General features: G+C 70.4%; 107 protein-coding genes, 1 tRNA gene, 1 pseudogene and 1 riboswitch (1 of these 110 running past the window's edge). Of the genes and pseudogenes, 41 read left to right on the forward strand and 68 right to left on the reverse strand.

The features are described 5' to 3' along the window. Window positions 1-671 precede the first annotated feature (671 nt). Window positions 672-753: transfer RNA gene (locus ACFYWX_RS27655), tRNA-Tyr, on the reverse strand. A 237-nt stretch (window positions 754-990) separates the two neighbouring features. On the opposite strand from ACFYWX_RS27655, the gene ACFYWX_RS27660 reads away from it, so the two are divergent. After that, window positions 991-1,479: a YajQ family cyclic di-GMP-binding protein gene (locus ACFYWX_RS27660; RefSeq protein WP_389426811.1), complete on the forward strand. Its 489-nt coding sequence runs from the start codon at window positions 991-993 to the stop codon at window positions 1,477-1,479. A 94-nt stretch (window positions 1,480-1,573) separates the two neighbouring features. Here the strand turns inward: ACFYWX_RS27660 and ACFYWX_RS27665 are convergent, their stop codons facing one another. Continuing rightward, complete coding sequence (locus ACFYWX_RS27665) at window positions 1,574-1,840, reverse strand: GlsB/YeaQ/YmgE family stress response membrane protein (RefSeq protein WP_389426812.1); 267 nt, start codon at window positions 1,838-1,840, stop codon at window positions 1,574-1,576. Between the two features lie 208 nt (window positions 1,841-2,048). On the opposite strand from ACFYWX_RS27665, the gene ACFYWX_RS27670 reads away from it, so the two are divergent. Next, window positions 2,049-3,302, forward strand: coding sequence for an APC family permease (locus ACFYWX_RS27670; RefSeq protein WP_389426813.1), 1,254 nt, complete (start codon window positions 2,049-2,051; stop codon window positions 3,300-3,302). A gap of 60 nt (window positions 3,303-3,362) precedes the next feature. Here the strand turns inward: ACFYWX_RS27670 and ACFYWX_RS27675 are convergent, their stop codons facing one another. The 12 genes from ACFYWX_RS27675 to ACFYWX_RS27730 form a co-directional block, all read right to left on the reverse strand. Further along, on the reverse strand, window positions 3,363-3,755 hold the full coding sequence (locus ACFYWX_RS27675) for a YccF domain-containing protein (protein ID WP_389426814.1): 393 nt from the start codon (window positions 3,753-3,755) through the stop codon (window positions 3,363-3,365). After that, window positions 3,752-4,615 carry a zinc metalloprotease HtpX gene (htpX, locus tag ACFYWX_RS27680; protein WP_389426815.1) on the reverse strand — a complete coding sequence of 288 codons (864 nt, stop codon included), beginning with the start codon at window positions 4,613-4,615 and terminating at the stop codon, window positions 3,752-3,754. The genes ACFYWX_RS27675 and htpX overlap by 4 nt, the downstream gene beginning before the upstream one ends. A 266-nt stretch (window positions 4,616-4,881) precedes the next feature. Then, a complete protein-coding gene (locus ACFYWX_RS27685; RefSeq protein WP_389426816.1) occupies window positions 4,882-6,381 on the reverse strand; it encodes an NADH-quinone oxidoreductase subunit N in 1,500 nt (499 codons plus the stop codon). Next, window positions 6,378-7,952: an NADH-quinone oxidoreductase subunit M gene (locus ACFYWX_RS27690; protein ID WP_389426817.1), complete on the reverse strand. Its 1,575-nt coding sequence runs from the start codon at window positions 7,950-7,952 to the stop codon at window positions 6,378-6,380. The genes ACFYWX_RS27685 and ACFYWX_RS27690 overlap by 4 nt, the downstream gene beginning before the upstream one ends. A 6-nt stretch (window positions 7,953-7,958) precedes the next feature. Continuing rightward, complete coding sequence (locus ACFYWX_RS27695; RefSeq protein WP_389426818.1) at window positions 7,959-9,953, reverse strand: NADH-quinone oxidoreductase subunit L; 1,995 nt, start codon at window positions 9,951-9,953, stop codon at window positions 7,959-7,961. Then, window positions 9,950-10,348, reverse strand: coding sequence for an NADH-quinone oxidoreductase subunit NuoK (gene nuoK, locus ACFYWX_RS27700; protein ID WP_389426819.1), 399 nt, complete (start codon window positions 10,346-10,348; stop codon window positions 9,950-9,952). The genes ACFYWX_RS27695 and nuoK (ACFYWX_RS27700) overlap by 4 nt, the downstream gene beginning before the upstream one ends. Further along, the gene (locus tag ACFYWX_RS27705) at window positions 10,348-10,986 is read right to left on the reverse strand and encodes an NADH-quinone oxidoreductase subunit J (protein WP_389426820.1); all 639 of its coding nucleotides are present in this window, start codon (window positions 10,984-10,986) and stop codon (window positions 10,348-10,350) included. The genes nuoK (ACFYWX_RS27700) and ACFYWX_RS27705 overlap by 1 nt, the downstream gene beginning before the upstream one ends. Further along, the gene (locus ACFYWX_RS27710; protein WP_389426821.1) at window positions 10,983-11,570 is read right to left on the reverse strand and encodes a NuoI/complex I 23 kDa subunit family protein; all 588 of its coding nucleotides are present in this window, start codon (window positions 11,568-11,570) and stop codon (window positions 10,983-10,985) included. Before ACFYWX_RS27710 ends, ACFYWX_RS27705 begins: the two co-directional genes overlap by 4 nt. Before the next feature lie 2 nt (window positions 11,571-11,572). Continuing rightward, on the reverse strand, window positions 11,573-12,541 hold the full coding sequence (locus ACFYWX_RS27715) for an NADH-quinone oxidoreductase subunit H (protein ID WP_389426822.1): 969 nt from the start codon (window positions 12,539-12,541) through the stop codon (window positions 11,573-11,575). Then, complete coding sequence (locus ACFYWX_RS27720) at window positions 12,538-14,055, reverse strand: NADH-quinone oxidoreductase subunit C (RefSeq protein WP_389426823.1); 1,518 nt, start codon at window positions 14,053-14,055, stop codon at window positions 12,538-12,540. Before ACFYWX_RS27720 ends, ACFYWX_RS27715 begins: the two co-directional genes overlap by 4 nt. Further along, entirely contained in the window at window positions 14,052-14,678 is a 627-nt protein-coding gene (locus ACFYWX_RS27725) for an NADH-quinone oxidoreductase subunit B (protein ID WP_389426824.1), read from the reverse strand. The genes ACFYWX_RS27720 and ACFYWX_RS27725 overlap by 4 nt, the downstream gene beginning before the upstream one ends. Then, complete coding sequence (locus ACFYWX_RS27730) at window positions 14,669-15,088, reverse strand: NADH-quinone oxidoreductase subunit A (protein WP_389426825.1); 420 nt, start codon at window positions 15,086-15,088, stop codon at window positions 14,669-14,671. The genes ACFYWX_RS27725 and ACFYWX_RS27730 overlap by 10 nt, the downstream gene beginning before the upstream one ends. A gap of 207 nt (window positions 15,089-15,295) precedes the next feature. On the opposite strand from ACFYWX_RS27730, the gene ACFYWX_RS27735 reads away from it, so the two are divergent. The 5 genes from ACFYWX_RS27735 to ACFYWX_RS27755 all read left to right on the forward strand — a co-directional run bounded on the left by ACFYWX_RS27735 (window position 15,296) and on the right by ACFYWX_RS27755 (window position 22,397). Beyond that, complete coding sequence (locus ACFYWX_RS27735; protein ID WP_389426826.1) at window positions 15,296-16,495, forward strand: sensor histidine kinase; 1,200 nt, start codon at window positions 15,296-15,298, stop codon at window positions 16,493-16,495. Window positions 16,496-16,748: 253 nt separating this feature from the next. After that, window positions 16,749-18,086, forward strand: a complete 1,338-nt coding sequence (locus tag ACFYWX_RS27740; protein ID WP_389426827.1) for a sensor histidine kinase — start codon at window positions 16,749-16,751, stop codon at window positions 18,084-18,086. A gap of 350 nt (window positions 18,087-18,436) precedes the next feature. Then, window positions 18,437-19,108 (forward strand): LuxR C-terminal-related transcriptional regulator, encoded by a 672-nt coding sequence (locus tag ACFYWX_RS27745; protein ID WP_389426828.1) that lies wholly within the window; start codon window positions 18,437-18,439, stop codon window positions 19,106-19,108. 288 nt (window positions 19,109-19,396) lie between these two features. Then, a complete protein-coding gene (locus ACFYWX_RS27750) occupies window positions 19,397-21,325 on the forward strand; it encodes a 2-oxoacid:acceptor oxidoreductase subunit alpha (protein ID WP_389426829.1) in 1,929 nt (642 codons plus the stop codon). After that, a complete protein-coding gene (locus tag ACFYWX_RS27755) occupies window positions 21,318-22,397 on the forward strand; it encodes a 2-oxoacid:ferredoxin oxidoreductase subunit beta (RefSeq protein ID WP_389426830.1) in 1,080 nt (359 codons plus the stop codon). Before ACFYWX_RS27750 ends, ACFYWX_RS27755 begins: the two co-directional genes overlap by 8 nt. Window positions 22,398-22,474: 77 nt before the next feature. Here ACFYWX_RS27755 and ACFYWX_RS27760 read toward each other — a convergent pair whose 3' ends face one another. Beyond that, window positions 22,475-22,864, reverse strand: a complete 390-nt coding sequence (locus ACFYWX_RS27760; RefSeq protein WP_389426831.1) for a winged helix-turn-helix transcriptional regulator — start codon at window positions 22,862-22,864, stop codon at window positions 22,475-22,477. Window positions 22,865-22,958: 94 nt separating this feature from the next. On the opposite strand from ACFYWX_RS27760, the gene ACFYWX_RS27765 reads away from it, so the two are divergent. The 4 genes from ACFYWX_RS27765 (at window position 22,959) to ACFYWX_RS27780 (ending at window position 26,631) form a co-directional block, all read left to right on the forward strand. Next, complete coding sequence (locus tag ACFYWX_RS27765) at window positions 22,959-23,813, forward strand: SDR family oxidoreductase (RefSeq protein ID WP_389426832.1); 855 nt, start codon at window positions 22,959-22,961, stop codon at window positions 23,811-23,813. A 132-nt stretch (window positions 23,814-23,945) separates the two neighbouring features. Beyond that, complete coding sequence (gene rarD, locus ACFYWX_RS27770; protein ID WP_389426833.1) at window positions 23,946-24,938, forward strand: EamA family transporter RarD; 993 nt, start codon at window positions 23,946-23,948, stop codon at window positions 24,936-24,938. A 115-nt stretch (window positions 24,939-25,053) separates the two neighbouring features. Further along, window positions 25,054-25,518, forward strand: a complete 465-nt coding sequence (locus ACFYWX_RS27775) for a VOC family protein (RefSeq protein ID WP_389426834.1) — start codon at window positions 25,054-25,056, stop codon at window positions 25,516-25,518. Between the two features lie 159 nt (window positions 25,519-25,677). Further along, window positions 25,678-26,631 carry a M28 family metallopeptidase gene (locus ACFYWX_RS27780; protein WP_389426835.1) on the forward strand — a complete coding sequence of 318 codons (954 nt, stop codon included), beginning with the start codon at window positions 25,678-25,680 and terminating at the stop codon, window positions 26,629-26,631. 111 nt (window positions 26,632-26,742) lie between these two features. On the opposite strand, the gene ACFYWX_RS27785 is transcribed toward ACFYWX_RS27780, so the two are convergent. After that, complete coding sequence (locus ACFYWX_RS27785) at window positions 26,743-28,398, reverse strand: tetratricopeptide repeat protein (RefSeq protein WP_389426836.1); 1,656 nt, start codon at window positions 28,396-28,398, stop codon at window positions 26,743-26,745. 206 nt (window positions 28,399-28,604) lie between these two features. On the opposite strand from ACFYWX_RS27785, the gene ACFYWX_RS27790 reads away from it, so the two are divergent. From ACFYWX_RS27790 to ACFYWX_RS27800, 3 genes are read left to right on the forward strand one after another with little or no spacing between them, the layout of a single operon-like run. Beyond that, window positions 28,605-29,108, forward strand: a complete 504-nt coding sequence (locus tag ACFYWX_RS27790) for a DUF6668 family protein (RefSeq protein WP_389426837.1) — start codon at window positions 28,605-28,607, stop codon at window positions 29,106-29,108. 2 nt (window positions 29,109-29,110) lie between these two features. Then, a complete protein-coding gene (locus ACFYWX_RS27795) occupies window positions 29,111-30,370 on the forward strand; it encodes an amidase (RefSeq protein WP_389426838.1) in 1,260 nt (419 codons plus the stop codon). 44 nt (window positions 30,371-30,414) lie between these two features. Then, window positions 30,415-31,002 carry a flavodoxin family protein gene (locus tag ACFYWX_RS27800; RefSeq protein ID WP_389426839.1) on the forward strand — a complete coding sequence of 196 codons (588 nt, stop codon included), beginning with the start codon at window positions 30,415-30,417 and terminating at the stop codon, window positions 31,000-31,002. Window positions 31,003-31,020: 18 nt separating this feature from the next. Here ACFYWX_RS27800 and ACFYWX_RS27805 read toward each other — a convergent pair whose 3' ends face one another. The 4 genes from ACFYWX_RS27805 to ACFYWX_RS27820 form a co-directional block, all read right to left on the reverse strand. After that, window positions 31,021-31,938, reverse strand: coding sequence for an ABC transporter permease (locus ACFYWX_RS27805; protein WP_389426840.1), 918 nt, complete (start codon window positions 31,936-31,938; stop codon window positions 31,021-31,023). Next, the gene (locus ACFYWX_RS27810; protein WP_389426841.1) at window positions 31,925-32,899 is read right to left on the reverse strand and encodes an ABC transporter ATP-binding protein; all 975 of its coding nucleotides are present in this window, start codon (window positions 32,897-32,899) and stop codon (window positions 31,925-31,927) included. The genes ACFYWX_RS27805 and ACFYWX_RS27810 overlap by 14 nt, the downstream gene beginning before the upstream one ends. Before the next feature lie 55 nt (window positions 32,900-32,954). Next, window positions 32,955-34,187 (reverse strand): outer membrane lipoprotein carrier protein LolA, encoded by a 1,233-nt coding sequence (locus ACFYWX_RS27815; protein ID WP_389426842.1) that lies wholly within the window; start codon window positions 34,185-34,187, stop codon window positions 32,955-32,957. Between the two features lie 337 nt (window positions 34,188-34,524). Beyond that, window positions 34,525-35,535: a polyprenyl synthetase family protein gene (locus tag ACFYWX_RS27820; protein WP_389426843.1), complete on the reverse strand. Its 1,011-nt coding sequence runs from the start codon at window positions 35,533-35,535 to the stop codon at window positions 34,525-34,527. A gap of 567 nt (window positions 35,536-36,102) precedes the next feature. Further along, a riboswitch (cyclic di-AMP (ydaO/yuaA leader) is annotated at window positions 36,103-36,278 on the forward strand. A gap of 4 nt (window positions 36,279-36,282) precedes the next feature. Here ACFYWX_RS27820 and ACFYWX_RS27825 point away from each other — a divergent pair. After that, window positions 36,283-36,765 carry a transglycosylase SLT domain-containing protein gene (locus tag ACFYWX_RS27825; protein ID WP_389426844.1) on the forward strand — a complete coding sequence of 161 codons (483 nt, stop codon included), beginning with the start codon at window positions 36,283-36,285 and terminating at the stop codon, window positions 36,763-36,765. Between the two features lie 233 nt (window positions 36,766-36,998). On the opposite strand, the gene ACFYWX_RS27830 is transcribed toward ACFYWX_RS27825, so the two are convergent. From ACFYWX_RS27830 to ACFYWX_RS27845, 4 genes are all read right to left on the reverse strand, one after another. Beyond that, the gene (locus ACFYWX_RS27830) at window positions 36,999-37,829 is read right to left on the reverse strand and encodes an HAD family hydrolase (RefSeq protein WP_389426845.1); all 831 of its coding nucleotides are present in this window, start codon (window positions 37,827-37,829) and stop codon (window positions 36,999-37,001) included. A 110-nt stretch (window positions 37,830-37,939) separates the two neighbouring features. After that, window positions 37,940-38,401, reverse strand: coding sequence for a carboxymuconolactone decarboxylase family protein (locus ACFYWX_RS27835; RefSeq protein ID WP_389426846.1), 462 nt, complete (start codon window positions 38,399-38,401; stop codon window positions 37,940-37,942). A gap of 183 nt (window positions 38,402-38,584) precedes the next feature. After that, a complete protein-coding gene (locus tag ACFYWX_RS27840) occupies window positions 38,585-39,787 on the reverse strand; it encodes an FAD-dependent oxidoreductase (protein ID WP_389426847.1) in 1,203 nt (400 codons plus the stop codon). Window positions 39,788-39,812: 25 nt separating this feature from the next. Next, the gene (locus ACFYWX_RS27845; protein WP_389426975.1) at window positions 39,813-41,057 is read right to left on the reverse strand and encodes an ATP-grasp domain-containing protein; all 1,245 of its coding nucleotides are present in this window, start codon (window positions 41,055-41,057) and stop codon (window positions 39,813-39,815) included. A 267-nt stretch (window positions 41,058-41,324) separates the two neighbouring features. On the opposite strand from ACFYWX_RS27845, the gene fahA reads away from it, so the two are divergent. From fahA to ACFYWX_RS27885, 8 genes are all read left to right on the forward strand, one after another. Further along, complete coding sequence (gene fahA, locus ACFYWX_RS27850) at window positions 41,325-42,542, forward strand: fumarylacetoacetase (RefSeq protein WP_389426848.1); 1,218 nt, start codon at window positions 41,325-41,327, stop codon at window positions 42,540-42,542. A gap of 181 nt (window positions 42,543-42,723) precedes the next feature. Continuing rightward, a complete protein-coding gene (locus tag ACFYWX_RS27855; RefSeq protein ID WP_389426849.1) occupies window positions 42,724-43,662 on the forward strand; it encodes a M56 family metallopeptidase in 939 nt (312 codons plus the stop codon). Between the two features lie 166 nt (window positions 43,663-43,828). Beyond that, window positions 43,829-44,617 (forward strand): GntR family transcriptional regulator, encoded by a 789-nt coding sequence (locus tag ACFYWX_RS27860; protein ID WP_389426850.1) that lies wholly within the window; start codon window positions 43,829-43,831, stop codon window positions 44,615-44,617. Between the two features lie 124 nt (window positions 44,618-44,741). Beyond that, the gene (locus tag ACFYWX_RS27865) at window positions 44,742-44,969 is read left to right on the forward strand and encodes a ferredoxin family protein (RefSeq protein WP_030790138.1); all 228 of its coding nucleotides are present in this window, start codon (window positions 44,742-44,744) and stop codon (window positions 44,967-44,969) included. A gap of 14 nt (window positions 44,970-44,983) precedes the next feature. Further along, entirely contained in the window at window positions 44,984-46,327 is a 1,344-nt protein-coding gene (locus ACFYWX_RS27870; RefSeq protein WP_389426851.1) for an ABC transporter substrate-binding protein, read from the forward strand. Further along, the gene (locus tag ACFYWX_RS27875; protein WP_389426852.1) at window positions 46,324-47,217 is read left to right on the forward strand and encodes an ABC transporter permease; all 894 of its coding nucleotides are present in this window, start codon (window positions 46,324-46,326) and stop codon (window positions 47,215-47,217) included. The genes ACFYWX_RS27870 and ACFYWX_RS27875 overlap by 4 nt, the downstream gene beginning before the upstream one ends. Further along, a complete protein-coding gene (locus ACFYWX_RS27880) occupies window positions 47,201-47,995 on the forward strand; it encodes an ABC transporter ATP-binding protein (RefSeq protein ID WP_389426853.1) in 795 nt (264 codons plus the stop codon). The genes ACFYWX_RS27875 and ACFYWX_RS27880 overlap by 17 nt, the downstream gene beginning before the upstream one ends. Window positions 47,996-48,006: 11 nt before the next feature. Next, window positions 48,007-50,928, forward strand: a complete 2,922-nt coding sequence (locus ACFYWX_RS27885) for a fumarate reductase/succinate dehydrogenase flavoprotein subunit (RefSeq protein ID WP_389426854.1) — start codon at window positions 48,007-48,009, stop codon at window positions 50,926-50,928. A gap of 161 nt (window positions 50,929-51,089) precedes the next feature. Here ACFYWX_RS27885 and recQ read toward each other — a convergent pair whose 3' ends face one another. The 15 genes from recQ to ACFYWX_RS27960 form a co-directional block, all read right to left on the reverse strand. Then, on the reverse strand, window positions 51,090-53,126 hold the full coding sequence (gene recQ, locus ACFYWX_RS27890) for a DNA helicase RecQ (RefSeq protein WP_389426976.1): 2,037 nt from the start codon (window positions 53,124-53,126) through the stop codon (window positions 51,090-51,092). Window positions 53,127-53,464: 338 nt separating this feature from the next. Beyond that, complete coding sequence (gene nuoN / locus ACFYWX_RS27895) at window positions 53,465-55,114, reverse strand: NADH-quinone oxidoreductase subunit NuoN (RefSeq protein WP_389426855.1); 1,650 nt, start codon at window positions 55,112-55,114, stop codon at window positions 53,465-53,467. Continuing rightward, window positions 55,111-56,682, reverse strand: a complete 1,572-nt coding sequence (locus tag ACFYWX_RS27900; protein ID WP_389426856.1) for an NADH-quinone oxidoreductase subunit M — start codon at window positions 56,680-56,682, stop codon at window positions 55,111-55,113. Before ACFYWX_RS27900 ends, nuoN begins: the two co-directional genes overlap by 4 nt. Window positions 56,683-56,687: 5 nt before the next feature. Then, a complete protein-coding gene (gene nuoL / locus ACFYWX_RS27905; RefSeq protein ID WP_389426857.1) occupies window positions 56,688-58,601 on the reverse strand; it encodes an NADH-quinone oxidoreductase subunit L in 1,914 nt (637 codons plus the stop codon). Window positions 58,602-58,616: 15 nt separating this feature from the next. Then, entirely contained in the window at window positions 58,617-58,916 is a 300-nt protein-coding gene (gene nuoK, locus ACFYWX_RS27910) for an NADH-quinone oxidoreductase subunit NuoK (RefSeq protein WP_003974374.1), read from the reverse strand. Further along, the gene (locus ACFYWX_RS27915) at window positions 58,913-59,755 is read right to left on the reverse strand and encodes an NADH-quinone oxidoreductase subunit J (protein ID WP_389426858.1); all 843 of its coding nucleotides are present in this window, start codon (window positions 59,753-59,755) and stop codon (window positions 58,913-58,915) included. Before ACFYWX_RS27915 ends, nuoK (ACFYWX_RS27910) begins: the two co-directional genes overlap by 4 nt. Then, window positions 59,752-60,393, reverse strand: coding sequence for an NADH-quinone oxidoreductase subunit NuoI (gene nuoI / locus ACFYWX_RS27920; RefSeq protein ID WP_389426859.1), 642 nt, complete (start codon window positions 60,391-60,393; stop codon window positions 59,752-59,754). Before nuoI ends, ACFYWX_RS27915 begins: the two co-directional genes overlap by 4 nt. Beyond that, complete coding sequence (nuoH, locus tag ACFYWX_RS27925; protein WP_389426860.1) at window positions 60,386-61,747, reverse strand: NADH-quinone oxidoreductase subunit NuoH; 1,362 nt, start codon at window positions 61,745-61,747, stop codon at window positions 60,386-60,388. The genes nuoI and nuoH overlap by 8 nt, the downstream gene beginning before the upstream one ends. Further along, on the reverse strand, window positions 61,744-64,245 hold the full coding sequence (locus tag ACFYWX_RS27930; RefSeq protein ID WP_389426861.1) for an NADH-quinone oxidoreductase subunit G: 2,502 nt from the start codon (window positions 64,243-64,245) through the stop codon (window positions 61,744-61,746). The genes nuoH and ACFYWX_RS27930 overlap by 4 nt, the downstream gene beginning before the upstream one ends. Then, on the reverse strand, window positions 64,242-65,588 hold the full coding sequence (nuoF, locus tag ACFYWX_RS27935; protein ID WP_389426862.1) for an NADH-quinone oxidoreductase subunit NuoF: 1,347 nt from the start codon (window positions 65,586-65,588) through the stop codon (window positions 64,242-64,244). The genes ACFYWX_RS27930 and nuoF overlap by 4 nt, the downstream gene beginning before the upstream one ends. Continuing rightward, window positions 65,588-66,460, reverse strand: a complete 873-nt coding sequence (gene nuoE, locus ACFYWX_RS27940; protein ID WP_389426863.1) for an NADH-quinone oxidoreductase subunit NuoE — start codon at window positions 66,458-66,460, stop codon at window positions 65,588-65,590. The genes nuoF and nuoE overlap by 1 nt, the downstream gene beginning before the upstream one ends. After that, window positions 66,457-67,788 carry an NADH-quinone oxidoreductase subunit D gene (locus ACFYWX_RS27945; protein WP_389426864.1) on the reverse strand — a complete coding sequence of 444 codons (1,332 nt, stop codon included), beginning with the start codon at window positions 67,786-67,788 and terminating at the stop codon, window positions 66,457-66,459. The genes nuoE and ACFYWX_RS27945 overlap by 4 nt, the downstream gene beginning before the upstream one ends. Beyond that, entirely contained in the window at window positions 67,785-68,549 is a 765-nt protein-coding gene (locus tag ACFYWX_RS27950) for an NADH-quinone oxidoreductase subunit C (RefSeq protein ID WP_389426865.1), read from the reverse strand. The genes ACFYWX_RS27945 and ACFYWX_RS27950 overlap by 4 nt, the downstream gene beginning before the upstream one ends. Further along, complete coding sequence (locus ACFYWX_RS27955; protein ID WP_030174336.1) at window positions 68,546-69,100, reverse strand: NADH-quinone oxidoreductase subunit B family protein; 555 nt, start codon at window positions 69,098-69,100, stop codon at window positions 68,546-68,548. The genes ACFYWX_RS27950 and ACFYWX_RS27955 overlap by 4 nt, the downstream gene beginning before the upstream one ends. Before the next feature lie 13 nt (window positions 69,101-69,113). Further along, window positions 69,114-69,473 (reverse strand): NADH-quinone oxidoreductase subunit A, encoded by a 360-nt coding sequence (locus ACFYWX_RS27960; protein WP_007383963.1) that lies wholly within the window; start codon window positions 69,471-69,473, stop codon window positions 69,114-69,116. 715 nt (window positions 69,474-70,188) lie between these two features. On the opposite strand from ACFYWX_RS27960, the gene ACFYWX_RS27965 reads away from it, so the two are divergent. Further along, complete coding sequence (locus ACFYWX_RS27965; RefSeq protein WP_389426866.1) at window positions 70,189-71,028, forward strand: C40 family peptidase; 840 nt, start codon at window positions 70,189-70,191, stop codon at window positions 71,026-71,028. 108 nt (window positions 71,029-71,136) lie between these two features. On the opposite strand, the gene ACFYWX_RS27970 is transcribed toward ACFYWX_RS27965, so the two are convergent. Beyond that, complete coding sequence (locus tag ACFYWX_RS27970; RefSeq protein WP_389426867.1) at window positions 71,137-72,474, reverse strand: geranylgeranyl reductase family protein; 1,338 nt, start codon at window positions 72,472-72,474, stop codon at window positions 71,137-71,139. Window positions 72,475-72,521: 47 nt separating this feature from the next. On the opposite strand from ACFYWX_RS27970, the gene ACFYWX_RS27975 reads away from it, so the two are divergent. Then, window positions 72,522-73,025, forward strand: a complete 504-nt coding sequence (locus ACFYWX_RS27975; protein WP_389426868.1) for a GNAT family N-acetyltransferase — start codon at window positions 72,522-72,524, stop codon at window positions 73,023-73,025. 124 nt (window positions 73,026-73,149) lie between these two features. Then, complete coding sequence (locus ACFYWX_RS27980) at window positions 73,150-73,479, forward strand: PASTA domain-containing protein (RefSeq protein WP_389426869.1); 330 nt, start codon at window positions 73,150-73,152, stop codon at window positions 73,477-73,479. A gap of 120 nt (window positions 73,480-73,599) precedes the next feature. Here the strand turns inward: ACFYWX_RS27980 and ACFYWX_RS27985 are convergent, their stop codons facing one another. The 4 genes from ACFYWX_RS27985 to ACFYWX_RS28000 all read right to left on the reverse strand — a co-directional run bounded on the left by ACFYWX_RS27985 (window position 73,600) and on the right by ACFYWX_RS28000 (window position 78,249). Further along, the gene (locus ACFYWX_RS27985) at window positions 73,600-74,313 is read right to left on the reverse strand and encodes a demethylmenaquinone methyltransferase (RefSeq protein ID WP_389426870.1); all 714 of its coding nucleotides are present in this window, start codon (window positions 74,311-74,313) and stop codon (window positions 73,600-73,602) included. A gap of 30 nt (window positions 74,314-74,343) precedes the next feature. Next, window positions 74,344-75,423: an acyltransferase gene (locus ACFYWX_RS27990; protein ID WP_389426871.1), complete on the reverse strand. Its 1,080-nt coding sequence runs from the start codon at window positions 75,421-75,423 to the stop codon at window positions 74,344-74,346. Window positions 75,424-75,495: 72 nt separating this feature from the next. Continuing rightward, window positions 75,496-77,817 carry a bifunctional polysaccharide deacetylase/glycosyltransferase family 2 protein gene (locus ACFYWX_RS27995; protein WP_389426872.1) on the reverse strand — a complete coding sequence of 774 codons (2,322 nt, stop codon included), beginning with the start codon at window positions 77,815-77,817 and terminating at the stop codon, window positions 75,496-75,498. Window positions 77,818-77,835: 18 nt separating this feature from the next. Beyond that, window positions 77,836-78,249, reverse strand: coding sequence for a hypothetical protein (locus tag ACFYWX_RS28000; RefSeq protein WP_389426873.1), 414 nt, complete (start codon window positions 78,247-78,249; stop codon window positions 77,836-77,838). A 202-nt stretch (window positions 78,250-78,451) separates the two neighbouring features. Here ACFYWX_RS28000 and ACFYWX_RS28005 point away from each other — a divergent pair, with 202 nt between their 5' ends. Further along, entirely contained in the window at window positions 78,452-79,489 is a 1,038-nt protein-coding gene (locus tag ACFYWX_RS28005; RefSeq protein ID WP_389426874.1) for a chitinase, read from the forward strand. A gap of 3 nt (window positions 79,490-79,492) precedes the next feature. On the opposite strand, the gene ACFYWX_RS28010 is transcribed toward ACFYWX_RS28005, so the two are convergent. From ACFYWX_RS28010 to ACFYWX_RS28030, 5 genes are all read right to left on the reverse strand, one after another. Then, the gene (locus tag ACFYWX_RS28010) at window positions 79,493-80,101 is read right to left on the reverse strand and encodes a hypothetical protein (protein WP_389426875.1); all 609 of its coding nucleotides are present in this window, start codon (window positions 80,099-80,101) and stop codon (window positions 79,493-79,495) included. Window positions 80,102-80,108: 7 nt separating this feature from the next. Continuing rightward, window positions 80,109-81,308 carry a cyclic dehypoxanthinyl futalosine synthase gene (gene mqnC, locus ACFYWX_RS28015; RefSeq protein ID WP_389426876.1) on the reverse strand — a complete coding sequence of 400 codons (1,200 nt, stop codon included), beginning with the start codon at window positions 81,306-81,308 and terminating at the stop codon, window positions 80,109-80,111. A gap of 73 nt (window positions 81,309-81,381) precedes the next feature. After that, complete coding sequence (locus ACFYWX_RS28020; protein ID WP_389426877.1) at window positions 81,382-82,140, reverse strand: prepilin peptidase; 759 nt, start codon at window positions 82,138-82,140, stop codon at window positions 81,382-81,384. A 3-nt stretch (window positions 82,141-82,143) separates the two neighbouring features. Continuing rightward, complete coding sequence (locus tag ACFYWX_RS28025) at window positions 82,144-83,862, reverse strand: serine/threonine-protein kinase (protein WP_389426878.1); 1,719 nt, start codon at window positions 83,860-83,862, stop codon at window positions 82,144-82,146. Between the two features lie 123 nt (window positions 83,863-83,985). Then, a complete protein-coding gene (locus ACFYWX_RS28030) occupies window positions 83,986-84,834 on the reverse strand; it encodes a menaquinone biosynthetic enzyme MqnA/MqnD family protein (protein WP_389426879.1) in 849 nt (282 codons plus the stop codon). Between the two features lie 322 nt (window positions 84,835-85,156). Here ACFYWX_RS28030 and ACFYWX_RS28035 point away from each other — a divergent pair, with 322 nt between their 5' ends. Beyond that, window positions 85,157-85,360 carry a cold-shock protein gene (locus tag ACFYWX_RS28035; RefSeq protein ID WP_028805073.1) on the forward strand — a complete coding sequence of 68 codons (204 nt, stop codon included), beginning with the start codon at window positions 85,157-85,159 and terminating at the stop codon, window positions 85,358-85,360. 62 nt (window positions 85,361-85,422) lie between these two features. Here the strand turns inward: ACFYWX_RS28035 and ACFYWX_RS28040 are convergent, their stop codons facing one another. Beyond that, the gene (locus ACFYWX_RS28040) at window positions 85,423-85,995 is read right to left on the reverse strand and encodes a helix-turn-helix domain-containing protein (protein ID WP_389426880.1); all 573 of its coding nucleotides are present in this window, start codon (window positions 85,993-85,995) and stop codon (window positions 85,423-85,425) included. Window positions 85,996-86,063: 68 nt separating this feature from the next. Between ACFYWX_RS28040 and ACFYWX_RS28045 the strand changes: the two genes are divergently transcribed. From ACFYWX_RS28045 to ACFYWX_RS28060, 4 genes are all read left to right on the forward strand, one after another. Further along, window positions 86,064-86,762 carry an AzlC family ABC transporter permease gene (locus ACFYWX_RS28045; RefSeq protein WP_389426881.1) on the forward strand — a complete coding sequence of 233 codons (699 nt, stop codon included), beginning with the start codon at window positions 86,064-86,066 and terminating at the stop codon, window positions 86,760-86,762. Then, a complete protein-coding gene (locus tag ACFYWX_RS28050) occupies window positions 86,759-87,073 on the forward strand; it encodes an AzlD domain-containing protein (RefSeq protein WP_389426882.1) in 315 nt (104 codons plus the stop codon). The genes ACFYWX_RS28045 and ACFYWX_RS28050 overlap by 4 nt, the downstream gene beginning before the upstream one ends. 40 nt (window positions 87,074-87,113) lie before the next feature. After that, complete coding sequence (locus ACFYWX_RS28055) at window positions 87,114-87,776, forward strand: class I SAM-dependent methyltransferase (RefSeq protein ID WP_389426883.1); 663 nt, start codon at window positions 87,114-87,116, stop codon at window positions 87,774-87,776. 196 nt (window positions 87,777-87,972) lie between these two features. Next, window positions 87,973-88,809, forward strand: a complete 837-nt coding sequence (locus ACFYWX_RS28060; RefSeq protein ID WP_389426884.1) for a calcium-binding protein — start codon at window positions 87,973-87,975, stop codon at window positions 88,807-88,809. Between the two features lie 19 nt (window positions 88,810-88,828). On the opposite strand, the pseudogene ACFYWX_RS28065 reads toward ACFYWX_RS28060, so the two are convergent. Further along, a pseudogene (locus tag ACFYWX_RS28065) lies at window positions 88,829-89,011 on the reverse strand (ATP-binding protein); the annotation flags it as partial. Here ACFYWX_RS28065 and ACFYWX_RS28070 point away from each other — a divergent pair. From ACFYWX_RS28070 to ACFYWX_RS28080, 3 genes are all read left to right on the forward strand, one after another. Further along, a complete protein-coding gene (locus ACFYWX_RS28070; RefSeq protein ID WP_389426885.1) occupies window positions 89,005-89,394 on the forward strand; it encodes a DUF5753 domain-containing protein in 390 nt (129 codons plus the stop codon). The pseudogene ACFYWX_RS28065 and the gene ACFYWX_RS28070 overlap by 7 nt on opposite strands. Further along, on the forward strand, window positions 89,391-89,573 hold the full coding sequence (locus ACFYWX_RS28075; RefSeq protein ID WP_389426886.1) for a DUF397 domain-containing protein: 183 nt from the start codon (window positions 89,391-89,393) through the stop codon (window positions 89,571-89,573). The genes ACFYWX_RS28070 and ACFYWX_RS28075 overlap by 4 nt, the downstream gene beginning before the upstream one ends. Before the next feature lie 198 nt (window positions 89,574-89,771). Next, window positions 89,772-90,431: an HAD family hydrolase gene (locus tag ACFYWX_RS28080; RefSeq protein ID WP_389426887.1), complete on the forward strand. Its 660-nt coding sequence runs from the start codon at window positions 89,772-89,774 to the stop codon at window positions 90,429-90,431. A gap of 89 nt (window positions 90,432-90,520) precedes the next feature. Here ACFYWX_RS28080 and ACFYWX_RS28085 read toward each other — a convergent pair whose 3' ends face one another. Both ACFYWX_RS28085 and ACFYWX_RS28090 read right to left on the reverse strand, forming a co-directional pair. Further along, window positions 90,521-91,000, reverse strand: coding sequence for a hypothetical protein (locus ACFYWX_RS28085; RefSeq protein WP_389426888.1), 480 nt, complete (start codon window positions 90,998-91,000; stop codon window positions 90,521-90,523). Next, window positions 90,997-92,913 carry an AMP-dependent synthetase/ligase gene (locus tag ACFYWX_RS28090; protein WP_389426889.1) on the reverse strand — a complete coding sequence of 639 codons (1,917 nt, stop codon included), beginning with the start codon at window positions 92,911-92,913 and terminating at the stop codon, window positions 90,997-90,999. The genes ACFYWX_RS28085 and ACFYWX_RS28090 overlap by 4 nt, the downstream gene beginning before the upstream one ends. 486 nt (window positions 92,914-93,399) lie before the next feature. Between ACFYWX_RS28090 and ACFYWX_RS28095 the strand changes: the two genes are divergently transcribed. Further along, window positions 93,400-94,233: a MaoC family dehydratase gene (locus ACFYWX_RS28095; RefSeq protein WP_389426890.1), complete on the forward strand. Its 834-nt coding sequence runs from the start codon at window positions 93,400-93,402 to the stop codon at window positions 94,231-94,233. Here ACFYWX_RS28095 and ACFYWX_RS28100 read toward each other — a convergent pair. From ACFYWX_RS28100 to ACFYWX_RS28140, 9 genes are all read right to left on the reverse strand, one after another. Continuing rightward, on the reverse strand, window positions 94,218-94,892 hold the full coding sequence (locus ACFYWX_RS28100) for a TetR/AcrR family transcriptional regulator (protein ID WP_389426891.1): 675 nt from the start codon (window positions 94,890-94,892) through the stop codon (window positions 94,218-94,220). The two genes, ACFYWX_RS28095 and ACFYWX_RS28100, sit on opposite strands and share 16 nt — an antisense overlap. A gap of 36 nt (window positions 94,893-94,928) precedes the next feature. Further along, complete coding sequence (locus tag ACFYWX_RS28105) at window positions 94,929-95,240, reverse strand: DUF4229 domain-containing protein (protein ID WP_389426892.1); 312 nt, start codon at window positions 95,238-95,240, stop codon at window positions 94,929-94,931. 111 nt (window positions 95,241-95,351) lie between these two features. Then, window positions 95,352-95,876, reverse strand: a complete 525-nt coding sequence (locus ACFYWX_RS28110) for a GNAT family N-acetyltransferase (protein WP_389426893.1) — start codon at window positions 95,874-95,876, stop codon at window positions 95,352-95,354. A gap of 24 nt (window positions 95,877-95,900) precedes the next feature. Beyond that, complete coding sequence (locus tag ACFYWX_RS28115; protein ID WP_389426894.1) at window positions 95,901-96,545, reverse strand: UdgX family uracil-DNA binding protein; 645 nt, start codon at window positions 96,543-96,545, stop codon at window positions 95,901-95,903. 88 nt (window positions 96,546-96,633) lie between these two features. Beyond that, a complete protein-coding gene (gene mqnE / locus ACFYWX_RS28120; protein ID WP_389426895.1) occupies window positions 96,634-97,797 on the reverse strand; it encodes an aminofutalosine synthase MqnE in 1,164 nt (387 codons plus the stop codon). Window positions 97,798-97,880: 83 nt separating this feature from the next. Then, window positions 97,881-98,336, reverse strand: a complete 456-nt coding sequence (locus ACFYWX_RS28125; protein ID WP_389426896.1) for an Lrp/AsnC family transcriptional regulator — start codon at window positions 98,334-98,336, stop codon at window positions 97,881-97,883. Between the two features lie 50 nt (window positions 98,337-98,386). Beyond that, entirely contained in the window at window positions 98,387-99,082 is a 696-nt protein-coding gene (locus tag ACFYWX_RS28130) for a UbiX family flavin prenyltransferase (protein WP_389426897.1), read from the reverse strand. Between the two features lie 61 nt (window positions 99,083-99,143). After that, the gene (mqnP, locus tag ACFYWX_RS28135; protein WP_389426898.1) at window positions 99,144-100,046 is read right to left on the reverse strand and encodes a menaquinone biosynthesis prenyltransferase MqnP; all 903 of its coding nucleotides are present in this window, start codon (window positions 100,044-100,046) and stop codon (window positions 99,144-99,146) included. Beyond that, on the reverse strand, window positions 100,043-101,500 hold the full coding sequence (locus ACFYWX_RS28140) for a menaquinone biosynthesis decarboxylase (protein ID WP_389426899.1): 1,458 nt from the start codon (window positions 101,498-101,500) through the stop codon (window positions 100,043-100,045). Before ACFYWX_RS28140 ends, mqnP begins: the two co-directional genes overlap by 4 nt. 88 nt (window positions 101,501-101,588) lie before the next feature. On the opposite strand from ACFYWX_RS28140, the gene ACFYWX_RS28145 reads away from it, so the two are divergent. Beyond that, the gene (locus ACFYWX_RS28145) at window positions 101,589-101,984 is read left to right on the forward strand and encodes a PLD nuclease N-terminal domain-containing protein (RefSeq protein WP_389426900.1); all 396 of its coding nucleotides are present in this window, start codon (window positions 101,589-101,591) and stop codon (window positions 101,982-101,984) included. Between the two features lie 13 nt (window positions 101,985-101,997). Here the strand turns inward: ACFYWX_RS28145 and ACFYWX_RS28150 are convergent, their stop codons facing one another. Next, window positions 101,998-102,300 carry a hypothetical protein gene (locus ACFYWX_RS28150; protein ID WP_389426901.1) on the reverse strand — a complete coding sequence of 101 codons (303 nt, stop codon included), beginning with the start codon at window positions 102,298-102,300 and terminating at the stop codon, window positions 101,998-102,000. Between the two features lie 100 nt (window positions 102,301-102,400). Between ACFYWX_RS28150 and ACFYWX_RS28155 the strand changes: the two genes are divergently transcribed. The 4 genes from ACFYWX_RS28155 to ACFYWX_RS28170 all read left to right on the forward strand — a co-directional run bounded on the left by ACFYWX_RS28155 (window position 102,401) and on the right by ACFYWX_RS28170 (window position 107,602). Next, window positions 102,401-102,850, forward strand: a complete 450-nt coding sequence (locus ACFYWX_RS28155; RefSeq protein WP_389426902.1) for a nucleoside deaminase — start codon at window positions 102,401-102,403, stop codon at window positions 102,848-102,850. Beyond that, on the forward strand, window positions 102,843-103,817 hold the full coding sequence (locus tag ACFYWX_RS28160) for an isopenicillin N synthase family dioxygenase (RefSeq protein WP_389426903.1): 975 nt from the start codon (window positions 102,843-102,845) through the stop codon (window positions 103,815-103,817). Before ACFYWX_RS28155 ends, ACFYWX_RS28160 begins: the two co-directional genes overlap by 8 nt. 102 nt (window positions 103,818-103,919) lie before the next feature. Then, complete coding sequence (locus ACFYWX_RS28165; protein ID WP_389426904.1) at window positions 103,920-106,061, forward strand: hypothetical protein; 2,142 nt, start codon at window positions 103,920-103,922, stop codon at window positions 106,059-106,061. Then, window positions 106,061-107,602, forward strand: a complete 1,542-nt coding sequence (locus ACFYWX_RS28170; protein ID WP_389426905.1) for an ABC transporter substrate-binding protein — start codon at window positions 106,061-106,063, stop codon at window positions 107,600-107,602. The genes ACFYWX_RS28165 and ACFYWX_RS28170 overlap by 1 nt, the downstream gene beginning before the upstream one ends. A 70-nt stretch (window positions 107,603-107,672) precedes the next feature. Here the strand turns inward: ACFYWX_RS28170 and ccsB are convergent, their stop codons facing one another. From ccsB to ACFYWX_RS28195, 5 genes are all read right to left on the reverse strand, one after another. Further along, the gene (gene ccsB, locus ACFYWX_RS28175; RefSeq protein WP_389426906.1) at window positions 107,673-108,773 is read right to left on the reverse strand and encodes a c-type cytochrome biogenesis protein CcsB; all 1,101 of its coding nucleotides are present in this window, start codon (window positions 108,771-108,773) and stop codon (window positions 107,673-107,675) included. Next, window positions 108,770-110,488 carry a cytochrome c biogenesis protein ResB gene (locus ACFYWX_RS28180; RefSeq protein WP_389426907.1) on the reverse strand — a complete coding sequence of 573 codons (1,719 nt, stop codon included), beginning with the start codon at window positions 110,486-110,488 and terminating at the stop codon, window positions 108,770-108,772. Before ACFYWX_RS28180 ends, ccsB begins: the two co-directional genes overlap by 4 nt. 3 nt (window positions 110,489-110,491) lie before the next feature. Further along, the gene (locus ACFYWX_RS28185) at window positions 110,492-111,262 is read right to left on the reverse strand and encodes a cytochrome c biogenesis CcdA family protein (RefSeq protein WP_389426908.1); all 771 of its coding nucleotides are present in this window, start codon (window positions 111,260-111,262) and stop codon (window positions 110,492-110,494) included. Window position 111,263: 1 nt separating this feature from the next. Next, on the reverse strand, window positions 111,264-111,893 hold the full coding sequence (locus ACFYWX_RS28190; RefSeq protein WP_389426909.1) for a TlpA family protein disulfide reductase: 630 nt from the start codon (window positions 111,891-111,893) through the stop codon (window positions 111,264-111,266). A 66-nt stretch (window positions 111,894-111,959) separates the two neighbouring features. Beyond that, a protein-coding gene (locus ACFYWX_RS28195; protein ID WP_389426910.1) for a hypothetical protein crosses the window boundary here: on the reverse strand, window positions 111,960-112,128 show its end. 1,124 nt of this gene lie beyond the right edge of the window; 169 of the gene's 1,293 nt are visible here — the last part of the coding sequence; its start codon lies beyond the right edge, outside the window; its stop codon occupies window positions 111,960-111,962.

Here is a 112,128-nt window from a genome sequence, read left to right on the forward strand (position 1 = left end):
CGCCCGGGTCGCCCGGGTCAGCGTGGTGGACCATCGGCTTCCACTCCCCGTGTCGAGCGTGGCCGGAACACTGCCAACTCACCGACCACCGTCCGCCCTGACTGACCGATGCGGCGGGAGACGGTTGCGTCACAGCCGCCGAGAACATGCGGATCTCGAAGCCCCGCGAGAAGTCAGCGACCCAACCGAGGGCGTTGCACGTGACGCCATCTGTCGTGAACTTCCACTCGGACAGGACCTGAGGGTTCGGGAGCGGCCGCGTGGCAGGCTCTTGAGTACCGCCGTTTCCGCTGATCAACGCGGCACCAATCGTCGCCAACGACGCGATCAGTGCCGCGATGGTGGGCTGCCATTGAAGCGCCTTGCCCACAGACCGACCGGACGGCTCAGGACCGGGCGCCGGATGGCCGGGCAAGCCAGCTACGCGATCTTCGTCATCCGGCGAGGACGCCGCCGCCATGAATGCACTCCTGTGTAGTTGTTACTCCAAGTGACTCAATCATCCCAGACAGTCATGGAGCCTCGCGCGGGAATCGCATCAGACCCCCGAACAACTGGAGTGCGCACAACTCCAGTTAGCGCCGGAGCCACCCCCTTGCCCCGGCCCCTGGGCACAAGAAAGACCCCCTCCACTCCGCGTCTCCGCAGAGTAGAGGGGGTCTTCCCCAGAGTGGCGGCGCCAGGATTCGAACCTGGGAAGGCTGAGCCGGCAGATTTACAGTCTGCTCCCTTTGGCCGCTCGGGCACACCGCCGGGTTTGCTGCCCGTTCGAACCGCTTTTCGGCGGTGCTCCGTGGCAACGACGTAAACAATACCCGATAGGGAGGGGTGCTTCGCCACCCGATTGATCACCACCCGGAGGGGGCGGGGTGGCTAGGCTTGACCGGATGCGGCCCGGGACTCATGCCGGGCTCGGCGGCAGGCCCCACGTACGCCGATGCGCACCCGAACCGCACCCGATACGCACCCCGATACAAGGAGCCACAGGACATGGCCGACTCCAGTTTCGACATCGTCTCGAAGGTCGAGCGGCAGGAGGTCGACAACGCCCTCAACCAGGCCGCCAAGGAGATCTCGCAGCGCTACGACTTCAAGGGCGTGGGCGCCTCGATCTCGTGGTCCGGGGAGAAGATCCTCATGGAGGCGAACTCCGAGGACCGGGTGAAGGCCATCCTCGACGTCTTCCAGTCCAAGCTGATCAAGCGCGGGATCTCCCTGAAGGCTCTGGACGCGGGCGAGCCGCAGCTCTCGGGCAAGGAGTACAAGATCTTCGCGTCGATCGAGGAGGGCATCTCCCAGGACAACGCGAAGAAGGTGGCGAAGATCATCCGTGATGAGGGTCCCAAGGGCGTGAAGGCGCAGGTGCAGGGCGAGGAACTGCGCGTCAGTTCCAAGAGCCGCGACGACCTGCAGGCCGTCATCGCCCTCCTGAAGGGCAAGGACTTCGACTTCGCGGTCCAGTTCGTGAACTACCGGTGATGTACGAGGAAGGGGTGTGCGCCCTCGGCGTCCACCCCTTCCTCGGTCGTCTTCCTCGATCGTCTTCCTCGGTCGTCTTCCTCTGTCGCGTGCGTCAGTTGCGTGAGTTGCCGAACAGCAGGCGGTACACGACGAGCAGGACGAACGAGCCGCCGATCGCCGCGGCCCAGGTCGCGCCGTCGTAGAAGTCCTTGGTGATGGGGTGGTCCAGCCAGCGGGACGAGATCCAGCCGCCGATGAACGCGCCCGCGATGCCGATGAGGGTCGTACCGATGAAGCCGCCCGGGTCACGGCCCGGTAGCAGGAACTTGGCGATGGCTCCGGCCAACAGTCCCAGGATGATCCAGCTGATGATGCTCATGCCCTGAACCTGCCCTTCCGCGCTGTGCTCGCACTGTTCCGGCACTGTGTTTTGGATCGGGACGGGGCAGTTCTTTGCCGTGTTGTGCCCTGCCGTGCTGGGCCGTGAGGTTCCTCACGGCCCCTCGTCACGCTGTGTTCGTGCCGTGTCGATGAAGAGGACGTCACGGCTCCGTCTGCCGGTTGCATCGGTCAGTAGGGTGCGCCTCATGACTCAGTCCGGATCCGCGTCCGCCGAGCTGCGGCGCACCCTGGGCGTCGCGGACGCCGTGGTCATCGGCCTCGGTTCGATGGTCGGCGCCGGTATCTTCGCCAGCCTGGGGCCCGCGGCGCACGCGGCCGGGTCCGGACTGCTGCTCGGGCTCGCCGTGGCCGCGGTGGTCGCCTACTGCAACGCGATGTCGTCGGCGCGGCTGGCCGCGCTGTATCCCGCCTCGGGCGGCACGTACGTGTACGGGCGTGAGCGGCTCGGGCCGTTCTGGGGGTATCTGGCGGGCTGGTCGTTCGTGGTCGGGAAGACGGCCTCCTGTGCGGCGATGGCGTTGACCGTGGGGGCGTACGTCTGGCCGGAGCAGGCACACGCGGTGGCGGTCGCGGCCGTGGTGGCGCTGACCGTGGTGAACTACGGCGGCATCCAGAAGTCGGCGTGGCTGACGCGGGTGATCGTGGCGGTGGTGCTGGCCGTCCTCGCCTGTGTGGTGGTCGTGTGTCTGGGGTCGAGCGCGTCCGACGCCGGGCGGCTGGACATCGGGGCCTCCGAGGGTGCGGGCGGGGTGTTGCAGGCCGCCGGTCTGCTGTTCTTCGCGTTCGCCGGGTACGCGCGCATCGCGACTCTCGGCGAGGAGGTCCGGGATCCGGCGCGCACCATTCCCCGCGCGATCCCGCTGGCCCTGGGCATCGCGCTCGTCGTGTACGCGGCTGTCGCGGTGGCTGTCCTTTCCGTGCTGGGGGCACAAGGGCTCGGGCAGGCGGGCGCGCCGCTGGCCGACGCGGTGCGGGCGGCCGGGGCGGCGTGGCTGGTGCCGGTGGTGCGGGTCGGTGCTGCCGTGGCCGCGCTGGGCTCGCTGCTCGCGCTGATCCTGGGCGTGTCGCGGACGACGCTGGCCATGGCGCGGGACCGGCATCTGCCGGGGTCGCTGGCCGCCGTGCATCCGCGCTTCCAGGTACCGCACCGGGCGGAGCTGGCCGTGGGCGCGGTCGTCGCGGTCCTCGCCGCCACGGTGGACGTGCGGGGCGCGATCGGGTTCTCCTCCTTCGGTGTGCTGGCCTACTACGCGGTGGCCAACGCCTCGGCCTGGACGCTCGATTCGGCTCCGGCGACGCGGGTCGTACCGGCGGTGGGCCTCGTCGGGTGCGTGGTCGTGGCGTTCGCGCTGCCGGGGGTCTCGGTGGTCGTGGGCGCGGCCGTACTGGCGGTGGGCGTGATCGCGTACGGCGTACGGCGGCGGGTGGCCGCCCGTTAGCGGGATGGGACGGCCGTGCCCTGCACAGGTCTCAACGGCCCGCCCTGACGGCTGGTTCCCTCAGCGGCCCGCGAACGGCTCGTCCGTGGGCACGATTTCGCGGCCCAGCGGGAGCAGGGAGACCGGGATCAGCTTGAAGTTGGCGATGCCGAACGGGATGCCGATGATCGTGAGGCACAGGGCGATGCCGGTGGCGATGTGGGCGAGCGTCAGCCACCAGCCCGCGAGAACGAGCCAGAGCACGTTGCCGATGCAGGAGGGGGCGCCGGCGTCGCGCCGCTCGATCGTCGTGTAGCCGAACGGCCAGAGGGCGTAGACGCCGATCCGAAAGGCAGCCACGCCGAACGGGATGCCGATGATGGTGATGCAGAGGAGGAGGCCCGCGGCCAGGTAGCCGAGGAACAGCCAGAAGCCGCTCAGGACGAGCCATATGACGTTCAGGATGGTCTTCACTGGGTGCCACCTGCCATCTTCTCGAGCCGGGCGATGCGTTCCGCCATCGGCGGGTGCGTCGAGAACATCTTTGAGAAGCCCTGCCCCGGGCGGAACGGGTTCGCGATCATCATGTGGCTCGCGGTCTCGATGCGCGGCTCGGGGGGCAGCGGGAGCTGCTTGGTGCCCGACTCCAACTTGCGCAGGGCGTCGGCCAGGGCCAGGGGGTCGCCGGTGAGCTGGGCGCCGGAGGCGTCCGCCTCGTACTCCCTGGAGCGGCTGATGGCGAGCTGGATGAGGCTGGCGGCGAGCGGGCCCAGGATCATGATCAGGAGCAGACCGAGGATGCCGGGGCCGTCGTCGTCGTCCGAGCGGCCGATCGGGATGAGCCAGGCGAAGTTGACCAAGAACATGATCACCGAGGCGAGGGCGCCGGCGACCGACGAGATCAGGATGTCGCGGTTGTAGACGTGGCTGAGCTCGTGGCCGATGACGCCGCGCAGTTCGCGCTCGTCCAGGATGCGCAGGATGCCCTCCGTGCAGCACACGGCGGCGTTGCGCGGGTTGCGGCCGGTCGCGAAGGCGTTGGGTGCCTCTGTCGGGGAGATGTACAGGCGGGGCATGGGCTGGCGGGCCTGGGTGGAGAGGTCGCGGACCATCCGGTACAGGGCCGGGGCCTCGAACTCGCTCACCGGGCGGGCGCGCATCGCGCGGAGCGCCAGCTTGTCGCTGTTCCAGTACGCGTACGCGTTGGTGCCGAGGGCGACGAGGAGCGCGACGATCAGTCCCGTACGGCCGAAGAAACTGCCGATGAGGATGATGAGTGCGGACAGTCCCCCGAGGAGAACTGCCGTCCTGAGCCCGTTGTGCCGGCGGTGCACGGTACGCCCTCCAGGTCGTGCGGCAGGGACAACCCATTGCCTGCGGTCTTCTCTGGTGTCTCCGATGCCACTGGTGCCGTACTGTCACGTCCCCAGTGGACCCTCCCGTACTGGTCAACGCCAGGCGGGGGCCACGGGTTCCCTTGTGCGTACGGCGGCGCGCGTGCGCCGTCCGGGTGACGGCGGTGGTGCGGGGTACGCGCGCGTGACGGCCGGGTGCCCCACGCGCGCGTACCGAATGCGCCGGGGGCTCAGAAGAGTGGGGCTCAGAAGAGTCCGGTGTCGGTGAAGCGCAGGACCAGCTGGGGTGCTCCGGACAGGGCGATGCCGAGGACCGCGGTGAGGGAGATCGCCGCCGTGAGGGGGGCGGGGAGGCGGTGCTTCTCGGGCTCGCCCTCGGGGGCGCGGAACAGCAGGGCGGTCCATTGGAGGTAGTAGAACAGCGCGATCACCACGTTGACGGCCATGACCACGGCCAGCCAGCCGAGGCCCGCGTCGACGGCCGCCGAGAAGACGGTGACCTTCGCGAAGAGGCCGATGATGCCGGGCGGAAGTCCGGCCAGGCAGAGCAGGAAGAAGGCCAGCAGGAGGGCGGCGACCGGGTTTCTGGCGTACAGGCCCTGGTAGTCCGTGACGCGGTTCAGGGTCTTCGTACGGCCCACGAGGGCGGCGACCGCGAAGGCGCCGAGGTTCACGGCTGCGTACATGAGGGCGTAGGCGACCGTGGAGCCGATCGAGTGCTCGGGGTCGTCGGAGTAGGCGGCCGCGGCGATCGGTACGAGGAGGTAGCCGGCCTGGCCGACCGACGACCAGGCGAGCAGGCGTACCGCGCTGTACGCGCGCGTGGCCTGCTGGCGCAGGGCGCCGACGTTGCCGACGGTCATGGTGAGGGCGGCAAGGGCGGCGAGGGCGGGGCCCCAGGCGTCGGCGTACGACGGGAAGGCGACGACCGTGACGAGGATGAGGCCGGAGAAGCCGACGGCCTTGCCGACGACCGAGAGGTAGGCGGCGATGGGGAGAGGGGCTCCGACGTAGGTGTCGGGCACCCAGAAGTGGAAGGGGACCGCGGCCGTCTTGAAGGCGAAGCCGACGAGGGTGAGGACGACGCCGGTCTGGGCCAGGGTCTGGAGCTGTCCGTCGACGTGCTGGATGCGGTCGGCGACCTGGGTGAGGTAGAGGGTGCCGGTCGTCGCGTACACGAAGCTGATGCCGAGGAGGCTGACGGCGGTGGCCGTGACGGACGACAGGAAGAACTTCAGGGCCGCTTCGGAGGACCGCTTGTCGCCGTGCCGGATGCCGACGAGGGCGAAGGCGGGCAGGGAGGCGACCTCCAGGGCGACGACGAGGGTGGCGAGGTCGCGGGAGGCGGGCAGGAGGGCGGCTCCGGCGGCGGAGGACAGCAGCAGGAACCAGAACTCCCCTTCGGGGAGTTCCTTGCGGGCATCCTTCAGTGCGGTGACCGACAGGAGGGCGGCGAGGAGGGCGCCGCCGAGGACCAGGAACTGGATGACGAGGGTGAAGCGGTCGGCCGTGTAGCTGCAGACGTCGGCGTCGCCGGTCAGGCAGAAGGTGGAGCGGTCGCCGTCCAGGAGGGGCAGCAGCAGGAGCGCTGAGGCGGCCAGTCCGGCGACGGAGAGCCAGCCGAGTACGGCCTTCTTGGCGTCGCCGACGAAGAGGTCGGTGACGAGGACGACGAGTCCGACGAGCGCCGCGAGGGTGGGCGGCGCGATCGCGAGCCAGTCGACGGACTGGACGAGGGAGCTCATCGGGTGCCTCCTGCCAGGAGCTGCTGCACGGCCGGGTCGGTCAGGCCGAGGAGGGCCTTGGGCCAGAGGCCGGCGACGACGGTGAGGACGACGAGCGGCGTCCATGCCGCGAACTCGTAGGTGCGGACGTCGGTGAGCTTCGGGGCGTCCTGCGGGGCCGCGCCCATACAGACGCGGCGGACCACGACGAGCAGGTAGGCGGCCGTGAGCAGGGTGCCGAAGGCGGCGATCGCCGTGAAGGTGAGGAAGGCGGGGCGGCTGAGGTCGTCGGCCGGGTCGAACGCGCCGAACAGGGCCAGCATCTCGCCCCAGAATCCGGCGAGGCCGGGCAGTCCGAGGGAGGCGACCGCGGCGAAGGCGAGCAGGCCGCCGAGGCGTGGGGCCTTGCCGTAGAGCGCGGCGCCGGTCTCCTCGGCGAGGGTGTCGAGGTCGGATGTGCCGGTGCGGTCCTTCAGTGCGCCGACCAGGAAGAAGAGCAGGCCGGTGATGAGGCCGTGGGCGATGTTGGCGAACAGGGCGCCGTTCACGCCGGTCGGGGTCGTGGAGGCGATGCCGAGCAGCACGAAGCCCATGTGGCCGACGGAGGAGTAGGCGATGAGGCGCTTGAGGTCGCCCTTCGCGCCCTGCTTGGCGAGGGCCAGGCAGGCCAGGGATCCGTAGATGATGCCGACGACGGCGAAGGCCGCGAGGTAGGGCGCGAAGGTGTGGAAGCCGTCCGGTGCGACGGGCAGGAGGATGCGTACGAAACCGTACGTTCCCATCTTCAGCAGAACGCCGGCCAGCAGGACCGAGCCGACCGTCGGCGCTGCGGTGTGGGCGTCGGGCAGCCAACTGTGCAGCGGCCACATCGGGGTCTTCACCGCGAGCCCGATCCCGATCGCCAGAACGGCGATGACCTGCACGGATGTGGTCAGGGACCGGCCGTTGTCAGTGGCGAGTGCCACCATGTCGAACGTGCCCGCCTTGATTCCGATCAGGAGCAGGCCGAGCAGCATGACGACGGAGCCGAGCAGCGTGAAGAGGATGAACTTCCAGGCAGCCTGGGTCCGTTGCTCACCGCCCCAGCGGGCGATGAGGAAGTACATCGGGATGAGGACCGTCTCGAAGGCGAGGAAGAACAGCAGCAGGTCGAGGACGGCAAAGGTGGCGAGGGTGCCGGACTCCAGGACGAGCAGGAGGGCGACGAAGGCCTTCGGGGACGGGCCCGCAGGCATCTTGAAGTAGGAGTAGAGCGCGCAGAGGAAGGTCAGCAGCGCGGTCAGGACCAGAAGGGGGAGGGAGATGCCGTCGATGCCGAGGTGGATCCGCACGTCGAGTGCGGGGATCCAGCTGATGTCGGTCGTGGCCTGCATCTTCGACGGATGGTCGTGGTCGAAGCCGAGCGCGAGGACGATCGCGGCGATGAGGATCACGCCGGTCACGGTCACGCCGTGGCGCAGCACGGCCTGCTCGGGCGACTTCCCCTTCAGTCCGGGCGGGGCGGGCAGGAGAGCGGCGGCGGCGCCGAGGAGCGGGCCGACGACGATCAATGCCAGAAGGAACTGCATCACGGACTCGTTGATATCGATCACGCCTGCTCACACTCCCGTTGCGACGAGAAGGGCGGCGACCGCCAGGACGACGGTGCCGGCGAGCAGCGCGCTCACATAGGTCTGGACGTTGCCGGTCTGGGCACGCCGTACGGCGGCGCCGAGCAGGCGGGGCAGGGCGCCCGCACCGTGTACGTAGGTGTCGACGACCTCGCGGTCGAGGAACCGGACGAGACTCGCTCCGGCCTGGACCGGGCGGACGAACAGCGCCCGGTACACGGCGTCGAGGTGGAAGCCGACGGCCGCGTGGCGGTGCAGCGGGCCGAGCAGCAGCCGTCCCGGGTCCGCCGGGTCGGGGGCGGAGGCCACGTTCCCGTAGGCGGGCGCGTGGCTCGCGATGGCCTCGGCCTCGACCCGGGCAGCATCGCCCTCGGGGTGGGCTGCGACGGCTCCCAGGGGCACGCGGGCCGCGAGCGCGGTGGTGTGCCGCCAGGCGCCGTAGGTGACGATGCCGCCGACCAGGGCGATGCCCGTGCCGAGCACGGAGGTGGTCAGGGCCGGGGTCAGGTCACGGCCGTCGAACCAGTCCGGGAGCACGCGGTAGGCGAACCCGCCGAGCGCGAGGGACGGTACGGCGAGCACCCACAGCACCACGGTCATCGTCAGGGGCTGCCTGCCGTGGTCGGGGGCCTCGGCGCCCCGGCCGTGGAAGGCGAGCAGCCACAGGCGGGTGGCGTAGGCGGCGGTGAGCAGGGCCGTGAGCAGGCCGGCGACCAGGGTGATCCAGCCGACGGCACTGGGGACGCGCTCGGCGTGACCGGTGGCGACGTGTTCGGCGGCGCCGAGGACGGACTCCTTGGAGAAGAAGCCGCTGAAGGGCGGGATCGCGGCGAGCGCGAGGAGCGCCACGGTCATCGTCCAGTAGGCGTCGGGGATGCGGTCGCGCAGGTGGCTCATGCGGGACATGGCGGCCAGTGAGTTGGTGCCGGCGGCGTGGATGATCACGCCGGCCGCCAGGAACAGCAGCGCCTTGAAGGCGCCGTGCGAGAGGAGGTGGAAGACGGCGGCCCCGCGGTCGCCGACGGCGAGGGCGCCGGTCATGTAGCCGAGCTGGCCGATCGTCGAGTAGGCGAGGACGCGTTTGATGTCGTCCTGGGCGAGCGCGGCGAGGCCGGAGCCGGCCATCGTCACGGCGGCCATGACGGCGAGGACGACCAGTGCGGCCTGGGAGGCCTGGAAGACGGGGAGGAGCCGGGCGATGAAGTAGACACCGGCGGCGACCATCGTCGCGGCGTGGATCAGCGCGGAGACGGGGGTGGGGCCCGCCATCGCGTCGGGGAGCCAGGTGTGCAGCGGGAACTGCGCCGACTTGCCGGCCACGCCTGCCAGGAGCAGCAGGGCGACGACCGTCGGGTGGTCGAGTCCGCCGTGCGCGACCGCGCCGAGGACCTTGGTGATGCGGAAGGAGCCGGCGTCGGTGGCGAGGGCGAACAGGCCGATGAGGAAGGGGACGTCGCCGAGCTTGGTGACCAGGAAGGCCTTGATGGAGGCGGCGCGGGCCTCCGGGGTCTCCCAGTAGTGGCCGACCAGGAAGTAGGAGCAGATGCCCATGACTTCCCAGCCGACCAGCAGCACGATCAGGTCGCTGGAGTAGACGACCAGGAACATCGCGGAGGTGAACAGGGAGACGAGGGCGGCATACGAGGGATAGCGCGGGTCGTCGCGCAGGTAGCCCGTCGAGTAGATCTGCACGCAGGAGGCGACGACACCGACCAGGACGGCGACGAGCGCGGCGAAGCCGTCGATGTACAGGGCGAGTTCGATGGGGACGGAGCCGGTGGGCGTGAGCTCGGTGGCGGCGTTCACCGCCTGGTCGCCGCCCTGGCGTACGGCGACGATCGCGGCGAGGACCAGGGAGGTGAGCGTCGGCAGGACGGCGAGCGGGCGGACGAAGCCGGGGGCCGTACGGCCCAGGAGCAGGCCCGCGACCGCGCCCAGGAAGGGAAGGAGGGGGACGAGGACGGCGAGAGTGGTCGTGGTCACGCGGTGGCCTCAGCCTTCTCGGTCCGCCCGGTGGGCTCGGCCGTCCCGGCGTCACCGGCGGGGCCGTCGCTTTCGTGGCCCTCGGCGGTGTCGCGGAGCTTGTCGATGTCGGCGGTGCCGCGGTTGCGGTGGACGGCGAGGACGATCGCCAGGCCGATGCCGATCTCGGCGGCGGCGATGGCGATGGTGAACAGGGTCAGGGCCTGACCGGAGTGCAGGGTCTCCTCGGCGGCCCGGCTGAGCCAGACGTCGAAGGCGACGAGGTTGAGGTTGACGGCGTTGAGCATCAGCTCGACCGACATCAGGACCAGGATCGCGTTGCGGCGGGCGAGGACGCCGTACAGGCCCGCGCAGAAGAGGAGGGCGGAGAGGACGGCGGGATAGGCGAGGTGCATCAGCGGGCGCCTTCCTGCTCGGCCGCATCTTTCGGGGCATCCGGGACGGATGGGGAACTCTCGGTGCCGGCTCGGGAGTTCACACGGGGAGAGCTCGCCTCCGCCTTCGCCTTGCGGGACAGGACGATCGCGCCGACCAGCGCCGCCAGGAGGAGGACGGAGAGGGCCTCGAAGGGCAGGACCCAGTTCTGGAAGAGGCTCGCGCCGGTGGCTTCGGTGGAGCCGGCGGCCGGGCCGTCGAGGTCGATCCAGGTGGTGCGGAAGGCGTCGACGACGACCCAGACCAGGGCCGCCCCGGCGGCGACGGCCACGGCGAGGGCGGCCCAGCGGTTGCCGGAGTCGGCGTCCGGGGAGCTGCCGATGGGGGCCCGGGTGAGCATCAGACCGAACAGGAGGAGGACGACGACGGAACCGACGTAGATGAGGACCTGCACCCAGGCGATGAACTCGGCGGTGAGCAGGAGGTACTCCACGGCGAGGCCGCCGAGGGTCACCACCAGCCACAGGGCGGCGTGCACCAGCTGCTTGGTGGTGACGGTGACGAGCGCGGCACCGAAGGTGACGAGGCCGACGAGGAGGAAGGCGATCTCGACGCCTGTCGGGGAGAGAAAGCCGTGCTGTGCCTGAGCGAGGGTCACGAGTCCCCTCCCTGGGGTGCGTCGGGTCCCTGGGGGGTGTCCGGTTCGGACTGCTCGGCCTGGGCCGCCGCGAGCTTCTCGGCCGTCTTGCGGGCGGCGGCGATCTCCTTCGCTTCCTCCGCGGCGGGGTCGAGGGCGGGCGGGGCCGGGACGGTCCACATCCACTCACGGAGCTTGTCGCGTTCGTGGGTGAGGTCGCGGATGTCGGTCTCGGCGTACTCGAACTCCGGGGACCAGAACAGGGCGTCGAAAGGACAGACCTCGATGCAGATACCGCAGTACATGCACAGGGAGAAGTCGATGGCGAAGCGGTCGAGAACGTTGCGGCTGCGATCGCGGCCACCGGGGGTCGCCGCCGGGACCGTCTCCTTGTGGGAGTCGATGTAGATGCACCAGTCGGGGCACTCGCGGGCGCACAGCATGCAGACCGTGCAGTTCTCCTCGAACAAGCCGATCACGCCGCGGGTGCGGGGCGGTAGGTCGGGCTGGACGTCCGGGTACTGCTGGGTGACGGTCTTCCGCGTCATCGTGCGGAGGGTGACGGCCAGGCCCTTGGCCAGGCCTGAGCCGGGAATGGGGGCCATGGTTACTGGATCACCACCTTGACGACGCCGGTGAGGGCGATCTGGGCGAGGGAGAGGGGGACGAGGAGGGTCCAGGAGAGCTTCTGGAGCTGATCCTCGCGCAGACGGGGGTAGGTGACGCGGAGCCAGATCACGATGAACGCGAGGACGGCGCTCTTCAGCAGGGTCCACACCCAGCCGAGGCCGTCGCCGCCCCAGGGGCCGTGCCAGCCGCCCAGGAAGAGGACGGTGGTCAGGCCGCACAGGACGACGATTCCGGCGTACTCGGCGAGGAGGAACAGGGCGAAACGGAGGCCGGTGTACTCGGTGTACGCGCCGAAGATGATCTCCGAGTCGGCGACGGGCATGTCGAACGGGGGGCGCTGGAGTTCGGCGAGGCCGGCGACGAAGAAGACGATCGCGCCGACGATCTGCCAGGGCAGCCACCACCACTCGAAGGCGTCGAGGATGCCGGGGAGGGAGACGGTGCCGGCCGCCATGGCCACCGAGGCGGCGGTCAGGAGCATGGGGAGTTCGTAGGCGAGGAGCTGGGCGGCGGTGCGGAGGCCGCCGAGGAGGGAGAACTTGTTGGCGGAGGCCCAGCCGGCCATGAGCGAACCGAGGACGCCGACGCCCATCACGGCGAGCACGAAGAAGACGCCCGCGTCCAGGACCTGGCCCACGGCGCCCTCACCCGGGCCGATCGGGATGGCGAGGAGGACCAGGAGGTACGGCAGGAGAGCCACGGCAGGGGCGAGCTGGAAGATACGGCGGTCCGCTCCCGACGGGACCACGTCCTCCTTCTGCGCGAACTTCACGCCGTCCGCGATGAGCTGGGCCCAGCCGTGGAAGCCGCCGGCGTACATCGGACCCAGGCGGCCCTGCATGTGCGCCATCACCTTGTGCTCGGTCTGACCGACTATCAGAGGGAACGTGAGGAACACGCCGAAGACGATCAGGAGTCGCAGAGCGACGTCGAGAGCGTCGTTCACTGCCGGCCTCCTGGGGGGTTCTCGGGGGTGCGGGGTTCGTCCGGGGGCCCGGGTTCATCGGGGGCTGCGGACTCGTGGGCGGGGCCCGGCTCGGGGGCCTGCTTGGCCTCCGGTGTGGGCTCAGGCGCCGAATCGGGCTCCGCTGCCTGCTCGGGCTCCGCTGCCTGCTCCGGCTCAGGTTCCCGCTTCGGCTTGGGAGCCGGTTCGTCGAAGGCCGGGCGGGCGTGGTGCCAGGGGGCATCGGTGCTGCGGGGGGCGGTGGGGGTCTTGGACTCCTGGGACTCGGCGGGCTCGGTGGGCTCGGTGGCCGCCGCCTGCTGTGAGGCCGAGCCTTCACTCACGCTGCGCGAGCGGCGGGGGCCGGTCGGGGCGGCGGATGCCTCTGGGCTCGCCGTGCCTCCGCGGCCTTGCCCGGGTTCCGCACCTGCGCGCTGGCTCGCGGAGCCCTCCGAAGCGCTCCGCGCCCGACGAGTGTCCCTCGCGGCTGCCGCGGCAGAGCCGGTGGTAGGCGGAGCCTCCGCGGCCGGGGTCTCTGTTGCCGGGGTCTCTGCCGCTGGGGCCCCTGTCGCCGGAGTCCCGCTCGCCGATGTCTCCGTCGTGCGAGCCTCGTCTGTCGGGGCGTCGGCCGGTGAAGCCTCGGTGCCCGCAGCCGCAGGCGCAGTCGCACCAGCAGCGGCCGCATCCCCGGTCACCGGAGGCCGACCCGTCGGAGCCGCCGCTGCCGGAGCGCCCGTACCGGCGCCCTCGGCAGCCGGAGTGGCGGCGGTCGACGGAGTGGCTTCCGCGGCCTGGCTGGCCGATCCCTCCGCCGCCGTACGGGTCCGCCGTACCGGACGCTCGCCGGTGGCCCGTGCCGGGCGTTCCCCCGCAGCCCCCGCAGCCCGTGCCGGGCGCTCCCCCGCCGGGCGTCCCGCGCCGCGTGCAGGGCGGGCGGGGGCGGGGGGAAGTTGGCCCTTCAAGGGGCCCCACTCGTTCGGGTCCGGGACGCCGGGGGGCAGCATCTGGCGGCGCTTGGGGCCGCCGTGGTCGGACTCGCCGGGTTCCTTCGCGCCGGGCCAGGCCTTGGCGACTCGGGCGGCGAGGACGAAGTCCTTGCGGAGGGGGTGGCCTTCGAAGGTCTCCGGGAGGAGGAGGTGGTCGAGGGCCGGGTGGCCCTGGAAGTCGACGCCGAACATCTCGTGCGTCTCGCGTTCGTGCCAGGCCGCGCCCGCGTAGACGTCGACGGCGGAGGCGAGGACCGGTGCGTCGTGCGGGACGGTCGTGCGCAGGAGCAGGCGGCGTACCGGGGACAGCGCCGCCACATGCGCCGCGACACGGAAGCCCGTGCCCGGCTCGTCGACCGCGCTCAGCCAGTCGAAGTAGGTGCAGCCCAGCCGGTCGCGTGCCGTCTGAAGTGCCGCGGTCCAGGAGGTCGGGGGTACGTCCACGGTGAGGACGTCGTAGGACTCCTCGGCTGTGGCCTCCGTGCCGAAGAGGTCCTCGGCGGGGGTGGGCAGCCAGCCGACGGCGGTCATCGTGCGTCTCCCGCGGCGGACTCGGCTCCGGAAGCGGCCCCGCTGGCCGGCGGCCGTACCAAGCCGCTCTGCAGTGCGGCGGGGGACGGGCGGGACGTGCCGTAGCGCTCGCCCAGGGACTCGCGGGCGATCTTCTCCTGGAGCTTCAGGATTCCCTGGAGGAGTGCCTCGGGGCGGGGCGGGCAGCCGGGGACGTAGACGTCGACGGGGATGATCTGGTCGACGCCCTTGGTCACGGAGTAGGAGTCCCAGTACGGGCCGCCGCAGTTGGAGCACGCGCCGAAGGAGATGACGTACTTCGGCTCCGGCATCTGCTCGTAGAGGCGCTTCACGGCGGGGGCCATCTTGTCCGTCACCGTGCCCGACACCACCATCAGGTCGGCCTGACGGGGGCCCGGGGCGAAGGGGATCACGCCGAGGCGGATGAAGTCGTGGCGGGCCATGGACGCGGCGATGAATTCGATCGCGCAGCAGGCGAGGCCGAAGTTGAAGACCCAGAGGGAGTAGCGGCGGCCCCAGTTCAGGACCACCTTCATCGGCTCTGGGGCCAGCCGGGCGAGCGCGCCCAGCCGCTTCGGTTCGGGAAGCAGTACCGGCTCAGGGGTGGACGGGGTCACGTCCATGCCAGGACCCCCTTCTTGTACGCGTACAGCAGGCCCACGGCCAGGAAGCCCAGGAAGATGAACATCTCCACGAGCGTCGTCGCGCCGTAGCCGGGCGCGGCGAAGACCGTCGCCCAGGGGAAGAGGAAGATCGAGTCGACGGCGAAGATCACGTACAGGAACGCGTAGACGTAGTAGCGGACCTGGGTGTGCGCCCAGCCCTCGCCGACGGGGTCCACACCGCACTCGTACGTCATGAGTTTCTCGGGGGTGGGCACGACCGGGCGCAGCAAGCGGCCGGCGCCGAACGCGACGGCCACGAACAGCACGCCGACGAGCGCGAGCAGTCCGACGACCGAGTACGACTGGAAGTAGTCCGCCGCGACGACGACCGTCGGGCCGCTCACCGTTTCGCGCAGCGTCTCCGACAACGTCTGCCCCTCGCTCCCTGACCTCGACAGTGTTCGACGATCTGTACGCACGCGAGTCTAGGGCCTGCTAAAGAGAGCGTAAGCGGCCCGTCACGCCTTGAGCAGCGAGGGCGGGGGTGCTGTGGGGGTGTGGTGGGGTTTTCCCCCGTCGGCAGAGGGCGGCCGACCTCATGGCGCGGGAGCTCGTCGCGCGGCACGCTAACCCGTATGACCGCATCAAATCCCGCTTCCCGCCCAGGAGAAGCGCAGGGCGTCGAAACGCAGGGCGACGCCCCCCTGCCTCCGGCCCGGTTCGCCTACGACCGTCAGACGTGGAAGGAGATCGCGCATCTCCTGGCGAACCTGCCGATGTCACTGATCGGCTTCACCTACGTGATGACGGTGATGTTCACCGGCGCCGGGCTGAGCATCACCGTGGTCGGGCTGCCGGTGCTGGCGCTGGGGCTGGCGGGCGCCCGGTTGCTGGGCCGGTTCGAGCGAGCCCGGGCGCGGGCGCTGCTCGGAGTGCGGATCGACGAGCCGAGCCCGATGTCCCGGCACGGACGGGGCGGCTACCTCCAGCGGATGTGGCTGGCGCTGAAGGACCCGGTGGGCTGGCGGGCGGGGCTGTACGAGCTGATCCGGCTGCCGTGGGGCATCCTCACCTTCGCCGTGACCCTGACCTCGCTGTTCGTGCTGTGGCCGGTGCTGCCGTTCCTGGCGCGCGGGCTCACCCACGTGGACCGGGCGCTGGTACGCGGGCTGCTCTCCCCCTCGGACGAGCTGGAGCGCCGTATCGCCGAACTGGAGTCCGACCGGGGGGTGGTCGTGGACACGGCCGCCGCCGACCTGCGGCGCATCGAGCGGGACCTGCACGACGGGGCGCAGGCACGGCTGGTCAACCTGGCGATGGGGCTCGGTCTGGCGAAGGAGAAGCTGCTGGAGGACCCGGATGCGGCCGCCTCGATGGTCGACGAGGCGCACGGCGAGGTGAAGCTCGCGTTGCAGGAACTGCGGGACCTGGCGCGCGGGATCCATCCGGCGGTGCTGACGGACCGGGGGCTGGACGCGGCGCTGTCGTCGGTCGCGTCCCGCTGCACCGTGCCGGTGAAGGTGACGGCCGACCTACCGTCGCGACCGGCGGCGGCCATCGAGGGCATCGCCTACTTCACGGTCTCTGAGCTGCTGCAGAACATCAGCAAGCACAGCGGGGCGAAGTCCGCGGCGGTGGAGGTGTGGCGGACGGACGAGCGGCTGCTGATCCAGGTCTGGGACGACGGCCGCGGGGGCGCGCGCCTCGACGGCGGTACGGGGATGAGCGGACTGGCGGAACGCCTCGGCGCGGTCGACGGCCTGTTCGTCGTCGACTCGCCGCCGGGCGGCCCTACGACCGTGACCGCGGAGCTGCCGTGGCGGGACCGGTCCTGAGGCCGGGGGCGGGGGCCTGAGGCCGAGGGCCTGGGTCCTACGGGGTGGACAGGGCGGACGGGGCGGACGGGGCGGACAGGCGTGAGCACCGACGCGTCCGGGCGGGCAGGCGTGCACGCAGGGCAGGCGTGCACGCAAGGTAGGGAAAACCCCCCTTCCGAGACGCCGACGGACTCCATGGTCCGTGGAGCCGCCGGCCAGCAGTGTGGAGGTACGCCAGCCGAGGCGCACGACGAGCAGAACGGACGGGACGATGGCCACGCAGTACGGGGAGTACGGGCAGGGGTACGGCTTCCAGGAGACCGGTCGGCGGCACCGGCTGCCCACCGCGCTGCGGGCGCCGATCGAGGCACGCCACTGGCGCGAGCTCGCCTACGTCGTGCTGAGCCTGCCGATCAGCATCATGCTCTTCACGTACGCCGTCACGATGGTGTCGCTGGGGGCGGGCCTGCTGGTGACGTTCCTCGGTGTTCCGGTGCTCGCGGCGGCGCTGGCGGGCTGCCGGGGTATCGGCGCGCTGGAGCGGATGCGGGCGCGCGGGCTGCTCGGTCTGGAGGTCGCCGATCCGGAGCCGCTGCGGGTGCGGAAGAACGGCCTCATGGGGTGGATGGGCGCCGTGCTGAAGAGCGGCGCGTCGTGGCGGCACCTGTTGTACTCCGTGATCCAGCTGCCGTGGGCGGTGTTCTCCTTCGCCGTCACGGTGACCCTCTGGTCGTGCGCGTGGATGCTGCTGACGTATCCGCTGTGGTTCTGGGTGATGCCGATGTACGGCGACCAGGGCGGCATTCAGCTCTACGGCGACGAGCAGCACCAGATCTACCTCGACAACCCGTTCGAGATCACCGTGACCGCGCTGGTGGGGCTGCTGTTCACGCTGGCCACGCCGTGGATCGTGCGGGCGCTGACGATGGTGGACCGGCTGCTGGTGCACGGACTGCTCGGGCCGTCGCTGCTGGCGTCGCGCGTGGTGGAGCTGGAGTCCGACCGGGGCGTCGTGGTGGACACGGCCGCGGCGGACCTGCGGCGTATCGAGCGGGATCTGCACGACGGGGCGCAGGCGCGGCTGGTGGCGCTGGCGATGGATCTGGGTCTGGCGAAGGAGAAGCTGGCGGAGGATCCGCGGACGGCGGCGCGGATGGTGGACGAGGCGCACGGTGAGGTGAAGACGGCGCTGCAGGAGCTGCGGGATCTGGCTCGCGGGATTCATCCGGCCGTGCTGACGGACCGAGGTCTGGACGCGGCGCTGTCGGCGGTGTCGTCGCGGTGCACGGTGCCGTTGAAGGTGGAGGTGGATCTGGCGGAGCGGCCGGCGCCGGCGATCGAGGGGATCGCGTACTTCACGGTGTCGGAGCTGTTGCAGAACATCACCAAGCACTCGGGGGCCACGGCCGCGGCGGTCGATGTGTGGCGGGTGGAGAACCGGTTGATGTTGCAGGTGGTGGACAACGGGGTGGGGGGTGCGGATGCCTCCCGCGGGTCGGGGTTGGCCGGGCTGGCGGGGCGGTTGGACGCGGTGGACGGGATTCTGGTGGTGGACTCGCCGGTGGGTGGGCCCACCCGGGTGACGGCGGAGCTGCCCTGGCGGAGGTGAGGTGAGGGGTGACGGCGGAGTTGCCCTGTCGGGGGTGAGGTGAGGGGTGGGCGCGGCGGTGGGGTTTCGCCCCCACCGCCCTTACCCGTCCGGGCTGGAAATGCCGTGACCCGGCGCGGAGAGGCAGCCGTCGGACCGGACGGGAGTGCCGTGAACCGGCGCCCCGAGCCGTCCCGTGATCGACAACGCGTCACCGGGCGGCCGAAACCCAGCGTGTCGAGGCCCTATTCCCCTTGCTCGGGGGCACCGGGCTCCCGATGCTGGAATGCTGGACCTGTTTCACCGGACGGGCGCCGCGCGGACGTGCGGGCCGAGGTGGGACGGAGTCGGGCTGTGGGGGGCCGAAGGACGTGGAGGACAGGGTGCGGGTGGTCATCGCCGAGGATTCGGTGCTGCTGCGGGAGGGGCTGACCCGGTTGCTGACCGACCGTGGGCACGAGGTCGTCGCCGGGGTGGGAGACGCCGAGGCGCTGGTCAAGACGATCACGGAGCTGGATGCCGAGGGCCAGTTGCCCGACGTGGTGGTGGCCGACGTGCGGATGCCGCCGACGCACACCGACGAGGGGGTGCGGGCCGCCGTACAGCTGCGCAAGGCGCATGCCGGGCTCGGGGTGCTGGTGCTGTCGCAGTACGTGGAGGAGCGCTACGCCACCGAACTGCTGGCAGGTTCCAGCCGCGGGGTCGGCTACCTGCTGAAGGACCGGGTGGCCGAGGTGCGCGAGTTCGTGGACGCGGTGGTGCGGGTCGCCGAGGGCGGTACGGCGCTGGACCCCGAGGTGGTCGCGCAGCTGCTGGGGCGCAGCCGCAAGCAGGACGTGCTCGCGGGGCTGACGCCCCGGGAGCGGGAGGTGCTGGGGCTGATGGCGGAGGGTCGGACGAACTCCGCGATCGCCCGGCAGCTGGTGGTGAGCGACGGGGCGGTGGAGAAGCACGTCAGCAACATCTTCCTGAAGCTCGGGCTGTCCCCGAGCGACGGGGACCATCGGCGGGTCCTCGCGGTCCTGACGTACCTGAACTCCTGACGGGTGAGTGCTGTGCCGGTAATCCAGCGTCGGTCGACCCGCGGGCCGTAGAACCCGAGAACCGGGCAACGGACGAGGTGCGTCTTCAAGGGAAGCGCCGGGGGGCGGGTGAATCATGACAAGTCAGGTCATCGAGAGCACGGCGTGGCGGGGCGTCGAGGCGCCTCGAAGCGGCGACCATCATGTGCATGTCCGAGGTAAGGCAACCCTCACAGACGTAGGGTTGATCCTGGGAGGGCCTCCGGGAAGGCCGCTCCCCGACAGCCGCCTCGAGGGAGGTCCAGTTCAGTGACCAGTCAGGTCAGCAGCGCAGCGGAGCAGGCCGACGGAACCGTCGTGGGAGAGCAGCGCAAAGCGAACGGGGTGAAGGACGTACGTCGCCTCGATCGTGTGATCATCAGGTTCGCGGGTGACTCGGGTGACGGGATGCAGCTCACCGGGGACCGTTTCACTTCGGAGACGGCGTCCTTCGGCAACGACCTGTCGACCCTGCCGAACTTCCCCGCCGAGATCCGGGCCCCGGCCGGGACCCTGCCCGGGGTCTCCTCGTTCCAGCTGCACTTCGCCGACCACGACATCCTCACCCCGGGCGACGCGCCGAACGTTCTGGTGGCGATGAACCCGGCCGCGTTGAAGGCGAACGTGGGTGACCTGCCGCGGGGTGCGGAGATCATCGTCAACACGGACGAGTTCACCAAGCGGGCGTTGACGAAGGTCGGCTATGCCGCCAGCCCTCTGGAGGACGGTTCACTCGACGGCTACCACCTGCACCCGGTGCCGTTGACCACGCTGACGGTGGAGGCGCTGAAGGAGTTCGACCTCTCCCGCAAGGAGGCCGAGCGCAGCAAGAACATGTTCGCGCTGGGGCTGCTGTCGTGGATGTATCACCGGCCGACCGAGGGTACGGAGAAGTTCCTCAGAACGAAGTTCGCGAAGAAGCCCCACATCGCGGAGGCGAACATCGCCGCGTTCCGAGCAGGCTGGAACTTCGGCGAGACGACGGAGGACTTCGCGGTCAGCTACGAGGTGGCGCCGGCGGCGAAGGCGTTCCCCGTGGGCACCTACCGCAACATCTCCGGCAACCTCGCCCTCGCCTACGGCCTGGTCGCCGCCTCCCAGCAGGCGGACCTGCCGCTGTTCCTCGGCTCGTACCCGATCACTCCGGCCTCGGACATCCTGCATGAGCTGAGCCGGCACAAGAACTTCGGGGTACGCACCTTCCAGGCGGAGGACGAGATCGCCGGGATCGGCGCGGCGCTGGGGGCCGCGTTCGGCGGATCCCTCGCCGTGACGACCACCTCCGGGCCGGGTGTGGCGCTCAAGAGCGAGACGATCGGGCTGGCGGTGTCGCTGGAGCTGCCGCTGCTGGTCGTCGACATCCAGCGCGGCGGGCCCTCGACCGGTCTGCCGACCAAGACCGAGCAGGCGGACCTGCTGCAGGCGATGTACGGCCGCAACGGCGAGGCCCCGGTCCCGGTGATCGCCCCGCGCACCCCGGCCGACTGTTTCGACGCCGCGTTGGAGGCGGCCCGGATCGCGCTGGCGTACCGCACGCCGGTGTTCCTGCTGTCGGACGGCTACCTCGCCAACGGCTCCGAGCCCTGGCGCATCCCCGAGCTCGACGAGCTGCCCGACCTGCGGGTGCGGTTCGCGCAGGGTCCCAACCACACCCTCGACGACGGCAGCGAGGTGTTCTGGCCCTACAAGCGTGATCCGCAGACCCTGGCCCGGCCGTGGGCGGTCCCGGGCACGCCGGGGCTGGAGCACCGTATCGGCGGGATCGAGAAGCAGGACGGTACGGGCAACATCTCCTACGACCCGGCCAACCACGACTTCATGGTCCGCACCCGCCAGGCCAAGATCGACGGCATCGACGTGCCCGACCTCGACGTCGACGACCCCCACGAGGCGCGCACCCTGGTGCTGGGCTGGGGCTCGACCTACGGGCCCATCACCGCGGCGGTACGGCGGCTGCGGACGGCCGGGGAGTCCATCGCGCAGGCCCACCTGCGCCACCTCAACCCCTTCCCCAAGAACCTCGGTACGGTCCTGAAGCACTACGACAAGGTGGTGATCCCCGAGATGAACCTCGGGCAGCTCGCCACCCTGGTCCGGGCGAAGTACCTGGTGGACGCGCACTCGTACAACCAGGTCAACGGCATGCCGTTCAAGGCCGAACAGCTCGCCGCGGCTCTCAAGGAGGCCATCGATGGCTGAGACGACCACCGAAGGCACGGGCGCGATCGAGGCACTCTCGCTCGTCCCCAAGGCCGAGGCCAGGCAGTCCATGAAGGACTTCAAGTCCGATCAGGAAGTGCGCTGGTGCCCCGGCTGCGGTGACTACGCGATCCTGGCGGCCGTGCAGGGCTTCATGCCCGAGCTGGGCCTGGCCAAGGAGAACATCGTCTTCGTGTCGGGCATCGGCTGCTCCTCGCGCTTCCCGTACTACATGAACACCTACGGCATGCACTCCATCCACGGCCGCGCCCCGGCCATCGCCACCGGGCTCGCCTCCAGCAGGCGGGACCTGAGCGTGTGGGTGGTCACGGGCGACGGTGACGCCCTGTCGATCGGCGGCAACCACCTGATCCACGCCCTGCGCCGCAACGTCAACCTCAAGATCCTGCTGTTCAACAACCGGATCTACGGCCTGACGAAGGGCCAGTACTCCCCGACCTCCGAAGTCGGCAAGATCACCAAGTCGACGCCGATGGGTTCGCTGGACGCACCCTTCAACCCCGTCTCCCTCGCCCTCGGCGCGGAGGCGTCCTTCGTCGCCCGGACCGTCGACTCCGACCGCAAGCACCTCACCGAGGTCCTGCGCCAGGCCGCCGCCCACCCCGGCACCGCCCTGGTCGAGATCTACCAGAACTGCAACATCTTCAACGACGGCGCCTTCGAGGTGCTGAAGGACAAGCAGTCGGCCCAGGAGGCGGTGATCCGCCTGGAGCACGGGCAGCCGATCCGCTTCGGCACGGACAGCTCGCGGGGGGTCGTCCGGGACCGGGCCACCGGTGATCTGAAGGTGGTCACCGTGACGCCGGAGAACGAGTCGGAGATCGTGGTCCACGACGCCCACTCGGCGTCCCCCACGACCGCCTTCGCCCTTTCCCGGCTGGCCGACCCCGACACGCTGCATCACACCCCGATCGGCGTGTTCCGGTCGGTGGAGCGGCCGGTGTACGACACGCAGCTGGCCGACCAGCTGGACACGGCGATCGAACAGAACGGCAAGGGCGACCTGGCGGCGCTGCTGGCCGGCGGCGACACCTGGACGGTGGTCGGCTGAGCCCGATGGCTGGACGGTGGTCGGCTGAGACCGGCTGCGTCCGTTTCACCAGGTCGGGCTGAGACCGACCGCGTCCGTCACGAGGCCCGGGACTGCTGGTCCCGGGCCTCGTCGTATGCCTGGCGCGCCTTCTCCACCTCACCCATCCGCCGGTCGGTCCACGCCGCCAGCCCGCGCACCTGCTCGGCGGCCTCGCGGCCGAGGTCGGTGAGGGAGTAGTCGACGCGCGGCGGGATCACGGGCTTGGCGTCGCGGTGGACGAGTCCGTCGCGCTCCAGAGTCTGAAGGGTTTGCGTGAGCATCTTCTCGCTCACCCGCCCGATGGCGCGCCGCAGCTCGCTGAAGCGGTACGGGCGTTCCAGGAGCTGGATGAGCACCAGGACACCCCAGCGGCTGGTCACGTGCTCCAGGACGAGGCGGTGGGGGCACATGCCCTCGGCTTCTGCGAAGCGGTCACTTACGGCCATGTCAGTACCTTACTTCAAAGTGGGTACTTTCGCAGAGTTAGCGCACCCCCTAGGGTTAGCGCCAGTCCCGCACCCCACGTAGGAGTTCCGAACCATGAGCATCGTCGTCACCGGATCCACCGGAAGCCTCGGCCGCCACGTCGTGGAGCAGTTGCTGGAGAAGGTCCCCGCCGAGCAGATCACCGCCGTCGTACGCGACGAGGCCAAGGGCGCCGCCTACGCGGCCCGGGGCGTGAAGCTCGCGGTGGCCGACTACAACGCGCCCGAGACGTTCGACGGCCTCTTCGCCGCCGGCGACAAGGTGCTGCTGATCTCCGGCAACGAGTTCGACAAGGGCCGCCCGCAGCAGCACAAGGTGGTCATCGACGCGGCCAAGGCGGCCGGTGTGGCCCTGCTCGCCTACACCAGCGCGCCGGGCACCCTGACGGCCGGGCTCGCCGACGACCACCGGGCCACCGAGGAGACCCTGCTGGCCTCCGGCGTCCCGTTCTCGCTGCTGCGCAACGGCTGGTACAACGAGAACTACACCGAGCAGCTCGCCCCCGTGCTCCAGTTCAACGCCGTCACCCAGGCCGCCGGTGAGGGCCGGGTCTCCTCCGCCTCCCGCGCCGACTTCGCGGCCGCCGCGGTCGCGGTGCTGACCGGCGAGGGCCACGAGAACAAGACGTACGAGCTGGGCGGCGACGAGGCGTGGAACTTCACCGAGTACGCGGCCGAGCTGAGCCGGCAGACCGGCAAGGAGATCGCCTACAACCCCGTCTCGGTCGAGGCGTTCACCGGCATCCTGACCGGCGCGGGCCTGCCCGCCCCGTTCGCCGCGACCCTGGCCGGCGTGGACGCCTCCATCGAGAAGGGCGAGCTGGTCGTCTCCTCCGGTGACCTGTCCCGCCTGATCGGCCGCCCGACCACCCCGATCTCCGAGTCCATCGCCGCCGCGCTCAAGGGCTGAACTCCCCCTTTTCAGGGCCCTTGGGCGCCCGGCCCCCGCCTGTCATGACCGTATGCCGATACGGACATGACAGGCGGGGGTGCTCGGCGTTACCGTCGTGCACTGCGGCAGGTCGTGACGAGGGAGGGGCCCATGAGCGGGACGTCGGCGGGCGAGCGGCGGACAGGGCTGCTGAACGGCATCGCGGCCTACGGGATGTGGGGCCTCGTCCCCCTCTTCTGGCCGCTGCTCAAGCCCGCCGGGGCGGTGGAGATCCTCGCCCACCGGATGGTGTGGTCCCTCGCCTTCGTCGCCGTCGCGCTCGTCGTCGTACGGCGCTGGGCCTGGGCCGGTGAGCTGCTGCGGCAGCCGCGCAGGCTGGGGCTCGTCGCGGTCGCCGCGGCCGTCATCACCGTCAACTGGGGCGTCTACATCTGGTCCGTGAACAGCGGACACGTCGTCGAGGCCTCACTCGGGTACTTCATCAACCCCCTGGTCACCATCGCGATGGGCGTGCTGCTCCTGAAGGAGCGACTGCGGCCCGTGCAGTGGGCTGCGGTGGGGGTCGGGTTCGCCGCGGTGCTCGTCCTCACCATCGGCTACGGCCGGCCGCCGTGGATCTCGCTCTGCCTCGCCTTCTCCTTCGCCACCTACGGTCTGGTGAAGAAGAAGGTCAACCTCGGCGGCGTCGAGTCGCTGGCCGCGGAGACCGCCATCCAGTTCCTGCCCGCGCTCGGCTACCTGCTGTGGCTCAGCGGGCAGGGGGACTCCAGCTTCACGAGCGAGAGCGCGGGCCATGCCGCGCTGCTCGCCGCGACCGGCGTCGTCACCGCGCTGCCGCTGGTCTGTTTCGGGGCCGCCGCGATTCGCGTGCCGCTGTCCACGCTGGGGCTGCTGCAGTACCTCGCGCCCGTCTTCCAGTTCCTGCTCGGCGTCCTGTACTTCCACGAGGCGATGCCGCCCGAGCGGTGGGCCGGGTTCGCCCTGGTCTGGCTGGCGCTGGCGCTGCTCACCGGGGACGCGTGGCGCTCCGCGCGGCGGGTGCGGGCCGAGGCGCTCGCCGCGGCGGGCGCGGCGGGTGCGGCAGGCGCGCCCGGTGCGGCAGGCGCGGCGGCAGAACCGGCCACGCCGCGCGTGGGCGCGTAAGGGCGGCGAGCCCAGGCGAGGGCGCGCAGCGGAGGAACAAGTCCCATGGCGACACGGCGAGTTCAAGCCTTCCGGTCGTTGCCTCGGCGCCCGTGCGCACAGTACGAATGACCGCATGACGCAAACACCCGCACCTGTGCACTGGAAGCTCGTGATCGACTCCGCGGATCCGCATGCGCAGGCCGACTTCTGGGCGGCCGTGCTGCACTACGAGGTGGAGGACAACAGCGCGCTGATCGAGCGGTTGCTGGAGGTCGGCGCGCTGCCAGGTGCGGCAACGGTGGAATTCCACGGCCGCCCTGCCTTCCGGGACCTGATCGCCGTACGGCATCCGGAGGACGCGTTCGACGCGGACAGCGGGACCGGACTCGGGCGGCGGCTGCTGTTCCAACGGGTGCCGGAGGCCAAGACGGTGAAGAACCGGCTTCATCTGGACGTGCACGTGGGGGCCGAGCGACGCGCGGCGGAAGTGGAGCGCCTGCGGGGGCTCGGGGCGACGGTGCTGCGGGAGGTGAAGGAGCCCGGGGGCGAGTGGGTGGTGATGGCGGATCCGGAGGGGAACGAGTTCTGCGTGCAGTGAGCCGTCACGTCGAATCGGACATGGTCCGATATACGAACCGCCTGACCGAATAACGCTCTTGACGGAGAGTTGGCCACAGCTTCACCATCCAGGCACCCCATTCAGTGTGGATTACCTGTGCCATCCCATGGGTGTCCCTCGGTCATTCGGAGCCCCCACATGAAGCTCTCCGTTTCCGGGCGGGTGACGGCGACCGCCGTCGTCGCGGCCGTATCGCTCCTGGCCGGCGGATCCGTCGCCGGCGCCGCGCCCGTCCAGGAGTCGGTGGCGGCAGCCGCCGCGCCCGACATCCCCGTGGCCAACGTCAAGGCGCACCTCACCCAGCTCCAGTCCATAGCCACCGCCAACGGCGGCAACCGCGCGCACGGCCGGGCCGGTTACAAGGCCTCGATCGACTACGTGAAGGCCAAGCTGGACGCCGCCGGATACACCACCACCATCCAGCAGTTCACGTCCTCCAGCCGCACCGGCTACAACCTGGTCGCCGACTGGCCGGGCGGTGACAGCAATAAGGTTGTCATGGCCGGGTCACATCTGGACAGTGTGACCTCGGGGGCCGGCATCAACGACAACGGATCCGGTTCCGCCGCGGTCCTCGAGACCGCGCTGGCGGTCGCACGGGCCGACTACCACCCCACCAAGCACCTGCGGTTCGCCTGGTGGGGCGCGGAGGAGCTGGGCCTGGTCGGCTCGCGCTACTACGTCAACAACCTTTCCTCCACCAACCGCGCGAAGATCAGCGGATACCTGAACTTCGACATGATCGGCTCACCGAACCCCGGCTACTTCGTCTACGACGACGACCCCACGATCGAGAAGACCTTCAAGGACTACTACGCGGGCCTCGGCATCCCGACCGAGATCGAGACCGAGGGCGACGGCCGCTCCGACCACGCGCCCTTCAAGAGCGCGGGCGTACCGGTCGGCGGGCTGTTCAGCGGCGCCGACTACCGCAAGACGGCCGCGCAGGTGACCAAGTGGGGCGGTACGGCGGGGCAGGCCTTCGACCGCTGCTACCACTCGTCCTGCGACACCACGGCCAACATCAACGACACGGCGCTGGACCGCAACAGTGACGCGGTCGCGTATGCGGTGTGGAACCTGTCGGCGTAGGCCGGTGGGCCCCATGAGTCTCGTGGGCCCCGTGAGTCTCGTGGGCCCCATGAGTCTCGTGGGGCGCGTGAGTCTCGTAGGGCGCGTGAGTCTCGTAGGGCGCGTGGGGCGTCATCGGACGCCCGCGTCGCGGGCGCGTTCGGCGAGGCGCCCCATGCGGGTGCGGGCCGACTCCAGTTGGCCGAGGTCGTCGGCGGCGGGTCCGCCCTCGGCGACGAGCTCGGTCCACAGGCCGATCAGGTCGTAGCCCAGCGACAGGCCCTGCACCGGGTTGCGTACGGCGCGCCAGGCGGAGGCCGCGCTCTGGATGTTGCCGTACGCGCCCTCGGCGTCCCTCGTCCGGCGGCGGATGCGGGCCAGGTCGAGGGAGAGGTGGAAGGAGCGGAGCGGGTCGCCCGCCAGGTAGGCGATGTACGCGGCGAGTTCACGCAGCCGGAGCACTTCGGGGTGCTCCGGCCCCAGCGACCCCGACGCCTCGACGACGGTCTGCTCCGCGAGGTGCGCCGCCGTCTCCGTCCGGCCCGCACGCACCGCCTCGTTGATCCGTGCGACGGGTTCGGCGAGGAGAGCGGGGGCGGAGCCGTCGCCGGGTGCGGTGAGGGGGTCGTCGCCGAGTACCGCTTCGGCAACCGCGTCGAACCCGCGCACGGGCGTGGGCTTGGGGTCGGGCTCGGGCTCGGCGGTCACGTCGATCAGGGGTGCGGGCGCGGGCTTCGGGGGGACGTCGACCGAGGGCGCGGACTTCGGGGGTACGTCGGCCGAGGGCGCGGACTTCGGGGGTACGTCGGCCAAGGGCGCGGGGCCCATGGTCTCTTCGAGGGGGGACGCGGGCTGGGGCCATACATCCATCTCGGGCGGCGGCCCGAACGCGCCGGTGGGAACGGAGACGGTACCGGGAGCGGCGGGCGCACCGGGAGCGGCCGCGCGCTCCGCCGGAGTGGTGCCGGGAGCGGCAGGCGTGCCGGAAATCGGCGCACCCTCCTCCGAAACAGCGCCGGGAGCATCCGCCGTGCGGGAAGTGGCCGCGCGCTCCGCCGACTCCGGCACGGCTCGCAGCGGGAAGGTCGCGGGCTCGGGCCGGGCGCCACTCCGCGTCTCCGTCCCGCCCAGGGAACGTAGAGGGAAGGTTGGCGTCGCGTCCTTCACCGGATCCGGGGTCGCCCGCAGCAGGTGCGTCGGCTCATCACGACGTGGCGCCGGCGCTGCGTCTCCGGAAGCGGGGGCGGAGGAGGCGGAGGGAAGAGGCGATGCGGGGGCGGCGGGCGGCGCGGGTGCAGCAGGTGTCGTGGGCGGCGCGGGTGCAGCAGGCGGAGCGGCGGGCGGCGTGAAGGGCAGGCCGCTGTCGCCGAGGCGCGCCTCGTCCACCGCGGGTGCGTCCGCCGGCTGCGGCGGCGCTGGCGGGGCCTGCGGTGTGGGCCTGCTCGTGTCCCGCTGCTCGGCCGCCGGAGGCATCTGTGTCGGGTCTGCTGTGAAGTGGGTGGAGCCGTCCGGGTCCATGCGGAGGGGGACGACGTAGCCGATGCGTTCGTCGTGGATGTGGGCGAGGACGGGGTGGCCGGTGGCGAGGGCGATGCGATGGAGGTGGGCCAGGACGGCGCGCTGGATCTCCTGACCGGGAGCCGGGTCGACCGGTACGCCACCGATCGACGCGCCGCCCGCCCCCGGACCGTCGCCGGGGACGCGAACGTCCAGCGGCGCCGTCACGGGCGCCGCCGTCGGCACGGCCCGCTGCTCTTCCCGCTTCTTCTCGCGACTGAGTCGAGACATCGCTTCCTCACTCACCTGTACTTCTCGGCGCCACGGCCCCGTCGTCCACGTACTGTCGAGTCTCTCCGCTCGCTCGCGGTACTCGCGTCACCACGGCGTCACAGCCTCGCACCAGGAACCTACCCTTCATCACGGAGCCGTCCCTGAGCCATGAGGATCGGGCTGGCCGGACGGAGTGGCCGGGTTGACGAAGGAGGAACGCGGGGATGGCGACGACGGACGCACGGCAGGGTCCTGAGATCTGGCTGCGCGGCCCGGTGCCCGCACCGGAGCAGCACCCGCCCGACCCCTCTCTCACCGACCGGCGTTTCTCCTGGGTCGCCACGCACGGCGGGGCCGGTGTCTCCACCCTCGCGACCGTCTACGGCGGCCACGACTGCGGACGTGACTGGCCCGGCCCCGCCGATCCCCCGTCCGTACTGCTCGTCGCTCGTACGCACGCGTCCGGACTCGAGGCCGTCCTGTGCACCCTGGAGGTCTTCCGGCGCGGCGAGGCGCCGCCGGGGCTCGACCTCGACGCGGTCGTGCTCGTCGCGGACGCGCCGGGCCGGCTGCCGCGCCCGCTCGCACGGCACGTCCGGCTGATCGAGTCGGTCGTCGACGTGTACCGCGTGCCGTGGGTGCCCGCATGGCGCCTCGGCGACCTGAGCGGCGAGCCGCCCCGGGGCGCGGCGGCGCTCGCCCGCCTCACGGGAGCACGGGCACGCTGAGCATGGACGGGCATGTGCGGACGTCGGCCGAGGAGATCGCCGCGGGCGTACGGTCCCGGCGGCTGCGGGCCGTCGACGTGGTGGCCGCGGCGCTGGAGCGGATCGGGCGGGCCGATCCCGAGCTGTGCGCGTTCGGCGAGGTGTGGGAGGAGGCGGCGCTGCGGCGGGCCGGCGAAGTGGACGCGCGCGTCGGCGCGGGCGAGCGGCTGCCGCTGGCCGGGGTGCCGATCGGCGTCAAGGGGCGACACGGGCTGCGTGCCGCGGGCCCGCTCCTTGCGGCAGGGTGCGTGCCCGTGGGCGCGACCTCCGTGCCCGGCCCCGGAACTCCCTGGCAGACCTGGGGACTCGGGCGGCACGGCCGTACCGTCAACCCTTGGCGCGCCGACCGTACGCCGGGCGGTTCCTCGGCCGGGTCGGCGGCGGCGGTGGCCGCCGGCCTGGTACCGCTGGCGACCGGCAGCGACGGGGCGGGGTCCGTGCGCATACCCGCCGCCTGGTGCGGTGTCGTCGGCCTGAAGACCACGAACGGGCACCTGCCGACACCCGACCGCACGGGGCTGGCGGCACCGGGAGTGCTCGCCCGGCACGCGTCGGACGCGGAGGCGTACTGGCGGGTGATGTCGGGGGCGGAAGCCGACGCGTTGGGTGCGTTGGGCGCGGGAGCCGACGCCTTGGGCGCGTTGGGGGCGGGAGCCGACGCCTTGGGCGCGTTGGGGACGAAAGCAGACCCGGCGCCTTCCGCCCCCACCGCCGTCTGGTCCCCCGACCTCGGCTTCGCCGGCCCCGACCCGGAACCCGTCGCGCTCGCGCATACCGCGGCGCTGCGGCTCGCGGACTCCGGTGCCGTACGGCTCGTACGGCCGCGCACGCCCTTCCGGCTGGAGGATCCCGCGCCCGCCTGGACGGCCCTCCGCGCCCCCGGCGCCTCGGATCTCGACGCGGCCCACCGTCTCCGTGCCGAGAACGATCGGCGGCTCGACGCCCTGTTCGCCGAGGCGGAGTTGCTGCTGACGCCGACGACGCCGAATGCGCCGCACGGTCACGAAGGGCCGGGTGACCGGTATTCCACCGCGCTCACCTGGGCGTTCAACCTGAGCGGGCATCCGGCGCTGACCATCCCGGCGGGTCTGGGAAGGGACGGTTGCCCGGTGGGGCTGCAGTTGGTGGCGCCGCACGGGCGGGAGGCGCTGTTGCTCGGTGTGGCGCGGGCGGCGGAGGCGTACGGGGCGCACGTCTGGACGAATGCATGCATGCGCATTTAATGTAGAGGCGTGTAATTGCCGCACGCCGATTATTTGGGGGATCCATGACGACCCGCCGCTTCCTGTTCGTGCTGGGCAGCAGCCGCGACGAGGGCAACACCGAACTGCTGGCACGCCGGGCGGCCGAGCAACTCCCCTCGGACGTCGAACAGCACTGGATCGACCTGGCCGAGCACGCACTGCCCGACTTCGTGGACCTGCGGCGCGACAGCGACCACGCCCGTCCCACCGAGGGCACTCCCGCGCTGCTGCTCGACGCCACGCTCGCCGCCACGGACATCGTGATCGCGTCGCCGCTGTACTGGTACTCCGTGTCCGCGCACACCAAGCGCTACCTCGACTACTGGTCGGGCTGGCTGCGCACCCCGGGCCTGGACTTCAAGGCGACCCTGGCCGGGCGCACCCTCTGGGGCGTCACCGCGCTCGCCGACCACGAGTTCTCCGTCGCCGACCCGCTGATCGGCACGCTGCGCAACTCGGCGGCGTACATGGGCATGCGCTTCGGCGGGGTCCTGCTGGGCAACGGCAGCAGGCGCGGTGACGTACTGAACGACGAGGGGGCGCTGACGCGGGCGAAGACCTTCTTCGCGGGCGAGGCACCGCTGGCGAGATTCCCGCACGAGACGGCGTGACCTCTATGCGCCGGCTCCCTACGCCGTGATGTCCTTCGCCGTGAATCGCGCCCAGGCCGCTGAGCCGAACACCGCCGCGTACAGGCCCTGCAGGCCGAGGTTCTTCACCAGGTCGTCGTAGTAGACCGGGTCGCGCATCAGGTCGGCGAAGGACAGCCAGTAGTGGGAGAAGAAGTACGGCTGGATCGCGTGGAGCTGGGGGATCTGGTCGAGGATCTGGACCGTGATCAGCAGGCCCACGGTCGTCGCCATCGCCGCGATGCCGCTGTTGGTGAGCGTCGAGACGAACAGGCCCAGGGCCGCGATCCCGATGAGGGACGCGGCGACGACCAGGGCGATGAACAGGGCCCGGCCCAGGCCGTCGGCGAAGCCGATCCGGGTGCCGGAGATCGTCGTCAGGTCGCCCAGCGGGAAGAGCAGCGCACCGACCGCCAGCGCCGAGGTCGCGACCACGAGGGTGGCCAGCAGGCAGAACGCCATCGTGGTCGCGTACTTGGTGAGGAGGAGGCGGGTACGGCCGGCGGGGGCGACCAGCAGGTAGCGCAGGGTGCCCGCGTTGGCCTCGCCGGCGATCGCGTCGCCCGCGACGACACCGACCGCCATCGGCAGGAAGAACGGGAGTGTCGCGGCCAGTGCCGTGAAGACGAGGAACAGCCCGTTGTTGGTGATCTGCGCGATGAACGCCGGTCCCTCGCCGCCGCCTCCGCCTCCGCCGGGACCGGCCGACGAACCGTCGCTGGTCTCGATCTTCACCGCGATCCCGACGAGGATCGGCACGGCCGCCAGCACGCCCAGCAGCGCGAGCGTGCGCCAGCGCCTCAGGGTGGTCAGCAGCTCGCTGCGCAGCAGACCGAAGGTCCACAACGGACTGGGTTTGCGCAGGGTTTCCGGCCGGTCCCCGGCGTGGGACTGCGGCACTGCTTCAGCCCGCGACATCGAACCCCTCCCCCGTGAGCGCCACGAACGCGTCCTCCAGGGAGGCCCGTTCGACGCCGAAGCCGCGCACGCGGACGCCCGCGGTGACCAACGCGGCGTTCACGTCGGCGAGGTCGCGCTCCGGAGGCTCGCCGGTCACCCGGTCCTCGGCGATCACGACGTCCCCGACGCCCTGTTCCTTCAGCACCCTGGCCGCCTCCCCCGCGTCCGGCGTGGTCACCACCAGCCTGCCCCGCGCGCCCGCCGCCAGCTCCGCCACCGGCCCCTGCGTGAGAAGCCGGCCCTGGGCCATCACCGCCGCATGGGTGCACACCTGCTCGATCTCGTCGAGCAGGTGGGAGGAGAGGAAGACGGTCGTGCCGTCGGAGGCCAGCTCCCGCACCAGGGAACGGATCTCCCGCATGCCCTGCGGGTCGAGGCCGTTGGTCGGCTCGTCGAGGACGAGCAGGCGGCGGGGCTGGAGCAGGGCGGAGGCGAGACCCAGCCGCTGCTTCATACCGAGGGAGTACGCCTTCGCCTTCTTGCCCCCGGCGGCCGTCAGGCCCACCCGGTCCAGCGCCGCGGCGACGCGCGTGCGCCGGGTGCGCGGATCGGCGACCGGGTCGGCGGCGTCGTAGCGCAGCAGGTTGTCGCGGCCGGAGAGGAAGCCGTACAGGGCGGGCCCTTCGATGAGCGCGCCGACGTGCGGCAGGACGGCGCGCGAGGCCCGCGGCATGGGGTGTCCCAGGACGCGGGCCGAGCCGGACGTGGGTGCGATGAGCCCCATCAGCATGCGGATGGTGGTCGTCTTCCCCGAGCCGTTCGGACCGAGGAAGCCGAAGACGCTGCCCTCCGGGACGGTCAGGTCCAGGCCGTCCACGGCGAGCTGTCCGCCGCGGTAGCGCTTGGTGAGCGCGCGGGTGGCGATGACGCCGTCGCGCGCGTCCGCCTCTTTCGGCTCCGTGGCGGACGGTTCGTCCATGACTCCCTCCCGCTTCCCGCTCTCCTGCTTTTCCGCTCTCCTGCTCTCCGCTCTCCTACTTTCCGGAGTTCGCCGCCTTCACCAGGGCGTCCTTGGTGACCGCGCCGACGTAGACCTTGCCGTCGTCGGTGATCAGGGCGTTGACCAGGCGGGTGGAGAACACCGTGCCCTTGCCGAACTTCCCGCTGACCTGGTCGCCGAGGGAGCCGAGGAACCCGCCGAGGTCACCGCCGGCTTCGGCGCCGGAGGGGACACTTTCGCCGCCGGTGTCGAAGGTGGCGACGGAGTTCCAGCCCTCGCCGAGGGTCTTCAGGCCGTCGAGCTCCTTGCCGAGGTCCTTCTCGGACTTCGGGCTCCGCTGCCCGCGGTCGGCGTGGTCGGCGTTCTCGTCCTCGGTGACCTTCGCGCCCTTCGGCGGGGCGAAGTCGAAGGTGGAGGCGGCCGGCTTGCTGAAGCTGACCTGCGTGAAGCCGGCGTCGACCACGGCCGCGCCGCCGCTCGCCGGAGTCAGCGTGAACTTCAGCGGCAGCCCGGTCTTCGCGTCCACGGCCACACTGATCGCGCCGACCGTGGTGCCGGACTGCTTCGGCTTGATGAGCAGCTTGTAGGCGTCCCGGCCGGCGACATGAACGGTGCCGTCGACGGTGACGGAAGTCGTGTCGTCGACCGACTTCAGGGCCTCCTCGGTGAGGTCCTTGGGAGTGGCGGGGACGTCTTCCCGCTTCTCACTCTTGTCGCTCTTGCCGTTCTTCTCCGCGCTTTCGGAGGCGGTGCCGTGGTAGACCTCGTTGGACTTGCTGTCGTAGCCCCAGACGTCCTTGCCGTTGTGGATCAGGCTGTACTCGGCGGCGTTCTCCAGGAGCGAGAGCTTCTGCCGTTCGGGGCCGTCGGCGGCGACGCGCAGGGTGTGCGTGCCGGAGGCCAGTTCGGTGAGCTTGGCGGACGGGTCCGCGGACGAGCCGTCGCCCTCGCCGGACCGCGTGGCGCCGGAAAGCAGGCCGCTCTCCAGTCCGCCGAGGTCGGGCAGGCCCAGGTCGGTGCTGATCTTCACGGTGCCGGACAGCTGCTGCACGTCCGACTGGGCGATTTTCTCGATGAGTTGCTGCGCGCTGACCTTCGGCAGGTCGGGGTCACCGGAGTCGGCGAGCGCCGGGACCAGCCCGATGGTCGCCGCCGCCACCCCCATGACCGCGACCGGGACGACGTACCTCGCGGCCTTGCGCCGTCCGGAGCGCAGGTCGTCGCCCTCCCCGGCGGTCGTGCTGTCATCGGATGCGTACGGTGCCATGTGTGCCTTACCTCCGTCGTCGGCGGCGGCTGCCCATCCCGCGTGTCCGTCTTCCACCCCGGGCAGCCATTCTCACCCGAATCGGTGAGGAGTGGTGATTTCCGTGGTGTCCATCTGACCAAATCCGCCGGGGGGTTGCGTCAACCCGCGGACTCAACTCCATGTACGCCTGCGGTATGACATGAGGAGGCGGCGCCTCCCCCGACCCGTAGGGGTCGTACGGGTGACGCCGCCGCGCGGGCCGAACAGCTCGGCCCTTCAGGAACAGGCGACCGACACGGCATCGGTGACGTGACGCACATCACATACCTTGGGTGCTCCGAGAGAACCGAAGGCCCTAGCCGGCCCGGTGCACCACCGCGTCGCACAGCTCCATCAGGGCGACCTTCGCGTCGCACTCCTTCAGCGGCACCAGTGCGGCCCGGGCCTCCTTCGCGTACCGCACCGTGTCCTGCCGCGCCTGCTCCAGCGCGGGGTGCGCCCGCAGGGCCGCCAGCGCCTCGGCGTGCCGGGCGTCGTCGGTCAGGTCGGAGTCCAGCAGCTCGCACAGGGCGATGTCCTCGGACAGCCCGAGCCGGGCCGCCCGCTCGCGCAGCCGCAGCACCGGAAGGGTCGGGATGCCCTCGCGCAGGTCCGTCCCCGGCGTCTTGCCCGACTCGTGCGAGTCGGAGGCGATGTCCAGCACGTCGTCCGCGAGCTGGAAGGCGACCCCCAGCCGCTCGCCGTACTGCGTCAGGACGTCGACCACGGTCTCGTCGGCGCCGGACATCATCGCGCCGAACCGGCAGGAGACCGCGACCAGCGAGCCGGTCTTGCCGCCCAGCACGTCCAGGTAGTGCTCGACCGGGTCGCGCCCGTCCGTGGGGCCCGCCGTCTCCAGGATCTGGCCCGTGACCAGCCGCTCGAACGCCTCCGCCTGGACCCGGACCGCCTCCGGCCCCAGGTCGGCCAGGATGTGCGAGGCCCGCGCGAACAGGAAGTCGCCGGTGAGGACCGCGACGGAGTTGCCCCAGCGCGTGTTCGCACTGTCCACCCCGCGCCGCACATCGGCCTCGTCCATCACGTCGTCGTGGTACAGCGTGGCGAGGTGGGTCAGCTCCACGACCACCGCCGACGGCACGATCCCCGGCGCGTACGGGTCACCGAACTGCGCCGCGAGCATCACCAGAAGTGGCCGAAAACGCTTCCCCCCCGCTCGCACGAGGTGCTGCGCGGCTTCCGTGATGAAGGGGACCTCGCTCTTGGTGGCTTCGAGCAAACCTTCCTCGACGGCCGCCATTCCGGCCTGGACATCGGCTTCCAGAACCTGGTCCCGCACGCTCAGCCCGAACGGCCCGACGACGGTCACGAGGGGTCTCCTGTCTGCTGGTGTCTACCGGCGCTTACATGGTTTGTCGATAGGTCGCTGCCATCACTCAAGTCAGCGTATCCGGTCACCTTTCGATCACTGATGCCCCCCGCCCCTCCCACCGGCTACGTCGCTCGGGCGGGAGACGCCGGAAGTTTCCATACCGTCCGGTCGGTACGAAATCGGACTGCATGTCTTTGATCGTCCGATACGGCGGGACATTCATCGGCTTACCCGCGAGCAGGGATTCATGTCATCCAGCCATGGACGCGCTGCGCCCGATTTGCCGCAATTGATTTCTCAATTCCCCTTGGTGGCATATGAGCTGAGGATGCGCGCGCAGTGAATTGGGTCACGTGCGGGTTTATTCGGACACTTCACCGCACGCCACCTTCCCCCTTTGCCAGTCACCGAGTTGAGCCTTGGCAGCCGCAAAGGATCAAGTGCCCCATACGCCTCAGACCAAGGTCAATGGGGCGAGACGTGTATCCACTACTTGTTCCCGACATGTGCTCTCGCATACGTTCCCGGCCTGTCGGGCGGACGCCGAATCCTGCCGCCGCCCGCCGCAACCCATCGACGAACTCACTCACGTACGGCAGGAGCGGGGGACCCAGGTAAGTCGCCGGGCCGGGCATCGCACCGGACCGGCTCGGGGTGAAGCCACGTCGCCGTTCGGCGGCCGGCCGGGCATCTCCCAGCCCGAACCCGACAGCTCACCTCGCAGGCGACGGAGAGGAATTCGCCATGCCCGCTGCCGGCCTGCCCCGCCGCACCCGCACGTCCCGCCTCGTTCGCACCCTCGCCGTCGCCGGCACCGGCGCCGCCGTGCTCGCGCTGCCGCTCATCGGCGCGACCAGTGCCTCCGCCGCCACCCCGACCGTGACGAGCGCTTCGGTCATGGGGTACCCGAACAACCTCGACGGCTGGATCCGCGGGTCGCTCGCCATCATGGCCGAGCGGAACATCCCCGGTTCCTACGACGGGATCTACCGCAACATCATGCGTGAGTCCTCGGGCAACCCCGACGCCATCAACCTGTGGGACTCCAACGCGGCCGCCGGCACCCCGTCCAAGGGCCTCCTCCAGGTCATCGACCCGACGTTCCAGGCCTACCACGTGCCCGGCACGTCGTTCGACCCGTACGACCCGATCGCGAACATCACGGCGGCCTGCAACTACGCGGCGGCCCGCTACGGCTCGATCGACAACGTCTTCGGCGCGTACTAGTAGTCGGCGCGTATCAGAGCGCCCTGTCCCCTCCCCCGTCAGGCCTGGCGGGGGAGGGGGCCCCTGCCCGTAGCCCTCGCGGATTCCGGGCAGGGGGCCCCTCCCCCGTCAGGCCTGGCGGGAAGCACCCCCGGTCGAGCCTGACGGGAGGCACCGGTCGGGCCTGACGGGAGGCAACCGGTCAGGCCTGACGGGAGGCAACCGGTCAGGCCTGGCGGGAAGCCCCCTCCCCGTCAGGCCTGTGGGAACAGTCTTTCGAGGACGACGGCGATGCCGTCGTCCTCGTTCGACGTGGTGACCTCGTCGGCCATGGCCTTGAGTTCGGGGTGGGCGTTGGCCATCGCGACGCCACGGGCCGCCCAGTCGAACATGGGGATGTCATTGGGCATGTCCCCGAAAGCGATCGTGTCCGCCGGGCTCAGGCCCAGGTGCTCGGCGGCCAGCGCCAGGCCCGTTGCCTTGGTGATGCCGCACGGCTGGAGTTCGACGGTCCCCGGTCCCGACATGGTGACCGTCGCGAGGGAGCCGACCACTCCGCGCGCCGTCGCAGCCAACTCGTCGTCGGACAGGTCGGGATGGCGCAGCAGGACCTTGCTGATCGGCGCGCACCACAGGTCGGCGCGCCGTCCGACCCGCACGGCGGGAAGGGTCGGGTGGGGCATCAGATACCCGGGCTCGATGAGCGTGAGCCCGTCGACGCCATCCTGGTCGACCGCGGCGTACACCTGGCCCACCTCGGCCTCGACCTTCTCGAGAGCTGTCTCCGCCAACTCCCGGTCCAGGGTGACCGACCACAGCAGACGGCCCGCGCCGGCGTCGTAGACCTGTGCGCCCTGCCCGCACACCGCGAGCCCCCTGCTGCCGAGGTCGTCGAGGAGCGGACGCACCCGGGGCGCCGGCCGTCCCGTCACGACGAGGTGCTGGGCACCCGCCCGTGCCACCCGCGCGAGCGCGGCGAAGGACCGGTCGGAGACGGTGTCGTCGCCGCGCAGCAGCGTTCCGTCCAGGTCGGTGGCGATGAGTGAGTACGCGGTGCGCTCGTCAGATGCGGTGGGTGCGGCCATGATCAGAGAATACGGACAGGACACGCCCCTCGACTCAGCGCGAACCGGACGACGACGGCTCCCACCGCAGCCCCGCCGCGCCTTTCAACTCCCCTGCCGTGGTCGGGTTTTCACCCCCAGGTGGTGCCCGCAGGCTCCTTGATGGTGGTGTTGATCCGGTTGAACATGTTGGTGAGGGAGATGGTGAGGAGCAGAGCGGACAGCTGCTTCTCGTCGAAGTGGTCGGCCACCTCGTCCCACAGCGCGTCCGGCACCGACTCCTCGGACCGGTCCGCGAGCCGCGTCATCGCCTCCGCCAGCCTCAGCGCGACGCGCTCGGCGTCGTCGAAGAACGGGGCATCGCGCCAGGCGGCGACGGACGCGATGCGCTCCTCGCTCGCACCCCCCTTGCGCAGGTTCTGCGTGTGCGCGTGAACGCAGGCACTGCACCCGTTGATCTGACTGGCTCGCAGCCCGACTATCTCGGCGACCTCCTGGGGGAGGTCGCCCTCCCCGATCGCCTGGAGGAGGCTGCCGATGCCCTTCATGGCGCCGGGGAGGACATTGGCGGGGTTCTGCATGCGAGCCTGCATGGTCTTTCTCCTGCGTCAGTGGTCAGTCGCCGTTGGTGAGGCGCTTTCACTGCACTGACGGAGCGGAGAAGGCCGGTGTGACAGGCCTGCCGGTGTGACAGGCCTGCCGACGTCAGCCGGAGATTTCTTTCTTCCGGGAGTCTTCCGGGAGTCTTCCGGGATTCCCTTCTACCAGCGTCCGGCTCAGCCGTGCGCCGACGCGAGATGCCGCGCCAGCCTCGGCGAGGCGAACTCCGTGCCGCACACGAACCGCATCACCGGGCCGTACGACGCCGCGGCCGGCAGCCCCGTGAAGTACAGCCCCGGCACGGACGACACGTATCCCGCGCCCAGCTTCGGTGTCCCGCGGCTGACCGCGAGTTCGGTGCGCAGCTCATGGCCGAGGAAGTCCATCGCGGCGAGGTCGACGCGATAGCCCGTCGCCGCGACGACGTGGTCGGCGGACAGCCGCTCCGTGCGGCCGCCGTGGGTGCGGACCGTCAACGTCGTACCGTCCTGCGCCGCATCCGCCCGTACGACCCGGTCCACCTCGCTGACCTGCACCTTGCCCTCGAACCGGTCGCGCAGCCACCACGCACCGAGCGGCCCGAGAACACGACGGACCAGGTAGTGGCGGGCCTGGGCCGGCAGCTGGCGGTAGGGGTGCGGGTAGTAGGTCAGCGCCCACAGCGACCAGGCCCGTCCGAAGGGCGACTCGGGGCGCAGCCTGGGCTGGTGCCACGGGGGCGCGCCGAAGGCGACCCGGCCGCGCCCGCGCGAGACCACCCGCACCTGTGCGCCCGCCTCCGCCGCCAGCGCCGCCGTCTCCAGCGCGGACTGGCCCGCGCCGACGACGATCAGCTCGCGGCCGGAGAAGCGGGTGAGGTCGTGGTGCTGGGAGCTGTGGGAGACCGGGCCCGTGGGAGCGGGTCCGTCGGCCGCGGCCGTGGCCAGCTCCGGAGGCAGGTGGGCCAGCCCGGACAGGCCGGTGGCGACGACGACCGCCCGCGCGGTGAACAACTCGCCGGAGTCCAGCTTCAGTTCGAAGCCCCCGGCCCGGCTGCGGTCCACGGACACGACCCGCACCCGCTCCAGTTCGGGCACCAGCTTCTGCTGGAACCACTCCCCGTAGTCGATGAAGGTCTCGACGGGAATGATGTCCTCGTCGGTCACCAGCCGCCGTGTCCCGGCCGCGTCGCAGTAGTCGGCCAGGGTGTGGCCGTGCTGCGGGGCGTCGATGTTGGAGGCCACCGGGGTCGACTTCAGGAGCATGCCCGCGGGCATGTGGTCGCGCCAGCTCACCATGGGGTCGCCGAAGACACGGACGGGCAGGCCACGCGCCCTCAGATGGGCGGCGGTCGACAGGCCGAAGGGCCCGGCGCCGATGACTGCTACCGGTTGGATCACGAAGTCCCTCCCCAGGACGTCTTGCCTACTTCGTGGAGTTGCCGTTGCCGCGGCGGTTGGTCCGCCACAACTGATGGAGATGCTTCGCGCCCGGCCGCACGAAGCGCGCGAGCATCGTGAAGAACGGCCGCAGGTCGTCACCCGCCAGCCAGGCCAGTTCCGTCCCGCTCGCCCGCCGGGGCGCGTGCGGCGTCGTGTAGCCGCTGCGGCGGTAGGCGAGGAGGGCGGGCAGGTCGATGTTCTCCACGATGTACCGGTGGCCGGCTCGCTGTTCCCCCTCCGGAACGGTGCGCCCGGTCAGATCCAGATGCATGGCGCGGACCACGTCCACCCCCGACTCGTTCTCGAAGAGCCGGAACTGGGCGCCCATGCGCGGGTTGAAGTCGAGGAGCTTGTACCGCCCGTCGCGGCGGTCGAAGCGCAGGTCCAGGTCGATGATTCCGGTAAAGCCGATCTGCTTGATGAAACGCGCGGCGAGATCCGCGAGTTCCGGGTTGTCGACCACGTACGCGTTCGCCGTCATGCCCGCGTGCGGCGGCCAGGAACGGACCTTCACACCGGTGAACATGGCGAGCGGGGTCGAGTCCTGGTCGAAGTAGGCGTGCACGATCCAGTCCTCGGCGTCCTCCCGGGGCAGGTACTCCTGGAGGATCACCCCGGGGTCCCGGCCCCAGCCGCGGGCCAGGGCGAGCAGGCCCTCGCGGGTGGCGATCCTGGTCGTGCCGTTCACCGCGGGCCGTTCGCGCCGTACGAACGCCTCGCGGTTCTTGGCCACCACCGGGAAGGGTGCCTTCTCCGCGAAGGCGACGATGTCGTCGTACGACTGCGGGAAGGCGGCCTGCGGGCTCGGTATGCCGTGCTCCACGCACAGCTGGTGCAGCCCCTGCTTGCTGGCGAGGCGGCGCGGCAGCCCCGGGTCGACACGTGGGAAGAGGAAGGACTCCTTGAGGACGTCCTGGTGTTCGGCGATGAGGACGGCGGCCTCCTCGTCGGTGGGCACGAGGACGGCCGGCCGGCCGATCCGGCGCCCGATCCGCAACAGCCCGTCCACCAGCCGGTCCGGTTCCTCGGTGCCCGTCGTCGGCCACACGAACGCGCGCTCCAGGTATCGGGAGACGGCCGCGGGCGTGTACCGGTCCTCCGCGATCGCGTACATCGGGACCCCCAGCCGGCCCAGGCTGCGGATCGCACCGACGCCGCCGTGGTGCAGCGGATAGTCACCGAACTTGACGATCAGGCCCGGAACGTCCCGATCGGGTTCGAACGGCACACTGACGGCATGACTGGCCACGGGTCCCCCCACGTGTCCCCACGGACCGGACCCACCCCGTCCGTGTCCCCCCAAAGGACGCTAAGCCGGAATTACCCCCTCCCACAAGCCCAATTCGGACATTGCAAACTCTTTAGACACTGCCCAAGAGCGTCTTTGGACACTGCCCAAGAGCGGCAACTCGGCCGTAACGTGTGGCGCGGCCACATGACGGTATGCGGCACACACATGGTTCGCGACACATGGTGAGAGTGAGGCAGCCACCCCATGCCCCCCTTCGACGTCTCCGAGGGCGACCCCTTCGGTCCGCACAACCTTCCGTACGGCGTCTTCACCCCCGCCGGCTCCGATCCGGCCGACCGCAGGGTCGGTGTCCGCCTCGGCGACCACGTCCTCGACGCGGGCGCGGCCGCACACGCACTCGGCTCGCCGTACGCCTCCCTGCTCGCCCGGCCCTCGCTGAACCCGCTCCTCGCCGCCGGTCGCACGGCCTGGTCGGACGTGCGGCGCGCGCTGACAGCCTGGGTGACGGTGCCCTCGCACCAGGACGTCATCGAACCGCTCTTCCACCCCCTGTCCTCGGTGACCCTGCATCTGCCTTTCGAGGTCGCGGACTACGTCGACTTCTACGCCTCCGAGAACCACGCCCGGAACGTGGGCCGCATCTTCCGCCCGGACGCGGCGGACTCCCTGACCCCGAACTGGAAGCACCTGCCGATCGGTTACCACGGCCGCTCCGGCACGGTGGTCGTCTCCGGCACGGACGTCATCCGGCCGTCGGGCCAGCGCAAGGCCCCTTCCGACCCGGAGCCGGTCTTCGGCCCGTCGGTGCGCCTGGACATCGAGGCCGAGGTCGGCTTCGTGGTCGGGGTGCCCTCGCACCGGGGGAAGCCGGTGGGGCTGTCCGCCTTCCGTGAGCACGTCTTCGGGTTGTTCCTCCTCAACGACTGGTCCGCGCGGGACGTCCAGGCCTGGGAGTACGTCCCCCTCGGCCCGTTCCTCGGCAAGTCCTTCGCCACGTCGGTGTCCGCGTGGATCACCCCGCTCGACGCGCTGGAGGAGGCACGGGTGGCGCCCCCGCAGCGCACCCACCCGCTGCTGCCGTATCTGGACGACTCGGAGGAGGAGCCCGGCGGCTACGACCTGCGGATCTCCGTCGCCATCAACGGCCATGTCGTCTCCGAGCCCCCCTTCTCCACCATGTACTGGACGGCCGCCCAGCAACTCGCCCACATGACCGTCAACGGCGCCTCCCTGCGCACCGGCGACCTCTACGGCTCGGGAACGGTGAGCGGCCCCACCGAACGTGAGCGCGGCTCCCTGCTGGAACTGACGTGGAACGGACGCGACCCCCTCGAACTGCCCGACGGCAAGCGCACCTTCCTGGAGAACGACGACGTGGTGACCCTGTCGGCCTGGGCCCCCGGCCCTGGTGGTGTCCGGGTGGGCCTGGGCGAGGTCACCGGGCGGATCCTGCCGGGGTGAGCCCGCCGAGCGCGCATCGGGCTGACTCCATGGGCGCCCACCGTCATACTGGCGGTGGGCGCCCATGGACGAGGCCGCCCACCGCGCGGTGAGCCGCGCCCTCCGCACACGTGAACCACACCCCCGTACGTCGCAGTGCCTCACTCCTCCCGCCTTCCGACCAGGATCCGGAGCCCGTGGCATGACTGTCTGCCTGCTCCTGCTGAGCGCCGTCGCCCTGACGTCCGCCGTGCCGGTCCCGCGTGCGCTGACCCGGGCGGTGTGGCCGGAGCGGGAACCCGTGGTGGCGCTGTGGGTGTGGCAGTGCCTGGTAGCCACCGTGCTGCTGTGTTGCCTGACCGCTCTGGTCCTGGGCGCGGCCGCCGTCTTCCACACCGTCCGCGTCCATGTCTTCGCACCCGCGCCGACGGCGGTGACCGAGGCGTACGACCTGTCCACCGCGCCGCTCTGGGCGGCCGCCCTCACCCTGTTGCTGGCCTGTGGTGCCGCGTGGACCACCGCCATGCTCGCCCGTGAGCTGGTCGAGGCGCGCCGCCGCCGCGGCAGGGCCCGCGCCCACCTGCGCGAACGCGCCCCCGACCTGCCCGCAGGGCTGGGGCCGGCTCGCGGTCCCCTGCTGGTGCTGGAGGACGAGTATCCCGACGCCTGGTGGCTGCCCGGCCACCCGCCCCAGCTGATCGTCACCACCGGAGCCCTGCACCGCCTCACCGCCCACCAGCTCGACGCGGTCCTCACCCATGAGCGCGGCCACGCCCGCGCCCACCACGACTGGCTCCTGCACCTCTCCACGGCCCTGGCCACCGGCTTCCCCCGTATCCCTCTCTTCGCCCACTTCTGCGACCAGACGCACCGCCTGGTCGAACTCGCCGCCGACGACACGGCCTCCCGCCGCTGCGGCCACCTGACGACGGCCCTGGCCCTGATCGAGCTGAACCAGCACCGCGGTGTCCTGTCCTGCGCCTCCAGCCACCGCCTCCTCGGCGAACGCGTCGACCGTCTCCTCGAACCGCCCCCACGCCTGGGCCGCAGGGACCGGGCCCTGACGACGACGGTGGCCGCGCTGGTGCCGTTGCTGCCCCTGCTCATCACGTTCGCCCCCGGGCTGACGGCACTCACGTAGCCGGGCCGCTGCGACACGGGCGAACGCGCCCCCGGGTGGGGCAGAAGGTGGCAGATCTTGCTCACCGTTCAGAGAAACAGCAGGTCAGCTCCTTATCTGACGCCTCGAAGACTGGCGCAACACTTCCGCAACACCACTATCCCTACCGGGTAGATATGGTTCCGGCATGCCGCCCACCGACCGCATCCGAGACCACGCCGGCCAGGGCGCGACCACCGTCGCCGCCCACCGTGCGCGGCGTCGGTTGCGCGCCGATCAGGCACGGCAACTCGCCGACCTCCTCCGCCACCAGATCCTCACCGGCGGCTTCGCGGCCGGCACCCTGCCGCACGAGACCATCCTCGCCACCGACTACCGCGCCTCCCGCAACACCGTCCGCCAGGCCCTCGACCTCCTCCGCGCGGAGGGGCTCGTGGAACGCCAGCCCGGCGTCGGCACGGTGGTCGTGGCCCAGAAGTACCCCCACGGACTCGACCGCCTGATGGGCCTCGCGGAAACCCTGCGCGAGCACGGCAACGTCACCAACGAGGTCCGCACCATGGGCCCCGTCCCCGCACCCGCACCGGTGGCCGACCGCCTCCGTGTCCCAGCCGGCGCCGACGTCCTCTACATCGAGCGTCTGCGCCGCCTGAACGGCCTTCCCCTCTCCCTCGACCTCACCTATGTCCCCCTCGACATCGGCACCACCCTCCTCGACTGCGACCTGGAGAACACCGATGTCTTCCGCCTCCTGGAATCCATCACCGGCCGGCCCCTCGGCCACGCCGAGATCACCCTGGAGGCGGTGAGCGCGGACGCCAACTCCGCCGCCGTACTGGAGGCCCCGCGCGGTGCGGCCGTCCTGATGCTGGAACGGCTCACGCACCTCGCCGACGGCCGGCCCGTCGACCTGGAGTTCATCCGCTTCCGCGGCGACCGCATCACGATGAGCGGTCTGCTGCACCGCTCCTGCTGACACCCTCATCGCCCTTCCCCTCCCCTCGCCTTCCCTCGTACCGCGCTTCACCCCTTCATCGTTCGGCAGGACCTCACCGGTTCACAGTCGCGCGGGAAATCTCAGGAAATCTCTGGAGACCGCCATGCCCTTGGTGCCCCAGCGGGCCGACGTGCCCGTGACCATCGACGAGTCGAAGTGCATCGACGGCTGCACGCTCTGCGTGGACATGTGTCCGCTGGACTCCCTCGCCATCGACGAGAGCAACGGCAAGGCGTACATGCACGTCGACGAGTGCTGGTACTGCGGCCCGTGCGCGGCCCGCTGTCCCACCGGAGCCGTCACGGTCAACATGCCCTATCTGCTCCGGTGAGAGGCCCCCGTCCCATGAAGCACAAAGCACTCCTCGCCGCCTCCCTCCTGGTCCTGCCCCTCACCGCCTGCGGCGGCAACGCGGCGGCCGGAGGTGACGGCTCCACGGTCACGGTGACCGTCGGTTACCAGTCCAAGACCATCAACACGGTCACGGCGGGCACCCTGCTCCGTTCGCTCGGCTACTTCGAGAAGCAGCTCAACGCCCTCCACGACGGCCACACCTACAAGGTCGCCTGGCAGGACTACGCCACCGGCGCCCCCATCACCGCCCAGATGACCGCCGGGAAGATCGACATCGGCTCGATGGGCGACTTCCCGCTGCTCATCAACGCGGCCCGGGGCAAGCAGCTCAACCGCCCCACCCACCTGGTCTCGGTCACCGGTTACAACCTCCGCGGCGGCCTCAACACCATCGTCACCGCGCCCGGCTCCAAGCTCACCTCCCTGAAAGACCTCAAGGGCAAGAAGGTCTCGACGAGCGTCGGCTCCGCAGCAGACGGCACCCTCGTGCGGGCCCTCCAGCGCGCCGACATCGACCCGGAGAGGGGCATCGAAAAGCTCAACCAGCAGCCCGCGGTGGGCGCCTCGGCCCTCGCCGGAGGCAGCGTGGACGCGCTCTCCCAGTTCGTCGCCTGGCCCGGCCTGCTCGCCTTCCAGGGCAAGGCGAAGGCGCTCTACGACGGGGCCCAGCTCGACCTGCCGACCTTCCACGGCGTCACCGCACGCGAAGACTTCGCGAAGGAGCGCCCGGCCGTGCTGGAGGCGTTCCTGAAGGCCCAGGCGGAGGCGACCGACTACCTCAACGACCATCCCGTGGACGCCGCCGAGAAGGTCGCGAAGGCCACCGGCCTGCCCGCCGAGGTCGTCTACCTCTACAACGGCGCCCACGGCATCTCCACCTTCGACCCGGCCGTCAAGCCGCAGCTCGTCTCCGCCCTGAGGGAGGACGTGTCCGTCCTGAAGGCCGCCAAACTGACCGGCGACGTCGACGTGGACTCCTTCGTCGACGACCAGTACGTCAAGAAGGCCCTCGGCTCGTCCTACGCCAAGCAGCTCTCGTCCGCGCCCCCGCCGGCCGCGAGCGAGGTGTGGCCGAAGGGCGCAGCCCGGACGCAGACCTTCAAGACACCCGCCGAACTGCTCCGCTACGTCGCCGGGCACCGTGACGGCATCCGCGCGGCCTACGTCCCCGACGCCACCACCGGCACCCTCTGGTTCGCCGACAAGGCGGTGTGGGTGGCCGACGGCGACCAGCTGCTGCCCTTCGTCGCCCCGGAAACCGCCCAGGCGTACGTCGCCGGCCACGGCGGAGCGCGCGTCATCACGTACGACGACGCTCTGGGGCATGCCTCATGACCGGCGCGCCCCGGTACCGGCCCCCGGTCGGCCGGTACGCGCTGCGGGCGGCCGCCCTCGCCGCCGCCCTCGGCCTCTGGCAGCTCCTGACCAGCCTGGACGTCGACCTCTGGCTGCGCTTCTCGCAGTTCCCCACGGTCACCGACGTGGCCCGCGCCTTCGCCGACCGCCTGTCCGGGCCCGACTACTGGACGGACCTCACCGACAGCCTCACCCGTATCGTCACCGGCTTCCTGCTGGCCGCCGTGCTGGGCGTGGCCACCGGCGTGCTCGTGGCCCGCTCGCGGCTCGCCGAGGACCTGCTCGGCCCGATCCTGGAAGTCGTCCGCCCGATCCCGGCGATCGCTCTGGTCCCCGTCGCGATCCTCCTGTTCCCCTCCAACGAACAGGGCATCGTCTTCATCACCTTCACCGCCGCCTTCTTTCCCGTGCTGGTCTCCACCCGGCACGCGGTGCGCGCGCTGACCCCCGTGTGGGAGGAGGCGGTGCGGACCATGGGCGGCGGCCGGTGGCGCATCCTCTGTTCGGTGATCCTGCCGGGGGCCCTGCCCGGCATCTTCGGCGGCCTGTCCGTCGGCATCGGCGTCTCGTGGATCTGTGTGATCTCCGCCGAGATGATCTCCGGCCAGTACGGCGTCGGCTACCGCACCTGGCAGGACTACACGATCGTCAACTACCCGGGTGTGTTCGTCGGCATGGTCACCATCGGCGTACTCGGCTGGCTCACCTCCACGACCGTGGAACTCCTGGGCCGCCGCCTGACCCGCTGGCTGCCACGCACCTCGTACGTGCCCGGCGCCCGGGTCCGAACCGTCCCGCCCACGCGGCCGCAGCCCACCCCGAAGAACGCACCCAAGGCCGAGGAGACGCGCGATGAGCACCTCGTCTGAGACGCAGACAGTCCCTGCCACGGGGGCGAGTGCACCGGCGCCCGCGCGCGGCACCCGCCTCACCCTCCGCGCCACCACGCTGGGCCGCCCGGACGCTCCCGCCCTCGCCGACGTCGACCTGGACGTCGCCCCCGGCGAGATCCTCACCGTCGTCGGCCCCTCGGGCTGCGGCAAGTCCACCCTTCTGCGCACCCTGGCGGGCCTGCTGTCCCCGCTCGCCGGGGAGATCGCCCAGGACGGACGCCCGCTGCGGGGCCCGTCCTCCGACCGCGCCCTGGTCTTCCAGGAGGACGCCCTCCTCCCCTGGCGCACCCTGCGCGCCAACGTGGAACTCCCGCTGGCCATCCGCGGTGTGGCGCGCGCCGAGCGCCGCGCGCAGGCCGAGACGTGGCTGGCCCGGGTCGGACTCGCCGAGCACGCCCGCCATCTGCCGCACCGCGTCTCCGGCGGCCAGCGCCAGCGCGCGCAGCTCGCCCGCGCCCTGGCCGGACACCCGCGCGCCGTTCTCATGGACGAACCGTTCGGCGCGCTCGACGCGCAGACCCGCGCCGGCATGCAGGACCTGCTGGTGGACGTGTTGCGCGGGACGGGCGCGACCGTCGTCTTCGTCACCCACGACGTGGACGAGGCGCTGTTCCTCGGCGACCGCGTGGCCCTCCTCGGCGCGGGCGGCCTCCTCGCAGTACGGCACGTACCGCGCCCGCGCGAGCGCACGGCGCACGACGCCCCCGCGCGCGTGGCCCTGCGGCGCGACGTCCTGACCTCTTTCGGTACGTGAAAGGCATCCTGGTGGCTACCCCGGACACCCCCCTGCGGATCCCCGAGATCGGCGACGCCGAGGAACTGACCTGCGACGTCCTCGTCATCGGCGGCGGCACCGCCGGCACCATGGCGGCCCTCACCGCCGCCGAGCACGGCGCAAACGTGCTGCTCCTCGAGAAGGCCCACGTCCGCCACTCCGGCGCGCTCGCCATGGGCATGGACGGCGTCAACAACGCGGTCATCCCCGGCCGCGCCGAGCCCGACGACTACGTCGCCGAGATCACCCGCGCCAACGACGGCATCGTCGACCAGTCCACCGTCCGCCAGACCGCCACCCGAGGCTTCGCCATGGTGCAGCGGCTGGAGTCGTACGGCGTGAAGTTCGAGAAGGACGAGCACGGCGAGTACGCCGTCCGCCAGGTCCACCGCTCCGGCTCCTACGTGCTGCCTATGCCGGAGGGCAAGGACGTCAAGAAGGTCCTGTACCGGCAGCTGCGGCGGCGCGAGATGCGCGAGCGGATCCGGATCGAGAACCGGGTGATGCCGGTGCGCGTGCTGACGGCGGGCGAGGGCGCGGACCGGCGGGCCGTGGGCGCCGCGGGCTTCAACACCCGGACCGGGCAGTTCGTCACCGTCCGCGCCGGCGCGGTGGTCCTCGCCACCGGCGCCTGCGGCCGCCTGGGCCTGCCCGCCTCCGGCTACCTGTACGGCACGTACGAGAACCCGACCAACGCGGGCGACGGCTACGCCATGGCGTACCACGCGGGCGCCGAGCTGACCGGCATCGAGTGCTTCCAGATCAACCCGCTGATCAAGGACTACAACGGTCCCGCCTGCGCGTACGTCGCCAACCCCTTCGGCGGCTACCAGGTCAACCGGCACGGCGAACGCTTCGTCGACTCCGACTACTGGTCGGGCCAGATGATGGCCGAGTTCGCGGCGGAGGTCGCCTCGGACCGCGGCCCGGTCTACCTGAAGCTGAGCCACCTGCCGGAGGAGTCGGTCTCGGCGCTCGAGTCGATCCTGCACTCCACCGAACGCCCCACCCGCGGCACCTTCCATTCCGGCCGGGGCCACGACTACCGCACCCACGACGTCGAGATGCACATCTCCGAGATCGGCCTGTGCGGCGGCCACTCGGCCTCCGGCGTACGCGTCGACGACCACGCCCGCACGACCGTCCCCCGCCTGTACGCCGCCGGCGACCTCGCCTGCGTCCCGCACAACTACATGATCGGCGCGTTCGTCTTCGGGGACCTCGCGGGCGCGGACGCGTCCCAGTACCCGGCGTACGACGGGGAGCTGCCTCTTGACCAGCTCCGGGAGGCCCACGAGCTGGTCTACCGCCCGCTGCGCAATCCGGGCGGCCCGCCGCAGCCTCAGGTCGAGTACAAGCTGCGCCGCTTCGTGAACGACTACGTGGCCCCGCCGAAGTCCGGTGCCCGCCTCTCCCTGGCTCTGGAGGCCTTCGAGCGGATGCGGGACGACATCGCGGAGATGGGTGCGGGCACCCCGCACGAGCTGATGCGGTGCGCGGAGGTCACCTTCATCCGCGACTGCGCGGAGATGGCCGCGCGTGCCTCCCTGGCCCGCACGGAGTCCCGCTGGGGCCTCTACCACGACCGCCTCGACCACCCCCAGCGCGACGACGCCTCCTGGTTCCACCACCTCGACCTGCACAAGTCCCCCTCCGGTGCGATGAAGTTCACGGCCCGTCCCGTGGCTCCCTATCTGGTTCCGATCGACGAGTTCACCCCGGTCGGCGGCCCCTCCCGTCACCTCGGCGAGGTCCACCCGGAGCAGGTGGCCATGGCGGGCGCACGGGAGGTGGCGCCGGTGGCGAGGGGCCAGGAGACCGCCACGCCCGCCGGCACCCCTCACCTCGAGACCGACGTGGAGATGCCGACCTCACCGCGCCTCGTCGCTCTCCTCGCCCTCGCGGAGGAGGAACCCGAACTCTCCGCCCTCACCTCCTACTTGACCGACCCCGAGCCCGCCGTCCGCCGAACGGCCGTCACCGTCCTGACGGAGACCGTGCCGCCGGGAACCGGCCCGGCGCTCGCCACGGCTCTCCGCGACACCGACGCCGGCGTGCGCGCCGCCGCTGCGGCCTCACTGCGCGAACTCGTCGAGACGCTGCCGCCCGAGCCCGCCCTGCGCGACCGCCTCGCCGATGCGGTGACCAGCGGCGCCGACCCGATCGTGCGTGCCACGGCCCTGGACGTCCTGCGCGCCCTGCGCCTGGGCGACGCCGCCCTCTTCAGGCCCGCCCTCACCGACTCGGACACCTCCGTCCGCATCGAGGCCGTCCGCGCCCTCGTCTCGGTCGACGCGGTCGCCCCTCTCGCCGAGTCCGCCCCCACCGACCCCTCCCGCGAGGTCCGCGTTACGTTCGCCAAGGCGCTGGGGACACTGGCGGCGGGGGTCGGCGGGTCGGGCGAGGCTTTGGCGGGGGTCGGCGCGTCGGGCGAGGCTTTGGCGGGGGTCGGTGGATCGGGTCGGGCTTCGGATGGAACCGGTGACTCAGGTCGGGCTTCGGCTGAGGCCGGTGGCTCGGGTCGGGCTTCGGCAGGGCCCGGCACCGACGCCCTCCTGCCCGCCCTCACCGCCCTCACCCACGACTCCGACGCCCTCGTACGCGGCGCCGCCTACGAAGCGTTGGCCTCTGCCGGGTGCCCGGCCCCGCTGGCCGATCGTGCCGTGGCTGCTCAGACCGACCCGGCCTGGCAGGTCCGTGCAGGTGCGGCCACCGCTCTGTCGGCCGCCGTACCCGACGTTGCCGTCCCGGCCCTGGCCAAGGCGCTCGCCGACCCGAACGCCGACGTCCGCAAGGCCGCGGTCCTGGCCCTGACCCGGCACACCACCGCCGAGGGGGCCCGCGCGGCCCTGGCCACGGCGACGACGGACTCGGACGCGGACGTCAGGGCGTACGCGGCACGGGCCCTGTGAGGGTGCCCTTGCCATGAGACCGACGTCGGCATCCCGCACACCATGTGCCGTGTGCCGACGTCGGCCCGCACCGCGCGGTCAGGCATACGTGGGCAAGCCGACCCGGCCCTGCCACCGGAGGCACAGGCCGACACCACCGGCCCACGCCGACACCACCGGGCCTATATCCAGTCGTCCGGTTCCGGCTCCGCCTCCATCTCAGGCCAGTCGTCGGCACCGCCCGGCCCTGCATCACCCACGGGTGCCGAGCCGCCCGGCCCGGTGTCGGCGGCCTCCGGCGCCGGGCCGGACGGCCCGCCCAGGGAGGCCAGCACCGCCAGCACACCCTCCCCATACGTCGCCAGCTTCTTCTCGCCGACCCCGCTGATCCCGCCGAGCTCTCTCACCGACGCGGGCCATACGGTCGCGATCTCCCGCAGCGTGGCGTCGTGGAAGATGACGTACGCCGGAACGCCCTGCTCGCGGGCCTGCTCGGCACGCCAGGCGCGCAGGGCCTCGAAGGCGGGGAGCAGTTCCTCGGGCAGCTCGGCCGCTGCGGCCTTGGCCTTGCGCTCGCCCCGCCCGGAACCCGACGAGCCCGACGCACCGGACGACCCGGCCGACCGCGAGGTCACCGGCTTCTTCGGCTCCTTGCGCAGCGGCACCTCCCGCTCCCGCCGCAGCACCGCCCCGCTGGCCTCGGTCAGCACCAGCGTGCCGTACTCCCCCTCGACCGCGAGCAGCCCCTGCGCCAGCAACTGCCGTACGACACCCCGCCATTCGCCCTCGGCCAGGTCGTCGCCGATGCCGAACACCGACAGCTGGTCGTGGTCGAACTGGATGACCTTCCCCGTGCGCTTCCCCAGCAGGATGTCGACGATCTGCACGGCACCGAACTTCTGACCGCGTTCCCGCTGCAGTCGCACCACCGTCGACAGCACCTTCTGAGCCGCGACCGTGCCGTCCCAGGTCTCCGGCGGGGTGAGGCAGGTGTCGCAGTTGCCGCAGCCGGCCGCCTCGGGGTCCTGGCCGAAGTAGACGAGAAGCTGGCCGCGGCGGCACTGGGCGGTCTCGCACAGCGCCAGCATCGCGTCGAGGTGCGCGGCGGCCCGACGGCGGAACGCCTCGTCGCCCTCGCCGGACTGGATCAGCTTGCGCTGCTGTATGACGTCGTTCAGTCCGTACGCCATCCAGGCCGTGGACGGCAGTCCGTCACGGCCCGCCCGGCCCGTCTCCTGGTAGTAGCCCTCGACGGACTTGGGCAGGTCGAGGTGGGCCACGAAACGGACGTCCGGCTTGTCGATGCCCATCCCGAAGGCGATGGTCGCGACCACGACCAGGCCCTCCTCGCGCAGGAACCGGGACTGGTGCGCCGCACGCGTGCCCGCGTCCAGGCCCGCGTGGTACGGCACCGCCTCGATGCCCTTGGCGGACAGGAACTCGGCCGTCTTCTCCACCGAGTTGCGCGAGAGGCAGTACACGATGCCCGCGTCGCCCGCGTGTTCCTCGCTCAGAAAGCTCAGCAGCTGCTTCCTGGGGTCGGCCTTGGGCACGATCCGGTACTGGATGTTGGGCCGGTCGAAGCTCGCCTCGAAGTGGCGGGCCGTCGGCATGTTCAGCCGTTGGGTGATCTCCTGGTGCGTCGCGCGTGTGGCCGTCGCCGTGAGCGCGATCCGCGGCACGTCCGGCCAGCGCTCGCCGAGCAGGGACAGGGCGAGATAGTCGGGGCGGAAGTCATGGCCCCACTGGGAGACGCAGTGCGCCTCGTCGATGGCGAAGACCGAGATCTTGCCGCGTGAGAGGAGGTCCAGGGTGGACTCCAGACGCAGCCGCTCCGGTGCCAGATAGAGCAGGTCCAGCTCGCCCGCCAGGAACTCGGCCTGCACCACCCGCCGCTCGTCGAAGTCCTGCGTGGAGTTCATGAACCCGGCGCGCACACCGAGCGCCCGCAACGCGTCCACCTGGTCCTGCATCAGCGCGATGAGCGGGGAGACGACGACGCCCGTACCCGGTCTGACCAGGGCCGGGATCTGGTAGCACAGCGACTTGCCGCCGCCGGTCGGCATGAGGACGACGGCGTCCCCGCCGGCCACGACATGCTCGATGATCGGTTCCTGCTCGCCGCGGAAGGCCTCGTACCCGAAGACCCGGTGCAGTGTGGCGAGCGCTTCGCTCTCGGTCACCTCTGGCATCTCGCTGATCCCGCCCGTCCCGCCCATCGTGCTGTCCCCCGTACGTCGTCCCTCGACCACTGCCTCCACGATAGGGGTCCGCACCGACAGCCCCCGAGTTATCCACAGGCTCTCCTCGTCACGTTCGGCGCTCAGTCCAATGGCCCCCGTCACGGGGTGGGGCTCATACGGACCGGGACATGCTGCTCGGGCGGGACATGGGGCTCCTTGAGCCAGAGAAGCGCGCAGGGCATGGCTACCGGGAATTACACGCACGCTCGCGGGGGATGGATCCCGCGACCACAACCGCGACATCGGCCGCCTGAATACGCGCGTGGGCCCCGGCTCCCACGAGGGAACCGGGGCCCACGCCCGCGTGCCGCGGCTCAGCGCACGAACACCCCTGCCTGACTCGCCAGGTCCAGGAAGTACTGCGGCGCCACGCCCAGCACCAGCGTCACCGCGACGCCCACGGCGATCGCCGTCGTCGTTAGCGGCGACGGCACGGCGACGGTCGGGCCCTCGGGCCGCGGCTCGCTGAAGAACATCAGCACGATCACGCGGATGTAGAAGAACGCCGCGATCGCCGACGAGATCACACCGACCACGACCAGTGGGGCCGCTCCGCCCTCCGCCGCCGCCTTGAACACGGCGAACTTCCCGGCGAACCCGGAGGTCAGCGGAATGCCCGCGAAGGCCAGCAGGAACACCGCGAACACGGCCGCGACCAGCGGTGAACGACGGCCCAGCCCCGCCCACTTCGACAGGTGGGTCGCCTCACCTCCGGCGTCGCGCACCAGGGTCACCACGGCGAACGCGCCGATCGTCACGAACGAGTACGCCGCCAGGTAGAACAGCACCGAGGACACACCGTCGGGCGTGGTCGCGATGACACCCGCGAGGATGAACCCGGCGTGCGCGATGGACGAGTACGCCAGCAGTCGCTTGATGTCGGTCTGCGTGATCGCGACGATCGCACCGCCCAGCATGGTGACGATCGCGACGCCCCACATGACGGGCCGCCAGTCCCAGCGCAGGCCCGGCAGCACCACGTACAGCACCCGCAGCAGGGCACCGAACGCGGCCACCTTCGTCGCCGCCGCCATGAAGCCGGTCACCGGCGTCGGCGCGCCCTGGTACACGTCCGGCGTCCACATGTGGAACGGCACGGCGCCCACCTTGAACAGCAGGCCCATCACGAGCATCGCGGCGCCGACGAGCAGCAGCGCGTCGTTGCCCATGGTGCCCGCGAGCGCCGGGTCGACGTTCTTCACCGTGCCGTCGACGACCTGCGCGATCTTCGCGTACGACACGGAGCCCGCGTACCCGTACAGCAGGGCGATGCCGAACAGGGTGAACGCGGAGGCGAACGCGCCGAGCAGGAAGTACTTGACCGCGGCCTCCTGCGACATCAGCCGCTTGCGGCGGGCCAGCGCGCACAGCAGGTACAGCGGCAGCGAGAAGACTTCCAGGGCCACGAAGAGCGTCAGCAGGTCGTTGGCCGACGGGAAGATCAGCATGCCGGCGACGGCGAACAGCAGCAGCGGGAAGACCTCGGTCGTGGTGAACCCGGCCTTCACCGCGGCCTTCTCGCTGTCGCTGCCCGGCACGGACGCGGCCTGCGCGGCGAAGGAGTCGACGCGGTTGCCGTGCGTCTCCGGGTCGAGCCGCCGCTCGGCGAAGGTGAACAGGCCGACCAGGGCGGTCAGCAGAATGGTGCCCTGAAGGAAGAGGGCCGGTCCGTCGACCGCGATGGCGCCCATCGCGGCGATGCGCGCCTTCGTCGTGCCGTATCCGTCGGCGGCGAGCGCGACGACCGCGGCGAACGCCGCGGCGAGGGCGACGACGGAGACGAACACCTGCGCGTAGTAGCGGGACTTGCGCGGGACGAACGCCTCGACCAGCACTCCGATGATCGCCGCGCCCACGACGATCAGAGTGGGCGACAGCTGCCCGTATTCGATCTTCGGCGCGTCGATCTTCGAGATCGGGTCGGCCGCGGTTGTCCACAGGCTGTGGACGGCTACTGCGCTCACTTGGCCGCCTCCACCTCGGGCTGGGGGTCCTTCTTCTGTACGTCGGACAGGGTCTGCTTGACCGCCGGATTGACGATGTCCGTCAGGGGCTTCGGGTAGACGCCCAGGAAGATCAGCAGCACGATCAGCGGGGTGACGACCACCAGCTCACGCACCCGCAGGTCGGGCATCGCGGCGACCTCCGGTTTCACCGGGCCCGTCATCGTCCTCTGATAGAGGACGAGGGTGTAGAGCGCGGCGAGCACGATGCCGAAGGTGGCGATGATGCCGATCGCCGGGTATCGCGCGAACGTGCCGACCAGGACCAGGAACTCGCTCACGAACGGCGCGAGCCCCGGCAGCGACAGGGTCGCCAGGCCACCGATCAGGAAGGTGCCGGCGAGTACCGGGGCGACCTTCTGCACACCGCCGTAGTCGGCGATGAGCCGCGAGCCGCGCCGGGAGATCAGGAAGCCGGCGACCAGCATCAGCGCGGCCGTCGAGATCCCGTGGTTGACCATGTACAGCGTGGCGCCGGACTGGCCCTGGCTGGTCATCGCGAAGATGCCCAGGATGATGAACCCGAAGTGCGAGATCGACGCGTACGCCACCAGCCGCTTGATGTCCCGCTGGCCGACGGCGAGCAGAGCCCCGTAGATGATGCTGATCAGCGCCAGTACGAGGATGACGGGCGTCGCCCACTTCGACGCCTCCGGGAACAACTGGAGGCAGAAGCGGAGCATCGCGAAGGTGCCCACCTTGTCGACGACCGCCGTGATGAGCACGGCGACCGGGGTCGTGGCCTCCTGCATGGCGTTGGGCAGCCAGGTGTGCAGCGGCCACAGCGGCGCCTTCACCGCGAACGCGAAGAAGAAGCCCAGGAACAGCCAGCGTTCGGTGTTGGTCGCCATGTCGAGCGTGCCGTTGGCCCGCGCCTGGGCGATCTCCTGGAGCGAGAAGTTCCCGGCGACCACGTACAGCCCGATCACCGCGGCCAGCATGATCAGCCCGCCGACCAGGTTGTACAGCAGGAACTTCACGGCGGCGTACGACCGTTGCGTCGACGCCGCCTTCTCTCCGTGTTCGTGGGCACGGTCCCCGAAGCCGCCGATGAGGAAGTACATCGGGATGAGCATGGCTTCGAAGAAGATGTAGAAGAGGAAGACGTCGGTGGCCTCGAAGGAGAGGATCACCATCGCCTCGACGGCCAGGATCAGGGCGAAGAAGCCCTGCGTCGGCCGCCAGCGGCTGCTTCCGGTCTCCAGCGGGTCGGCGTCGTGCCAGCCCGCGAGGATGATGAACGGGATCAGCAGGGCGGTCAGGGCGATGAGCGCCACCGCGATGCCGTCCACGCCCAGTTCGTACCGCACCCCGAAGTCCTTGATCCAGGCATGCGATTCGGTGAGCTGGTAGCGGTCGCCGTCGGGATCGAAGCGGACCAGGATGGTGATCGCCAGCGCGAGCGTGGCGAGCGAGACGAGCAGCGCCAGCAGTTTGGCGGCGTTGCGCCGAGGGGCCGGTACGGCGGCCGTGGCGATCGCCCCGATGGCCGGGAGCGCCGCCGTCGCTGTCAGAAGGGGAAAGGACATCGGTATCAGACCGCCCTCATCAGCAGGGTCGCGGCGATGAGGACCGCCACACCGCCGAACATCGAGACCGCGTAGGAGCGCGCGAAGCCGTTCTGCAGCCTGCGCAGTCGCCCGGAGAGGCCACCGACCGAGGCCGCCGAGCCGTTGACGACCCCGTCGACCAGGGTGTGGTCGACGTACACCAGCGACCGCGTGAGGTGCTCGCCGCCGCGGACCAGGACGACGTGGTTGAAGTCGTCCTGGAGCAGGTCACGTCGCGCGGCCCGGGTGAGCAGCGACCCGCGCGGGGCGACGGCCGGGACCGGGCGACGGCCGTACTGGCCGTACGCGACGGCCACGCCCACGGCGAGGACGACCATGGTGGCGAGGGTGACCGTCAGGGCGCTGATCGGGGCGTCGCCGTGGTCGTGCCCGGTGACGGGCTCCAGCCAGTGCACGAAGCGGTCGCCGATGCTGAACAGGCCGCCCGCGAAGACCGACCCGAAGGCCAGCACGATCATCGGGATCGTCATGGACTTGGGGGACTCGTGCGGGTGCGGTTCATGGCCTTCGGCATCCGGCTGCCAGCGCTTCTCGCCGAAGAACGTCATCAGCATCACGCGCGTCATGTAGAACGCCGTGATCGCCGCGCCGAGCAGGGCGCAGCCGCCGAGGATCCAGCCCTCGGTGCCGCCCTTGGCGAACGCCGCCTCGATGATCTTGTCCTTGGAGAAGAAGCCGGACAGGCCCGGGAAGCCGATGATGGCGAGGTAGCCGAGCCCGAAGGTGATGAAGGTGATCGGCATGTACTTGCGCAGGCCGCCGTACCTGCGCATGTCGACCTCGTCGTTCATGCCGTGCATGACCGATCCGGCGCCGAGGAACAGGCCGGCCTTGAAGAAGCCGTGCGTCACCAGGTGCATGATCGCGAAGACGTAGCCGATGGGGCCGAGGCCCGCCGCTAGCACCATGTAGCCGATCTGCGACATGGTCGAGCCGGCCAGCGCCTTCTTGATGTCGTCCTTCGCACAACCGACGATCGCACCGAACAGGAGCGTGACGGCACCGACGATGGTCACCACGAGCTGTGCGTCCGGGGCGGCGTTGAAGATCGCTCCGGAGCGGACGATCAGGTACACGCCGGCGGTCACCATGGTGGCGGCGTGGATGAGGGCCGAGACAGGGGTCGGGCCCTCCATCGCGTCCCCGAGCCAGGACTGCAGCGGGACCTGGGCGGACTTGCCGCAGGCGGCGAGCAGCAGCATCAGGGCGATGCCGGTGAGCGTGCCCTCACCGGCATCGCCGACGAGACCCGGCTCTTCCTGGGTACCGAGCACCGGACCGAAGGCGAAGGTCCCGAAGGTCGTGAACATCAGCATGATCGCGATCGACAGGCCCATGTCGCCGACACGGTTGACCAGGAAGGCCTTCTTCGCCGCGGTGGCCGCGCTGGGCTTGTGCTGCCAGAAGCCGATCAGCAGGTAGGAGGCGAGACCGACGCCCTCCCAGCCGACGTACAGCAGGAGGTAGTTGTCGGCGAGGACGAGCAGCAGCATCGCCGCGAGGAACAGGTTCAGGTAGCCGAAGAAGCGGCGGCGCCGCTCGTCGTGCGCCATGTACCCGACCGAGTACAGGTGGATCAGCGAGCCGACGCCCGTGATCAGCAGCACGAACGTCATCGACAACTGGTCGAGGCGGAAGGCGACGTCCGCCTGGAAGCCCTCGACCGGGATCCAGGTGTACAGGTGCTGGGTCAGCGTCCGGTGCTCGGCGTTCTTGCCGAGCAGGTCGGCGAAGAGGACGAGGCCGAGCACGAAGGAGACGGCCGAGAGGGCGGTGCCGATCCAGTGGCCGACGGCGTCGAGCCGACGACCACCGACCAGCAGGACGGCCGCTCCGAGCAGGGGCGCCGCGATCAGCAGCGCAATCAGGTTCTCCACGATTCTTCCGACCCCTTACAGCTTCATCAGGCTGGCGTCGTCGACCGAGGCCGAGTGGCGGGAACGGAACAGCGACACGATGATCGCGAGTCCCACCACGACCTCCGCGGCGGCGACGACCATCGTGAAGAAGGCGATGATCTGGCCGTCGAGGTTGCCGTGCATCCGGGAGAAGGCGACGAACGCGAGGTTGCAGGCGTTGAGCATCAGCTCGATGCACATGAAGACGACGATCGCGTTGCGCCTGATCAGCACACCGGTGGCGCCGATCGTGAACAAGAGAGCGGCGAGATAGAGGTAGTTGACGGGGTTCACTTCGACGCCTCCTCGGCCCGCTTGAAGTTCGGCGGCTCGATCGCGGCCCGCTCCAGGCGCTCCTCGGCGCGCTGCTCCAGGGCCTTGAGGTCGTTGAGCGCCTCGGTGGACACGTCACGGATCTGGCCGCGCTCACGCAGCGTCTTGCTGACCGTGAGGTCGGACGGGGTGCCGTCGGGCAGCAGGCCCGCGATGTCCACGGCGTTGTGCCGGGCGTACACGCCGGGCGCCGGCAGCGGCGGTACGTGCTTGCCCTCGCGGACGCGCTGTTCGGCCAGCTCGCGCTGGGTCTTGGCGCGCTCGGTGCGCTCGCGGTGGGTGAGCACCATGGCGCCGACGGCGGCCGTGATGAGCAGGGCGCCGGTGATCTCGAATGCGAAGACGTACTTGGTGAAGATGAGGGCCGCGAGGCCCTCCACATTGCCGTTCGCGTTGGCCTCGCCGAGGCCGTTGAACTCCTTGAGGGAGGCGTGGCCGATTCCCGCGATCAGCAGGATGCCGAACCCGAGCCCGCACAGCAGAGCCAGCCAGCGCTGGCCCTTGATGGTCTCCTTCAAGGAGTCCGCCGCGGTGACGCCGACGAGCATCACCACGAACAGGAACAACATCATGATCGCGCCGGTGTAGACGACGATCTGCACGATGCCCAGGAAGTAGGCGCCGTTGGCGAGGTAGAAGATCGCCAGGATGATCATGGTTCCGGCGAGGCAGAGGGCGCTGTGCACGGCCTTCTTCATGAACACGGTGCACAGGGCGCCGATCAGGGCGACCGTGCCGAGGACCCAGAACTGGAAGGCCTCGCCGGTGGAGGTGGAGTAGGCGGCGAGCTGCGCGTTCATCGGTCGATCACCTTCTCCGACGCCGGCTCGTCCTCACCGAAGGTCGAGGCGGCTTCCTGCGGGGCCTCTCCCCTGGAGAGGGCGACCTGCCGCTCCGTTCCCGGAGCGGCCTCGGTCACGAGACCGCGGTAGTAGTCCTGCTCGTCCGTGCCGGGATAGATCGCGTGCGGCGAGTCGACCATGCCCTCTTCGAGGCCGGCGAGCAGCTGCTCCTTGGTGTAGATCAGGTTGGCACGGCTGGAGTCGGCGAGCTCGAACTCGTTCGTCATCGTCAACGCGCGCGTGGGGCACGCCTCGATGCACAAGCCGCACAGGATGCAGCGGGCGTAGTTGATCTGGTAGACGCGGCCGTACCGCTCGCCCGGCGAGTAGCGCTCCTCATCGGTGTTTTCGGCGCCCTCGACGTAGATGGCGTCGGCGGGGCAGGCCCAGGCGCACAGCTCGCAGCCGACGCACTTCTCCAGGCCGTCCGGATGGCGGTTGAGCTGGTGCCGTCCGTGGAACCGCGGAGCCGTTGTCTTCTGCTGCTCCGGGTACTGCTCGGTCAGCCGCTTCTTGAACATGGCCTTGAAGGTCACGCCGAAGCCGGCCACGGGGTTCTGGAAACCGGGCTTGGTCTCCTTGGGCTCCTCAGCCATCGGACGCCTCCTTTCCATCCAGAGATCCGTCACTGGCAGTATCCGACCCACCACTGACAATCAACTCCCGCTCGCGGCGCGAGCGGCGCCGAGGCACCGGCGGCAACTCCTGTCCCGGCAGCGGCGGCACGGGGAACCCGCCGGACATCGGGTCGAAGGCAGCCTCCTTCGCAGGGGCCTCCCCTTGCTTCCCGCGGTCACGGAAGAGGTCCACCACGAAGGAGAGCAGCAGCAGCGCCAGGACACCGCCGCCGACGTAGAGAGCGATGTCGGCGAAGTCGTAGTTCTCGTTCTTCAGGGTCCGCACGGTCGCGACGAGCATCAGCCATGTCACCGAGACCGGGATGAGGACCTTCCAGCCGAGCTTCATCAGCTGGTCGTAGCGGACGCGGGGGAGCGTGCCGCGCAGCCAGATGAAGAAGAACAGCAGCAGCTGCACCTTGACCACGAACCAGAGCAGCGGCCACCAGCCGTGGTTCGCGCCCTCCCAGAAGCCGCTGATCGGCCAGGGTGCCCGCCAGCCGCCCAGGAAGAGCGTCACGGACACCGCCGAGACGGTCACCATGTTGACGTACTCGGCGAGCATGAACAGCGCGAACTTGATCGACGAGTACTCGGTGTTGAAGCCGCCGACCAGGTCGCCCTCGGACTCCGGCATGTCGAACGGGGCGCGGTTGGTCTCGCCGACCATGGTGACGATGTAGATCACGAAGGAGACCGGCAGCAGGAGGATGTACCAGCGGTCCTGCTGCGCCTCGACGATCGCCGACGTCGACATCGACCCCGAGTAGAGGAACACCGAGGCGAAGGCGGCGCCCATGGCGATCTCGTACGAGATCATCTGCGCGCAGGAGCGCAGGCCACCGAGGAGCGGATAGGTGGATCCGGAACTCCACCCCGCGAGGACGATGCCGTAGATGCCGACCGATGCGACCGCGAGGATGTAGAGCATCGCGATCGGCAGGTCGGTGAGCTGCATCGTGGTGCGCTGGCCGAAGATCGAGATCTCGTTGCCCGCCGGGCCGAAGGGGATCACCGCGATCGCCATGAAGGCCGGGATGGCCGCGACGATCGGCGCGAGGATGTACACCACCTTGTCCGCGCGCTTGACGACGAGGTCTTCCTTGAGCATCAGCTTCACGCCGTCGGCGAGCGACTGGAGCATGCCCCAGGGGCCGTGCCGGTTGGGGCCGATGCGCAGCTGCATCCAGGCGACGACCTTGCGCTCCCAGACGATGGAGAACAGCACGGTCACCATCAGGAAGGCGAAGCAGAACACCGCCTTGATGACGACCAGCCACCAGGGGTCGTGGCCGAACATCGAGAGGTCTTCAGCGGCGAGATACGGGCTCATGCCTCCACCTCCTCGGGGGCGGCGGCGAGGGTCGCCGGGCCGATGCGGACGAGCTTGCCGGGATGTGCCCCGGTGTCGGAGGCGACGCCGCCACCGGTGGAGTTCAGCGGGAGCCAGACGACCCGGTCGGGCATCTCCGTGATCTTGACGGGGAGTTCGACCGTTCCGGCGGGACCGGTCACCGCGAGGAGGTCGCCGTCCTTCACCCCCGCCTCGTCGGCCGTGGCGGCCGACACGCGCGCGTGGGCGGCGTGCCGGGTGCCGGCGAGCGCCTCGTCGCCCTCCTGGAGAGCACCTTGGTCGAGCAGCAGCCGGTGCCCGGCCAGCACAGCCTCTCCGGCAGCCGGCCGAGGCAACGGTCCGGCGGTCTCCAGTGGTTCGGTGGCCCGTGGCCCGTCCCAGGCGCCGAGCCGGTCCAGCTCCGCGCGCGTGGTACGCAGGTCCGGCAGCCCCAGGTGCACGTCCATGGCATCGGCCAGCATCTGCAACACGCGCGCGTCGGAGGGTGCCAGGCGGCGCGTCATCTGGTCGGGCTTGAGCGCGGCATCGAAGAAGCGGACCCGGCCCTCCCAGTTCAGGAAGGCCCCCGTCTTCTCGGCGACCGCCGCCACGGGCAGTACGACATCGGCGAGCTCGGTGACCTCGCCGGGCCGCAGCTCCAGCGACACCAGGAAGCCGACCTCCCCGAGTGCCGCACGCGCGCGTGACGGGTCGGGCAGGTCGGCGACCTCCACACCGGCCACCAGCAGCGCCTGAAGCTCACCCCCCGCCGCGGCCTCGACGATCTGGCCGGTGTCGCGGCCGTAGCGGTGCGGGAGTGCGGCCACGCCCCAGGCGACGGCGACCTCATCACGCGCGCGTGGGTCGGTCGCCGGACGGCCGCCCGGCAGCAGCGACGGCAGCGCGCCCGCCTCGATCGCGCCCCGCTCGCCCGCCCGGCGCGGGATCCACACCAGCTGCGCGCCGGTCGCGGACGCGGCCCGTACAGCGGCGGTGAGGCCACCGGGCACGCCGGCCAGCCGCTCGCCGACGACGATCACCGCGCCTTCGGTGCGCAGCGCCTCGGAGGCCTCACCGCCCGCCTCCTCCAGGCCGACACCGCTCGCGAGCGCGTCCAGCCACTCGGGCTCGGTGCCGGGAGCGGCCGGCAGCAACGTGCCGCCCGCCTTCTCCAAGCCGCGCGTGGCGTGCGTGGCCAGCGAGAACACCCGCTGCCCATGCCCCCGCCAGGCCTTGCGCAGCCGCAGGAAGACGCCGGGTGCCTCCTCTTCGGACTCGAACCCGACCAGCAGGACGGCGGGGGCCTTCTCCAGCGCGGTGTATGTGACGCCCGTACCGTCGAGGTCCCGTCCGCGGCCGGCGACGCGTGCCGCCAGGAAGTCGGCTTCCTCGCCGCTGTGCACGCGCGCGCGGAAGTCGATGTCGTTGGTGTCGAGTGCCACGCGCGCGAACTTGCTGTACGCGTAGGCGTCCTCGATGGTGAGGCGACCGCCGGTGAGGACACCGGTCCGGCCCCGCGACGCCAGCAGGCCCTGAGCCGCGATCTGCAGCGCCTCCGGCCAGGAGGCCGGTACGAGCTCGCCCTCGGCGTTGCGCACCAGGGGCGTCTGGAGCCGGTCGCGCTGCTGGGCGTACCGGAACGCGAAGCGCCCCTTGTCGCAGATCCACTCCTCGTTGACCTCGGGGTCGTTGGCGGCGAGCCGACGCATGACCTTGCCGCGCCGGTGGTCGGTGCGCGTGGCGCAACCGCCGGAGCAGTGCTCGCAGACACTCGGCGAGGACACCAGGTCGAACGGGCGGGAGCGGAAGCGATACGCCGCCGAGGTGAGCGCGCCGACCGGGCAGATCTGGATGGTGTTGCCGGAGAAGTACGACTCGAAGGGGTCGCCCTCGCCGGTGCCGACCTGCTGGAGCGCGCCCCGCTCGATCAGCTCGATCATCGGGTCGCCCGCGATCTGGTTGGAGAAGCGGGTGCAGCGGGCGCACAGCACACACCGCTCACGGTCGAGCAGCACCTGCGTCGAGATGGGGACGGGCTTCTCGTACGTCCGCTTCCTGCCCTCGAAGCGGGACTCGGCGTTGCCGTGCGACATCGCCTGGTTCTGCAGGGGGCACTCGCCGCCCTTGTCGCAGACGGGGCAGTCCAGCGGGTGGTTGATGAGGAGCAGCTCCATCACACCGTGCTGGGCCTTCTCGGCGACCGGCGAGGTGAGGTGCGTCTTCACCACCATCCCGTCCGTGCACGTGATCGTGCAGGACGCCATGGGCTTGCGCTGGCCTTCGACCTCGACGATGCACTGGCGGCAGGCGCCGGCCGGGTCGAGGAGGGGGTGGTCGCAGAAGCGCGGGATCTCGATGCCGAGCTGCTCGGCGGCCCGGATGACCAGGGTGCCCTTGGGCACGCTGAGCTCCGCGCCGTCGATCGTCAGCGTGACGAGGTCTTCCGGCGGGACCGCCGCCTCCCCCCCACCTGTGGGAGCGTTGGTGGTCACGGTCATGCGTTCACCTCCGTGCGGTCGGCCCAGGCCGTCGACTTGGCCGGGTCGAAGGGGCAGCCGCGGCCCGTGATGTGCTGCTCGTACTCCTCGCGGAAGTACTTCAGCGAGGAGAAGATCGGCGAGGCGGCACCGTCGCCGAGGGCACAGAAGGACTTGCCGTTGATGTTGTCGGCGATGTCGCCCAGCTTGTCGAGGTCGGACATCACGCCCTTGCCGGCCTCGATGTCGCGCAGCAACTGCACGAGCCAGTACGTACCTTCGCGGCACGGCGTGCACTTGCCGCAGGACTCGTGGGCGTAGAACTCGGTCCAGCGGGTGACGGCGCGTACGACGCAGGTCGTCTCGTCGAAGCACTGGAGGGCTTTCGTGCCGAGCATGGAACCCGCGGCACCCACTCCTTCGTAATCAAGAGGGACGTCGAGGTGCTCGTCGGTGAACATCGGCGTCGAGGAGCCTCCCGGCGTCCAGAACTTGAGGCGGTGGCCCGGTCGCATGCCGCCGCTCATCTCCAGGAGCTGACGGAGGGTGATGCCGAGCGGGGCCTCGTACTGGCCGGGGCTGGCGACATGGCCGCTGAGGGAGTAGAGCGTGAAGCCCGGGGACTTCTCGCTGCCCATCGCCCTGAACCATTCCTTGCCGTTTTTCAGGATGGCGGGAACTGACGCGATCGACTCGACGTTATTCACCACAGTCGGGCACGCATAGAGGCCCGCGACAGCAGGAAAGGGGGGACGGAGCCGCGGTTGACCACGGCGGCCTTCGAGCGAGTCGAGCAGTGCGGTCTCCTCACCGCAGATGTACGCGCCCGCACCCGCGTGCACGGTGAGTTCGAGGTCGAGTCCACTGCCCAGGATGTTCTCGCCGAGGTAGCCCGCCGCGTAGGCCTCGCGCACGGCCTCGTGCAACCGCCGCAGAACGGGGACTACTTCACCACGCAGATAGATGAAGGCATGCGAAGACCTGATGGCATAACACGCGATGACAATGCCCTCGATGAGGCTATGCGGGTTCGCGAAGAGGAGCGGGATGTCCTTGCAGGTTCCGGGCTCCGACTCGTCGGCGTTGACAACTAGATAGTGTGGCTTTCCATCACCCTGGGGAATGAACTGCCATTTCATTCCCGTCGGGAATCCCGCGCCGCCGCGCCCGCGCAGACCGGAGTCCTTGACGAACGCGATCAGGTCGTCCGGCGACATGGCGAGCGCCTTGCGGAGCCCCTCGTATCCTTCGTGCCTTCGATAGACGTCCAGCGACCAGGACTTGTCCTCGTCCCAGAAGGCCGACAGCACGGGTGCGAGCAGCTTCTCGGGGCTCGGGTCTTTCAGCTCGGGTGCCAACGTCATCACTCCCCCTCCTCGGCGGTAGGCCCTGCCGGGTGGGCTGGGTCGGAGGCCGATGTGTCCTGCGGCGCGTCGTGCGAGCTGAGGTGCTCGGCCGGCGACGGTTCGTGCACGGCCCTTTCTTGCGGCTCCTCGTGCGGGCCGCCGTCCCGCGGATGGACCACGCGCGCGGGTGCGGCCTCACCCCTGGCCAGGCGGAGGCCCACCAGCGAAGCGGGTCCCGCACTGCCGCTCGCCTCGACGGCCCCGGGCCGCTCGTCGGGGAAGCCGGCCAGGATCCGCGCGGTCTCCTTGAAGGTGCACAGCGGCGCCCCGCGCGTCGGCTCGACCGGCCGGCCCGCGCGCAGATCGTCGACGAGACGCTTGGCGCTGCCCGGCGTCTGGTTGTCGAAGAACTCCCAGTTGACCATCACGACCGGCGCGAAGTCGCAGGCCGCGTTGCACTCGATGTGTTCCAGGGTGAGCTTGCCGTCGTCGGTGGTCTCGCCGTTGCCGACTCCGAGGTGCTCCTGGAGCGCGTCGAAGATCGCGTCTCCGCCCATCACCGCGCACAGTGTGTTGGTGCAGACGCCCACCTGGTAGTCACCGCTCGGCTTGCGCCGGTACATGGTGTAGAAGGTGGCGACCGCGGTGACCTCGGCCGTGGTCAGGTCGAGGATGTCCGCGCAGAACTGCATCCCGGTGCGCGTGACGTGGCCTTCCTCCGACTGCACGAGATGCAGCAACGGCAGGAGGGCGGACCGGGAGTCCGGGTAGCGGGCGATGATCTCGCGCGCGTCCCGCTCGAGCCGGGCTCGGACGTCGTCCGGGTAGGCGGGCGCGGGCAGCTCGGGCATGCCCAGGCTGACGCCCCGCTCCGAAGAAGAGGTGGTCACCGGTCGACGCCTCCCATCACGGGGTCGATGGACGCGACGGCGACGATGACGTCGGCGACCTGGCCGCCCTCGCACATCGCCGCCATGGCCTGCAGGTTGGTGAAGGACGGGTCGCGGAAGTGGACCCGGTAGGGGCGGGTGCCTCCGTCGGAGACGGCGTGCACCCCGAGTTCGCCCTTGGGCGACTCGACGGCCGCGTACGCCTGTCCCGGCGGGACGCGGAAGCCCTCGGTGACCAGCTTGAAGTGGTGGATCAGGGCCTCCATGGAGGTGCCCATGATCTTCTTGATGTGGTCGAGGGAGTTACCGAGACCGTCCGGCCCCAGGGCGAGCTGGGCGGGCCAGGCGATCTTCCTGTCGGCGACCATGACCGGCCCTGGCTGAAGCCGGTCCAGGCACTGCTCGACGATCCCGAGCGACTGGCGCATCTCCTCCAGTCGGATCAGGAAGCGGCCGTAGGAGTCGCAGGTGTCGGCGGTCGGGACGTCGAAGTCGTACGTCTCGTAGTCGCAGTACGGCTGTGTCTTGCGCAGGTCGTGCGGCAGGCCGGTGGAGCGCAGGATCGGGCCGGTGGCGCCGAGGGCCATGCAGCCGGCCAGGTCGAGGTAGCCGACGTCCTGCATGCGGGCCTTGAAGATGGGGTTCCCGGTGGCGAGCTTGTCGTACTCCGGGAGGTTCTTCTTCATTTTCTTCACGAACTCGCGGATCTGGTCCACCGCGCCGGGCGGCAGGTCCTGGGCGAGTCCGCCGGGGCGGATGTACGCGTGGTTCATCCGCAGGCCCGTGATGAGCTCGTAGATGTCGAGAATCAATTCACGATCACGGAATCCGTAGATCATGATCGTGGTGGCGCCGAGTTCCATGCCGCCGGTGGCGATGCACACCAGGTGCGAGGACATCCGGTTCAGCTCCATCAGGAGCACCCGGATGATCTTGGCTCGCTCGGTGATCTGGTCCTCGATGCCGAGGAGCTTCTCGACGGCGAGGCAGTAGGCGGTCTCGTTGAAGAAGGACGTCAGGTAGTCCATGCGCGTCACGAACGTGGTGCCCTGCGTCCACGTGCGGAACTCGAGGTTCTTCTCGATGCCGGTGTGGAGGTAGCCGATGCCGCAGCGGGCCTCGGTGACCGTCTCGCCCTCGATCTCCAGGATCAGGCGGAGCACCCCGTGGGTGGAGGGGTGCTGGGGCCCCATGTTGACGACGATGCGTTCGTCGTCGGCGCGGGCCGCGGTCTGGACGACCTCGTCCCAGTCGCCACCGGTGACCGTGTAGACGGTGCCCTCGGTGGTCTCACGTGCCGAAGCGGCGGATGCTGACTGCGTGCTCACGAGTACGACCTCCGCTGGTCCGGAGCCGGGATCTGGGCGCCCTTGTACTCGACGGGGATGCCGCCGAGGGGGTAGTCCTTGCGCTGCGGATGGCCCTGCCAGTCGTCCGGCATCATGATCCGCGTCAGGGCCGGGTGACCGTCGAAGACGATCCCGAAGAAGTCATAGGTCTCGCGCTCGTGCCAGTCGTTGGTCGGATAGACGGAGACCAGCGACGGGACGTGCGGGTCGCTGTCGGGCGCGCTCACCTCGAGGCGGATCAGCCGGTTGTGGGTGATCGAGCGCAGGTGATAGACGGCGTGCAGCTCGCGGCCCTTGTCGCCCAGGTAGTGGACGCCGCTGACGCCGGTACACAGCTCGAAGCGCAGAGCCGGGTCGTCGCGCAGGGTGCGGGCGACGCGCAGCAGGTGTTCGCGCTCGACGTGGAAGGTGAGCTCATCGCGGTCGACGACCGTCTTCTCGATCGCGTTCTCGGGCAGGAGGCCCTGTTCCTCCAGGGCGCCCTCGAGTTCGTCGGCGACCTCGTCGAACCAGCCGCCGTAGGGCCTGCTCGCCGGTCCGGGGAGCCGGACCGAGCGGACCAGGCCGCCGTAGCCGGAGGTGTCGCCGCCGTTGTTGGCGCCGAACATGCCGCGCTGGACGCGGATCTCCTCGCCACCCTGGCCGCGCTGGCCCGGGAGGTTGGAGGCGGAGAGGTCCTTCTCGGGGTTCGCCCCGTTCGCGGAGCCGTTCACGCCGTTGGTGCCGTTCGCGTCGCTCACCGCAGCAGCCCCTTCATCTCGATCGTGGGCAGGGCCTTGAGAGCCGCCTCCTCCGCCTCACGGGCCGCCTCCTCGGCGTTCACGCCGAGCTTGGAGCTCTGGATCTTCTGGTGGAGCTTGAGGATGGCGTCCATGAGCATCTCGGGCCGCGGCGGGCAGCCGGGGAGGTAGATGTCGACCGGGACGACGTGGTCGACGCCCTGGACGATCGCGTAGTTGTTGAACATGCCGCCCGAGGAGGCGCAGACCCCCATGGAGATCACCCACTTGGGGTTCGGCATCTGGTCGTAGACCTGCCGCAGCACCGGCGCCATCTTCTGACTGACCCGGCCCGCGACGATCATCAGGTCCGCCTGCCGTGGTGAGCCGCGGAAGACCTCCATGCCGAAGCGCGCCAGGTCGTAGCGGCCGGCGCCGGTGGTCATCATCTCGATGGCACAGCAGGCGAGGCCGAACGTGGCCGGGAAGACGGACGCCTTGCGCACCCAGCCCGCGGCCTGCTCGACGGTGGTCAGCAGGAAACCGCTCGGCAGCTTTTCTTCGAGTCCCATGTCCTAAGGCCCCTCAGTCCCATTCCAGGCCGCCGCGCCGCCATACGTACGCGTACGCGACGAAGACGGTGAGCACGAAGAGCAGCATCTCCACGAGCCCGAAAACACCCAGGGCGTCGAAGGTGACGGCCCAGGGGTAGAGGAAGACGATCTCGATGTCGAAGACGATGAAGAGCATCGCCGTCAGGTAGTACTTGATGGGGAAGCGCCCGCCGCCGGCCGGCGTGGGGGTCGGCTCGATACCGCACTCGTAGGCCTCGAGCTTGGCCCGGTTGTACCGCTTTGGTCCGATCAACGTGGCCATGACCACGGAGAAGATCGCAAAGCCTGCCCCGAGGGCTCCCAGTACGAGGATGGGCGCATAAGCGTTCACCGCTCCTCGCTCCTCTCAGTCGGCACTGACTGCTGGCGGTTGCGTCGGACTCACTCCCGCCCCGCCTGTCGCACGAGCCCCGCCCGTCCCCGGCGAAGATCGCGAACATGTGAAGCAGGTCACAAGCCCAACTGCCTCGCATCTTATGCCCGACGCTCTGTGATCTGCGACACGGGGTATTACACAAGCTTTGTGATCTCCACCACCTGACGAAGGATCATGAAGTCGGATGAGTGGCGATCTTCGCACAAGAAGCGTCCGAGTGATCACCAGAGGTGACATTTTCATTCATCGGTGCAGGTCGAGAAGGGCGTCTCTATATCAAGAGAGTTCCCTTGCATGCAAATTGGTGTTGGACGTGACCCCCTGATAGAGGCATGCGTTCACACCGCAGTGGGAGCCGCGCGGCGGGATGTGGACGCGTGCACGCATTCACGAGCGGAGCCGGTCGCCATCCACACACCGGACGCTTTCATTCCGGTAACCGTTCCGTGACCTACACCACACCCGTCAAGGGTGCCTGAGAACCGGGCTTGGCCACCGACCTCAACAAGTGGTAGGCGGGGGGCAATTAGGGCGTAATGACGAAAACCCATGATCACAGGCTTGATCACCTGCGCCCGCAATGCCCGTTATGGCGTCAATAAGGAAACTGACAACGGCTGTTCAGGGCCCCCTTTGAACAAATGTGGCGCAGCGCACGTTTCTTGAAGGTATGGAGGAGCCCCTGATACCGGTTGTACCCATGTCCCACACCGCTCACATACGCAGCCACCGGAAACCCCGCCGCAGCGCGTCGACGATCGCGATGCGCGCCGGAGTTGCCGGTGGTGTTCTCAGCACCCTGGCAGTGGCCGGGGCGTCCGGTGCGGCGAACGCGGCCGAGCCGGTGACGCAGACGCTCGAACTGCCCACCCTGACGGGCGACGTGTCCGCTCAGGTGGCCCAGTCCGCGGCTGCCACGCAACTGGCCGCCGCCAACTACGAGCTGCAGGCCGAGCGTGACGCGGCCGCCGCTGCGGCGGCCAAGGAGGCCAAGAAGGACCTCGCCGAGGCCAAGAAGAAGGCTGAGGCCAAGAAGAAGGCCGAGGAGGCCCGTAAGGCCGCCGCTGAGGCCGCTGCCTCCCGTTCGTCGGAGCGGTCCACCCTTTCCGCCTCCGCCTCCGCGTCCGCCTCGACGGGGGTTTCCGCTCCCGCCAGCGGCAGCGTCTCGACGGTGATCGCGTTCCTCAAGGCACAGGTGGGGGACGCCTACGTCATGGGCGCCACCGGCCCCAACGCGTGGGACTGTTCGAGCCTCGTCCAGGCCGCCTTCAAGCAGGTGGGCGTCGACCTGCCGCGGGTCTCGCAGGACCAGTCGATGCAGGGCACGGACATCCCCCTGTCCAGCGTCCAGGTCGGCGACATCCTCTACTGGGGTGGCAAGGGCTCCGCGTACCACGTGGGCGTCTACATCGGAAACGGCCAGTACCTGGACGCGGCGAACCCCTCCAAGGGCGTCGTCATCCAGGACCTGTCGGGCTACCCGGCGTCGGGCGCGGTGCGCGTACTCTGAGCCGCAGCGGCACACGCCGTACGAAGTGAAGGACCGCAGCCGCTCGGGGGCCGCGGTCCTTCAGTCGTCCACTGGAGGGGCACGCGTTGGGCGCGCCCCCCTCCAGGGTCACGCCTTGGGGGCCACCTTGCTCAGGCCGTTGATGATGCGGTCCATGGCGTCGCCGCCCGTCGGGTCGGTGAGGTTGGCCAGGAGCTTGAGGGTGAACTTCATCAGCATCGGGTGGGTCAGGCCGCGCTGGGCGGCGATCTTCATGACCTTCGGGTTGCCGATGAGCTTCACGAAGGCGCGGCCCAGGGTGTAGTAGCCGCCGTAGGTGTCCTTGAGGATGCGCGGGTAGTGCTGGAGCGCCGTCTCGCGCTGGGCCGGCGTGGAGCGCGCGTGAGCCTGGACGATGACCTCGGCGGCGATCTGACCGGACTCCATGGCGTAGGCGATGCCCTCACCGTTGAAGGGGTTCACCAGACCGCCGGCGTCGCCGACCAGCAGCAGGCCCTTGGTGTAGTGGGGTTGGCGGTTGAAGGCCATCGGGAGGGCGGCACCGCGGATCGGGCCCGTCATGTTGTCCGGGGTGTAGCCCCAGTCCTCCGGCATCGACGCGCACCAGGCCTTCAGGACCTCGCGCCAGTCCAGTTCCTTGAAGGAGGCGGAGGTGTTGAGGACACCGAGGCCGACGTTCGACGTGCCGTCGCCCATGCCGAAGATCCAGCCGTAACCGGGGAGGAGTCGGTCCTCGCCCGGGCCCCGGCGGTCCCAGAGTTCCAGCCAGGACTCCAGGTAGTCGTCCTCGTGCCGCGGGCTGGTGAAGTACGTGCGGACGGCGACGCCCATCGGGCGGTCCTCACGGCGGTGCAGGCCCATCGCCAGGGACAGCCGGGTCGAGTTGCCGTCGGCGGCGACCACCAGCGGGGCGCGGAAGGTGACTTCTCGCTTCTCCTCGCCGAGCTTGGCGTGGACGCCGGTGATGCGGCCGGTGCGGTCGTCGACGATCGGGGCGCCGACGTTGCAGCGCTCGTAGAGGCGGGCGCCCGCCTTCTGGGCCTGGCGGGCGAGCTGCTCGTCGAAGTCGTCACGCTTGCGGACGAGGCCGTAGTCCGGAAAGGAGGCGAGATCCGGCCAGTCCAGCTGGAGGCGGACGCCACCGCCGATGATGCGCAGACCCTTGTTGCGCAGCCAGCCGGCCTCCTCCGAGACGTCGATGCCCATCGCGACGAGCTGCTTGACCGCGCGCGGGGTGAGACCGTCGCCGCACACCTTCTCGCGCGGGAACTCGGTCTTCTCCAGCAGGAGGACGTCGAGTCCGGCCCGGGCCAGGTGGTACGCGGTCGTGGAGCCGGCTGGCCCCGCGCCGACGACGATCACATCGGCGGTGTTTTCGGCGAGGGGCTCGGTCACGGCGGGATCTCCCCAAGGTTCGAAATCTGCGTGCCGACCGGCACTGGACATGGGCAGTCTATTCAGCAGAACTGATCACCCGGCTGAAGGGCTGCCCCGTGAACCGAGCTCTCCCCGTAGTACGGCTGCGTGTCCCCACCGACGAGGACGCCGTCGCGTGGCACCGGGTCTTCGCCCACCCGGACGTCATGGAGTTCCACGGCGGCAAGGCGGCGGAGCTGTTCGTCTACGAGGAGCTGACCGCCCGCCAGCGCCGCCACGACGCCGAGCGCGGCTACTGCCTGTGGACCGTGCTCGACGAGTCCGATCAGGTCATCGGCTTCACCGGCGCCCAGCCATGGGAGCGGGAGTGGGGGCCGACGGGCGAGATCGAGATCGGCTGGCGGCTCGGTCGGGAGCACTGGGGCAAGGGGTACGTCACCTCGGCCGCGCAGATGACGTTGGAGCGGGCGCGCGCGGCGGGCGTGCAGAGCGTGGTGGCCATGGTCGACGCCCGCAACGAGCGGTCCATCGCCGTCACCAGACGGCTGGGCATGCGGCTCGCCGAGGTCTTCACGACCCCGCGGAGGGACGAGGGGCACTGTTACCGGCTCACCCTGTAGCGGAGGCCCCTGATCCAGGACGAGCACTCTGAGTAGTCAGCTGCTACAGAAAGCGACTTAAGGCTTTCCGGTGGCACCCCGGGCGGTTACCCTGCCAGTACCGCTGGGGGTGACATCTGTGCACATGACGCCCAAAACACCCGAGGTGCGAGTGCCGAAGCTCGTCGGTCTGATGGCCGTGGACGCACGCGAGGCGGCGCAGGCACACGGGGTGCTCCTCGCCGCGCCCGACCGGCCGGACTTCCCTCACACCGTCGTCGACTACGTCGTACGGCAGTACCCGCCACCCGGCGTCGAGGTACCGCGCGGTGCCGTCGTCACCGTGTGGTTCGAGCTGGGGGGAGGTGAGGGCGGCTGGGGCGTGCGGGAACCGCGTATCCCGAACCCGAGCGGGGGCGGGATGCGGCGCGAGCTGGACGCGCCGGGGGACGCCTACGAGATGAGCAACCGGTGAGGGACAGCTGCTCTTGAAGCCGACCGGTGAGCAGCTGTCCTTGGAACCGACCGGTGAGGGTCAGCTGTCCTTGGAACCGACCGGTGAGGGTCAGCTGTCCTTGGAACCGACCGGTGAGGGTCAGCTGTCCTTGAAGCCCGGGTCGACCTTGAAGCCCCGGTGCAGGGCCACCACCCCGCCCGTGAGGTTGCGCCAGGCCACCCGCGACCAGCCGGCCTTGCGCAGCCGCTCGCCGAGGGCGGGCTGGTCGGGCCAGGCCCGGATGGACTCGGCGAGGTAGACGTACGCGTCCGGGCTGGAGGAGACGGCGCGGGCGACCGGGGGCAGCGCGCGCATCAGGTACTCGGTGTAGACGGTCCGGAACGGCGCCCAGGTCGGGTGCGAGAACTCGCAGATCACGACCCGTCCGCCCGGCCGGGTCACCCGGTACATCTCCCGCAGCGCGGCGTCCGTGTCCTGCACGTTGCGCAGCCCGAAGGAGATCGTGACGGCGTCGAAGGTGTCGTCCTTGAAGGGCAGCCGCGTGGCGTCCCCCGCCGTGAACGGCAGCCAGGAGTGCTTCCGCTTGCCGACCTGGAGCATGCCGAGCGAGAAGTCGCAGGGGACGACGTACGCGCCGGTGCGGGCGAAGGGCAGCGAGGACGTCGCCGTACCGGCGGCGAGGTCCAGGATCTTCTGCGCGGGGCGGGCGTCGACCGCCCCCGCGACCTCCTTGCGCCATCGACGGTCCTGGCCGAGGGACAGCACGTCGTTGGTCAGGTCGTACCGTTCCGCCACGTTGTCGAACATCGAGGCGACTTCGTGCGGCTGCTTGTCCAGGGATGCGCGGGTCACGGGCCCATTGTGGCAGCAGGGGGTACGACGTCACGGCAGCAGCCTCGGCTTCTTCCGCGCCGCCACGTCCTCGACCCAGCCGCACAGCAGCACGAAGCCCGCGATCAGGAGCCAGCCGATGCCGTACATGAACCACTGGCTGTCCAGCGGCAGGTACGTCTCGAAGGCGGGCACGTCCCAGAAGCGGTCGATCAGCGGGACGGCGAGGATCAGGGCGATCTCGTGCCAGAGGTAGATCGTCACCGCGCGCGCGTTGAAGACGGTCACGATGCGGTCCAACCGCTTGAAGCGGGTGAGACCGGCGAAGTCGATCCGGAAGCGGGCCTTGGCCCACATCAGCAGCATGACGTAACCGGCCGACCAGAAGGCCTGGGCGAGCGGGATCTCGTCGAGGTCGTAGGTGCCCGCGTCGGCCTGGTGGGTGAGGGCGTACCAGCCGCCGTAGCCGATGGCGGCGAGGGAGAGGGCGACCACCGCGGCGGGCTTGAGGCGTTGCAGGACGCCGTCGCGGTGGGCGAAGCCGAGGATCCAGCAGAACAGGTAGGTCGAGAGGTCCCAGAGGGCGGCGCCGAACCGGTTGTCGGGGGCCGACCAGGCGAAGGTCAGGACGACGATCGGAGCGAGGGACAGAGCGAGGACGGGGACAGGGGCGAGGCGGAACAGTCGGAGGAGCAGCGGGGAGAGGAGGACGAACCAGAGGTAGGTGCGCAGGTACCAGAGGATCTCCCAGGCCTGCTCGCCCCAGGCGTTGCCCGGGGGATCGCCGAGCGGCACGATCCAGTAGACGATCTGCCAGCCCGGCATCCAGTCGTGGATCAGCATGGCCACGACGACGAAGGCGCCCCAGAACCAGAAGGGGGGCAGGAGGCGACGGAGGCGGCTCCTCACCACCGTGAGTGCGGGGCGTTCGAGGGACTTGGCCATGAGGGTGCCGGCGAGGGCGAACATGACGCCCATCGAGGGGAAGAGCATGCCGGCCCAGGCCCAGCCGAAGGTGTGGTACGTGACTACGCGGATGAGGGCGAGGGCTCTGAGGGTGTCGAAGTAGCGGTCCCTTTGGCGTGCCGCGGGGGTGGAATCCTGGGTGTCCGTCGCCACCGCACCCGGCACTGTCGGCTGTGCCCACCCTCCCCCACTCTCGGTAGCCGCTACGACGGGAGCACCCCTCCTGTGTGAACCCACTCAGCTCACCCCCGCCGGTGTCCCGACCTCGCCCGTCCGCTTCAGCTTCTGCCAGCGGAGGCGGCCGCCTGTGAGGGCGGTGATGCAGGAGTGGATGAGGACGAGGTACATCATCTGGCGGTAGGCGAGTTGCTGGAGGGGCATCATCAGGAGGTAGCGGTACTTCTCCCGGTCGAGGCGGAAGGCGTACGCCGCGCAGACCAGCTGAACGCCCAGCACCGCCAGCCAGGCCAGCAGGGCGGCCTTGAAGTCGATGAAGATCATCGAGTAGACGGTGAACACGTCGATGAGCGGGGCGAAGACCGGCGTGACGATCTGGAAGAGCACGACCAGGGGCATGCCGACCCGGCCGAAGCGGCCCGAGGGGCCCTTGTCGGTGAGCGACTTGCGGTGCTTCCAGAGGGCCTGCATGGTGCCGTACGACCAGCGGTAGCGCTGGGACCACAGCTGTTTCAGGGAGCCCGGTGCCTCGGTCCAGGCGCGGGCGTGCTCCTGGTAGACGACCCGCCAGCCAGCGCGGTGCATGGCGATGGTGATGTCGGTGTCCTCGGCGAGGGTGTCCTCGCTCATCCCGCCGACCTCGAGGACCGCGTCGCGGCGGAACGCGCCGATCGCGCCCGGGATCGTCGGCATGCAGCGCAGCAGGTCGTACATGCGACGGTCGAGGTTGAAGCCCATCACGTACTCGATGTGCTGCCAGGCGCCGATGACCGTGTCGCGGTTGCCGACCTTGGCGTTGCCGGCGACCGCGCCGACCTGAGGGTCGGCGAAGGGCTGCACCAGCTGCCCCACGGTGTCCGGCTCGAAGACGGTGTCGCCGTCCATCATCACGACGATGTCGTAACTGGCTTTGCGCACGCCGTTGTTCAGCGCGGCCGGCTTGCCCGCGTTCTCCTGCCGGATCACCCGGACGTTCGGCATGCCCAACGACGCCGCGATCTCGGCCGTACCGTCCGTCGAGCCGTCGTCGACGACGATGATCTCGATGGGGTGGGTGCTCTGCGCCAGCGAGTTGAGGGTGTTGGCGATGCACTCCTTCTCGTTGTACGCCGGGACGATCACGCTCACGGGCCCGGTGACGGTCGGGCCCCAGCTGAAGCGGCGCTTGTTGCGCTGTCTGTAGTGGCGGCGGGCGAGGAGCAGCATCATCCCGAAGCGGCCCATGACGGCCACACCGACGACCATGAGCCCGACGGAGAGCGTCGGCACCGTCCACTCGGCGACGGCGACGGCCGCGACGAGCGCCTTGCCCTCGTAGAGGGTCGCCCCGGTGGCCTCGCGGTGGGCGGCCTGGAGACGGGACTCGGCCGACCCGCCCCCGGCGCCCCGCCCGGCAGAAGCACCCCCGGGCTGCTCCCCTGCGGCTCCTGCCGCCCCCGCCGCTCCCGTCGCTCCCGTCGCCCCAGGAGTCCCAGCCTGCTGCTGCCCGTCCGGGCTGCCCGCGTCCTGGGTCTGCATGACGCCGCTGATGGTGGTGAAGGTGTACCCCTTCGCCTTCATCTGCTCGATGTACTCGGGCAGCGCCTTGATCGTCTGTGAGCGTTCGCCGCCGGCGTCGTGGAAGAGGACCGACGCGCCCTTGCCGTCGTCCGGAGTGGCCCACTTGATGATCTTCGAGACGCCCGGCTTCTTCCAGTCGTCGCTGTCGGTGTCGACGAAGACGCTGGTGTAACCGTCCTCGCCGAGCTTCTGGTAGACGGGCCAGCTGTAGTTGTCGATGGCGTCCGTCTCGGAGGAGTACGGCGCCCGGAACAGCGTGGTGGTGATGCCGGCCGCACCCGCGAGCGCGAGCTGGGTCTGCTGCATCTCCCGGTTGACGCGGGCGTCGCTCTGGTAGGACAGGTCGACGTGGGTGAAGGTGTGGATGCCCACCTCGTTGCCCTGTCCGACCATGTCCTTCACGATGCTCGGGTAGCGCGACACCATCGAGCCGACCACGAAGAACGTGCCGGGCACGTCGTACTTCTCGAGGATCTCCAGGACCTGGGGCGTCCAGGTGGGGTTGGGCCCGTCGTCGAAGGTGAGCGCGATCGTCTTGTCGGGGACGGAGACGGTCGTGGCCTGGCCGCCCCGGAAGGTGAGGATCGGCCCGCCGTCGAGGACGTCGTCGGGAACGGCGCTGGAGCCGGCCCCGGTGCGCACGCGCTGGTCGCCGCCGACCTCGCTGCGTAGATAGCCGTCGAGCAGCATCACGCTGGTCAGCGCGAGCAGGAGCAGTCCCGCGAGGATGACCCGGGGTTTCTGCAGGGCCGCGGCCTTGCCCGCCGCGCGTTCCATGCGGCTGGGAGCGCGGCGGCGGCCGCGGGAGGAAGTCGTCGTCATGAAGTGGCTGCGTTCCGGTCAGTTGGCGGCCGCGGTTGCGGACGCGGACGGGCTGGGGGTGGGGGCTCCCGAGGGCGGGGCGGACGGAATGCCGCTCGGGCGGACGGCCTGGTCGCCCCGGCCGCCGTCCGGGCGGAAACCGCCGGGTCCCTGACCGTTCTGGCCGTCCTGGCCCTGCCCACCCGGGCCGCCCCCGCCGAACGGCAGCAGCGAGGAGGGGGTCAGGGAGGTGCCCCAGCCCATGAAGGCCGCGCCGAGGACGACGGCGTACCCGAGGCAGGCGACGCCGAGGAGAAGGCCGATCCGGCGCAGCAGTTTGGAGCGGCGTCCGGAGGTGTCAACGAACACGGGTCCTTCGGCGGACTCGTTGCCGCGTTTGCGACGGCGACCGCGCACATCGGCGCGGCTTTCGATGGCAGGCTCGGATTGCATTCCCCGGATATTAGGGATGCTTTATGTGGCCTAAACTCTGGATTCCTTGTGAGAGACCCATGAGAAAAGTCTTAACCTGTCTCTTTCCTGAGAGATCTCCGGAACTCCTCCGCGACAGCCCCGCGCCATGAGAGCGTTGAATGTCCCTTTTGGCTTTTTTTCGTCCCGAGAGACGGAAACCTTGAGAGCGGGTGCATGCGCAATGAGGAGTTTCCGGACGCCTATGGCCGGGCTTACCTGTCTGTTCGCCCTGGCCGCGGCGGGGTGCTCCGCGGGCTCCGAAGGCAGCACGGACGCGGCGCCGGCACCACCGAAACAGACCTCCGCGTCACCGTCGCAAAGCACCGCGCCCACGACCGCGACCACCACGTACGCGCCGTACGTCAGCGTCACCGAGGCCTCCGACAACGACCCGGCCGGCTCCCCCACCACGTACAACCTGGCCTTCGTGATCTCCGACGGCAACGGCTGTACGCCGAAGTGGAACGGCACGCACGCCGTCGGCGACTCGACGGTCAAGTCCCGGATCTCGGCGCTGACGGAGCCCGGCGCCACGGTCCGCGTGTCCTTCGGCGGAGCCTCCGGCAAGGAACTCGCGGCGGCCTGCGACAGCGCCTCGGACCTCGAGGAGGCGTACGGCGCGGCCCTGGACGCGGCGGGCTCCACCCAGGCCGACTTCGACATCGAGGGCGACGAGCTGACCGACTCCGACTCGGTCGACCTGCGCTCCGAGGCGATCGCGGCGCTCCAGAAGGAACGCCCCGACCTGGAGGTCACCTTCACCCTGCCGGTGATGCCGTCCGGGCTCGACGCCGACAGCCTGGCCCTGTTGGAGTCCGCCAACGAGCACGACGTGCAGGTCGCCACCGTCAACATCATGACGATGAACTACGGCGAGACGTACGCCGACGACATGGGCGACTACGCCGTCACCTCGGCGAAGGCCACCCAGGCCCAGCTCAAGAAGGTCTTCGGCCTGTCCGACGCAGGCGCCTGGCGGGGCATGGCGCTCACCTCGATGCTCGGCGTCAACGACGTCGACAACGAGACGTTCACGCTCGCGGACGCGGCCCAGGTACGGACGTTCGCCGAGGAGAAGGAGATCGCCTGGGTGTCCATGTGGTCCACCTTCCGCGACCAGCAGTGTGCGGACGAGGACGCCGACCAGGACGACCCGTTGACCAACTGCAGTGGGGTGAAGCAGAGTTCAGGAGCCTTCGCAGAGGCGTTCTCGGAGTAGGTCTCAGCGTCGCCGGTAGACGATCCGCCCGTCCACCACCGACGCCACGCACGTCCCGGTGGCGCCCCGTTCGGCGAGCGTCGCCTCGTCCGGTACGTCGAAGAAGGCGAACCGCGCGGCGGAGCCCCGCTCTCTCGGCTGCGCGAACTCCACCGGCCAGTCGGAGGCGTACGGGTCGAGCGACGGCACCCCGCCCGGCCGCCCGAGCCGGCCCATGACCCCGATCCCCGAACGGTGGACGACGTCCCGCACCGCACGGTTGCGCAGTTCCTCGCAGGCCGCCACGACCGTGCCGTGCGCCAGCATCCGCTGCACCCCGCGCCGGGCGCTCGCGGCCCAGCGGGCGTCGTCCATGGCCAGCATCGCGAGGGCGTCCCCGAACAACGGCGCGGTGCCCAACTCGTCGGCCTCGCGCGGATCGGGGTGGTACGCCTCCTCCAGCAGCTCGGTGCCGTGCAGGTTGATGAGCCCGGGCGTGAGGATGCCGGGCCACTGGCGCACCCGTGCCCGCGGATGGGCGGCGACGAGCTCCTCCAGCGGGCCGGCCTCGGCGACCCACGCGCCCTTGACGGCGAGCGCCCGGCCCCTGGAGTCGGCGTGAATGGTCAGCACGTACGGCTCAGTTGGAGGCGAGCAGCTTCAGCTCGGGGTGTGCGGTCCCGCCGTCGATCGCCGTGGACGAGATGTGGGACATGACCCGCTCGTCGACCGGGTCGTTCGCCGGGTCGTCGTGCACGACGAGGTGCTCGTACGTCGTGGCCCGCTGGGCCGGGACGCGCCCCGCCTTCCTGATCAGGTCGATGATCTCCAGGCGGTTGGAGCGGTGCTTGGCGCCGGCGGAGGAGACGACGTTCTCCTCCAGCATGATCGAGCCGAGGTCGTCCGCGCCGTAGTGCAGGGAGAGTTGCCCGACCTCCTTGCCGGTGGTCAGCCAGGAGCCCTGGATGTGCGCGATGTTGTCCATGAACAGCCGCGCGATGGCGATCATCCGCAGGTACTCGAAGAGGGTGGCCTGCGTCCGGCCCTTCAGGTGGTTGTTCTCGGGCTGGTAGGTGTACGGGATGAAGGCCCGGAAGCCACCCGTGCGGTCCTGGACGTCACGGATCATCCGCAGGTGCTCGATGCGCTCGGCGTTGGTCTCGCCGGTGCCCATCAGCATGGTGGACGTGGACTCCACGCCCAGCCGGTGCGCGGTCTCCATGATCTCCAGCCAGCGCTCGCCGCTCTCCTTCAGCGGGGCGATGGCCTTGCGCGGCCGCTCGGGCAGCAGCTCCGCACCCGCGCCGGCGAAGGAGTCGAGACCGGCCGCGTGGATGCGCTGGATCGCCTCCTCGACCGACACCTTCGAGATGCGGGCCATGTGCTCGACCTCGCTCGCCCCCAGGCTGTGGATGACGAGCTGCGGGAACGCCTTCTTGATGGCGGAGAAGTGCTCCTCGTAGTACTCGACGCCGTAGTCCGGGTGGTGGCCGCCCTGGAACATGATCTGGGTGCCACCCAGCTCCACGGTCTCGGCGCACCGCCGCAGGATGTCGTCGAGGTCACGGGTCCAGCCCTTGGCCGTGTCCTTCGGCGCCGCGTAGAAGGCGCAGAACTTGCACGCCGTGACGCACACGTTCGTGTAGTTGATGTTGCGCTCGATGATGTACGTCGCGATGTGCTCGGTCCCCGCGTACCTGCGGCGGCGTACGGCGTCGGCGGCGGCGCCCAGCGCGTGCAGGGGGGCGTCGCGGTAGAGGAGGAGCGCCTCCTCGGGGGTGATCCGCCCGCCGTCCGCGGCACGGTCGAGCACAGACTGGAGGTCGGCCTTCTCGGTCACCGGGGGCGTCCCATTCGTCAAGGGTTGTGGACGGACCGAACCAGCCTACGTCAGTGGTTTTCCCGTCAGCACCTCAGGCCGTGAACGCGCCGATGAGCAGCCCGAGGAACGCCCCCACGATCAGGAACGGCCCGAACGGGATCGCCGTCTTGCGGTTCGCCCGCCGCAGGACGACCAGGACACCGCCGTACAACGCCCCCAGCAGGAACCCGGCGAAGGTGCCCAGCATCACCGTCGGCCAGCCGTACCAGCCGAGGGCGGCACCCGCCCCGAGCGCGAGTTTCACGTCGCCGAAGCCCATGCCGCCGGGGTTGATGAGGTGCAGCACGAGGTAGCCGACGCCGAGGGCGAGGGAGCCGAGCAGGGCCGTCGTCCAGTCACCGGCGTGCTCGGGCGCCAGCGCGGCCAGGCCCAGCAGCGCGAGCGCGGCGGCCGCGAGCGACAGGGTGAGCGGGTTGGGCAGCCGCCGCACCCGCAGGTCGACCGCCGCCAGCAACACGCCGACGGGCGCCAGCACCAGCCAGACGGCAAGCTCGGGCCGCGTACCGGTGGCGGCGGCGAGGGCGGCGCAGAGAAAGGCGGTGACCGTGGAAAGCGGCAACGCACGGGGGCCGTACGGCGCCCCCGCGCCCTCCGCTCCCCCCGCACACGCCTCGCACCGCGTCCCTCCGACCCAGCCCCGGATCCGCCCGCCGATCGGATGCCCCTGCGGACAGGTTTCCCGCCACGGCTCCTCGTCCGGCGCCGAGAACCGGTACGCGGCCCTGGGCAGCAGCGCTCCCGACGCCGCACCCCACACCGCGGCCACGAGGATCAGCAGCAGGTCGCTCATGCGCTACTTGACCTTCGTCATCCGGGCCACCGGGCGGCCGGAGCCCTCGCTGTCCGACGCGTACGTGAGGTCGTCGCCGGCGGGGGTCAGGGTGACGGTGTGGGCGCTCTTCACACAGGTGGCCGGATTCGAGTCGGCGGCCACGGACTTGGCGACGATCCGCTTGCCCGTCACGTCCTTCAGGGTGAGGACGTCGACGCAGACCATGGTGCCGAGCGGATCGGTGTTGCGGACGCTGCCCAGCTCCTCCCCCACCGCCGCCTGCTTCACGGTGACCCGGAACGTCCCCATGGGCACGCTGCCGCCGAGTCCGGTGCCCTGCCCCTCCCATGTGCCGAGGTAGCGACCGGGGACTCCGGCCACCTGTGAGGCACCGTCACCCGGCAGGTCACCCACCGTCGGCGCCGACGACGGCGACACGGAGTGACCGCCATCCGCCGAGGTGTCGCTGTCACGATCCTGACCCGGCAACAGGTCGAACACGAACACCGACCCCACCGTCACCGCCGCCAGTGCTCCCGCCACCGCGAGCGCCACGGTGCAGCTCAGCCGCCGCCCCCGCCCACCGTCCCCGGGCGTCGAGGTCGCCGCGACGGACACGGAGAGCCTGCCGGGCCCCTGACCGGACGGCGCCGACGGTACGGCGGTGTCCTGCGGCGACGCGTCGCGCGGCTCCGGCACGAAGGGCAGGGCGTCCACGGGCGGCATGACGGGAGGCGGCCCGAACTCACCCACGGACAACGACGAGCTGCCCACCGAAGGACTGCTGAACTCCACCGGCCCCGACGCCGCCACCCCGGCCGCCCCGGCCACCTCAGCCACCCCCGCCGCCTCAAGGTTCAGCAGCTGTACGGCACTTCGCCCGACCCGCTCCACCAGCGCCCCCGGCAGCCACCCCGCCGCCACCAGCCGGGCCGCGCCCTCCGGAGCGAGCCGTCGGGCCACCTCGCGGGGCGTCGGTCGCGCGGCCGGGTCCTTGGCCAGGCACGCCGACACCACCTCACGCAGCTCGCCGCCCAACTCCCCGAGCCACGGGTCCTCGTGGACGACCTTGTAGAGCAGCGCGGCCGAGGAGTCGCCGGGGAAGGGCGGCTCGCCGGTCGCCGCGTACGCGAGGACCGCGCCGAGGGAGAAGACGTCGGCCGCGCCCGTCGCGCCCTTGCCGAGGATCTGCTCGGGGGACATGTAGCCGGGGGAACCGATCGAGACGCCGGTGGAGGTCAGGGAGGCCGTGCTGTCGGTGGCGCGGGCGATGCCGAAGTCGATGAGCAGCGGGCCGTCCACGGTGAGGAGGACGTTGGACGGCTTCACGTCCCGGTGCACCAGCCCCAGTTCGTGCACCGCCGTGAGCGCCTCGGCCAGCCCCGCGCCCAGGACCCGTACGGTGTGCTCGGGCAGCGGGCCGCCGTCCGCGACGGCACCGGCGAGCGACGGACCCGCCGCGTACGCCGTGGCGACCCAGGGGACCGACGCGTCCGGGTCGGCGTCCAGGACCGGTGCGGTCCACGCGCCGCCCACCCGCCGGGCCGCCTGGACCTCGCGGCGGAAGCGGGCGCGGAACTCCTCGTCGAGCGCGAAGTGCGGGTGCACGATCTTGACGGCGACCGTGCGGCCGCCGGCACTGCGGCCCAGATAGACACGGCCCATTCCGCCGGAGCCGATGCGGCCGAGCAGTCGGTAGGGCCCTATGGCGGTGGGCTCGTCGGCTCCGAGCGGCTGCATGGCGTCCACCTCTCCCCCGTAGGACTCCTCAGCAGATTAGTGCGACGGGGCGGCCGTGCCCTCACTGCTGGAGCAGATCCCCCACTACGGGAACAGATCCCCGCACCGCCGGAACGGTTCCCCTCACCGCTGGAGCAGATCCACCTTCACGTCCGCCGGGAAGCCGGTCGTCGGGCCGACGCGGCGGGCGAACTCGGCGACCGCGGCGAGTTGGGGGCCTGCGAAGCGGAAGTCGAGGGTGGTGAAGTAGCGCTCCAGGACCTCCTCGTCGAAGGACTCCCAGCGGGCCGCCTGCTCGGCGACCTTGCCGACCTCCTCCAGGGAGAGGTTGCGGGAGGCGAGGAAGGCCTCGTGGACCTGGCGGGTGATGACCGGCTCCCGCTCCGCGTAGTCCCGTCGCGCCGCCCACACGGCGAAGACGAACGGCAGCCCGGTCCACTCCTTCCACAGCGAGCCGAGATCGTGCACTTGGAGCCCGTAGCGCGGCCCGTCGAGCAGGTTGGCCCGCAGCGCCGCGTCTCCGATGAGTACGGCCGCCTCCGCCTCCTGCATCATCAGGCTGAGGTCGGGCGGGCAGGTGTAGTAGTCGGGCTGGACTCCGAAGCGTTCCGCCAGCAGCAGCTGGGCGAGGCGGACGGAGGTGCGCGAGGTCGAACCGAGGGCGACCCGGGCGCCGTCGAGCCGGTCCAGCGGGACCTGCGAGACGATCACGCAGGACATGACCGGCCCGTCGCACCCCACGGCGATGTCGGGGAAGGCGACCAGGTCGTCCGCGTTCTTCAGGAACTCGACGAGGGTGATGGGCGCGATGTCGAGGTCTCCCTGCACCAGCTGCTCGCTGAGCTTGTCCGGGGTGTCCTTCGTCAGCTCGAAGTCCAGCAGCGTGCCCGTTCTCGCGAGCCCCCAGTACAGGGGCAGGCAGTTAAGGAACTGAATGTGGCCGACGCGCGGCCGGGTGCGAGAATTGTCCACATCGCGAGGCTAGCCCTCGTGGGGTACGGTTCCCCCTTCAGGGTGCGCCTCGGTCGAGGCTTCGTGTCGCGGGAGTCCCGTCAACCTCACCCACATGGTTTCAAACATCCGAGTGAAGTGATCTTGACCTCTATTGCTTTCGGCTGCCTGCGTGCTAGGCTCGCCGCAAGTTGCAGTTTGGTTTCCCTTGCAGTACAGAGCCTGCGGAGCATGTAACCGCGGGCTCTCGTCGTTTTCAGACGTATGCAGAGTTGTGCGGCATCTTGTTTTCACACTTGCAGGGTTCTGGAGCAGGGCAACCCTTTGGGCCCAAGGAGGGCTTATGGCTACCGGAACCGTGAAGTGGTTCAACGCCGAAAAGGGCTTTGGCTTCATCGCCCAAGAAGGCGGCGGCCCCGACGTCTTCGTTCACTACTCCGCGATCAACGCCTCCGGCTTCCGCTCCCTCGAGGAGAACCAGTCGGTGAGCTTCGACGTCACCCAGGGCCCGAAGGGCCCGCAGGCGGAGAACGTCACTCCCATCTGATCGCGCCGCACAGCAATACCCAAGGAGCCCCGCGCCAACCGGCGACGGGGCTCCTGCCCTTTTCACACGTGCTGCATGACGAGCACGAACGTCGTCCCCGGCACCAGCGCCTCGTACGCGTGCGGCACATCCCCCCGGTAGGTCACGTAGTCCCCCGGGCCCAGCTCCACGCTCTCCCCGACCGGCCCCGCCTTCATCCGCCCCGCACTCACGACCAGATGCTCCACCGAGCCCGGAATGTGCGGCTCCGACACCCGCGCCGCGCCGGGCTCCGCCCGCACCTGGTAGATGTCCCGCCGGGCGCCCGAGGAGCCGGCCGACAGCAGGGTCCCCACGAAGTTGGCCTGCTCCGAGGCGACCGCGGGCCCTTCCCCCGCCCGGATCACCCGCACCGCGGGCGTCGGCGGCTCCACCAGCGCACTGAACGGCACCCCCAGCGCCACGCCCAGCGCCCAGATCGTCTCCATGCTCGGATTGCCGCTCGCCCCCTCCAGCTGCGACAACGTGGACTTCGCGATCCCGGCCCGTTTGGCCAGCTCGGACAGGGACAGCCCGGCGCGCGTGCGTTCGCGGCGCAGGGAGGCGGCGATCCAGTCGAGGGGGAGGCGGGAGGGCTGGGACGCGGCGTCGGACATGTCGTTCGCTCCATCGGTACCTTCGTTCGCCTTGACGAACGCGAGCCATTCTGTTCATTGTAGAAAACATGCGTTCGCTGCTCCGAACACCCTGGACTCCTCTCGTCCGCGACAGCTCCCTCGTCCGCGACAGCTCCCTCGTCTGGCTGGCGAGCGGCATCGTGGGCGTCTCGTTCGGCGCGATCGCCGTGGCCGGCGGCCTTCCGGTGTGGGTGCCGGTGGTGATGTCCCTGATCGTGTACGCGGGCTCCGCCCAGTTCAGCGCGGTCGGCGTACTGCTGGCCGGGGGCGGTCCGTTCGCCGCTGCGGCCACCGGGCTGCTCCTCAACACCCGCACCGCGGCCTACAGCCTCGCCGTCGCGGACGTACTGGGCCGGGGACGCCTCGCCCGCTTCGTCGGCGCGCACCTCGTGACCGACGAGACGGTGGCGTTCGCCCTCGCCCAGCCCGACCCGGTACGGCGCCGGAGCGCGTTCTGGATCTCCGGGCTCGGTCTCTTCACCACCTGGAACGTGTCCGTGCTGGCCGGAGCCCTCGCCGGCAGGGCCCTGGGCGACACCGCCCGCTTCGGCCTGGACGCCGCCTTCCCCGCCGTACTCGTGGCGCTCGTCCTGCCCGCACTGCGCGAGGACGCGCGCGTACGGCGGGCCGCGCTGCCCGGCGCGGCGGTCGCCCTGGCGGTGACGCCGATCGTCCCGGCCGGGGTGCCGGTGCTGGCGGCCCTGACCGGGCTCGCCGCCCTGTACCGCCGAAAGGGGACGGCATGAGCGCGACGGTCGCCATGATCCTGGCGCTGGCGGTGGGGACGTACGCCTTCCGCCTGGTGGGCCCCGTCCTGCACGGGCGGATCGACATCTCCCCCCGCGTCCAGGAACTGCTGTCGACGGGAGCCGTCGTCCTCCTGGTCGCCCTGCTGGCCACCGGAGCACTCACCGAGACCGGCCACTTCGCCGGGTGGGCGCGCCCGGCCGGGGTGCTCGTGGGCGGCCTACTCGCCTGGCGGCGGGCGCCGTTCGTGGTGGTCGTGCTGGGAGCGGCGGGCACGACGGCCCTGCTGCGGGCGGCCGGGTTGGCGTGAGCGACGCACTTGTCAGTGGCCGCCGCTAGGCTCCCCCGCCATGACCCAGACCCCCGACTTCCTGACCGCGACGCGGACCTTCTACGACACGATCGCCGCCGACTACGCCCATAACTTCCGGGAGGGGCTGGCGAGAAGGCCCCTGGAGCGGGCCCTGCTCACCACGTTCGCGGAGCTGGTGGGGAACGCGGGCCAGGTCGCCGACCTCGGCTGCGGCCCGGGACGAGAGACGGCGTACCTCGCCTCCCTCGGCCTCCCGGTGTTCGGGCTGGACCTGTCGGAGGGGATGCTGGCCGTGGCCCGGCGCGAGAACCCGGGGCTGCGGTTCGAGCAGGGCTCGATGCTGGAGCTGGACCTCCCGGACGGCGAGCTCGCGGGCGTGTTGTGCTGGTACTCCTCCATCCACACCCCCGTGGACCTACTCCCCTCCCTGTTCGCGGAGTTCCACCGCGTCCTGGCCCCCGGCGGCCACCTGCTCCTCGCCTTCCAGACGGGCGACGAGCCCCGCCACCTCGACGGGCCGTGGGGTCACCCGGTGGCGCTCGACTTCCAGCGCAGGCAGCCGGACACCATCGCCGGGCTGCTGAGGACCGCCGGGTTCGCGCTCCACTCACGAGCGGTGCGCGAACCCGACGACGCCCTGGGCGACACCGCCCCGCAGGCCTTCCTGATCGCCCGCAAAGAATCACGGGCGGCCGAGTGAATCAGGTCGGGGTAATGGGGCATCACCAAAAGCGGAATTGAACACTCCTTTGACGTCCGGTTAATCAGAGCGTGCGCCAGGACGCCAGGTCCGTGAAGCCGCGGAATGCGCCCTTTCCCGGCGCAACTCGCCCACCTGATCCAGTGTCAAACAGACGATCGCAGAAAGCAGAGAAACCGCGAAGGGTCACTTCCGTATGCGCACGTACCGAACCATCGCCGCCACCGCAACCCTCGCCTTAACCCTGGGTGGTGCCTTCCTCGCGGCGCCCGCCGCACAGGCGGCCCCCGCGGCCACGGCCTCCCTCGTCCACTACCAGGGCGAGCTCTGGTACAAGGCCGCGCCCGGCCAGACGAACCGCCTGACCGTCTCCGCGAAGGTCGTGGAGAGGACGGAGTTCGAGTCCGACTACGTCCTCACCTTCCGCGACCGCGTCACCATCACCCTGGCCGCCGCCGAGTGCACGTACCCCTCGGCGGCCGACCACACCGTCGCCCAGTGCGTGGTCCCCGCCCCCCTCGGCTCCGACGACTCCGACATCTACGACGTCGACCTCGGCGACCGCGACGACACGGCCACCATCCCCGCCGGCAACTCGGCGTACGCCGGAATCCACGGCGGCACCGGCAACGACGTCATCCGAGGCAGCGGAGCGTCCGTCCTCTACGGCGAGGCCGGCAACGACCGCCTCGAAGGAGGCGGCGGCGTCTGGGGCCTCGGTTCCTTCGGCGGCCCCGGCAACGACACCCTCACCGCCTGCCACTACGAGTGCCACGGCGGCGCCGGCAACGACTCCCTGACCGGCGACACCGAGGAGATCGAGAACAACCTCTTCGGCGACGACGGCAACGACGTGCTGCATGGCCGCACGGGCGCGGACGTGCTGTACGGGGGCAAGGGCAACGACAAGCTGTACGGCGAGCAGGGCAACGACGTGCTGTACGGCAACAGCGGGAACGACGTGCTGTACGGGGGGCCGGGGAGGGACCGACTGTCGGGCGGGCCGGGGACGGACAGGGAGTATCAGGGCTGAGGCCGAAGGGGCGGGGGCGGGGCACCCGCCCATGGGTCACCGCGTTCGCCGCGAGCTCTGCCACGACGTGCTGTGCGGTCGCGCTCACGTCACTGTCGTACGGGTGCCCCCACTCCGCGAGCTGCTGCGCGGTCAGGCGCCGGGCCAGTCGGGCACCGCGCGGCGGAGACAATCGAGAAGCGCGTTGCCGACCGGATGGCACGCCAGCAGCTCTTCGACCCCTGGCCGTCGCCGACGTTCAGCTTCGTGCTGGACGAAAGCGTGCTGTTGCGCCCCATCGGCGGACGCGAGGTGCACGCCGAGCAGTTGCAGAACCTCCTGCGCATCGGCAGCCTCCGGGCGGTCGAGCTTCAGGTGATGCCGATGGACCGCGAGGAACAGCCCAGCATGGACGGGCCGTTCAACCTCCTGACCGTCAAGAAGGGCGAGCAGGTAGCGTACGTGGAGATCCACACGTATCCACGACTCATCACGGACGCGGAAGAGGTACGTGTCCTGAGCGAGCGCTACGGACTCCTCAGGGCGCAAGCCCTCAGGCCCAACGAGTCGCTGGGCCTGATCGAGAAACTGCGGGGACAGCTATGAGCGCCGAGGAACTCAGCTGGTTCAAGAGCAGCTACAGCAGCGGCGGGGGCGGCGAGTGCCTTGAAATCGCCACCTGCGCCCAGGCCGTCCACCTCCGTGACTCCAAGCGGCCCGCCGATCCTCACGTAACTCTCTCCGCCGCCGCCTGGGGCGACTTCCTCACGTCCGTCACGAAGTGATCGTTGGGTCCGCCCGCTTCTTTGTCAGTGTCGTGCTTCCACGGCCCGCCTCAAGGGCGCTTCGCGTCGGCTGCGCCGATCGGCCTGCGGCCGCCCCTTGACCCGGTCCGCTCCAGCACGGGTGAGAAGCGAGCGAGCGGACGCAACAGCAACCGAACCGACACGCGCCCAGGGATCCAAGTCCCGTTGACTAGAGGCATGCAGCGACTCGCACTCTTCGACCTCGACGGCACCCTCGTAGACCGGCAAGCGGCGTTCACGGCGTGGGCCAAAGAGTTCGCTGAGGAGCGGGAGCTTGGGGAGGGGGCCGTGGGATGGCTGTGTGCTGCTGATGGGCGGGGGCGCGTCTCTCGGGAGCGGTTCTTTCACGACGTACGGGAGCGATTCGGTCTGGACCAGCCCGCCCTTGAGTTGTGGGGCCGGTTCCGTGAGCGTATGCCGGAGTTCGTGCGGTGTGACTCCGGTGTGCTGGACGGTCTCGCGTGGTTGCGGGCGTCGGGGTGGCTCGTGGGGATCGTCAGTAACGGGATGGCCGACATCCAGCTGAGGAAGCTCGAGCGGACCGGGCTCCGGGACGCGGTCGACGGGTACTGCATCTCCGGTGCCGTTCACATACGTAAGCCCGACGTCCGTATCTTTCAACTCGCCGCCCACCGGTGCGGGGCCGGCTCCGTCGCCGGGGGCTGGATGGTCGGCGATCACCCCGAACATGACATCCTCGGTGGCCACGCAGCCGGACTGCGCACCATCTGGGTCAGGCAGGATGGCATCTGGCCGTCGGACGTATCCGCCCCGCACGCCGACCGGGTCGTCTCGGACATCACCGCCGCCATCGGGACTCTCCTCCACGACAGCTGACACCGCGCCCTCGGTCGGGTCAATGGCCGAACAGGGGCACAGGAGACCGACCGTCTCGTGGACACGGCGCTGAAGAGCAACAGCCCCGTCTAATGCCCGTAATTCCCGGCGGAGAGGGCCGCCTCGTAGGACTGCCTCGCGAACACGTACGGGCCCATCCTCAGCTCTCCCCACTCCTCCCGGTGTGGCTGCCGGAAGGACGACCAGGTGATGGTCGTGGGTGTCACCGTGATGCGGGCCAGCAGGGGCCAGCACTCCCAGATGCCGCAGGTGCAGCCGAGCACGGGGGTGTCGTCGGCGGGAGTGAGGAAGTGGTTCGGGTCGGTGAACTCCGTGGCGGGGAGGCCTTCGTGCTGGGTGAGGACCAGCTCGGCCTCCTCCTCCGGCGTCTCGAACTCGTCCTCCAGCTCCTGGTGCCACAGTTCACGCGTCGCGTCCGCCACCAAGGTGCGCAGGTCCGTGCCGTCGATCCGCACGCCCCACACCAGCACCGCCTCGTTCTCGGAGGAGGGGTGCTGGAAGAACTCGATCTCGGTGTCGGTGTCGGTGTCGATGTCGGTGTCGTTCACTTCGCGTACAACGCCTCCACCTCCGCCGCGAAGTCCCGCATGATGGCCTCGCGGCGGAGCTTCATGGACGGGGTCAGGTGGCCGGTCGTCTCCGTGAAGTCGGTGGGGAGGACGGTGAAGCGGCGGATGGACTCGGGGCGGGAGACGAGCTTGTTGGCTTCGTCGACCGCGCGTTGCAGGACCGCGTTGAGGTCCTCGTCGCCGATGAGGAGTTCGGCCGGGACCGGGTGCTTGCCGTTCATCTGGCGCCAGTGGGTGAGGCCGTCGGGGTCGAGGGTGATCAGTGCGGAGACGTAGGGGCGGGCGTCGCCGAGGACGATGCACTGGGAGATCAGTGGGTGGGAGCGCAGCCAGTTCTCCAGTGGGGCGGGGGCCACGCTCTTGCCGCCGGCCGTGATGATCATTTCCTTCTTGCGGCCGGTGATCGTGAGGTAGCCCTCGTCGTCCAGTTCGCCTATGTCGCCCGTCGGCAGCCAGCCGTCGGGGGCCGCCGGGACGACTCCGCCCGCCGCCGGGTCCCAGTAGCCGCGCAGGACGTGGTCGCCGCCGATGAGGATCTCGCCGTCGGCGGCGATGCGGACTCTCGTCCCCGGCATCGGCCAACCCACGGTCCCCAGGCGCGGTTTCATCGGGGGCGTCACCGTCGACGCGCCTGTCGTCTCCGTCAGGCCGTAGCCCTCGTAGATCTCGATGCCGGCGCCCAGGTAGAACGAGGAGAGGCGGCGGCCGAGGGGGGAGCCGCCGCAGATGGCGTGGCGGACGCGGCCGCCCATGGCGTTACGGATGCGGCGGTAGACCAGGGGGTCGTAGAAGGTGCGGGCGGCGCGCAGGGCCGTGGAGGGGCTGGAGCCGGTGCCCGTCTTGTGGGCCTCGACCGCTTCGCCGTAGCGGCGGGCGACCGATGCCGCGCGGTCGAAGGAGGAGAGGCGGCCGCCGGACTCGGCGCGGGCGCGGGCGGTGTTGAAGATCTTCTCCAGCATGTACGGGATGGCCAGGAGGCAGGTCGGGCGGAAGCTCGCCAGGTCGGGGAGGAGCTCCTCGGCCTTCAGGCTGGGGGCGTGGCCCAGGCGGACGCGGGCGCGTACGCAGGCGATGGCCACCATCCGGCCGAACACGTGGGACATCGGGAGGAACAGCAGGATCGACACCTCGTCGTTCGACCTCGACTTGAAGATCGGGTAGAGGAGTTCGATCGCGTTGTCGACCTCGGCGAAGAAGTTGCCGTGGGTGAGGACGCAGCCCTTGGGGCGGCCGGTGGTGCCGGAGGTGTAGATCAGGGTGGCGAGGGTGTCCGGGACCAGCATTCCGCGCCGTACGGCGACTTCCTGGTCGGGGAGGTGCGCGCCCAGTTCCTCGAGTCGGTCGAGGTGGCCCTTCTCGATGACCCACATGTGCTGGAGGTCGGGCAGTCGGTCGCGTTCGGGGCCGATGGCGGCGGCCTGGCTGACGCTCTCGGTGATCAGGGCGACCGCGCCGGAGTCCTGGAGGATCCAGCGGGTCTGGAAGACGGAGGAGGTCGGGTAGACGGGCACGGTCACCAGGCCGGCCGCCCACGCGGCGAAGTCGAGGAGTGTCCACTCGTATCGCGTCCGTGCCATGACGGCGACCCGGTCGCCCGGTACCAGGCCCTCGGCGATGAGGCCCTTGGCGACGGCGAGGACCTGTGCGGCGAACTCGGCGGCCGTGACGTCGACCCAGGTGCCGTCCTGGGTCTTGCGGCTGATGACGATCGCGTCGGGGGCGGCGGCCGCGTTGTCGAAGGGCAGGTCGGCGAGCGAGCCGTGGGTGACGGGCAGGGCGAAGGGGGGCATCGAGGCCTCGCGTACGACTCCGTCGAGTCGGCGGGTCTCGGGGGCGACGAGGGTGGGGGGAGCGTCGTCGTAGCTGGCGGTGGTGGAGTACGGCGTGGACACGGGCGGCTCCCTGGGCGTGCAGCGGTGAACTGCTTGCTGCAAATACGTACGTGCCCCGCGTGGCGAAGCGTTCACCGACGGTGGCGACAGGAAATGGTTACCGGCGGTTAGGTACGGGGATAGTACGGGGCTGCTGTGGTGGGTTTGTGCGGGTACGGCGGCGATCCGGGGCCAGGCCTGTGCAACCTCGGGGGTTATGTGAGTGACCCTCACGTACGTCCCGAGCTGCCCTGACCTAGACTTACCCACGGTAACCTGACTTCGGAGCAAGTACCGGAGCAAGTACCGGAGCAAGTACTGCGGCAAGGACCGGAGCATTTCCGGAGCAAGTGACGAGCACGCCTTCGCGCCGAGCCCTGGGGAGATCGACATGGCCGATCGCTGTCTGAGCTTCACCGGCACCGCGCTCCGGCTCGCGCATCCGGCGTCGGGAGCGGTCAACGGACAGGTGGTACGGGTCTGCGGGCAGAGCCTGCTGGGGGCCTGATGACTCTCCTCACCCGTTCCCCCGCCCTCGCCCCGCTGCTCGCCCGGGGCGCCCTCCTGTCCCCCTTCAAGCATCCCCGCCCGGACGCCGACTTCCCCCGCACCCCGCTCGTCCTGCCCGGCGTGCGCGTCGACCTCGCGCGTCTGGCCGCCTACGAGCGGGTGTGCGGCTTCGCCACCGGCGAGGACGCCCTGCCGATCACCTATCCGCACGTTCTCGGCTTCCCGCTGGCGATGAGCCTGATGAGCGGCCGGGACTTCCCGCTCCCGCTGCTCGGCCTGGTCCACACGTCGATCGACATCACCCGGCACACCGCGCTCGCGACGACGACGGCGTACGAACTCACCGTCCACGTGGAGGGGTTGGCGCCGCACCGGCGCGGCACGGAGGCGGCCGTCGTCACCGGGCTGCGGGCCGGGGCGGACGTGGTGTGGGAGTCGCGGAGCACCTATCTGGCGCGGCACCGCACGGGCGCCCTTCCCGCACAGGCCCCGGAGCGGGAGCGGGCGCCGCTCCCCCACGTCGCAGAGTGGCGGCTGGGCGCCGACGTCGGGCGGCACTACGGGGCCGCGTCCGGCGACCGCAACCCCATCCACCTGTACCCGCTCACCGCCCGCCTCTTCGGCTTCCCCCGGGCCATCGCCCACGGCATGTGGACCGTCGCCCGCTGCCTCGCCGCCCACGGCACCCCGCGGGCCGCCCGGGTGCGGGCGGAGTTCCGGGCGCCGGTGCTGCTGCCGGGGACGGTGGAGTACGCGGCGGACGGGGGGCGGTTCGAGCTGCGGGGCGATCAGAAGGTGCACGTGGCGGGGAGTGTTCAGCCGCTGCCGTGAGCGACCAGCTCGTCCGGCGACGGCGGCGGTGCCCACGACCGCCCCGCCATCAGGCTGCCCAGGCCCGCCCACGCGAAGTTCATCAGGGTCGTCGCCGTCTGCCGGGCCGTGACGCCCTCCGTGGTGTTGGCCCAGGCGGCGAGCGCCTCGGCGGCGCCCACGAGGGCCTCGGCGAGCCCTGCGACCTCGCTCTCCTGCAGGTCGGGGTCGCGGTGGGCGTCCCGCGCCGCGACCGCGATCAGCTCGGTCACGAACGCGACGATCTCCTCGCGCATCGCGGCGACCTCGGCGGCGAACGGCTCGCCGTGGGTACGGGCCTGGAGGTGCAGCACCGACCAGGCGTCCGGGTGGTGCGCGGTGTGCGTGAAGAACGCCAGCAGGCCGTCCCAGAGTTGACGATCGGCGGGCAGCTCGGGGTGGACGCCGGCGCGGACGGCCTCGGTGAGGGCCTTCGCCTCGCGGCGGATGCAGGCCGTGAAGAGGTCTTCCTTGGAGTTCAGGTAGAGGTACACCAACGGCTTGGACACGCCCGCGAGTTCGGCGATGTCGTCCATCGAGGCGGCCATGTACCCGCGTTGCCCGAAGGTCCGTACGGCGGCGTCCAGCATCTGCTGCTCACGGACGGCACGCGGCATCCGCTTACCCTTCACGGCACCCATGGGCAAAGCGTAGTTGGGGCCGCGGCGGGTGCACCCCTACGATGCCTGGCCCTGCGTCTGCCCCTGGGCCCGGGCGCTGTCGTCGGCGCTGTCCTCCTGGGTGCGGTTCGCCTCCAGGTTCGCCTTGACCCGGTCCACCTTCTGCACGACCTGGAGCGACGCGCGGTCCCGCTCCTTGCGCAGCACGACGAAGCTGATCGGGGCGGAGAGCACCAGCGACAGCAGGACGACCCACATGCCGTTGGACGCGCCGAGGCCGCGCGGGACGACGCCGGAGTAGACGAGGCCCCAGACGACCACGAAGCAGGCCACGAAGACCCCGAGGCGCATCAGCGTGTAGCGGAGCATCTCAATCCACTCTTCCGTGTCGAACGGTTCCAAAGGTTTCAACGGTTCCAACGACCCCAAAGGGCCACCGTCCAGTGAAGCACGCCCGGGCCCCGATCTTGCAGGGGCCCCTCACGTCAGGGGCAGCAGCATGACGACGTCGTCGCGGTCTTCGTCGGGAGCCACGCGGATCGCGCCGGGTATGCGGCCGACCTCCTTGTAACCGCAGGAGCCGTAGAAGCGCTCCAGGCCGAGGCCGCCACGGCAGGTGAGGCGGATCGCCTCGATGCCGTCGAGGGTGCGGGCCGCGTCGGCGGCGGCGGCCAGCAGGTCGTGGCCGTACCCCTTGCCCTGGTGCCGTGGGTGCACCATCACCGTGTACAGCCACAGCCAGTGGGTCATCAGCCGGTGGGTGTTGAAGGTGAGGAACGCCGTCGCGGCCACCCGTCCCTCCTCGTCGTGCCCCACGAGGAGCCGGGCCCGCTCCTCGCTCATCGCGACGAAGTGCTTCACGAGCTCCGGGCGTATCTCCTCCCGGCTCACCGGCGGCACGAACCCGACGGCCCCGCCGGCGTTGCTGACGTCGGCCCACAGATCGATCAGACCGTCCCGCAGGGTGGGCGTGACGGCGGGGTCAAGCGTGAAAGTAAGGGGCATAGGCGCATAGTATCCATTACGGGATTACGAGAGCGCCCGCGCCGCCACCTCCAGATCCGCGACCAGCCCTCGGTACGCCGCCTCCCGGTCGTCCGCCCGCAGCACCGCCGACGGGTGCACGGTCGGCACCAGCCGCTCCGGCCGCCCGTGGATCTCCTCCTCCAGCACCGTCCCCCGCACCTGCGTGACCCGGAACGACGACCCCAGCAGCGCCTTCCCCGCCGTCGCCCCGAGCACCACGATCAGCTCGGGCTTCACGACCGCCAACTCGGCGGCGAGCCACGGCCCGCAGGCGGTCATCTCGCGCAGGCTGGGCGCCTTGTGGATCCGGCGCTTGCGGGGCTCGGCCTGGGTGAACTTGAAGTGCTTGACGGCGTTGGTGACATACGCGTCCGCTGGGTTGATGCCGGCGTCCTCCAGGGCTCGGTCGAGCAGTTTCCCCGCCGGGCCGACGAACGGCTTGCCCTGCCGGTCCTCCTGGTCGCCGGGCTGCTCGCCTACGAGCATGACGCGGGCGTGTTCGCTGCCCGCGCCGAAGACCGTTTGGGTGGCGTTCTGGTGCAGGGGGCAGCCACGGCAGCCGACGGCGGCCTTGCGCAAGGCGCTGAGACCGCCGTGGTCGGGGACGAAGGGGTCGGCGGTGTAAGCGTCCTCGGGTGCAGTGGTCACGGGGCCCGAGTACCCAGCCGACGCGAGGATGCCGACCAAAGGGGCGCGGGGAGCTGCGCGACCAGCCCCCAACGACTCGCCGTCGAACTCACACCCGCATCGGCTGCGGGGCCTCCCGGCGCGCCGGGTCCGGGCCGTCGTACTCGCGGATGATCTCGTACCGCGTGTTCCGCTCCACCGGACGGAAGCCCGCGTCGCGGATCAGGTCCAGCAGGTCCTCGCGGGTCAGCTTGTTCGGCGTGCCGTAGTTGTCGGCGTCGTGTGTGATCTTGTACTCGACGACCGAGCCGTCCATGTCGTCGGCGCCGTGCTGGAGCGCGAGCTGGGCGGTCTGGACGCCGTGCATGACCCAGAAGACCTTGACGTGCGGGACGTTGTCGAACAGCAGCCGGGAGACCGCGAAGGTCTTCAGGGCTTCGGCGCCGGTCGCCATCTGTGTCCGGGCCTGGAGCCGGTTGCGGACCTTGCCGTCCTGCATGTCCACGAAGTCGTGCTGGTAGCGCAGCGGGATGAAGACCTGGAAGCCACCGGTCTCGTCCTGGAGCTCCCGCAGCCGCAGCACGTGGTCGACGCGGTGGCGGGGCTCCTCGATGTGGCCGTAGAGCATGGTGCTCGGGGTCTTCAGACCCTTCTCGTGCGCCAGCCGGTGGATGCGCGACCAGTCCTCCCAGTGGGTCCGGTGGTCGACGATGTGCTGCCGGACCTCCCAGTCGAAGATCTCCGCGCCACCGCCGGTCAACGACTCCAGACCCGCGTCGATGAGCTCGTCGAGGATCTCGGACGCGGAGAGCCCCGAGATGGTCTCGAAGTGGTGGATCTCCGTCGCCGTGAACGCCTTCAGCGACACGTTCGGCAGCGCGGCCTTCAGCTCCCGCAGCGAGCGCGGGTAGTACCGCCACGGCAGGTTCGGGTGGAGCCCGTTGACGATGTGCAGCTCGGTGAGGTTCTCGCCCTCCATCGCCTTGGCGAGCTTGACGGCCTCCTCGATGCGCATCGTGTACGCGTCCTTCTCACCCGGCTTGCGCTGGAACGAGCAGTAGGCGCAGGACGCCGTGCACACGTTCGTCATGTTGAGGTGCCGGTTGACGTTGAAGTGGACGACATCGCCGTTCTTCCGCGTCCGCACCTCGTGCGCGAGGCCGCCGAGCCACGCCAGGTCGTCCGACTCGTACAGCGCGATGCCGTCCTCGCGAGTCAGCCGCTCACCGGAACGGACCTTCTCCTCCAGCTCGCGCTTGAGCCCGACATCCATGGTCACACCTCTCCTAGACAGACTTCGTAGACGGTACTCCCCCGCCCTTCGGGCGGGCGGCGCCCCCGTACGGCGCTTCGCGCCTACACCTCTTCGGGCAGCTCTCCGACCCGGTTCTCCCACTTCGTGGAGAGCACGATCGTCGTACGCGTCCTGGAGACGCCCTTGGTCCCGGACAGCCGCCGGATGATCTTCTCCAGACCGTCGACATCCGTCGCCCGCACCTTGAGCATGAACGAGTCGTCGCCGGCGATGAACCAGCAGTCCTCGATCTCGCTGAGGTCCTTCAGCCGGGCCGCCACGTCCTCGTGGTCGGCGGCGTCGGAGAGCGAGATGCCGATCAGGGCGATGACGCCGAGGCCCAGCGAGGCGGAGTGCACGGTGGCGCGGTAGCCGGTGATGACACCGGCCGCCTCCAGCCGGTTGATGCGGTCGGTGACGCTGGGTCCCGACAGGCCGACGAGGCGTCCCAGCTCCGCGTAGGAGGCCCGGCCGTTCTCCCTCAGGGCCTGGATGAGCTGCCTGTCCACCGCGTCCATGCGATCGAAGCCTTCCACTGAAAATTCTGAGTGATGAGAGGTAATGCGACTTACTCGGATGGCGCGCGCGTCGGACGGGTCGCGTCGCCGCCGCCCAGCTCTCCCGTCCAGCGGCGGTACAGCCCGTGCGGGACGCCCGCCGCGTCGAGGACCCGGCCGGCGACGAAGTCCACCAGGTCCTGGATGTGGGTCGCGCCCGCGTAGAAGGCGGGCGAGGCGGGCACGACGCTCGCGCCCGCGTCGTCCAGCGTCACCAGATGCCTGAGGGTCTGCCCGTTCAGCGGGGTCTCCCGCACGGCCACGACCAGCGGGCGCCGCTCCTTGAGCGTCACGCTCGCGGCACGTTGCAGCAGGTCCTTGGAGAGCCCCAGCGCGACTCCGGCGACACACGCCGTCGAGGCGGGCACGATCAGCATGCCCTTCACCGGGTACGACCCCGAGGACGGCCCGGCGGCCAGGTCCCCGGCGTTCCAGTGCCGTACGCGGTCGATGCCCACCGCGAACGTCCCGGGCTTCCCGTCGGCCCCCCGCGACAGCCATTCCCGCAGGTCGGCCTGCCAGTGGGCGTCCCGGAAGGAGATGCCCGTCTCGTCCAGCAGGGTCAGCCGGGAGGCCCGGCTGACGACAAGATCGACGCTCTCGCCCGCGTCCAGCAGCGCACGCAGCACAGCGGCGGCGTATGGCGTCCCAGACGCTCCGGACACCCCCACGATCCAAGGCACACGCTGCGTTTCTCCTGCGTTCACACCTTGAGCGTACCGGCGTGCGGAGGGGTGCTCAGGACCGGTGGGGCGCCTGGGGGGTGGCTCAGACCGTCAGGCCCCGGACCAGCAGATCAAGCAGCGCACACACGAACAGGGCAATGCCGATGAAGCCGTTGACGCTGAAGAACGCCCGGTTCACGCGGGAGAGGTCGTGGGGGCGGACGATCGAGTGCTCGTAGACGAACGCACCGGCGACGATGAGCAGGCCCAGCCAGAAGAAGCCGCCCGCGTCGGTGAGGGCGGCGTACCAGACGAACAGGGCCGTCGTCACGGCGTGACAGACGCGCGCTCCCCAGACCGCCGCGGGGATGCCGAAGCGGGCCGGGACCGACATGACGCCGATCTCGCGGTCGGTCTCGACGTCCTGGCAGGCGTAGATCAGGTCGAAGCCGCCGATCCAGACGCCGACCGCGAGGCCGAGGATCACCGCGTCCCAGGACCACTCGCCGGAGATCGCCAGCCAGCCGCCCACCGGTCCCATCGCCTGGGCCAGACCCAGGATGGCCTGCGGGAAGTTCGTGAACCGCTTGCCGTAGGGGTAGACCACCATCGGGATCACGGCGATGGGGGCGAGCGCCAGGCACAGGGGGTTCAGCAGGGCGGCCGCGCCCAGGAAGAACACGAGGGCGACCAGCGCGCCGGTCCAGGCGTGCTTCACCGTCATCGCGCCGGTGACCAGTTCGCGCTGGGCCGTGCGCGGGTTGCGGGCGTCGATCTCGCGGTCGATGATCCGGTTCGCCGCCATCGCGAAGGTCCGCAGCCCGACCATCGCGACCGTCACCAGCAGCAGTCGGCCCCAGTGGATGTTCCGGTCCCACTGGAACATCGCGGTGAGCGCGGCGATGTAGGCGAAGGGCAGGGCGAAGACGGAGTGCTCGATCATCACCAGGCGCAGGAAGGCCTTGGCACGTCCCGGTTGCGGGAGAGCGGCTGACGCGCTGCTCACAGCCCGTACTCCTTCCACCGGCGGTCGACCTTCGCCGCCGTCTCCGGGTCCGACTCCACCATGTCGGGCCACCCGCCGTCGCGGGTGTAGCCCTCCTCGGGCCACTTCCTCGTCGCGTCGATGCCTGCCTTGCCGCCCCAGAACTGCTGGTAGGAGGCGTGGTCGAGGTGGTCGACGGGGCCCTCCACGACGGTGAGGTCGCGGGCGTAGTCGGTGTTGCCCAGCGCCCGCCAGGCGACCTCGTGGAGGTCGTGGACGTCGCAGTCGGAGTCGACGACCACGATGAGCTTGGTCAGGGACATCATGTGCGCGCCCCAGATCGCGTGCATCGTCTTCTGGGCGTGCTTGGGGTACTTCTTGTCGATCGAGACGATCGCGCAGTTGTGGAAGCCGCCGGACTCGGGCAGGTGGTAGTCCACGATGTCCGGCACGATGATCTTCAGCAGGGGGAGGAAGAAGCGCTCGGTCGCACGGCCGAGGGGTCCGTCCTCCGTCGGGGGCCGCCCCACGACGATGGACTGGAGCAACGGCCGCTTGCGCATCGTCACGCAGTCGATGGTCAGCGCCGGGAACGGCTCCTGCGGGGTGTAGAAGCCGGTGTGGTCGCCGAAGGGGCCCTCGGGCAGCATCTCGCCGGGCTCCAGCCAGCCCTCGATGACGACCTCCGCCTGCGCCGGCACCTGGAGCGGGACGGTCTTGCAGTCCACCATCTCGATCCGCTTGCCGGCGATGAACCCGGCGAAGAGGTACTCGTCGATGTCGCCGGGGAGCGGTGCGGTGGAGGCGTACGTCACGGCCGGCGGGCAGCCGAAGGCGATGGCGACCGGCAGGCGTTCGCCCCTCCTCGCCGCGACCTGGTAGTGGTTGCGGCTGTCCTTGTGGATCTGCCAGTGCATGCCGATGGTGCGCTTGTCGTGGCGCTGGAGGCGGTACAGGCCGAGGTTGCGGATCCCGCTCTCCGGGTCCTTGGTGTGGGTCAGGCCCAGGTTGAAGAAGGAGCCGCCGTCCTTGGGCCAGGTGAACAGGGCGGGGAGCCGGTCGAGGTCGACGTCGTCTCCGTGCAGGACGACCTCCTGCACGGGCGCGTCTCCGGCCTTCACCTTCTTCGGCGGTACGTGGGTCATCGCGCCGAGCTTGCCGAACGCCTCGCGCACCCCGACGAAGCCGTGCGGCAGCTCGGGACGCAGCAGCCCGCCGATCTTCTCGGAGATCTCGCCGTACGACTTCAGGCCCAGGGCCTTGAGCAGGCGGCGGTCGGTGCCGAAGACGTTCATCGCGAGGGGCATGTCGGAGCCCTTCACGTTCTCGAAGAGCAGCGCGGGACCGCCGGACTTCTGCACCCGGTCGACGATCTCCCCGACCTCCAGATACGGATCGACCTCTGCCTTGACGCGCTTGAGGTCGCCTTCACGCTCCAGTGCCCTGAGCAGGGAACGAAGATCGTCGTAAGCCATGGGACCAAGTATCTGACACCCGCTACCCTGACCCCGTCACCGGGGGCGGTCCGTGCTCCCGTCGTCGTCTCCTGGGGGAACGCCCACCATGCTCCGGTATCTGCCCTTCCTGCTGGTCCTGGCGCTGTGGATCTACGCCTTCATCGACTGCCTGAACACGCCCGAGGAGCAGGTGCGGGGGCTGCCGAAGGTGATCTGGGTGATCATCATCCTGCTCTTCGGCGAGGTGCTGGTCGGTCCGATCGCATGGCTCGTCGCGGGCAAGGTCCGTACGGCCCCGGCAGGCGGCTCCACGCCCTCCGAGTGGCACCGCAGCCACCGGACCGAGTTCGTCGCGCCGGACGACAACCCCGAGTTCCTGAAGTCCTTGAAGGAAGAGAACAAGAAGGACGAGTCCCTGCTCAAGGACTGGGAGGCCGACCTGCGCCGCCGCGAGGAGGAGCTGCGCCGCAAGGAGAACGGCGAGGACCCGAAGGGCAGCTGAGCCGCTCCCGGTCTCACTCCTCCGGTTTCGCCTCCAGCCAGGTGAGGAGCATGTCGTCGAGGAGGGACTCCAGCGTCCGTCCCGACGTGTGGGCGTTGATCTCCAGCTGGACCGCCGACCAGCAGGTGAGGCTCATGATCAGCACGCGTAGACCGTCCGTGCCGTGGTGCTTCAGGATGTCGTCGGCGCACTCCAGGGCCTCCTGGGCGACGCGTTCCTCCGGATAGGTGCCGGCTGCCCTGCGCAGCAGTTCGATGGAGAGGCGGGAGATCTCCGGTGCGAGGGCGGCCAGCCGCTGGTCCTCTTCTTTGTCCACGCGATTCACCGTAGGAGACGGGGCGGATCCTGTACGGCGTCCGCCGGAAATCCCCCTGCCCGGACGACGCGGACCGACGGGGGCGTGCAGAGTGGGGCACATGGACCCGTCACAGGCACGCGCCTGGCTCGCCACCGCCGTCGAGGAGGCCCGCAGGGGCCTGGCCGAGGGCGGCATCCCGATCGGCGGCGCGCTCTACGGGGCCGACGGCGCCCTGATCGGCCGTGGTCACAACCGCCGCGTCCAGGACGACGACCCCTCCATGCACGCGGAGACGGCCGCCTTCCGCGCGGCGGGGCGGCAGCGGTCGTACCGGGGGACGACGATGGTGACGACGCTCTCGCCGTGCTGGTACTGCAGCGGCCTGGTCCGTCAGTTCGGGATCTCCCGTGTGGTGATCGGTGAGGCGGTCACCTTCCACGGCGGGCACGACTGGCTGGCGGAGCACGGCGTGGAGATCATGCTGCTCGACGACCCCGAGTGCGTCGCGATGATGCGTGACTTCATCGAGACGAACCCGGCACTGTGGAATGAGGACATCGGTGAGTGAGCCCACGCGCACCCGTATCCCGACCGTCGATCTGCGGCCCTGGCTGGACGGGGAGCCAAAGGCACGGGCGCGGATCGCCCGTACCGTCGACGAGGCCCTGCAGACCGCCGGGTTCCTGCTGGTCACCGGGCATGGTGTGGACCCCGCGCTGCGCGCCGCGATCCGGGCGGCGGCCCGGAACTTCTTCACCCTGCCGTCCCCGGTCAAGGAGACCTACGCGGCGCAGGTCGGCGGCCGCGGCTGGCTCGGGCCCGGCGCCGAGGCCAACGGCTACTCCGAGGGGACCGAGACCCCTCCGGACCTCAAGGAGTCCCTCACCTTCGCCACGCACGAGCCCTTCGACGACCCGGCCGTCAACGCGGAGTGGTACGCGCCCAACGTGTATCCCGCCGAGGTCCCCGAACTCCGGCGGCTGTGCGAGGAGTACCTGGCGAGGATGGGCGAGCTGGAGAACCACCTCCTCGCCCTGCTCGGGGAGGCGCTCGGGCTCGAACCCGACTTCTTCACCCGGCACATGGACCATCCCACATACGGCTTCAACATCAACTGGTACCCCGGCACGGACGTCGTCGGCGAACCGCAGCCGGGCCAGTTCCGCATCGGCCCCCACACCGACTTCGGCACCGTGACGATCCTGGACCGGCAGGCCGGCAAGGGCGGACTCCAGGTCCACACGGACGACGGCGGCTGGGAGGACGCGCCCTACGACCCGGCGGCGTTCACCATCAACGTCGGTGATCTGATGGCCCGTTGGACGGGTGACCGGTGGCGTTCGGGACGGCACCGCGTTCTGCCCCCGCCGGCCGACGTGCCCGCCGAGGAGCTGATGTCGCTGGTCTACTTCGGCGAGTGCACCCCGGGCACGCTCGTCGAGTCGGTCCCGGCGCCGGTGGGGCGGGTCGCGTATCCGCCGGTCGATTCGCATGTTTATCTGCGGGAGAAGCTGGATTCGATCACGGTCGGCTGATGAGGCCGGAAAATTCGTGACCCAACGGACATCACGCGATCTAGTGCGAATCAACTTCCGCTCTTTACCCTGGCGTTGTAAGCCGTTCCAGGGGGAGGTGCGGTGCACAGACCGATACACGGGCGGGGCGCGCTGTTCGACGGTGAGCCTCCGGGGCTGGTTCCCAGGCTGGTCGGGCTGCGCCCGTACGAGCACCTCGCCGCAGGAGTCGACCATCCCCGCGACTTACCGCTGCTGGTGCTCGCGGGCGGCCGGGGCCTCGGCAAGAGCGCGGTGCTGGCCGAGCTGTGGGACGCCTACACGGAGCGGACCCGCAAGGGGGAGACGCGCAAGCGCACCCCGGTCGCGCTGATCGACTGCGAGGACGAGCAGTTCGCCGAGCCTCCGCACGAGGAGAGCCCCGAGTCCTGGTCGCCGGTGTGGCAGGCGCTGCTGGTGACCGCCGAGCAGTTGACGGAGCCGGTGAAGGCGGCCGGGCAGCTCACGTTCCCGAGGCTGACGGCGGGCCTGGTGGCGGTGCGGGCGAGCGACTGGAGCGGTCGTACGGACTCGGAGCGGATCCGGCGGGAGCTGGTGCGGATCCTGCTGCTGAACGAGCGTGGTTCGCGGTTCAGCATGGCCGGGCGGTGGGCGGCGAAGGTCGCGGCGAAGGTGATCGCGGCCGCGAGCGGGCAGGGCCCGTTCGTCGCGGCGACGGTCGAGGCCACTCTGGAGGCGCTGTCCGAGGGCGTCACCGGGCGCCGGGAGCAGCGGCCGTCGACCTGGTACCGCACGTATCCGAACGCGGGCGGCAACGCCAAGCGCGGCCTGCTGCTGCTCTCCGGGAACTTCCGGGCCGGTGGCACCTCGCGGGAGCACGCCGAGCGGTGGCTGGTGCGGGCGCTGCTCGCCGATCTGGCCGAGGCGTACACGGGCCTGGGCTCGCACCTCACCCGGCTGGGCCGGCCCCTGGTGCTGCTGGACAACGTGCGGAGCGGGCCGGGTCCGGGACTGCTGGACGCGGTGCTGCGGGACCGGGCCGAGGGGGTCGCGGACCAGGTGGTGTTCATCGCGACCGTACGCGGCACGGATCTCCCGGCCCTGCGGGACGCCGTGCGGCGGGAGCTGCCCTCGGTGGCGCGGGCCACGGAGTGGGAGCCGGGCAGTTCGCCGTCCTCGCGTGCGCTGCTGGTACCGCTGGTGCCGCTGTCGCCGGACGACACCCTGCACATCGTGGGCGCGGTGTGCGACGACATCGACGTGCCGCCCCAACTCCCCCACGCGATCCACCGGTTGACCGGCGGCAACCCGCTCGGCATCGTGCTGGTCGCCACCGCGGCGAAGCAGCATCCGCACCGGGCCGCCTCCCTCGGCGGGCTGCTCACCGCGCGGATCACGGTGACGGAGGACCAGGAGGAGGGCCGCCCCGCCTACGGCGAGTTGCTGGACCGGCTCGTGCCGGCCGACCGGCTCGACGAGCTGACCGTGCTGGCCGCGGCCCACGACCACGACTCGGCGGTCGCGCTGGCCACCGCCCAGCTCCCGGACGACTTCGGTTCGTCGGGCGTACGGTCGCTGCGGGTGCGGCTCGCCGAGGAGGGGCTGCCCGCCGAGCCGGGCCACTTCGTCGGCGACCCCTTCGTACGCGCCCTGCTGCTGCTCCGGCTGCACCACCGCAACGCGGACCACGCCAAGTGGCGCGAGGTGCACGAGACGCTGATCCGGCACTACACGGACGAGGGGCAGGACGGCGACGGCGAGCCGGCCCGCGCCCGCTACCGCCTCCACCACGAACTCGCCCTGGGCGACACGGCGGGCGCGGTGGCCCACCTGCGCGACACCTTCCACACCCTGGACACCCGCACCTGGCTGGACACCCTGCGCTTCCTCGCCTCGGCGCCCTACTTTCACGCGCACGACGCCGAGGGCCGGGACTTCGCCGACCAGGACGACCGGCGGGCGGCGATCGCGCTGGGCCGCACGGACGCCGACCAGCGGCCCCCGGACGGCGTCGACGCCCTCTTCCACCTGCGGATACGGCGGCTTTTGCACGCCGTCTGGCAGGTGGCCGACCCGCTGGTGCTGCCCGATCCGAAGGTGTGCGACCGGCTGCGCTTCGAGCTGCTGCAACTGTCCGACCTGCGGCCCGCGGGCGGGGCGCTGCTGTTCACGGCGTCGCAGACCTGGCCGCGGGACGCCCGCGCGGGCCGGCCGTTGCGCACGCCGGGTGAGGACGAGTTGGACGACCGGGACGGGGAGGCGTGATGGGAAGCCGTGCTGTGCGGTGGCTGCGCGACGTGTGGCAGATCCGCCTCTACCGCTATGTCGCCCTGCTCGTCGTGGCCGCCCTGGTGGCGGGCTTGTTCTTCGGCATCAGGGCGCTCGCGCGGGAGGACCGCTCGTGTGCCGCCGGGGTCGAACGGCCGAAGGACGGTACGGAGTGCGTGGGTGTCGCGACGACGGCGTACGACTTCGGGCGGGACCGGTTCCGGGACGTGGTGCGGGCGATCGGCCGGGAGAACGACCGGCTCAAGCCGGGCAGTTACGTGACGGTCGCGCTGATGCTGCCGTTCACCGCGTCCAACCCGTCCACGGTGAGCGACATCCTGCACGAGGCGCAGGGCGTGTATCTGGCGCAGTGGCAGGCCAACCACAGCTCCAACGGGCAGGCTCCGGCGATCCGGCTGGTGCTCGCCAATCCGGGGGCGACCGGTGACCACTGGGAGCACATGGTGGACCAGTTGGAGCGGATGGCGAAGGGTGCCGACCGGCTGCGCGCGGTCGTCGGGGTCGGCATGAGCACCGACAACAACAAGGCGGCCGTCCAGGAGCTGACCCGGCGTGGCATCCCGGTGGTCGGCAGTTCCATCACCGCCGACGACCTCGCCAACGGCCACAAGGGCACGGACCCCTTCCCCGGCCTCGCCCGCGTCGCCCCCACCAACACCGACCAGGCCCGCGCCCTCGCCTCCTTCGCGAAGGTGTCGGCGGGCAAGGCGCTGCTGGTGTACGACAAGCCGGGCGACCCGTACACGCGGACGCTGCAGTCGTCGTTCGCGAAGCTGATCGAGGGCTCGCCGTACGAGCCGCAGCCGTTCACGCCGCCGGCCGACCGCAGTCAGGAGGGGACGACCGCGAACACCTTCCGGCAGATCACCCACCTCGTGTGCGACACGTCCCCGGGGACCGACACGATCCTGTTCGCGGGCCGGCACACCCAGCTGCGGCAGTTCATCAACGCGCTGGGCGGGCGCGGATGTCAGGACCGGAGGTTCACGCTGCTGACGGGCGACGAGGGCTCGTACCTGACCCATGAGAAGGACCTGGACCGCGGCGCCCTCAAGCGCAACCTCTCCGTCCGCTACACCTCTCTCGCCCACCCGGACGCCTGGCTGCGGGACACCACGGGGGGCGGCGGCTCGGCGAAGGACACGCGGGCCCTGACCGGGCTGCTGACGAGCGCGGAGCGCGAGCCGGTCGGGCCGCTCGGCCCGGTCGCGCTGGACGACGGGCAGCTGATCATCGGGTACGACGCCATGCTGCTGGCCGTCCACGGCATCCGCGAGGCCACGCCCGACGGCAGGGTGGTCCCGCCCCTCGCCGACGTCGGTCTGCAATGGCCGCAGGTCAAGGGCTCGCTGCGGGTGAACGGGGTGAGCGGGTGGATCTGCCTGGACGTGCACGGCAACCCGTACGACAAGGCCGTACCGATCGTGGAGCTCACCGCGGAGGGCGGCTCCCGCTTCGTGCGGATCGCCTGGCCGGAGGGGAAGCCACCGGGGAAGGAGTGCCTGCCGCCGTCCTAGGCAGGCCACCCGACGAAGGCCGGTTCCCGTGACTGAAGGTCACAGGGAACCGGCCTTCACCGTAGGCGGGTCACACCCCCGCGTAGGAGTGCTTGCCGCTCACGAAGATGTTCACGCCGTAGTAGTTGAACAGCCAGCAGCCGAAGGCGGCCACCGCGAGGTAGGCGGCCTTGCGGCCCTTCCAGCCGGCGGTGGCGCGGGCGTGCAGGTAGCAGGCGTAGGCGACCCAGGTGATGAAGGACCAGGTCTCCTTGGGGTCCCAGTTCCAGTAGCGGCCCCAGGCGTCGCCCGCCCAGATCGCGCCCGCGATGATCGTGAACGTCCACAGCGGGAAGACGGCCGCGTTGACGCGGTAGGCGAACTTGTCGAGGGAGGCGGAGGAGGGCAGCCGGTCCAGTACGGAGTTGGCGAACGTGCCGGGCTTGCCGCCGGTCGCCAGCTTGTTCTCGTAGGAGTCCTTGAACAGGAACAGGATCGTGGCGACCGCGCCGACGTAGAACACCGCGCCGCAGAAGATCGCGGTCGAGACGTGGATGTACAGCCAGTACGAGTGCAGGGCGGGGACCAGCTGGTCGCTGGCGGTGTAGAGGACGGTGACGGCGAGGCCGAGGTCGAGCAGGACCGTGGTGATCAGGAACAGGCCGAGCCAGCGGATGTTCTTCTTCAGGGCGAGCAGCGCCAGGTACACGCCGACGGCCACCGTGGAGAAGGTGATGTTGAACTCGTACATGTTGCCCCATGGCGCCCGCTCCACCGAGGCCGCGCGGGCGACGACGCCGCCCAGCTCGACGAGGAAGGCGAGCACGGTGAGGGAGATGGCGATCCGCCCGTAGAGGTCGCCCTGCTCGTCGCCGCCGTGCGCGCCCGGCCCGTCGGGGACGTCACGGGCGCCGGCCGCGGACCGGACGACGACCTTCGGCCGCTCCAGGACGGCGGTGCCACCGTTGCTGTTCACGGTGACGGCGGGTGCCTTCGCCTTGGCCTTCGCGTCGGCGGTGAGCGCGGCGGCCGTGCGGCCGACCTTGCTGCGGCTGCCGAAGACCCATTCGGCCATGTACGCGAAGAAGGCCAGGGTGTAGACGGCCATCGACGAGTAGATCAGCGTGTTGCTGATGTTCGCGAGGTTTTCGTTGGTGGCGGCGGCCAGATCGGTTGCGGCGGCGAGAGTCACTGCTGCTCAGCCCCTTCGGCAGGTACGACTTGGGGGTCGGGGGAATCTGAGGGACCGGGGTCGGGGGCCCCGGGAGCCTGGTCGTACAGGATCCCGGCGAGGTTGCCGAGTTCCTCGGGCACCTTGGCGGACTCGCTGCGGCCGAGCCCGGCCATCTCGACGACGGTGACGCCGTCGGCGCCCTTCACCGCACGCACCCACACCCGGCGGCGCTGGATGAACAGGGAGGCGGCGAGGCCGAAGATCGCGGTGAGGGCTCCGGCGAGGGCCCAGCCGCTGCCGGGTTCCTGGACGACCTGGAAGTTCGCCCACTCCTTGGTGCCCTCGTAGGTGATCGAGCCGGCGCCGTTCGGCAGCTTCATGGTCTCGCCGGGCGTCAGGTTGTCCCTGAGCTGCGCGCCCTTGGAGTCCTTGAAGTCCTTCATGTGCGCCTTGTCGAGCTGGTACACGCTCTGCGGGATGCCCGAGTTGACGCCGAGGTCGCCGTGGTACGGCTGCAGGTTCATCACCGGGTTCAGCAGCGCCGGGAACTGCGAGGCGACCTCGTTGCCCTTGACGTAGGTCGGCAGGAAGAAGGCCTGGAAGGCGAGCTGTTCGCTGACGCCCTTGGCGTTCTTGTAGCCGTCGAGGACCTTGATCACGCCGGAGGAGGTGACGTTGGAGTCGAGCGGGAGCAGGGGCACGGCGTCGCTGTACACGACCCTGCCCTTGCCGTCGCGGACGGTGACCTCGGGGGCGTAGCCGTGGGCGGTGAGGTAGACCTTCGCGTCGCCGATCTCCAGCGGGTGGTTGACCTTGACGAGGGTCTTCCTGCCCTTGCCGTAGGCGCCCTCGCTGTACGTGATGGCGGCCTGGTAGGTGCGCGGGGTGCCCTTGTTGGGGCCGGAGGTCTCGTAGGTGCCGGTGAACTTGTTCAGGGTGAAGCTGAACGGCACCAGGTCGTCGTTGCTGAAGAGGTTGCCGGACTTGAAGTCGTCGTAGGAGATGAGGGTGTTGGAGAAGCCGTCGCCGTCGCCCTCGACGACCAGCTTGTTGCCCTCGGACTTGTACAGCTGGCCCACGGCGAAGGCGACCAGCAGCACGATCAGCGCGATGTGGAAGGCGAGGTTGCCGACCTCGCGCAGATAGCCCTTCTCGGCGGCGACGGCGTCACCGGCGAGGTGGGCGCGGAAGCGGCGCTTCTTCAGCAGGCTGAGCGCGGCCTCGCGGACCTGCTCCGGCTCGGCCTCGGTGCGCCACGTCGTGTACGCGGGCAGCCGGGTGAGCCGCTTGGGCGCGCCCGGCGGGCGGCTGCGCAGCTGGCCCACGAACTGCCAGGTGCGGGGCACGATGCAGCCGACGAGGGAGACGAACAGCAGGATGTAGATCGCGGAGAACCACACCGAGCCATAGACGTGGAAGAGGCCGAGCTTGTCGTAGATCGGCGCGAGGGTGGGGTGGTCCTTCTGGAAGGTGGCGACCTTCGTGGCGTCCTGGCCGGTCTGCGGGATCAGCGAGCCGGGGATCGCGCCGAGCGCGAGGAGCAGCAGGAGCAGCAGGGCGACCCGCATGGAGGTCAGCTGCCGCCAGAACCAGCGGGCCCAGCCGATGACGCCGATTCCGGGCGCGTTGGCCAGTGTCTCCGCGGGGGCGGTGGACAGCTGGGAGCCGGCCGCGCCGAGGTCCTGGTCGTCCGGGGCGGCCGGGGTCTGCTCGCCGGTGGTGGTCTTGCTCATGGATCAGATCCCCACAGTGAAGCCGTTGGACCAGGACTGCATGTCCTGTACGAGGCTGTCCCACGCGCCGGTCAGCAGCAGCAGGCCGGTCACGATCATCATCGTGCCGCCGACGCGCATCACCCAGACATAGTGGCGCTTGATCCAGCCGAAGGCACCGAGCGCCTTGCGGAAGGCGACCGCGGCGAGCACGAAGGGCACGCCGAGGCCGAGGCAGTAGGCGACGGTCAGTATGGCACCGCGGCCCGCGCTCGACTGCTGCGCCGACAGGGCGAGTACGGAGGCGAGGGTCGGGCCGATGCACGGGGTCCAGCCGATGCCGAACAGTGCGCCCAGGAGAGGGGCGCCGGCCAGTCCGAGGGTGGGCTTGTTGTGGAAACGGAACTCACGCTGGGTCATCCAGGGCATGAGGCCCATGAAGAAGACACCCATGAGGATCATGAGCACGCCCAGCACCTTGGACAGGACGCTCTTGTTGTCCTGGAGGGTGTCCCCGAAGTAGCCGAACAGGGCTCCGCTGGAGACGAACACGGCGGTGAAGCCGAGGACGAACAGGGAGGCGCCCGCCACCATCCGGCCGCGCCGGGCCTCGGCCAGGTCGGTGCCGGTGACGCCGGTCACGTACGACAGGTAGCCGGGGACCAGGGGCAGGACGCACGGGGAGAAGAAGGAGACGAGGCCGCCGAGCAGCGCGATGGGGAGGGCCGCCAACAGGGCGCCGTTGAGCACCGTGTCGTTGTATCCGTCCGCGGCGAGCGTGGTGAGCGAGCTCACGTCACTTCTCCGCGAGGACCGGGGCGATCATCGAGCGCAGCTTGTCCTCGCTGAGCGCGGCCAGCGACCGGGCCGCGATCCTGCCCTGCCGGTCGAGGACGAGCGTGGAGGGGATCGCCTGCGGGTTGAGCGTGCCCTTCTTGAAGCGCAGCATCAGCTTGCCGGTCGGGTCGTACAGGCTGGGGTAGGTGACGCCCTGCTGCTTCTCGAAGGCGAGGGCGTTGCTGGTCTTGGCGTCACGGGTGTTGATGCCGACGAACTGCACGCCCTTGCCCTGAAGGTCCTTGTAGACCTTCTCGAAGTTGGGCGCCTCGGCGCGGCACGGGGCGCACCAGGAGCCCCAGACGTTCAGGACGACGACCTTGCCCTTGTAGGAGGCGACGTCGAGCTGCTTGCCGGCGATGGTCTTGCCGGACAGGTCGGGGGCCTGGGCCCGTTCCCCCTTGTCGGCGGTCGCGATGCCGTCCTTGCCCATGACGAAGTTGGTGTCGCCGCCCCCGCCGGACGTACCGCCCGAACTGCACGCGGCAACGGTCAGCGCGGTGATCGCGGCACCCGCGGTGAGCAGGGCGGCGCGGCGCGAGCGGATCCATGGGGTCGAGCTCTGGGGGGCGCGGCTGGCGGCACTCATGTGAAAAGTTTCGCATGCCCGTTCTGAGGATCTTGCGCACCCCCCTTGCGGGCGGAAACCCGCATTTCAGGCGGCGTTCGGGGAGGCGGTCGAGGAGGCGTTCGGGGCCTCCTGGAGGAATGTCTTCCAGCCGCCGGCCGGCTGCTGCCCGACCCCGAGGGTGCGCAGCTTGGCCAGCACCTCCGGCTTCTGTACGTCGATCCAGTCCACGAACTGCCGGAAGGAGACCAGCCGT

The organism is Streptomyces sp. NPDC002888 (assembly GCF_042888465.1).
GTDB lineage: Bacteria > Actinomycetota > Actinomycetes > Streptomycetales > Streptomycetaceae > Streptomyces.

Coding starts and splice junctions, on each gene's coding strand:
- ACFYWX_RS27660 (WP_389426811.1), top strand. CDS start 991: ATGGCCGACTCCAGTTTCGACATCGTCTCGAAGGTCGAGCGGCAGGAG.
- ACFYWX_RS27665 (WP_389426812.1), bottom strand. CDS start 1,840: ATGAGCATCATCAGCTGGATCATCCTGGGACTGTTGGCCGGAGCCATC.
- ACFYWX_RS27670 (WP_389426813.1), top strand. CDS start 2,049: ATGACTCAGTCCGGATCCGCGTCCGCCGAGCTGCGGCGCACCCTGGGC.
- ACFYWX_RS27685 (WP_389426816.1), bottom strand. CDS start 6,381: ATGAGCTCCCTCGTCCAGTCCGTCGACTGGCTCGCGATCGCGCCGCCC.
- nuoK (WP_389426819.1), bottom strand. CDS start 10,348: ATGCACCTCGCCTATCCCGCCGTCCTCTCCGCCCTCCTCTTCTGCGCG.
- ACFYWX_RS27710 (WP_389426821.1), bottom strand. CDS start 11,570: ATGGCCCCCATTCCCGGCTCAGGCCTGGCCAAGGGCCTGGCCGTCACC.
- ACFYWX_RS27720 (WP_389426823.1), bottom strand. CDS start 14,055: ATGACCGCCGTCGGCTGGCTGCCCACCCCCGCCGAGGACCTCTTCGGC.
- ACFYWX_RS27725 (WP_389426824.1), bottom strand. CDS start 14,678: ATGGACGTGACCCCGTCCACCCCTGAGCCGGTACTGCTTCCCGAACCG.
- ACFYWX_RS27735 (WP_389426826.1), top strand. CDS start 15,296: ATGACCGCATCAAATCCCGCTTCCCGCCCAGGAGAAGCGCAGGGCGTC.
- ACFYWX_RS27740 (WP_389426827.1), top strand. CDS start 16,749: ATGGCCACGCAGTACGGGGAGTACGGGCAGGGGTACGGCTTCCAGGAG.
- ACFYWX_RS27755 (WP_389426830.1), top strand. CDS start 21,318: ATGGCTGAGACGACCACCGAAGGCACGGGCGCGATCGAGGCACTCTCG.
- ACFYWX_RS27760 (WP_389426831.1), bottom strand. CDS start 22,864: ATGGCCGTAAGTGACCGCTTCGCAGAAGCCGAGGGCATGTGCCCCCAC.
- ACFYWX_RS27765 (WP_389426832.1), top strand. CDS start 22,959: ATGAGCATCGTCGTCACCGGATCCACCGGAAGCCTCGGCCGCCACGTC.
- rarD (WP_389426833.1), top strand. CDS start 23,946: ATGAGCGGGACGTCGGCGGGCGAGCGGCGGACAGGGCTGCTGAACGGC.
- ACFYWX_RS27775 (WP_389426834.1), top strand. CDS start 25,054: ATGACGCAAACACCCGCACCTGTGCACTGGAAGCTCGTGATCGACTCC.
- ACFYWX_RS27780 (WP_389426835.1), top strand. CDS start 25,678: ATGAAGCTCTCCGTTTCCGGGCGGGTGACGGCGACCGCCGTCGTCGCG.
- ACFYWX_RS27785 (WP_389426836.1), bottom strand. CDS start 28,398: ATGTCTCGACTCAGTCGCGAGAAGAAGCGGGAAGAGCAGCGGGCCGTG.
- ACFYWX_RS27790 (WP_389426837.1), top strand. CDS start 28,605: ATGGCGACGACGGACGCACGGCAGGGTCCTGAGATCTGGCTGCGCGGC.
- ACFYWX_RS27795 (WP_389426838.1), top strand. CDS start 29,111: ATGGACGGGCATGTGCGGACGTCGGCCGAGGAGATCGCCGCGGGCGTA.
- ACFYWX_RS27800 (WP_389426839.1), top strand. CDS start 30,415: ATGACGACCCGCCGCTTCCTGTTCGTGCTGGGCAGCAGCCGCGACGAG.
- ACFYWX_RS27805 (WP_389426840.1), bottom strand. CDS start 31,938: ATGTCGCGGGCTGAAGCAGTGCCGCAGTCCCACGCCGGGGACCGGCCG.
- ACFYWX_RS27810 (WP_389426841.1), bottom strand. CDS start 32,899: ATGGACGAACCGTCCGCCACGGAGCCGAAAGAGGCGGACGCGCGCGAC.
- ACFYWX_RS27815 (WP_389426842.1), bottom strand. CDS start 34,187: ATGGCACCGTACGCATCCGATGACAGCACGACCGCCGGGGAGGGCGAC.
- ACFYWX_RS27825 (WP_389426844.1), top strand. CDS start 36,283: ATGCCCGCTGCCGGCCTGCCCCGCCGCACCCGCACGTCCCGCCTCGTT.
- ACFYWX_RS27830 (WP_389426845.1), bottom strand. CDS start 37,829: ATGGCCGCACCCACCGCATCTGACGAGCGCACCGCGTACTCACTCATC.
- ACFYWX_RS27835 (WP_389426846.1), bottom strand. CDS start 38,401: ATGCAGGCTCGCATGCAGAACCCCGCCAATGTCCTCCCCGGCGCCATG.
- fahA (WP_389426848.1), top strand. CDS start 41,325: ATGCCCCCCTTCGACGTCTCCGAGGGCGACCCCTTCGGTCCGCACAAC.
- ACFYWX_RS27855 (WP_389426849.1), top strand. CDS start 42,724: ATGACTGTCTGCCTGCTCCTGCTGAGCGCCGTCGCCCTGACGTCCGCC.
- ACFYWX_RS27860 (WP_389426850.1), top strand. CDS start 43,829: ATGCCGCCCACCGACCGCATCCGAGACCACGCCGGCCAGGGCGCGACC.
- ACFYWX_RS27865 (WP_030790138.1), top strand. CDS start 44,742: ATGCCCTTGGTGCCCCAGCGGGCCGACGTGCCCGTGACCATCGACGAG.
- ACFYWX_RS27870 (WP_389426851.1), top strand. CDS start 44,984: ATGAAGCACAAAGCACTCCTCGCCGCCTCCCTCCTGGTCCTGCCCCTC.
- ACFYWX_RS27875 (WP_389426852.1), top strand. CDS start 46,324: ATGACCGGCGCGCCCCGGTACCGGCCCCCGGTCGGCCGGTACGCGCTG.
- ACFYWX_RS27880 (WP_389426853.1), top strand. CDS start 47,201: ATGAGCACCTCGTCTGAGACGCAGACAGTCCCTGCCACGGGGGCGAGT.
- recQ (WP_389426976.1), bottom strand. CDS start 53,126: ATGGGCGGGACGGGCGGGATCAGCGAGATGCCAGAGGTGACCGAGAGC.
- ACFYWX_RS27900 (WP_389426856.1), bottom strand. CDS start 56,682: ATGTCCTTTCCCCTTCTGACAGCGACGGCGGCGCTCCCGGCCATCGGG.
- ACFYWX_RS27915 (WP_389426858.1), bottom strand. CDS start 59,755: ATGAACGCGCAGCTCGCCGCCTACTCCACCTCCACCGGCGAGGCCTTC.
- nuoI (WP_389426859.1), bottom strand. CDS start 60,393: ATGGCTGAGGAGCCCAAGGAGACCAAGCCCGGTTTCCAGAACCCCGTG.
- nuoH (WP_389426860.1), bottom strand. CDS start 61,747: ATGAGCCCGTATCTCGCCGCTGAAGACCTCTCGATGTTCGGCCACGAC.
- ACFYWX_RS27930 (WP_389426861.1), bottom strand. CDS start 64,245: ATGACCGTGACCACCAACGCTCCCACAGGTGGGGGGGAGGCGGCGGTC.
- nuoF (WP_389426862.1), bottom strand. CDS start 65,588: ATGACGTTGGCACCCGAGCTGAAAGACCCGAGCCCCGAGAAGCTGCTC.
- ACFYWX_RS27955 (WP_030174336.1), bottom strand. CDS start 69,100: ATGGGACTCGAAGAAAAGCTGCCGAGCGGTTTCCTGCTGACCACCGTC.
- ACFYWX_RS27965 (WP_389426866.1), top strand. CDS start 70,189: ATGGAGGAGCCCCTGATACCGGTTGTACCCATGTCCCACACCGCTCAC.
- ACFYWX_RS27970 (WP_389426867.1), bottom strand. CDS start 72,474: ATGTCCAGTGCCGGTCGGCACGCAGATTTCGAACCTTGGGGAGATCCC.
- ACFYWX_RS27980 (WP_389426869.1), top strand. CDS start 73,150: ATGACGCCCAAAACACCCGAGGTGCGAGTGCCGAAGCTCGTCGGTCTG.
- ACFYWX_RS27995 (WP_389426872.1), bottom strand. CDS start 77,817: ATGACGACGACTTCCTCCCGCGGCCGCCGCCGCGCTCCCAGCCGCATG.
- ACFYWX_RS28000 (WP_389426873.1), bottom strand. CDS start 78,249: ATGCAATCCGAGCCTGCCATCGAAAGCCGCGCCGATGTGCGCGGTCGC.
- ACFYWX_RS28005 (WP_389426874.1), top strand. CDS start 78,452: ATGAGGAGTTTCCGGACGCCTATGGCCGGGCTTACCTGTCTGTTCGCC.
- ACFYWX_RS28020 (WP_389426877.1), bottom strand. CDS start 82,140: ATGAGCGACCTGCTGCTGATCCTCGTGGCCGCGGTGTGGGGTGCGGCG.
- ACFYWX_RS28025 (WP_389426878.1), bottom strand. CDS start 83,862: ATGCAGCCGCTCGGAGCCGACGAGCCCACCGCCATAGGGCCCTACCGA.
- ACFYWX_RS28035 (WP_028805073.1), top strand. CDS start 85,157: ATGGCTACCGGAACCGTGAAGTGGTTCAACGCCGAAAAGGGCTTTGGC.
- ACFYWX_RS28040 (WP_389426880.1), bottom strand. CDS start 85,995: ATGTCCGACGCCGCGTCCCAGCCCTCCCGCCTCCCCCTCGACTGGATC.
- ACFYWX_RS28045 (WP_389426881.1), top strand. CDS start 86,064: ATGCGTTCGCTGCTCCGAACACCCTGGACTCCTCTCGTCCGCGACAGC.
- ACFYWX_RS28050 (WP_389426882.1), top strand. CDS start 86,759: ATGAGCGCGACGGTCGCCATGATCCTGGCGCTGGCGGTGGGGACGTAC.
- ACFYWX_RS28055 (WP_389426883.1), top strand. CDS start 87,114: ATGACCCAGACCCCCGACTTCCTGACCGCGACGCGGACCTTCTACGAC.
- ACFYWX_RS28060 (WP_389426884.1), top strand. CDS start 87,973: ATGCGCACGTACCGAACCATCGCCGCCACCGCAACCCTCGCCTTAACC.
- ACFYWX_RS28070 (WP_389426885.1), top strand. CDS start 89,005: ATGGCACGCCAGCAGCTCTTCGACCCCTGGCCGTCGCCGACGTTCAGC.
- ACFYWX_RS28075 (WP_389426886.1), top strand. CDS start 89,391: ATGAGCGCCGAGGAACTCAGCTGGTTCAAGAGCAGCTACAGCAGCGGC.
- ACFYWX_RS28080 (WP_389426887.1), top strand. CDS start 89,772: ATGCAGCGACTCGCACTCTTCGACCTCGACGGCACCCTCGTAGACCGG.
- ACFYWX_RS28095 (WP_389426890.1), top strand. CDS start 93,400: ATGACTCTCCTCACCCGTTCCCCCGCCCTCGCCCCGCTGCTCGCCCGG.
- ACFYWX_RS28100 (WP_389426891.1), bottom strand. CDS start 94,892: ATGGGTGCCGTGAAGGGTAAGCGGATGCCGCGTGCCGTCCGTGAGCAG.
- ACFYWX_RS28105 (WP_389426892.1), bottom strand. CDS start 95,240: ATGCTCCGCTACACGCTGATGCGCCTCGGGGTCTTCGTGGCCTGCTTC.
- ACFYWX_RS28110 (WP_389426893.1), bottom strand. CDS start 95,876: ATGCCCCTTACTTTCACGCTTGACCCCGCCGTCACGCCCACCCTGCGG.
- mqnE (WP_389426895.1), bottom strand. CDS start 97,797: ATGGATGTCGGGCTCAAGCGCGAGCTGGAGGAGAAGGTCCGTTCCGGT.
- ACFYWX_RS28125 (WP_389426896.1), bottom strand. CDS start 98,336: ATGGACGCGGTGGACAGGCAGCTCATCCAGGCCCTGAGGGAGAACGGC.
- ACFYWX_RS28140 (WP_389426899.1), bottom strand. CDS start 101,500: ATGGCTTACGACGATCTTCGTTCCCTGCTCAGGGCACTGGAGCGTGAA.
- ACFYWX_RS28145 (WP_389426900.1), top strand. CDS start 101,589: ATGCTCCGGTATCTGCCCTTCCTGCTGGTCCTGGCGCTGTGGATCTAC.
- ACFYWX_RS28155 (WP_389426902.1), top strand. CDS start 102,401: ATGGACCCGTCACAGGCACGCGCCTGGCTCGCCACCGCCGTCGAGGAG.
- ACFYWX_RS28170 (WP_389426905.1), top strand. CDS start 106,061: ATGGGAAGCCGTGCTGTGCGGTGGCTGCGCGACGTGTGGCAGATCCGC.
- ACFYWX_RS28180 (WP_389426907.1), bottom strand. CDS start 110,488: ATGAGCAAGACCACCACCGGCGAGCAGACCCCGGCCGCCCCGGACGAC.
- ACFYWX_RS28190 (WP_389426909.1), bottom strand. CDS start 111,893: ATGAGTGCCGCCAGCCGCGCCCCCCAGAGCTCGACCCCATGGATCCGC.